112 protein-coding genes, 1 tRNA gene, 1 other RNA gene and 7 pseudogenes are annotated in these 110462 nt (G+C 61.3%); 67 read left to right on the top strand and 54 right to left on the bottom strand.

What is annotated here, in order from left to right; genetic code table 11:
- The first annotated feature begins 230 nt into the window (after window positions 1–230).
- Complete coding sequence (locus GFM02_RS24675; RefSeq protein ID WP_168323066.1) at window positions 231–1064, top strand: VCBS domain-containing protein; 834 nt, start codon at window positions 231–233, stop codon at window positions 1062–1064.
- A 356-nt stretch (window positions 1065–1420) separates the two neighbouring features.
- Here GFM02_RS24675 and GFM02_RS24670 read toward each other — a convergent pair.
- From GFM02_RS24670 to GFM02_RS24660, 3 pseudogenes are all read right to left on the bottom strand, one after another.
- Window positions 1421–1861 (bottom strand): annotated as a pseudogene (locus GFM02_RS24670) (terminase); the annotation flags it as partial.
- Window positions 1827–2290, bottom strand: a pseudogene (locus GFM02_RS24665) (terminase small subunit protein). The pseudogenes GFM02_RS24665 and GFM02_RS24670, both read right to left, overlap by 35 nt.
- A gap of 75 nt (window positions 2291–2365) precedes the next feature.
- Window positions 2366–2598, bottom strand: a pseudogene (locus GFM02_RS24660) (spike base protein, RCAP_Rcc01079 family); the annotation flags it as partial.
- A gap of 152 nt (window positions 2599–2750) precedes the next feature.
- On the opposite strand from GFM02_RS24660, the gene GFM02_RS24655 reads away from it, so the two are divergent.
- Window positions 2751–3650, top strand: a complete 900-nt coding sequence (locus tag GFM02_RS24655) for a hypothetical protein (protein WP_168271530.1) — start codon at window positions 2751–2753, stop codon at window positions 3648–3650.
- Between the two features lie 33 nt (window positions 3651–3683).
- Complete coding sequence (locus GFM02_RS24650; protein ID WP_168271531.1) at window positions 3684–4121, top strand: hypothetical protein; 438 nt, start codon at window positions 3684–3686, stop codon at window positions 4119–4121.
- Between the two features lie 677 nt (window positions 4122–4798).
- On the opposite strand, the gene GFM02_RS24645 is transcribed toward GFM02_RS24650, so the two are convergent.
- Window positions 4799–5530: a hypothetical protein gene (locus tag GFM02_RS24645; protein ID WP_168323065.1), complete on the bottom strand. Its 732-nt coding sequence runs from the start codon at window positions 5528–5530 to the stop codon at window positions 4799–4801.
- A 403-nt stretch (window positions 5531–5933) separates the two neighbouring features.
- Between GFM02_RS24645 and GFM02_RS24640 the strand changes: the two genes are divergently transcribed.
- Window positions 5934–6128, top strand: coding sequence for a hypothetical protein (locus GFM02_RS24640; protein WP_168323064.1), 195 nt, complete (start codon window positions 5934–5936; stop codon window positions 6126–6128).
- A gap of 117 nt (window positions 6129–6245) precedes the next feature.
- Window positions 6246–6788, top strand: a pseudogene (locus GFM02_RS24635) (integrase core domain-containing protein); the annotation flags it as partial.
- Window positions 6789–6830: 42 nt separating this feature from the next.
- Here the strand turns inward: GFM02_RS24635 and GFM02_RS24630 are convergent.
- The 3 genes from GFM02_RS24630 to GFM02_RS24620 form a co-directional block, all read right to left on the bottom strand.
- Window positions 6831–6907: transfer RNA gene (locus GFM02_RS24630), tRNA-Met, on the bottom strand.
- A 135-nt stretch (window positions 6908–7042) separates the two neighbouring features.
- Entirely contained in the window at window positions 7043–8242 is a 1200-nt protein-coding gene (gene mnmA, locus GFM02_RS24625; protein ID WP_168323063.1) for a tRNA 2-thiouridine(34) synthase MnmA, read from the bottom strand.
- Between the two features lie 448 nt (window positions 8243–8690).
- A complete protein-coding gene (locus GFM02_RS24620; protein WP_168323062.1) occupies window positions 8691–10844 on the bottom strand; it encodes a putative bifunctional diguanylate cyclase/phosphodiesterase in 2154 nt (717 codons plus the stop codon).
- Window positions 10845–11008: 164 nt separating this feature from the next.
- Between GFM02_RS24620 and GFM02_RS24615 the strand changes: the two genes are divergently transcribed.
- Window positions 11009–11275: a hypothetical protein gene (locus tag GFM02_RS24615; RefSeq protein ID WP_077979586.1), complete on the top strand. Its 267-nt coding sequence runs from the start codon at window positions 11009–11011 to the stop codon at window positions 11273–11275.
- 76 nt (window positions 11276–11351) lie between these two features.
- On the opposite strand, the gene serA is transcribed toward GFM02_RS24615, so the two are convergent.
- From serA to ybgC, 14 genes are all read right to left on the bottom strand, one after another.
- Window positions 11352–12947 (bottom strand): phosphoglycerate dehydrogenase, encoded by a 1596-nt coding sequence (gene serA / locus GFM02_RS24610; protein WP_168303045.1) that lies wholly within the window; start codon window positions 12945–12947, stop codon window positions 11352–11354.
- Window positions 12948–13029: 82 nt separating this feature from the next.
- On the bottom strand, window positions 13030–14208 hold the full coding sequence (locus GFM02_RS24605) for a phosphoserine transaminase (RefSeq protein WP_168271556.1): 1179 nt from the start codon (window positions 14206–14208) through the stop codon (window positions 13030–13032).
- A gap of 189 nt (window positions 14209–14397) precedes the next feature.
- Complete coding sequence (locus tag GFM02_RS24600; RefSeq protein WP_168271557.1) at window positions 14398–15234, bottom strand: outer membrane protein; 837 nt, start codon at window positions 15232–15234, stop codon at window positions 14398–14400.
- 263 nt (window positions 15235–15497) lie between these two features.
- Entirely contained in the window at window positions 15498–16850 is a 1353-nt protein-coding gene (gene glmM, locus GFM02_RS24595) for a phosphoglucosamine mutase (RefSeq protein ID WP_168271558.1), read from the bottom strand.
- A 241-nt stretch (window positions 16851–17091) separates the two neighbouring features.
- The gene (gene ftsH, locus GFM02_RS24590) at window positions 17092–19023 is read right to left on the bottom strand and encodes an ATP-dependent zinc metalloprotease FtsH (protein WP_020051516.1); all 1932 of its coding nucleotides are present in this window, start codon (window positions 19021–19023) and stop codon (window positions 17092–17094) included.
- A 96-nt stretch (window positions 19024–19119) separates the two neighbouring features.
- The gene (gene tilS / locus GFM02_RS24585; protein ID WP_168323061.1) at window positions 19120–20613 is read right to left on the bottom strand and encodes a tRNA lysidine(34) synthetase TilS; all 1494 of its coding nucleotides are present in this window, start codon (window positions 20611–20613) and stop codon (window positions 19120–19122) included.
- Between the two features lie 11 nt (window positions 20614–20624).
- Window positions 20625–21611, bottom strand: a complete 987-nt coding sequence (gene ybgF, locus GFM02_RS24580; RefSeq protein ID WP_168323060.1) for a tol-pal system protein YbgF — start codon at window positions 21609–21611, stop codon at window positions 20625–20627.
- A gap of 162 nt (window positions 21612–21773) precedes the next feature.
- Entirely contained in the window at window positions 21774–22304 is a 531-nt protein-coding gene (gene pal / locus GFM02_RS24575; protein WP_020051519.1) for a peptidoglycan-associated lipoprotein Pal, read from the bottom strand.
- 152 nt (window positions 22305–22456) lie between these two features.
- Window positions 22457–23764 (bottom strand): Tol-Pal system beta propeller repeat protein TolB, encoded by a 1308-nt coding sequence (gene tolB, locus GFM02_RS24570; RefSeq protein ID WP_065281168.1) that lies wholly within the window; start codon window positions 23762–23764, stop codon window positions 22457–22459.
- A 23-nt stretch (window positions 23765–23787) separates the two neighbouring features.
- On the bottom strand, window positions 23788–24225 hold the full coding sequence (locus tag GFM02_RS24565; protein WP_168323059.1) for a cell envelope integrity protein TolA: 438 nt from the start codon (window positions 24223–24225) through the stop codon (window positions 23788–23790).
- On the bottom strand, window positions 24226–25368 hold the full coding sequence (locus GFM02_RS24560; protein WP_168323058.1) for a hypothetical protein: 1143 nt from the start codon (window positions 25366–25368) through the stop codon (window positions 24226–24228).
- Window positions 25369–25376: 8 nt separating this feature from the next.
- Window positions 25377–25832 carry a protein TolR gene (tolR, locus tag GFM02_RS24555; protein ID WP_003566333.1) on the bottom strand — a complete coding sequence of 152 codons (456 nt, stop codon included), beginning with the start codon at window positions 25830–25832 and terminating at the stop codon, window positions 25377–25379.
- Window positions 25833–25850: 18 nt separating this feature from the next.
- Window positions 25851–26570: a protein TolQ gene (tolQ, locus tag GFM02_RS24550; protein ID WP_003542733.1), complete on the bottom strand. Its 720-nt coding sequence runs from the start codon at window positions 26568–26570 to the stop codon at window positions 25851–25853.
- Between the two features lie 376 nt (window positions 26571–26946).
- Window positions 26947–27402, bottom strand: coding sequence for a tol-pal system-associated acyl-CoA thioesterase (gene ybgC, locus GFM02_RS24545; RefSeq protein ID WP_012758853.1), 456 nt, complete (start codon window positions 27400–27402; stop codon window positions 26947–26949).
- Between the two features lie 141 nt (window positions 27403–27543).
- On the opposite strand from ybgC, the gene GFM02_RS24540 reads away from it, so the two are divergent.
- The 7 genes from GFM02_RS24540 to GFM02_RS24510 all read left to right on the top strand — a co-directional run bounded on the left by GFM02_RS24540 (window position 27544) and on the right by GFM02_RS24510 (window position 33823).
- Window positions 27544–28764, top strand: coding sequence for an NAD-dependent epimerase/dehydratase family protein (locus tag GFM02_RS24540; protein WP_168323057.1), 1221 nt, complete (start codon window positions 27544–27546; stop codon window positions 28762–28764).
- A 10-nt stretch (window positions 28765–28774) separates the two neighbouring features.
- On the top strand, window positions 28775–29611 hold the full coding sequence (locus tag GFM02_RS24535; protein WP_168323056.1) for a glycosyltransferase: 837 nt from the start codon (window positions 28775–28777) through the stop codon (window positions 29609–29611).
- On the top strand, window positions 29608–30525 hold the full coding sequence (locus GFM02_RS24530) for an NAD-dependent epimerase/dehydratase family protein (protein ID WP_168323055.1): 918 nt from the start codon (window positions 29608–29610) through the stop codon (window positions 30523–30525). The genes GFM02_RS24535 and GFM02_RS24530 overlap by 4 nt, the downstream gene beginning before the upstream one ends.
- Before the next feature lie 59 nt (window positions 30526–30584).
- The gene (locus GFM02_RS24525) at window positions 30585–31280 is read left to right on the top strand and encodes a hypothetical protein (RefSeq protein ID WP_168323054.1); all 696 of its coding nucleotides are present in this window, start codon (window positions 30585–30587) and stop codon (window positions 31278–31280) included.
- A 117-nt stretch (window positions 31281–31397) separates the two neighbouring features.
- Window positions 31398–31985 (top strand): 5-formyltetrahydrofolate cyclo-ligase, encoded by a 588-nt coding sequence (locus tag GFM02_RS24520; protein WP_020051527.1) that lies wholly within the window; start codon window positions 31398–31400, stop codon window positions 31983–31985.
- A gap of 3 nt (window positions 31986–31988) precedes the next feature.
- Window positions 31989–32813 carry a TIGR00282 family metallophosphoesterase gene (locus tag GFM02_RS24515; protein ID WP_168323053.1) on the top strand — a complete coding sequence of 275 codons (825 nt, stop codon included), beginning with the start codon at window positions 31989–31991 and terminating at the stop codon, window positions 32811–32813.
- Between the two features lie 164 nt (window positions 32814–32977).
- A complete protein-coding gene (locus GFM02_RS24510) occupies window positions 32978–33823 on the top strand; it encodes an MBL fold metallo-hydrolase (protein ID WP_168323052.1) in 846 nt (281 codons plus the stop codon).
- Between the two features lie 32 nt (window positions 33824–33855).
- Here GFM02_RS24510 and GFM02_RS24505 read toward each other — a convergent pair whose 3' ends face one another.
- Window positions 33856–34359: a pyridoxamine 5'-phosphate oxidase family protein gene (locus tag GFM02_RS24505; RefSeq protein ID WP_168323051.1), complete on the bottom strand. Its 504-nt coding sequence runs from the start codon at window positions 34357–34359 to the stop codon at window positions 33856–33858.
- Between the two features lie 141 nt (window positions 34360–34500).
- Here GFM02_RS24505 and GFM02_RS24500 point away from each other — a divergent pair, with 141 nt between their 5' ends.
- Entirely contained in the window at window positions 34501–35247 is a 747-nt protein-coding gene (locus GFM02_RS24500) for a YebC/PmpR family DNA-binding transcriptional regulator (protein WP_020051531.1), read from the top strand.
- A 122-nt stretch (window positions 35248–35369) separates the two neighbouring features.
- Here GFM02_RS24500 and GFM02_RS24495 read toward each other — a convergent pair whose 3' ends face one another.
- Complete coding sequence (locus tag GFM02_RS24495; RefSeq protein WP_168284246.1) at window positions 35370–36371, bottom strand: LLM class flavin-dependent oxidoreductase; 1002 nt, start codon at window positions 36369–36371, stop codon at window positions 35370–35372.
- A gap of 125 nt (window positions 36372–36496) precedes the next feature.
- The gene (locus GFM02_RS24490; RefSeq protein ID WP_168271574.1) at window positions 36497–38812 is read right to left on the bottom strand and encodes a methyl-accepting chemotaxis protein; all 2316 of its coding nucleotides are present in this window, start codon (window positions 38810–38812) and stop codon (window positions 36497–36499) included.
- A 245-nt stretch (window positions 38813–39057) separates the two neighbouring features.
- On the opposite strand from GFM02_RS24490, the gene ruvC reads away from it, so the two are divergent.
- The 10 genes from ruvC to GFM02_RS24440 all read left to right on the top strand — a co-directional run bounded on the left by ruvC (window position 39058) and on the right by GFM02_RS24440 (window position 44739).
- Entirely contained in the window at window positions 39058–39567 is a 510-nt protein-coding gene (gene ruvC, locus GFM02_RS24485; protein WP_003542749.1) for a crossover junction endodeoxyribonuclease RuvC, read from the top strand.
- A 57-nt stretch (window positions 39568–39624) separates the two neighbouring features.
- On the top strand, window positions 39625–39876 hold the full coding sequence (locus GFM02_RS24480) for an AbrB/MazE/SpoVT family DNA-binding domain-containing protein (protein WP_168323050.1): 252 nt from the start codon (window positions 39625–39627) through the stop codon (window positions 39874–39876).
- Entirely contained in the window at window positions 39876–40289 is a 414-nt protein-coding gene (locus GFM02_RS24475) for a type II toxin-antitoxin system VapC family toxin (RefSeq protein ID WP_017968117.1), read from the top strand. Before GFM02_RS24480 ends, GFM02_RS24475 begins: the two co-directional genes overlap by 1 nt.
- A gap of 13 nt (window positions 40290–40302) precedes the next feature.
- On the top strand, window positions 40303–40917 hold the full coding sequence (ruvA, locus tag GFM02_RS24470; protein ID WP_168303057.1) for a Holliday junction branch migration protein RuvA: 615 nt from the start codon (window positions 40303–40305) through the stop codon (window positions 40915–40917).
- A gap of 54 nt (window positions 40918–40971) precedes the next feature.
- Window positions 40972–41232 carry an AbrB/MazE/SpoVT family DNA-binding domain-containing protein gene (locus GFM02_RS24465; protein WP_017968119.1) on the top strand — a complete coding sequence of 87 codons (261 nt, stop codon included), beginning with the start codon at window positions 40972–40974 and terminating at the stop codon, window positions 41230–41232.
- Complete coding sequence (locus GFM02_RS24460; protein WP_168323049.1) at window positions 41229–41627, top strand: PIN domain-containing protein; 399 nt, start codon at window positions 41229–41231, stop codon at window positions 41625–41627. Before GFM02_RS24465 ends, GFM02_RS24460 begins: the two co-directional genes overlap by 4 nt.
- A complete protein-coding gene (ruvB, locus tag GFM02_RS24455; RefSeq protein ID WP_017968121.1) occupies window positions 41624–42664 on the top strand; it encodes a Holliday junction branch migration DNA helicase RuvB in 1041 nt (346 codons plus the stop codon). The genes GFM02_RS24460 and ruvB overlap by 4 nt, the downstream gene beginning before the upstream one ends.
- Window positions 42665–43567: a metallophosphoesterase gene (locus GFM02_RS24450; RefSeq protein WP_168323048.1), complete on the top strand. Its 903-nt coding sequence runs from the start codon at window positions 42665–42667 to the stop codon at window positions 43565–43567. It begins immediately after the preceding gene.
- 7 nt (window positions 43568–43574) lie between these two features.
- Complete coding sequence (locus GFM02_RS24445; protein ID WP_020051536.1) at window positions 43575–44087, top strand: NUDIX hydrolase; 513 nt, start codon at window positions 43575–43577, stop codon at window positions 44085–44087.
- An 88-nt stretch (window positions 44088–44175) separates the two neighbouring features.
- Window positions 44176–44739, top strand: coding sequence for a DinB family protein (locus GFM02_RS24440; protein WP_168323047.1), 564 nt, complete (start codon window positions 44176–44178; stop codon window positions 44737–44739).
- Between the two features lie 79 nt (window positions 44740–44818).
- Here the strand turns inward: GFM02_RS24440 and GFM02_RS24435 are convergent, their stop codons facing one another.
- A complete protein-coding gene (locus GFM02_RS24435; protein WP_168323046.1) occupies window positions 44819–46201 on the bottom strand; it encodes a virulence factor family protein in 1383 nt (460 codons plus the stop codon).
- Complete coding sequence (gene mprF, locus GFM02_RS24430; protein ID WP_168323045.1) at window positions 46198–48801, bottom strand: bifunctional lysylphosphatidylglycerol flippase/synthetase MprF; 2604 nt, start codon at window positions 48799–48801, stop codon at window positions 46198–46200. The genes GFM02_RS24435 and mprF overlap by 4 nt, the downstream gene beginning before the upstream one ends.
- Before the next feature lie 237 nt (window positions 48802–49038).
- Here mprF and GFM02_RS24425 point away from each other — a divergent pair, with 237 nt between their 5' ends.
- Window positions 49039–49416, top strand: a complete 378-nt coding sequence (locus GFM02_RS24425; RefSeq protein ID WP_168323044.1) for a DoxX family protein — start codon at window positions 49039–49041, stop codon at window positions 49414–49416.
- A gap of 184 nt (window positions 49417–49600) precedes the next feature.
- Here the strand turns inward: GFM02_RS24425 and gnd are convergent, their stop codons facing one another.
- Window positions 49601–50632 carry a phosphogluconate dehydrogenase (NAD(+)-dependent, decarboxylating) gene (gene gnd / locus GFM02_RS24420; protein WP_168323043.1) on the bottom strand — a complete coding sequence of 344 codons (1032 nt, stop codon included), beginning with the start codon at window positions 50630–50632 and terminating at the stop codon, window positions 49601–49603.
- Window positions 50633–50769: 137 nt separating this feature from the next.
- Window positions 50770–51252, bottom strand: coding sequence for an SRPBCC domain-containing protein (locus tag GFM02_RS24415; RefSeq protein ID WP_020051542.1), 483 nt, complete (start codon window positions 51250–51252; stop codon window positions 50770–50772).
- 69 nt (window positions 51253–51321) lie between these two features.
- On the opposite strand from GFM02_RS24415, the gene GFM02_RS24410 reads away from it, so the two are divergent.
- From GFM02_RS24410 to GFM02_RS24400, 3 genes are all read left to right on the top strand, one after another.
- The gene (locus GFM02_RS24410) at window positions 51322–51654 is read left to right on the top strand and encodes an ArsR/SmtB family transcription factor (RefSeq protein ID WP_020051543.1); all 333 of its coding nucleotides are present in this window, start codon (window positions 51322–51324) and stop codon (window positions 51652–51654) included.
- A 76-nt stretch (window positions 51655–51730) separates the two neighbouring features.
- Window positions 51731–52267, top strand: a complete 537-nt coding sequence (locus tag GFM02_RS24405; protein WP_168323042.1) for a helix-turn-helix domain-containing protein — start codon at window positions 51731–51733, stop codon at window positions 52265–52267.
- Between the two features lie 98 nt (window positions 52268–52365).
- Window positions 52366–53373: an NAD-dependent epimerase/dehydratase family protein gene (locus GFM02_RS24400; RefSeq protein WP_168323041.1), complete on the top strand. Its 1008-nt coding sequence runs from the start codon at window positions 52366–52368 to the stop codon at window positions 53371–53373.
- A gap of 83 nt (window positions 53374–53456) precedes the next feature.
- Here the strand turns inward: GFM02_RS24400 and ssrS are convergent.
- The 3 genes from ssrS to GFM02_RS24385 all read right to left on the bottom strand — a co-directional run bounded on the left by ssrS (window position 53457) and on the right by GFM02_RS24385 (window position 54353).
- Window positions 53457–53615, bottom strand: a non-coding RNA gene (ssrS, locus tag GFM02_RS24395) — 6S RNA.
- A gap of 69 nt (window positions 53616–53684) precedes the next feature.
- Entirely contained in the window at window positions 53685–54062 is a 378-nt protein-coding gene (locus tag GFM02_RS24390) for a cell division protein ZapA (RefSeq protein ID WP_020051546.1), read from the bottom strand.
- A gap of 15 nt (window positions 54063–54077) precedes the next feature.
- Complete coding sequence (locus GFM02_RS24385) at window positions 54078–54353, bottom strand: DUF4164 domain-containing protein (protein ID WP_012758879.1); 276 nt, start codon at window positions 54351–54353, stop codon at window positions 54078–54080.
- 333 nt (window positions 54354–54686) lie between these two features.
- On the opposite strand from GFM02_RS24385, the gene tkt reads away from it, so the two are divergent.
- The 8 genes from tkt (at window position 54687) to GFM02_RS24345 (ending at window position 64949) form a co-directional block, all read left to right on the top strand.
- Window positions 54687–56660 (top strand): transketolase, encoded by a 1974-nt coding sequence (gene tkt / locus GFM02_RS24380; RefSeq protein ID WP_168323040.1) that lies wholly within the window; start codon window positions 54687–54689, stop codon window positions 56658–56660.
- 81 nt (window positions 56661–56741) lie between these two features.
- On the top strand, window positions 56742–57752 hold the full coding sequence (gene gap, locus GFM02_RS24375; protein ID WP_024323244.1) for a type I glyceraldehyde-3-phosphate dehydrogenase: 1011 nt from the start codon (window positions 56742–56744) through the stop codon (window positions 57750–57752).
- Between the two features lie 249 nt (window positions 57753–58001).
- Window positions 58002–58319 carry a hypothetical protein gene (locus tag GFM02_RS24370; RefSeq protein ID WP_131665523.1) on the top strand — a complete coding sequence of 106 codons (318 nt, stop codon included), beginning with the start codon at window positions 58002–58004 and terminating at the stop codon, window positions 58317–58319.
- A gap of 265 nt (window positions 58320–58584) precedes the next feature.
- Complete coding sequence (locus tag GFM02_RS24365; RefSeq protein WP_130656185.1) at window positions 58585–58764, top strand: hypothetical protein; 180 nt, start codon at window positions 58585–58587, stop codon at window positions 58762–58764.
- Window positions 58765–59249: 485 nt separating this feature from the next.
- Window positions 59250–61124: a potassium/proton antiporter gene (locus tag GFM02_RS24360; protein ID WP_168303071.1), complete on the top strand. Its 1875-nt coding sequence runs from the start codon at window positions 59250–59252 to the stop codon at window positions 61122–61124.
- Window positions 61125–61194: 70 nt separating this feature from the next.
- Window positions 61195–62397: a phosphoglycerate kinase gene (locus GFM02_RS24355; RefSeq protein WP_205930444.1), complete on the top strand. Its 1203-nt coding sequence runs from the start codon at window positions 61195–61197 to the stop codon at window positions 62395–62397.
- A gap of 225 nt (window positions 62398–62622) precedes the next feature.
- On the top strand, window positions 62623–63648 hold the full coding sequence (locus tag GFM02_RS24350) for a class I fructose-bisphosphate aldolase (protein ID WP_168323038.1): 1026 nt from the start codon (window positions 62623–62625) through the stop codon (window positions 63646–63648).
- A 377-nt stretch (window positions 63649–64025) separates the two neighbouring features.
- Window positions 64026–64949 (top strand): PhzF family phenazine biosynthesis protein, encoded by a 924-nt coding sequence (locus tag GFM02_RS24345; RefSeq protein ID WP_168323037.1) that lies wholly within the window; start codon window positions 64026–64028, stop codon window positions 64947–64949.
- 45 nt (window positions 64950–64994) lie between these two features.
- On the opposite strand, the gene GFM02_RS24340 is transcribed toward GFM02_RS24345, so the two are convergent.
- On the bottom strand, window positions 64995–65159 hold the full coding sequence (locus GFM02_RS24340; RefSeq protein ID WP_168271592.1) for a hypothetical protein: 165 nt from the start codon (window positions 65157–65159) through the stop codon (window positions 64995–64997).
- Window positions 65160–65331: 172 nt separating this feature from the next.
- Here GFM02_RS24340 and GFM02_RS24335 point away from each other — a divergent pair, with 172 nt between their 5' ends.
- From GFM02_RS24335 to GFM02_RS24325, 3 genes are all read left to right on the top strand, one after another.
- The gene (locus GFM02_RS24335) at window positions 65332–66630 is read left to right on the top strand and encodes an MFS transporter (RefSeq protein ID WP_168284258.1); all 1299 of its coding nucleotides are present in this window, start codon (window positions 65332–65334) and stop codon (window positions 66628–66630) included.
- A 21-nt stretch (window positions 66631–66651) separates the two neighbouring features.
- The gene (locus GFM02_RS24330; RefSeq protein ID WP_003542803.1) at window positions 66652–66843 is read left to right on the top strand and encodes a DUF1192 domain-containing protein; all 192 of its coding nucleotides are present in this window, start codon (window positions 66652–66654) and stop codon (window positions 66841–66843) included.
- 391 nt (window positions 66844–67234) lie between these two features.
- Window positions 67235–67750, top strand: coding sequence for a DUF1465 family protein (locus GFM02_RS24325; RefSeq protein WP_003542804.1), 516 nt, complete (start codon window positions 67235–67237; stop codon window positions 67748–67750).
- Between the two features lie 190 nt (window positions 67751–67940).
- Here GFM02_RS24325 and rpmE read toward each other — a convergent pair whose 3' ends face one another.
- Complete coding sequence (gene rpmE / locus GFM02_RS24320) at window positions 67941–68162, bottom strand: 50S ribosomal protein L31 (RefSeq protein ID WP_003542805.1); 222 nt, start codon at window positions 68160–68162, stop codon at window positions 67941–67943.
- A gap of 192 nt (window positions 68163–68354) precedes the next feature.
- Here rpmE and GFM02_RS24315 point away from each other — a divergent pair, with 192 nt between their 5' ends.
- From GFM02_RS24315 to GFM02_RS24295, 5 genes are all read left to right on the top strand, one after another.
- Window positions 68355–70157, top strand: coding sequence for an ABC transporter transmembrane domain-containing protein (locus tag GFM02_RS24315; RefSeq protein ID WP_168323036.1), 1803 nt, complete (start codon window positions 68355–68357; stop codon window positions 70155–70157).
- Between the two features lie 142 nt (window positions 70158–70299).
- Window positions 70300–71292, top strand: a complete 993-nt coding sequence (locus GFM02_RS24310) for a Bug family tripartite tricarboxylate transporter substrate binding protein (protein ID WP_168303076.1) — start codon at window positions 70300–70302, stop codon at window positions 71290–71292.
- 174 nt (window positions 71293–71466) lie between these two features.
- On the top strand, window positions 71467–71655 hold the full coding sequence (locus GFM02_RS24305; protein ID WP_168323035.1) for a YegP family protein: 189 nt from the start codon (window positions 71467–71469) through the stop codon (window positions 71653–71655).
- Window positions 71656–71927: 272 nt separating this feature from the next.
- Window positions 71928–72266, top strand: a complete 339-nt coding sequence (locus tag GFM02_RS24300; RefSeq protein ID WP_077979546.1) for a YciI family protein — start codon at window positions 71928–71930, stop codon at window positions 72264–72266.
- Window positions 72267–72273: 7 nt separating this feature from the next.
- Complete coding sequence (locus GFM02_RS24295; RefSeq protein WP_168271596.1) at window positions 72274–73524, top strand: RNA polymerase sigma factor; 1251 nt, start codon at window positions 72274–72276, stop codon at window positions 73522–73524.
- Here the strand turns inward: GFM02_RS24295 and GFM02_RS24290 are convergent, their stop codons facing one another.
- The 3 genes from GFM02_RS24290 to GFM02_RS24280 form a co-directional block, all read right to left on the bottom strand.
- Entirely contained in the window at window positions 73525–74556 is a 1032-nt protein-coding gene (locus GFM02_RS24290) for a peptidoglycan -binding protein (protein WP_168323034.1), read from the bottom strand.
- Window positions 74557–74559: 3 nt separating this feature from the next.
- Complete coding sequence (locus GFM02_RS24285) at window positions 74560–75663, bottom strand: MotA/TolQ/ExbB proton channel family protein (protein WP_168323033.1); 1104 nt, start codon at window positions 75661–75663, stop codon at window positions 74560–74562.
- A 112-nt stretch (window positions 75664–75775) separates the two neighbouring features.
- Window positions 75776–76576, bottom strand: coding sequence for an inositol monophosphatase family protein (locus GFM02_RS24280; protein ID WP_168323032.1), 801 nt, complete (start codon window positions 76574–76576; stop codon window positions 75776–75778).
- Window positions 76577–76794: 218 nt separating this feature from the next.
- Here GFM02_RS24280 and GFM02_RS24275 point away from each other — a divergent pair, with 218 nt between their 5' ends.
- Both GFM02_RS24275 and GFM02_RS24270 read left to right on the top strand, forming a co-directional pair.
- Window positions 76795–77373 carry a TetR/AcrR family transcriptional regulator gene (locus GFM02_RS24275; RefSeq protein ID WP_168323031.1) on the top strand — a complete coding sequence of 193 codons (579 nt, stop codon included), beginning with the start codon at window positions 76795–76797 and terminating at the stop codon, window positions 77371–77373.
- Between the two features lie 72 nt (window positions 77374–77445).
- Window positions 77446–78186, top strand: a complete 741-nt coding sequence (locus GFM02_RS24270) for a 3-oxoacyl-ACP reductase family protein (protein WP_168323030.1) — start codon at window positions 77446–77448, stop codon at window positions 78184–78186.
- Between the two features lie 54 nt (window positions 78187–78240).
- Here the strand turns inward: GFM02_RS24270 and GFM02_RS24265 are convergent, their stop codons facing one another.
- The 5 genes and pseudogenes from GFM02_RS24265 to GFM02_RS24245 all read right to left on the bottom strand — a co-directional run.
- Window positions 78241–79338, bottom strand: coding sequence for a protein-glutamate methylesterase/protein-glutamine glutaminase (locus tag GFM02_RS24265; RefSeq protein WP_011653450.1), 1098 nt, complete (start codon window positions 79336–79338; stop codon window positions 78241–78243).
- A 61-nt stretch (window positions 79339–79399) separates the two neighbouring features.
- Window positions 79400–80257: a CheR family methyltransferase gene (locus GFM02_RS24260; RefSeq protein ID WP_168323029.1), complete on the bottom strand. Its 858-nt coding sequence runs from the start codon at window positions 80255–80257 to the stop codon at window positions 79400–79402.
- Between the two features lie 31 nt (window positions 80258–80288).
- Complete coding sequence (locus tag GFM02_RS24255) at window positions 80289–80771, bottom strand: chemotaxis protein CheW (protein ID WP_205930443.1); 483 nt, start codon at window positions 80769–80771, stop codon at window positions 80289–80291.
- Complete coding sequence (locus tag GFM02_RS24250; RefSeq protein WP_168323027.1) at window positions 80768–82588, bottom strand: methyl-accepting chemotaxis protein; 1821 nt, start codon at window positions 82586–82588, stop codon at window positions 80768–80770. The genes GFM02_RS24255 and GFM02_RS24250 overlap by 4 nt, the downstream gene beginning before the upstream one ends.
- Window positions 82589–82758: 170 nt before the next feature.
- Window positions 82759–83235, bottom strand: a pseudogene (locus GFM02_RS24245) (methyl-accepting chemotaxis protein); the annotation flags it as partial.
- Between GFM02_RS24245 and GFM02_RS24240 the strand changes: the two are divergent.
- Window positions 83228–84691 (top strand): annotated as a pseudogene (locus GFM02_RS24240) (chemotaxis protein); the annotation flags it as partial. The pseudogenes GFM02_RS24245 and GFM02_RS24240 sit on opposite strands and share 8 nt — an antisense overlap.
- A gap of 135 nt (window positions 84692–84826) precedes the next feature.
- Here GFM02_RS24240 and GFM02_RS24235 read toward each other — a convergent pair.
- Window positions 84827–85909: a tetratricopeptide repeat protein gene (locus tag GFM02_RS24235; protein ID WP_168323026.1), complete on the bottom strand. Its 1083-nt coding sequence runs from the start codon at window positions 85907–85909 to the stop codon at window positions 84827–84829.
- A gap of 10 nt (window positions 85910–85919) precedes the next feature.
- The gene (locus tag GFM02_RS24230; protein ID WP_020051578.1) at window positions 85920–86573 is read right to left on the bottom strand and encodes a thiamine phosphate synthase; all 654 of its coding nucleotides are present in this window, start codon (window positions 86571–86573) and stop codon (window positions 85920–85922) included.
- A 107-nt stretch (window positions 86574–86680) separates the two neighbouring features.
- Here GFM02_RS24230 and GFM02_RS24225 point away from each other — a divergent pair, with 107 nt between their 5' ends.
- Both GFM02_RS24225 and GFM02_RS24220 read left to right on the top strand, forming a co-directional pair.
- Window positions 86681–87445, top strand: coding sequence for a sulfite exporter TauE/SafE family protein (locus tag GFM02_RS24225; protein ID WP_168323025.1), 765 nt, complete (start codon window positions 86681–86683; stop codon window positions 87443–87445).
- A 167-nt stretch (window positions 87446–87612) separates the two neighbouring features.
- On the top strand, window positions 87613–87873 hold the full coding sequence (locus tag GFM02_RS24220) for an ArsR/SmtB family transcription factor (protein ID WP_017962043.1): 261 nt from the start codon (window positions 87613–87615) through the stop codon (window positions 87871–87873).
- 206 nt (window positions 87874–88079) lie between these two features.
- On the opposite strand, the gene GFM02_RS24215 is transcribed toward GFM02_RS24220, so the two are convergent.
- Entirely contained in the window at window positions 88080–88253 is a 174-nt protein-coding gene (locus GFM02_RS24215; RefSeq protein WP_003542831.1) for a YdcH family protein, read from the bottom strand.
- Between the two features lie 229 nt (window positions 88254–88482).
- On the opposite strand from GFM02_RS24215, the gene GFM02_RS24210 reads away from it, so the two are divergent.
- The 9 genes and pseudogenes from GFM02_RS24210 to GFM02_RS24175 all read left to right on the top strand — a co-directional run bounded on the left by GFM02_RS24210 (window position 88483) and on the right by GFM02_RS24175 (window position 95655).
- Window positions 88483–88686, top strand: a complete 204-nt coding sequence (locus tag GFM02_RS24210) for a YdcH family protein (protein ID WP_003542832.1) — start codon at window positions 88483–88485, stop codon at window positions 88684–88686.
- A gap of 18 nt (window positions 88687–88704) precedes the next feature.
- On the top strand, window positions 88705–89199 hold the full coding sequence (gene purE / locus GFM02_RS24205; RefSeq protein ID WP_011653459.1) for a 5-(carboxyamino)imidazole ribonucleotide mutase: 495 nt from the start codon (window positions 88705–88707) through the stop codon (window positions 89197–89199).
- On the top strand, window positions 89196–90272 hold the full coding sequence (locus tag GFM02_RS24200; protein ID WP_168323024.1) for a 5-(carboxyamino)imidazole ribonucleotide synthase: 1077 nt from the start codon (window positions 89196–89198) through the stop codon (window positions 90270–90272). The genes purE and GFM02_RS24200 overlap by 4 nt, the downstream gene beginning before the upstream one ends.
- A gap of 163 nt (window positions 90273–90435) precedes the next feature.
- A complete protein-coding gene (gene ykgO / locus GFM02_RS24195; RefSeq protein WP_003542835.1) occupies window positions 90436–90561 on the top strand; it encodes a type B 50S ribosomal protein L36 in 126 nt (41 codons plus the stop codon).
- A gap of 110 nt (window positions 90562–90671) precedes the next feature.
- The gene (locus GFM02_RS24190; protein ID WP_026265438.1) at window positions 90672–91307 is read left to right on the top strand and encodes a hypothetical protein; all 636 of its coding nucleotides are present in this window, start codon (window positions 90672–90674) and stop codon (window positions 91305–91307) included.
- A gap of 113 nt (window positions 91308–91420) precedes the next feature.
- Complete coding sequence (locus GFM02_RS24185) at window positions 91421–92497, top strand: alpha/beta fold hydrolase (protein WP_168323087.1); 1077 nt, start codon at window positions 91421–91423, stop codon at window positions 92495–92497.
- 15 nt (window positions 92498–92512) lie between these two features.
- Window positions 92513–92661 (top strand): annotated as a pseudogene (locus tag GFM02_RS35745) (transcriptional regulator); the annotation flags it as partial.
- A gap of 125 nt (window positions 92662–92786) precedes the next feature.
- Entirely contained in the window at window positions 92787–94523 is a 1737-nt protein-coding gene (ggt, locus tag GFM02_RS24180; RefSeq protein WP_168323023.1) for a gamma-glutamyltransferase, read from the top strand.
- A 157-nt stretch (window positions 94524–94680) separates the two neighbouring features.
- Window positions 94681–95655 carry a threonine ammonia-lyase gene (locus tag GFM02_RS24175; RefSeq protein ID WP_168323022.1) on the top strand — a complete coding sequence of 325 codons (975 nt, stop codon included), beginning with the start codon at window positions 94681–94683 and terminating at the stop codon, window positions 95653–95655.
- A gap of 63 nt (window positions 95656–95718) precedes the next feature.
- On the opposite strand, the gene GFM02_RS24170 is transcribed toward GFM02_RS24175, so the two are convergent.
- Window positions 95719–96531 (bottom strand): phytanoyl-CoA dioxygenase family protein, encoded by an 813-nt coding sequence (locus GFM02_RS24170; RefSeq protein ID WP_168323021.1) that lies wholly within the window; start codon window positions 96529–96531, stop codon window positions 95719–95721.
- A 229-nt stretch (window positions 96532–96760) separates the two neighbouring features.
- A complete protein-coding gene (locus GFM02_RS24165) occupies window positions 96761–97657 on the bottom strand; it encodes a LysR substrate-binding domain-containing protein (protein ID WP_168323020.1) in 897 nt (298 codons plus the stop codon).
- A 117-nt stretch (window positions 97658–97774) separates the two neighbouring features.
- Between GFM02_RS24165 and GFM02_RS24160 the strand changes: the two genes are divergently transcribed.
- On the top strand, window positions 97775–98194 hold the full coding sequence (locus tag GFM02_RS24160; protein WP_131665548.1) for a tautomerase family protein: 420 nt from the start codon (window positions 97775–97777) through the stop codon (window positions 98192–98194).
- Window positions 98191–98748, top strand: a complete 558-nt coding sequence (locus GFM02_RS24155; protein WP_168323019.1) for a DUF4865 family protein — start codon at window positions 98191–98193, stop codon at window positions 98746–98748. Before GFM02_RS24160 ends, GFM02_RS24155 begins: the two co-directional genes overlap by 4 nt.
- 2 nt (window positions 98749–98750) lie before the next feature.
- Here GFM02_RS24155 and GFM02_RS24150 read toward each other — a convergent pair whose 3' ends face one another.
- The 3 genes from GFM02_RS24150 to GFM02_RS24140 all read right to left on the bottom strand — a co-directional run bounded on the left by GFM02_RS24150 (window position 98751) and on the right by GFM02_RS24140 (window position 101436).
- The gene (locus GFM02_RS24150; protein WP_020051591.1) at window positions 98751–99386 is read right to left on the bottom strand and encodes a LysE family translocator; all 636 of its coding nucleotides are present in this window, start codon (window positions 99384–99386) and stop codon (window positions 98751–98753) included.
- 125 nt (window positions 99387–99511) lie between these two features.
- The gene (pyk, locus tag GFM02_RS24145) at window positions 99512–100951 is read right to left on the bottom strand and encodes a pyruvate kinase (RefSeq protein WP_020051592.1); all 1440 of its coding nucleotides are present in this window, start codon (window positions 100949–100951) and stop codon (window positions 99512–99514) included.
- Window positions 100951–101436: a DUF1036 domain-containing protein gene (locus tag GFM02_RS24140; RefSeq protein WP_020051593.1), complete on the bottom strand. Its 486-nt coding sequence runs from the start codon at window positions 101434–101436 to the stop codon at window positions 100951–100953. The genes pyk and GFM02_RS24140 overlap by 1 nt, the downstream gene beginning before the upstream one ends.
- Before the next feature lie 201 nt (window positions 101437–101637).
- Between GFM02_RS24140 and GFM02_RS24135 the strand changes: the two genes are divergently transcribed.
- The 4 genes from GFM02_RS24135 (at window position 101638) to GFM02_RS24120 (ending at window position 103376) form a co-directional block, all read left to right on the top strand.
- A complete protein-coding gene (locus tag GFM02_RS24135) occupies window positions 101638–102426 on the top strand; it encodes an N-formylglutamate amidohydrolase (protein WP_168323086.1) in 789 nt (262 codons plus the stop codon).
- Window positions 102427–102476: 50 nt separating this feature from the next.
- Window positions 102477–102782 carry a DUF1244 domain-containing protein gene (locus GFM02_RS24130; RefSeq protein ID WP_003582233.1) on the top strand — a complete coding sequence of 102 codons (306 nt, stop codon included), beginning with the start codon at window positions 102477–102479 and terminating at the stop codon, window positions 102780–102782.
- A 91-nt stretch (window positions 102783–102873) separates the two neighbouring features.
- The gene (locus GFM02_RS24125; RefSeq protein ID WP_432444454.1) at window positions 102874–102999 is read left to right on the top strand and encodes a GapR family DNA-binding domain-containing protein; all 126 of its coding nucleotides are present in this window, start codon (window positions 102874–102876) and stop codon (window positions 102997–102999) included.
- A 119-nt stretch (window positions 103000–103118) separates the two neighbouring features.
- The gene (locus GFM02_RS24120; protein WP_131665551.1) at window positions 103119–103376 is read left to right on the top strand and encodes a DUF2312 domain-containing protein; all 258 of its coding nucleotides are present in this window, start codon (window positions 103119–103121) and stop codon (window positions 103374–103376) included.
- On the opposite strand, the gene GFM02_RS24115 is transcribed toward GFM02_RS24120, so the two are convergent.
- The 3 genes from GFM02_RS24115 to hemA form a co-directional block, all read right to left on the bottom strand.
- Window positions 103288–103575 (bottom strand): hypothetical protein, encoded by a 288-nt coding sequence (locus tag GFM02_RS24115; protein ID WP_168323018.1) that lies wholly within the window; start codon window positions 103573–103575, stop codon window positions 103288–103290. The two genes, GFM02_RS24120 and GFM02_RS24115, sit on opposite strands and share 89 nt — an antisense overlap.
- Entirely contained in the window at window positions 103575–105434 is a 1860-nt protein-coding gene (locus GFM02_RS24110; protein WP_168323017.1) for an ABC transporter transmembrane domain-containing protein, read from the bottom strand. Before GFM02_RS24110 ends, GFM02_RS24115 begins: the two co-directional genes overlap by 1 nt.
- 484 nt (window positions 105435–105918) lie before the next feature.
- Window positions 105919–107133 carry a 5-aminolevulinate synthase gene (hemA, locus tag GFM02_RS24105; RefSeq protein WP_168271619.1) on the bottom strand — a complete coding sequence of 405 codons (1215 nt, stop codon included), beginning with the start codon at window positions 107131–107133 and terminating at the stop codon, window positions 105919–105921.
- 184 nt (window positions 107134–107317) lie between these two features.
- Between hemA and GFM02_RS24100 the strand changes: the two genes are divergently transcribed.
- From GFM02_RS24100 to GFM02_RS24090, 3 genes are read left to right on the top strand one after another with little or no spacing between them, the layout of a single operon-like run.
- Window positions 107318–108082 carry a heme ABC transporter permease gene (locus GFM02_RS24100; RefSeq protein ID WP_168323016.1) on the top strand — a complete coding sequence of 255 codons (765 nt, stop codon included), beginning with the start codon at window positions 107318–107320 and terminating at the stop codon, window positions 108080–108082.
- Window positions 108083–108238 carry a heme exporter protein CcmD gene (locus tag GFM02_RS24095; RefSeq protein WP_131665554.1) on the top strand — a complete coding sequence of 52 codons (156 nt, stop codon included), beginning with the start codon at window positions 108083–108085 and terminating at the stop codon, window positions 108236–108238.
- A complete protein-coding gene (locus GFM02_RS24090; RefSeq protein WP_168323015.1) occupies window positions 108239–108823 on the top strand; it encodes a DsbE family thiol:disulfide interchange protein in 585 nt (194 codons plus the stop codon).
- A gap of 625 nt (window positions 108824–109448) precedes the next feature.
- On the opposite strand, the gene GFM02_RS24085 is transcribed toward GFM02_RS24090, so the two are convergent.
- The gene (locus GFM02_RS24085; protein WP_131665556.1) at window positions 109449–110120 is read right to left on the bottom strand and encodes a CBS domain-containing protein; all 672 of its coding nucleotides are present in this window, start codon (window positions 110118–110120) and stop codon (window positions 109449–109451) included.
- 73 nt (window positions 110121–110193) lie between these two features.
- On the bottom strand, window positions 110194–110462 hold a 269-nt coding region (locus GFM02_RS24080; RefSeq protein ID WP_168323014.1), incomplete at its 5' end, for a cytochrome c-type biogenesis protein.

The following is a 110462-nucleotide window of genomic DNA, read 5'->3' as shown; positions in this document are numbered from 1 at the left end:
GGAAATGCCATGACCGACGAGGCGACGGCGGCGTAAGACAGGCGTAAAATCTTGGATGATAGGCAGGATCGGCGTCGATTCCGGCCTTTTTACTTGGATGTTGGAGTTATAGCCAATCGGAATTTGCTGGCCTTGATGGGTTGGAATTATCCGATGCTCCATCGATTTCTATTGTCAAGACACTCGATAAAGTTGCACACTGAAACAGCCTATCAAACGGGGGGATAGAAATGGCAAACCACAAGCCGGTCGCAGGTGATGTATACCAGCCTATTTTCAACATCGACAACCCGATCGACGGCAACATCCTGGACAATACCAGTTCGGTGGATGCCGACGGAGATCAGGTGCGTCTCAACTTCGTCAATGGACAGCGAATTCCGCAGCCGGCCGATCCGAACGGGCCTGCCACGACCACCACAGTCGAGGGAAAATACGGCACTCTGACCGTCTACTCCAACGGTAACTACACCTATGAGCTCGATCACACCAACCCGGTGGTATCAGCGCTCGGCCCGGGAGACCAACTCGTCGACCAGTTCAATTTCAAGATCTCGGATGGCAAAGGCGCCACCGACTTCGGCTTGCTCAACATCGCGGTCGACCTGCCGGAACGCGGCGACGTCTTCGTCAATTTCGAGGATGTCGGCAACCACGACTTCCCAACGGGCTACAAAGGCTTCGATTGGGGCGCCTGGTACGATGGTGACGACGCGACTGTGCGGGAGGAAGCGGATGGCAACCACTATCTGGGAGGAGGCGTGTTCTGGACACCCATCCAAGCCGCCGATGGCGGCAACTTTCAGATCGAGCAATTCAGTGTCGCCAACGGCACATCGGACTACGACAACGTTCTGACGATCGAAGGTAAGCTGGATGGCGATACCGTATTCTTGGTCACGGTCAACGTCACCGCCGACAGCATTCATGACCCGCAAGTGATCGATCTCAGCGCCTACGGCGAAATCGACCAACTCGTGCTCGACACCGAACCCGTCATCAACGAAACGAGCGGCCCGGATTATTACGGCGCGCAATACGACAACTTTCATTTCATCGTTTGATTGATGGGGAAAGGGCGCCGCATCACCGAAATCTGTGCACCTTCACCGACTGCGCTCTGCGGCGCCTATCTGGATACCAATTTCTTGCGATAGCTGACGGGCCTGCATCTTGGTAGCATTGGATCGTTCGAGGGGGCACGATTACGCTGGGATGGAGGAAATGATGCAGCCAGTCGGGATCAGGTTAGCCGCGGTCATGTTCTCGCTTGCCGTATGGGCTATTATTATCGCTGTCGCAGCCCACCTTTGGGCGACGAAGATGCCTCTGTTGCTTCTGACGCTCTACAGATAGGCCTGTCCTCAGTGTTGGCGGGGATCCTGCAGATCAGGGCCGAGTTTTTCGCCTCGTTCCGCGAGCTTATCCACAGCGTCGACGTAATCGGCCACCTTTCCGCATTGTCGACGCGGATGCTCGAGTTATTCCCCAGGAGCAATTCAGTCCGGTTATCCCTGACGATCGGCACCGCTTCCCGGATACCCTCGGGCAGGTTGTCGTAAGGGTATTTGACCTTGTCCCGAAAGATGGTCTGCGCATCGCCAAGAGTGTGCACAATCGTGCCGGCGCAACACGCAGGCATCAGCATGAAGATCTGAATGAAGGTCGTGAGACCGAGCTGGCGGGCTTTCAGCAGCACATTCAGGTAATGCATCTGCTCGAAGAAGGTCATCTGAGCCCAGCTCCTTTCAAACGCGACCCGTTTACCTTCCTTGTCCGTGATCCAACAGAGGTTGTTCAGACGCCAGCGCCAGTCCGAGAACTGATCAACTGCCGCTTGGAAGTCTGCGGGTCTTGCCATTGATAGCTTCCAGCAGCTGCGACACCTCACCCGTCACGCCGTGTTCCAGTTCGACCTTGGCGCCATACTTTTTCGGCTTCAGCTTCTCGGCAATCCACTGCCGGGTCGAGACGCGGAGCTGCGAGCGTCGAAGAGCCTCGCCGTTCTCCTGCCAGCCTGTCGTTTCACTGTCGGCGTTCTTCTTTTCCATCCAGTCGTTCGTGCCGTCGTCGGCAACCTCGACCATCTCGTCGACGAAGCCGTCGGCCTGGATCTCGCGCGCCTGCGCATACTTGGTCCGAAAAGCGGCCTTGTCGTCATCAGCCAGCCAGGCGAGCACTGTCGACTTAGCCGGCATCGCCTCGTCCCTGCAGATGGTCGGAGGCTTTCGCCATCAGCGATGCGTTCGCAGATGATGCCGGCAAGGGAATTTGGTAGGTCTGCCTGTATGGTCCTGCCTTCTGATCGGCCGGGCTGCTGTAGCGTGACGTCACGTGACGTCACAGTGACGGAATGTGACGCTTGGAACAGCGCTACGATGTTGAGGCCGTGGTCCCGGTCAGCGCCACGATGGCGGCGTGAACAGGCAGGATCGTTCCGGCGGGTACGTTCTTGAATACGATGGTGTCCATGTCCCGACGCGGCGCAATGGCAACATCGCCCACCGTGCCGATGTAGAGGGCTCGCGCGCCGACAATGGCGGTATCGTTCGGCGTCACCGCCGCGGCTCGGGAGGCCGGAGCAATCGAGGGGTCCATATTAATCTCCTTCTAGAGTGCCTTTGTCGCCGTTGCCTTAGGCAGCCAGTCTACCGCCTGCGCAATGGAAGGCTCTCGACTCTGAGTAGTTTCTAATGCAAGCTTGAATTGTCCGCCGACGCCAACTTTGCTGCGGCAGACAGGGGGAGGAGATGTTTGAAGCCATACCGTACATTGGTAGTGGTCTCGCGCTGGTTGCCTTCATTGTTGCTGTCAGCTTTTACGCCTACCGCGAGATCCTGAAAACACAGCGCGATAACGTCCGGCATGCTCAACCGAGCGATGTTGACGACGTTATCGCTACTGCAAGCGAGTACATAAAAGTTGACATCTCTCAATTGCCTGAAGGTCAGCGAAAAGACATTGTCATTCGCCAGTTGGACATCAAGGCAGCGCGCGAAAGCCGCAAAATCTGGGCCCTTGTGCTTTGCGCATTCATGATAGCCGGGTTGACCGCACTTGCTATTCTGACCTCCAGGCCGGCAGGTTTGGGATCTCCAACGCAGTCCTCCGAATCCGGGCCTGTTGGTGCGACGGCCGAACCTGTGGAGGATGTTACCCCCTCAACACCAACTCTCCTACCGAACGAACCCTACATTGAGCCGGTAGTCGAAACTACCGTCGCAGCCGCACCTGATGATCAACAGATCCTCGCATCAGCACCGACTGAGCCATCCGAAAATCTCGAGAATCTACCTGAAGAACAGCTGGCACTACCGGAATCAGAACCTTTGCCAGATCCGGAGCCTATTGGGTGGATTTATCTTGGAACGCTGAACAGCGACAACACTTGGACTCAACCTCGCTCCGATTCACTATCGGGCCAAGCGGCAGAAGATGTCGTTGGGAAGTCTCTAGTTCTTAATCAGACGGTTAACGTTCGTGACGGACCTTATCTTAGCACGTACAAATCGAATGGCGGCTGCTCAAACACCCCTTCAAATCAGATCGGAAGAGCGCTAGCCGCGGCGTCAACGGTGAAAATAATCCAAGTACAGCGCGTGTTGCCGTGTTGGCCAGAATTCGTCTGGGCGCAAGTCGCGGTCGAGTAACACCGGGTGTCTCGGAATAAGGGAGCAGGCGAGATGGGCGAAATGATCAAGTTTGGCGTTACGACCGCGATAGCCGTGATTACAGTCGGGCTGGGTCTTTTTCAATTCGCCAGCACAAGTGCCCTTTCGGTTCGCGAGCCATTCGTCGAGGAGCAAACGAGGCTTTGTATCGAAGCCTCTGAGCACGCAGCAAGGCTTGCGAGTACCATCGATCCAGAAACGTGGAAGAAGTCGCGTGAGGAATTCTGGATGCTCTATTTAGGACCCCTCGCGATGGTCGAAGACGTCGAGAGTCAGTCGCAGTCGCGTGTCGCCAACGAGATGGTAAAATTTGGGAATTTATTAAACGGGCGAAACGAAACGGCCTTGCCCATGAACTCTCTGCGTTCGCCAGCACTCGCCATCGCCCATGCCTGCCAGGCATCGATACGATCAAAATGGGATGTTGGAATACTTTCCTGGTTCATTTAGGTTGGCGGAAGACGCTGGTTCCGCATGCGCGCCAAGGCAGACTCGAGGCGTCGACGGCCAGGTAACAACTGCCACCAATATTCTGGGGGCACTGCTGGTTCGCTAAACCACGATGGATGTAAGCTCATGCTCCAGCGTTACGGTCAACAAAGGCTGCAGGAATAGACGCCTCCACATGCGGACATAGTTTAGCCGCGCCGGTGTCCCGGTGTTCGAATTTCCTCAAGGGAAAGGGTTCGATTGCAGCTTCACCGTTCGGCCCGCTCTATGAGCTGCCGGCGGCGTTCGTTGCGCCAGTGAGCGTGGGCAAGAACCTCACCCCTCACTTGCTCCTTCTGGTTGGTCACTTCGACATCGCGCCAGGCCGTGGCGCATTTCTTCGAAGCTACCGTTTTGAGGTGGGTTTTAGATCGATTTCCGTCACCTCGTCAAAGGCCACTGTCAACCGGAGGCGGTGCCTTTGGTTGAGATTGTTCGCAATGCATTGACAATCCGATTGAATCCGTTACCCCAGCCGTAGAGGCAGTCGAGCAATACTGTGATTTCTGTGTACGTGAAGCTGAATCCTTCATGCGTAGATGAGATGCTGAAATACTGGCTAAACGCTCACCCCGCCTTCCGTCTTTGGGGCACGCACCGTCAAGATCACTTCTGCCGAAAGATGATTCATTTGTCGTCTATCTCCAATCCTTTGCGAGATGGGACTGCTCCATAATGAAGGGAAGCTTCTCAGCAATGACTTCGGCGGTCGACGAATTCACCGCCCACTCCTGAGCATATTGCGTCCCTCGGACAATCAATACCGCTCCAAGGTCAACTAGGCCGTTGCCATCCGCCTTTTGCACGGAGGTTTTTGTGTCGAAAACCAACCACGCTTCCAATCCGGGCTTTGCGAAAAGGCAGTTTTCGAGACCACACCTCTGCTTTTCGAAGCCGAGCTTCTCAAAATACTCGATTATACCAGGAAGCGTGCCATCAGACTTCAAGTGCTGAATTTGAGCTTCCGGCACACGAAAATTAATCAGACGCATCTCGTGCGCGCTTGATTGCAACATCCAATTTGGCGGATCGCGCTGCACCCTTTGCAGTGTACCAATGAGCGCCTGAGCCTCGCCCCGCAACGAGCTCGCCATTTTGTTGATTTGGCCATCATCGTCGACCGAGTAGAGCACGATCAGCGAAATACCAAAATCGTTCACCTCGAAGCAGCGAACCTCGAAGCGGTAGTCTCCCGTGTTAAACGTCAGGTAAGTGACGTCGTTAGAGGGGCTACTGTCAACAAGGGTATATCCCGACTTTTCACCCCAGGTCTTTACGAAATCAAAGCAGAACTGCTGATTGCGGTAGGGCAAATGCACCGTGGCGGAATTTAGATATCGGCTACCGCTCCAAATATTATCTTCGTTCAAGTATTCATCGAGAGACGAAACGCTCTATTTTAACAACACTTTGATTCTACTGGCACTAAACGTGACGATATCAGCCTTAATAGCTAGAAGTACCGCGATTAAAACCGCACCAATGCCGGCAACGGCTTTGTGTTTCATAAAAATATTCAAGATTCTGCGCATATATTTTCTACCTTAGTTGTATTTCGAAAATTAAAGCCTATTCGATAATATAACCCAAAGACATTTTCACTGAAAATGCGGCATGCAGATCGGGACAGATCTTTAGTATTTACCTTCTGCGTCCTTCGCAGCGAGGTACGCAGCCGGATCTATACGTTTGACTTCAGATGCCGGGCCAAACGTCCCAAGCCGATGATCGCGAAACTTTCTGATCGCCCGTGGATCGAATTTAGCGGAGGCGATGTTTCGCACCCAGCCCAGTCGAAAAAGATCGAGCGCGACGTCGTTGACGGATTTGCGGGAGATGTTCGCCGACGCATCGATAATCGACGCCTATGTCGAGGAATACAAAGCCGAGAGCAAGCGAATAGCCGCCGAGCGCCGGAACAGCCTGGAGAAAGGGAACGAGCGCTGGCGGACGTCCAGGGCCGAATAGCGCGACTTATTGATCAAGTTTCGCGGGGAGCGATCGACGGGGATGACGTCGCGATGATGCTGCCCACTCTGAAGACCGAGCGCGAAAGGCTGAAATCGGACCTTGCCTCAGGAGAGCGCCAGCCCCAATGGCCTCTACAATCTGTCGAAGCTGTCGGTCTGGTGGCTGAGGCTCGGCATCGGCATCGAGCGCATCAAACCCGGTCACCCGCAGCAGAACGGCCACCACGAGCGCATGCATCTGACGTTGAAGAAGGAGGCCACCCGCCCGCCCGGCAGGACGATCCTCCAACAGCAGGCACGCTTCGATGACTTCATCCGCGAATTCAATGAGGAACGCCCACATGAGGCGCTGAACATGCGGCATCCGGCAGAGATTTATCGGCCGTCAGACCGCCTCTATACCGGCCTGCCCGAGATCGAATACCCCTTCCATGACCGCGACGTGCTGGTCACCAATTGTGGACGCATCTGTATGCACCGCAAGAAGATCAATATCTCAACCGTCATGGCCGGACAGAAACTCGGCATCAAAGAAATTGATAACGGCATTTGGCTCATAAGCTTCATGCACTATGATCTGGGATATATCGACCTGGAGCAGAGAACCTTGCAAACCATCGACAACCCGTTCGGCACGAGGTTGTCAACTATGTCTTAGTACGTTCCATTACCTATGTGTCGGGAATGGACACTCTTCTGATGGTAGCGGAGGAGGGATTTGAACCCCCGACACAAGGATTATGATTCCTCTGCTCTGACCTACTGAGCTACTCCGCCACTGGTCAACGATACCCACTCGCGAAGCGATGCCGGTTCGTGGGATGAGCGGCTTATAAGGTGCGCTTCGGCTTTGTGTCAAGCGCATGATCGAGAAAAACGGTGGGCTTTGCCGCCTCCCCTTTCCGATGGGTTTCAGGCGGCGACGGGGCTGGCCAGAAGGGCCTTCAGGCAGGCTTCCGCCGAAGGTTCGCGCTCGGAGCGTTCGATGAAACCGCCACCAAAGACGCGGGCGTTGTCGCCGGGCGCCGAATAAAGCGCGCAGGCCTGGCCGGGCGCGATGCCCGCCTCGCCGACCGTCAGGTCGACATAGGTCCCTGTTGCATCGATATGCAGCACGGCGGGCGCCGGCGCCCGTGTCGAGCGGACCTTGGCGTAGCAGGCAAAGCCCTTGCCGGCGGCGGCTTCCTGAAGTGTTTCGTCGCCCAGCCAGTTGATGTCGCGCAGGTAGACGCGGTGCGTTTCCAGCGCCTCCTTCGGTCCGACGATGACGCGGCGCGAACGGGCGTCGAGAAAGACGACGTAGAGCGGCTCGCCGGTAGCGATGCCGATGCCGCGGCGTTGGCCGATGGTGAAGTGCAGGATGCCCTCATGGGTTCCGAGCACGCGGCCATCGAGATGGACGATCTCGCCGGCAAGCGCCGCATTCGGCTTCAGCTTGGTGATGACGTCGGAATATTTACCCTGCGGCACGAAGCAGATGTCCTGGCTGTCGGCCTTCTTTGCAACGACGAGGCCCATCTCTTCGGCGAGCCTGCGGGTCTCGGCCTTCGGCAGGCCGCCCAGGGGAAAGCGGAGATAATCGATCTGTTCCTGCGTCGTGGCGAAGAGGAAATAGCTTTGGTCGCGGTCGGCATCGGCCGGGCGGAAAAGCGCGCGGCGGCCGGGATTGGCCGGCGAGGGGTTCAGTCCCGAGCGGATATAGTGACCGGTCGCCAGCGCATCGGCGCCAAGTTCCTTGGCGGTCGCCAGCAGATCGGCGAATTTGACGGTCTGGTTGCAGGAAACGCAAGGGATCGGCGTTTCGCCCGCCACATAGCTCTCGGCGAAGGGATTGATCACCGTCTCGCGGAAGCGCTTTTCGTAATCGAGCACGTAATGCGGGATGCCGAGCGTTTCGCAGACGCGGCGCGCATCGTCGATATCCTGGCCGGCGCAGCAGGAGCCGGCGCGGTGAACGGCTGCGCCATGATCGTAAAGCTGCAGCGTGATGCCGAGCACATCGTAACCCTGTTGCTTGAGAAGGCCGGCGACGACGGATGAATCGACGCCGCCCGACATGGCAACGACGACACGGGTCTCTTCCGGCTTCTTGTCAAAATCCAGTGTGTTCAACGATGGTGCCAATTCTGCGCGGTCACGATCCGCCTTTGCGCTGCAATTGCGGCGGATTGCTGATCTCCGGCGGGATCGACCGCCGTCTCTCGATGAGGCACCGATATAGAAAGGATTGTCGCGGGACGCAAGGGGCGGCATCGGCGCCGGAGTGTTTTGCATTCCCGCACCAAAGAAAGGCGCAGCCGAAGCCACGCCCTGGAGCGGGGGGTGCGGCTCAAGTGCCGATCAGCTTGTTGCAGGCGAATGCGATGCCCGGATTGGTGACAATGGCGGTTACAAGCGCCAGTCCGATCATCGAGAATGAATAGCGTTTCATAGACATCCTCCTTTCCAGCCCGCGACAATTATGCCGCTTCTGCCGCCGTTCTCAAAATGACGAATGCTTGATGGCATCAGGCGGCATACCTCTGCCGGACGGCTGATCCCAGCTGCCGCGCAAGCACGCCTATCTACAAGACTTAGCAGCCCTCAGCGCGCGGCCGTGGATCAGCGCCTCCGCCTCGTGCTGCGGCATCGGCCGGCCGAGCAGATAGCCCTGCACCTCACTGAAGCCTTCGGCGCGCAGCTTCTGTAACTGCTCCTCCGTCTCTATCCCTTCGGCCAGCGTCGTCGCATTGAAGCCGGAGCCGATGCCGACGACGGCACGCACGATGGCGAGATTGCCCGCATCCGTCTCGATGCCCGAAACGAAGCTGCGGTCGAGCTTGATCTTGTCGAAGGGGAAGGACCGGAGATAACTCAGCGACGAATAACCGGTGCCGAAATCGTCGATGGCGATGCGGAGGCCGAGATCCTTCAATGCGCGTAGCCGCGGCAGGCTTTGGTCGGCATCGGTCAGGAATACGGACTCGGTGATTTCGATTTCAAGCCGGTCGGTATTGAGGCCGGTCTCGTCGAGCGCCGCGACCACGGTCGAAAGCAGACTCGCATGCCGAAACTGGCTGACGGAGAGATTGACGGCGATCCTCAGATGGGCGGGCCAGCCGGCGGCCGCGCGGCAGGCTTCCCGGATCACCCAGTCGCCGATCGGCACGATAAGGCCGGTTTCCTCGGCAAGCGGAATGAATTCCATCGGCGCCACCAGCCCGCGCTTGGGATGGCGCCAGCGGATCAGCGCCTCAAAGCCGCCGATGTCGTCATTGTCGAGCTGCACGATCGGCTGGTAATGCAGCTCGAACTGGCGCTTCTCCAGCGCTTCCCACAGCTCGGCGGTCATCACGTGCCGGCGCTCGGCGGCAAGCCGCATCTCCGTCTCGTAGAAACGATAGGTCGAGCGCCCGTTCTCCTTGGCAGCATAGAGCGCCAGATCCGCATGCCGCATCAGCACATCCGCGTCGCCGGCATGATCGGGCGCCAAGGCGATGCCGATACTGCAGGTGACATGCTCCCGGGCGCCGTCGAGATCGAAGGCACGGCTCAGCGCCTTGAGCAGCCGCTGCGCAAAACGCCCGGCCCGCTCCGATCCGTCGAGCTCCAGCACAACGGCGAATTCGTCGCCGCCGAGACGGGCGACGAGATCGCCCTCCTCCGCCAGCTGCAGCAGCCGCTCCGACACCTGGCAAAGCAGCGCGTCGCCGGCGGCATGTCCCTTGCTGTCGTTGATATGCTTGAAGTGATCGACGTCGATATAGAGCAGCGCGATCGGGCTGTCGGTGGTCGCTTCGACCGCCCGCTGGTTGATACGCCTGGAAAATGCCGCCCGGTTCGGCAGGCCGGTGAGCGAATCGTGCATGGCGAGATGGGCAAGCTTTGCCTCGACGGTCCGCTCCTCCGTCACGTCCTGCGAGATGCCGAGCAGATAACGCGGCGCACGGCCCTCCGGCGTCGGCAGGGCGCGCTTGACGGTGCGCAGGATGCGCGGCACGCCATCGGCGCGCTGCATCGTCTCCTCGAAGCTGATTGCCGCATTGGTTTCGAAGGCCCGGCGATCCTGCTCGCGGAAGGCGTCTGTCTGGCCGGCGGGAAACAGCGCCCGGTCGGTTTGGCCGACCACGTGCTCCGCCCTCATGCCGACGATATCGCCGCAGGCCTCGTTGAAGAGAACGTAGAGCCCGTCCGCTTCCATGTCCTTGACGAAGACGCCGACCGGCAGGTTGTCGACGATGCTGTCGAGAAGCGAGCGCGTATCGCTCATCTGGCGTCTGGCGGCATTGACCTCGCTGCGATCCTGCACGATTGCCAGGATCGCGGCCCGGCCCTCGAAACGCACTTCTCGGCCATAGGTCAGCACTTCGAAGGTCTCGCCGCTCGCCTTGAGGTGAACCCAGCGTTCCGCCTTTTCCATGTCGGTACGGCCGCTGACGGCGTCGATCATCCTCTCCCGCTCATGCTCCGGGCGGATATCCAGAACCGTCATGCGCTGGTACTCGTCCGCGCCGTAGCCGTAAAGTGCTGCCGCCGCCTCGTTGACGATGAGAAAGCGCAGCGATGCCGGATCATAGACCCACATCGGCGACGGATGCGTTGCAAACAATGACCGGAAGTCGTCGTTTGGTGCTTCGGTCTGCTCGGTCTTCTGCAAGGGGGCCATGGAACTTCGCGCGCGGTTGATGCCGATGTCAGGGGTATACCGAGAAAAGTTAAATAAAATCAGAATCATACACAGGGTTAAACTTTAGGCTTTCGCCTTCAGAATATGCAAAAGCGGCGGCTTGGCATGGCGGTCTCGGACCTCGATGAAATAATTGGGGCACCATGGAACAATTCTCTCGATCGTGCATTCCCAGGCATCGAAGTCGCAAGCCAGTTGCTGAGGAGGGTTTCATGGGCAGGTTCGGCACGACGACGGATTACAGCAGGATCAGACACTGGATCGAAGAACGTGGTGGCCATCCCGCCCGCATCAAGGACGCGAGCGATAGCGAAACCGTCCGCGTCGATTTTTCCTCGGAAACACAGGAAGAGATTTCCTGGGACGAATTCTTTCAGGGCCTCGACGGCAGCAGGCTCGCCTTCCTTCACCGCACCAAGGCTGAAGACGATGTCGCCCGTTTCGGCAGGCTCGTCCGCCGGAAACGCCGGCACCGTTAATTTATCTGTTCCTGAAACAGCAAAAACCCGGCGCCGTTTCCAGCGCCGGGTTTTTCATTTCCTTGGGAGGAAAAACTCAGTCGATATTGAAGGTCAGCAGCTTTGCCTGGCGTACCGCCTGATGGGCGGTCAACTCAGCAAGCACGGCGTCATCAACCTTGCCGTCGACATAGAGCAGTGCGATAGCGTCGCCGCCCTGCTTGTCACGGCCGAGCTGGAAGTTGGCGATGTTGACGCCGGCAGCACCAAGCGTCGTGCCGATGAAGCCGATCATGCCAGGGACGTCGGTATTGGTGATATAGATCATGTGCGAGCCGACATCGGCATCGAGGTTGATGCCCTTGATCTGGATGAAGCGCGGCTTGCCGTCCGAAAACACCGTGCCGGCGACCGCGCGTGTCATGCTTTCGGTCGTCACCGTCAGCTTGATATAGCCGTCGAAGACCCCGGTTTTGTCGCGCTTGACCTCGGAAAGCACGACGCCCTTTTCCTTGACCATGATCGGCGCCGAAACCATGTTGACGTCGGCGACCTGCGGGCGGATGAGGCCGGCGAGCACAGCACTCGTCAGCGCCCGCGTGTTCATGTTGGCGGTGATGCCGTCATAGAGGATTTCGATTTCCTTGATCGGTTCTTCGGTGACCTGGCCGACGAAGGCGCCGAGAACGTCGGCAAGACGGATGAAGGGCTTCAGGATCGGCGCTTCCTCAGCCGTGATCGACGGCATGTTGATGGCGTTGGAGACGGCGCCGTTGACAAGGTAATCCGCCATCTGTTCGGCCACCTGCAAAGCGACGTTTTCCTGCGCCTCGGTCGTCGAGGCACCGAGATGCGGCGTGCAGACGACGTTCGGCAGGCCGAAGAGCGGGCTTTCCTTGGCGGGCTCGACCTCGAACACGTCGAAGGCGGCACCGGCGACATGGCCCGACTTGATCGCCTCGGCAAGCGCTGCCTCATCGACCAGGCCGCCGCGGGCGCAGTTGATGATGCGCACGCCGGGCTTGGTCTTCGCCAGCGCTTCCTTGTCGAGGATGCCGCGCGTCTTGTCGGTCATCGGCACATGCAGCGTGATGAAATCGGCGCGGGCGAAAAGCTCTTCCAGCTCGACCTTGGTGACGCCCATCTCTTCGGCGCGCTCCTTGGAGAGGAACGGATCGTAAGCGACGACGTGCATTTTGAGGCCGATGGCCCGGGCGCAGACGATCGAGCCGATATTGCCGGCGCCGATGACGCCGAGCGTCTTGCCGGTGATCTCGACGCCCATGAACTTCGACTTCTCCCACTTGCCGGCCTGCGTCGAGGTATCGGCTGCCGGAAGCTGGCGGGCGACGGCGAACATCAACGCGATCGCGTGTTCGGCCGTCGTGATCGAGTTGCCGAAGGGTGTGTTCATCACGATGATACCGCGGCGCGAGGCGGCCGGGATATCGACATTGTCGACGCCGATACCGGCACGGCCGACGACCTTGAGGTTCGTCGCCCCCTCGATGATCTTTTCCGTCACCTTGGTGGCGGAGCGGATGGCCAGGCCATCATACTTGCCGATGACTTCGAGCAGACGGTCTTTGTCCTTGCCGAGCTGCGGTTCGAAATCGACTTCGACGCCGCGGTCGCGAAAAATCTGGACGGCGGTTTCCGACAATTCGTCGGATACGAGAACGCGAGGTGCCATGAGGGCCTCCTTCAAAAGTGTTCAGCGATGAATGAATCAGGAATGCTGGCTCCGCCCTGTGGCGGAGCCGGATGCGATCACCTCAGGCTGCCGCCTGAGCGAGCTGCGCCTTCTGCGTTTCGAAAGCCCAGGAAAGCCAGGGCATCAGCTTCTGCATGTCGGATGCCTCGATCGTGGCGCCAGCCCAGATGCGCAGGCCCGACGGAGCGTCGCGGTAGTGGCCGACGTCATAAGCGACACCTTCTTTTTCCAGGAGGCCGACCAGGCCCTTGGCGAAATTCGCCTGGCCGTCGTCATCAAGCGCTGCGATGTCCTTGTCGACGATCTTCAGGCAGACGGAGGTGTTGGAGGCCGTTTCCGGCTTGACGGCGAGATTGGCGATCCAGTCGTTTGCCGCGACGAAATCGTGGATGACCTTGGCATTGGCATCGGCACGCGCGATCAGCCCCTTGAGGCCGCCGAGTTCCTTCGCCCAGACAAGCGCATCGATATAGTCCTCGACGCAGAGCATCGACGGGGTGTTGATCGTCTCGCCCTGGAAGATGCCCTCCGTCAGTTTGCCGCCCGAGGTCATGCGGAAGATCTTCGGCAGCGGCCAGGCTGGCGTGTAGGTGACCAGACGCTCGACGGCGCGCGGCGAAAGAATGATGACGCCATGGGCACCCTCGCCGCCCAGAACCTTCTGCCAGGAGAAGGTCACGACGTCGAGCTTGGCGAAATCGAGTGCCTGCGCGAAAGCGGCCGAGGTGGCGTCGCAGATCGTCAGACCCTTGCGGTCGGCTGGGATGAAATCGGCGTTCGGCACACGCACGCCCGAGGTGGTGCCGTTCCAGGTGAAGACGACGTCGCGGTCGAAATCGACGGCGGAGAGATCCGGAAGCTCGCCGTAACCGGCTTCGAGCTTGCGCACATCCTTGAGCTTCAGCTGCTTGACGACATCGGTGACCCAGCCGGCACCGAAGCTTTCCCAGGCGAGCATATCGACGCCGCGTTCGCCGAGCAGCGACCAAAGCGCCATTTCGACGGCGCCGGTATCGGACGCCGGAACGATGCCGATGCGGTAATCCGCCGGCACTTCGAGAATTTCACGGGTAAGGTCGATGGCCTGCTTGAGCTTGGCCTTACCGACCTTCGCGCGGTGCGAACGGCCAAGGGCCGCGTCGGAAAGGGCTTCGAGCGACCAACCGGGGCGCTTCGAGCAGGGGCCAGAAGAAAAATGAGTATTCTGCGGACGGATGTCCGGCTTTGCGGTCTTCGCCATGATGCTATCCTCTCAGATAGAAAGCCCTTCGTTGGGGAAGGGTGTCCCGCCGCCGTGTGTATGGATCCGGCGCGTCATAGTCAAGATCGAAGTGTCGCGGGCGGAACATATTTTGACGCAGGGCTGTACGGCCGCAATACAAAAAAGCCGCCCGGGTCGGGGCGGCTTTCAGATGTCAGGGGATCGGACTTACTTGTAGACCGGCTGCTGCAGCGGGATTTCCGGCGGCGGTTCGTAGCTCGCCTGAGCGCAGCCGCCGAAGAGATAGCGGGCGCCGACGCGGGCTTCGTGGGCGCTCAGACCCTTGTCGCGGCCCGGGCCGCCATTGTCGGCATAGCCGAACATGTTGCCGCCATCGATATGCAGGTAACGGTAGCCGACATCGGCCTTGATATTGCAGGTCACGTCGATCGAAGCGCCGGCCATCAGGGCGTAGGTGAAGCGCCAGTTGCCCTTGCCGCCGTGGCTGACTTCGTCATCGCAGAAGCTGCCGTCATCGGCGCAGGCGACGTTGCTGAGGTTCTTCCACTTCACGTAGGAACCGCCGATACCGGCGCCGACATAAGGCGTGACGTAGCCGTAGGTGCCGAGATCGACATAGGCGTTGGCGAGCAGCGTATAGGCGGTCAGCGAGGAGGAATCGCGCGAGGTGCAATCCACCAGGGGGAAGCCGCACTGCCCGACCGTCGAGCCATTGAAATCCGCCTCCGTCATGTAGTCGAAAGTCAGATCGGTGCGCAGATAGCTGTTGATCTGATAACCGACACCGCCGCCGATCGTCCATGCGTCATCGAGATCGGCGTCGTCGAAATCGACTTCCGTGGCGTTGCTGCCCTGGAAATAGCGGGCGCCGCGCAGATCGGTAAAGGCATAGCCGACATCGCCGCGCAGGTACCAGCCGGTCGCTTCCGTGACCGTCACCTCGGGCGGCTGCTCCGGGATAGGCTCGGCAGGGGCGAAGTCCGCGGAATAGGCGTTTGTCGCGATCAACAATACGGCGAAGATGCCGGACAAGCTTCTTTTCATGGATCCCACTCCAAAATTCCGTTGCGTCGGCAGGCTCTGTCGCTGCCAATCTGGTACGCTTCGGATGGATAATGAATGGGAAACGTTAAAAGCTGCTTAACCACGATTATTTACCTTGATGCCAGGCATCAAGGCGGCCCGAAACATAGATCGGTTTGGATCATCGGGATGGTTTGGCCGCGGCGATCAGCTCAAAATAGTGCGCATGCATAACAAAAAAGCCGGCCCTTGCGCACCGGCTTTTGACATCTCGTCCCGAAAAATCAGGCGGCAGTCCGGACGTTCGAGATCGTGCCTATCAGCTCGTTGACGATGCGCTCGATCTGGGCGCGGTCGTCGCCTTCGGCCATGACGCGGATCAGCGGCTCGGTGCCCGAGGGGCGGATGACGAGGCGGCCGTTCCTCGCAAGCTCGGCTTCGGCATCGGCGATCGCCTTCCGCACCTGGATATCCTCCAGCGGCTTGCCACCGCTGATGCGGACATTGCGTAGCAGCTGCGGCACTGGCTCGAAGCGACGGCAGACCTCGCTGACGGTCCGGCCGGTGCGTTTGACCGCAGCCAGGATCTGCAGCGCCGCGACGAGACCGTCGCCGGTCGTGCCGTAATCCGAAAGCACGATGTGGCCGGACTGCTCGCCGCCGACATTGTAATTATGCTGGCGCATATGCTCGACGACGTAACGGTCACCGACCTTCGTCCGGGCAAGGCCGAGGCCCTTGTCATCGAGGAAACGCTCGAGGCCGAGATTGGACATGACGGTCGCAACGATACCATTGCCGCGCAGCTGCTGGCTCTCGGCCCAGCTCTCGGCGATGACGGCCATCAGCTGGTCGCCGTCGACGATCGAGCCGTTCTCGTCGACGATGATGACGCGATCCGCATCGCCATCAAGCGCGATGCCGATATCGGCGCGCACCTCGTCGACCTTCTTCTGCAACGCGACGGGGCTGGTGGAACCACAATTGAGGTTGATGTTGATGCCGCTCGGCTCGTTGCCGATAGTGACGACCTCAGCACCGAGTTCCCAGAGCACGGCGGGCGCCACCTTGTAGGCGGCACCGTTGGCGCAATCGATGGCGATCCGGAGACCCTGCAGCGTGACGTCGCGCGGCAGCGTGCGTTTGACATGCTCGAGATAGCGATAGATATCGCCATCGACGCGCTTGGCTCGGCCGATTTCCTCAGCCTTGGCAAGCTGCCCCGATAGATCCTTCTCGAGCAGATCCTCGATCTGCGCTTCGATGTCATCGGAGAGCTTGTAGCCGTCCGGACCGAAAAGTTTGATACCATTGTCTTGGAACGGATTGTGCGAGGCCGAAATCATCACCCCAATATCGCATCGCAGGGAACGCGTCAGCATGGCAACCGCAGGTGTCGGAATAGGGCCGAGCAGGAACACGTCCAGTCCAGCCGCGGTAAAACCGGCCACGAGGGCATTCTCCAGCATGTATCCTGACAGGCGCGTGTCCTTGCCGATCACCACACGATGACGGTGGGCGCCGTTACGGAAAATCGTTCCTGCGGCGATGCCAACCCGCATCGCAAGGTCCGGCGTCATCGGGAAGACGTTGGCCTGGCCGCGAATGCCGTCCGTACCGAAATAGCGTCTTTTCATCTGCACTCCTGCGCTTTCCGCGCGCCATTCAGGGCAGCGCATCGTTCCAAGCGAATCCGGCTTCAGTGGAATGTCGTCAATCCAGGAGCGTGATTCATGCTTGCCTCAATTCAGCGGAATGCCACAAAATGCGGCGATCAGCACGTAAATTAGCAAGAAAAATGATTATATCCCGTTACCAATGGAAAAGGCCGGATCTCCCACTTCGGAAATCCGGCCTTGTTCAAGGGAGTGCCGCTGTTCAATGCGGCTGCGGTTCGAGGCCGGCTTCGGGCTCGTCACCCTTGGTGGCAGGCCGTGCGCCGGCCTTCGGAACGGCTGAGCCGCGGCTTGGCGGCGAATCATCACCGAGATCGCGGGAAGGCTTTTCGCCGCGGATCAGCGCCTTGATCTCTTCGCCGGTCAGGGTCTCGTATTCGAGCAGACCTTCGGCAAGGGCGACGAATTCATCGTGCTTTTCCGTCAGGATCGTGCGGGCCTGCGTATAGGCTTCGTCGATCAGCCGGCGCACTTCATTGTCGATCTTCTGCGCGGTTGCTTCCGAAACATTCTTCGACTGCGAAACCGAATGGCCGAGGAAGACTTCCTGCTGGTTCTCGCCATAGGCGACCTGACCGAGTTGATCGGAAAAGCCCCACTGCGTGACCATGGCGCGGGCAAGTTTGGTCGCCTGCTCGATGTCGGAGGAGGCACCCGAAGTGATGTTCTCCTTGCCGAAGGTGAGCTCTTCGGCGACGCGGCCGCCCATCATGATGCAGAGGCGCGAGACCATCCACTTGTAGCTCATCGAGTAGCGGTCGCCCTCGGGAAGCTGCATGACCATGCCGAGCGCACGGCCGCGCGGAATGATCGTCGCCTTGTGCAGCGGATCGGCGACGGCGACATTGAGCGCGGTGATGGCGTGTCCGGCTTCATGGTAAGCGGTGAGCTTCTTTTCCGCCTCGGTCATTGCCGAGGAACGGCGCTCGGCGCCCATCATGATCTTGTCCTTGGCGTCCTCGAATTCCTGCATGGTGACGACGCGCTTGTTGCGGCGGGCGGCCATGAGAGCGGCTTCGTTGACAAGGTTCATCAGGTCGGCGCCGGAAAAACCGGGCGTACCGCGGGCGAGGATCTTGAGATCAACATTCGGCGCCAACGGAACGTTGCGGGCATGCACCTTGAGAATGCGCTCGCGGCCGACAATGTCGGGGTTCGGCACCACGACCTGTCGGTCGAAACGGCCGGGACGCAGCAACGCCGGATCAAGAACGTCGGGACGGTTGGTCGCAGCGATCAGGATCACGCCTTCATTCGCCTCGAAGCCGTCCATTTCGACCAGCAGCTGGTTCAGCGTCTGCTCGCGTTCGTCATTGCCGCCGCCGAGACCGGCGCCGCGATGACGGCCGACGGCATCGATTTCGTCGATGAAGATGATGCAGGGCGCATTCTTCTTGGCCTGCTCGAACATATCGCGCACGCGGCTTGCACCGACGCCGACGAACATTTCGACGAAGTCGGAGCCCGAAATGGTGAAAAAGGGCACGTTGGCTTCGCCGGCAACCGAGCGGGCGAGCAGCGTCTTGCCGGTGCCCGGAGGGCCGACGAGCAATACGCCGCGCGGGATCTTGCCGCCGAGACGCTGAAACTTCTGCGGATCACGCAGGAATTCGACGATTTCTTCGAGATCCTGCTTGGCCTCGTCGACACCGGCGACGTCTTCGAACGTCACGCGGCCATGCGCTTCGGTGAGCAGCTTGGCTTTGGATTTGCCGAAGCCCATCGCCCCGCGTGAACCGCCCTGCATCTGCCGCATGAAGAACAGCCAGACGCCGAGAATCAGAAGCATCGGCAGCAGTGTTCCGAGATAGCTCAGAAAGCCGGAAGAACCATCAGTCTCCGGACGCGCGGTGACGGCCACGTTCTTGGCCTGCAGGCGGTCGAGCAGACTGTCGTCGATCACAGGCGAATAGGTCTGGAAGGTATTGTTGTTCTCCAGATATGTCCCGGTCAACCGGTTACCGGTGACCACGACATCCTTCACGCGGCCCGCATCCACCTCACGCAGGAACTGCGAATAAGGGACTTCGCGGGAGCCCGTTTGCACCGGCGCCGTCTGAAACATACTGAAAAGGGCGATCAGCAGAAGCGCTATGATCGCCCACAAGGCGAAATTTCGTAAGTTAGGGTTCATTGAACTCCCCAGCATGGAACAGCCGCCTCATGGCGACCGTCTTATTCCTCTCTAACATAGGGTTGCGCCGTGCGATTGCCAAGGCGACACTCCAGGTCAGATGGTTTTTCCGTCAATACTTCTTAAAGGCAGCCTCGCATAGGGCGCCGTCGCGAAAACCGCCGAAAGCCTATTGGCAAAGATGAAGTCAAATCGTGTCAAAAAGCGGTCGAAGGGTGCGAAATAGGGTGTTAGTTCGACCATGCGGGCGGATTCCTCAGATAAAGGGTTTCCTTCGGCAGATAAAACCGGCGCCGCAGCCATGGCGCGCTTCCATGCACCCTTGGGAAGGCGCCCGTCCGACCCTCCCTCATTCCTGTCCTCGGACTTGATCCGAGGGATGTCGCAGGAATCCAGCGCGCCCAAGTCCTTGGGCGCGGGAGACTCTTCAAGCATTATTGAGTCATTCACCGCGCCGACGCGCGGTGGCTGGATTCCTGTGACATCCCTCGAATCAAGTCCGAGGACAGGAATGAGGGAGTGTCCGGCCTGGGCTTCCACCCCTATAATCGTTCCAGACCTATTTACAGCCCCGAACCTGCCATCCCAAACCCCAGCCTCTCCCGGCCGCAGAACCAGGGGCAATATCCCCCGGCTCTCGCGCGCCAGATGAAGCCCGTCACGTCTGAGATCGAACACTACCCTGCCGGCGGTCATCCGTCCAAGCCTGCTGCCGGTGACAAATGTAAGAACCCGGTCCATCTGTGCCCTGCCCGGCACGAAAGGTTGCCCACCGAAGATGGCTGTCAGACGGCCGAGTGCATAATCAAGGACTGCCCGATCCTGCCGCAACCCGTCAGGCGTCACCTGTCCGAGCAGACCTCCGTGAAGCGTGAAATGACGATCCAGCCAATCTGCTCCCCTAGCCGAAAGAGCCAGCCGTGCTTCCCAAGCCGCGCGGATATTCCTCTCGGCACCTGCATCGGCCGAAAGCTTCCGGCGTGTCCGCACGCGCTCGTAAGTCACATCTTCGTTGCTCGGATCATCGATCCACGGCACGCCCCGCTCTTTGAGGAAAGCGCGGATATCTGCCCGGCTGGAAAAGAGAAGCGGCCGTAAAATCCAGAAGCGCCGGTTGAAGAGCACCGCATCCGCAATGCCGGTCGAAATCTGCTCCGTTCGCATCCCACGCATCTGCAGTGTTTCGCGCTGGTCGTCGAACGTATGGCCAGTGACGATGAGATCGGCTTCGAAACTTTCGGCCGCCGCCGCAAGCAAGCCATAACGTGCCTCTCGGGCCGCAGCCATGATACCGGTTTTCGGCTTGTCGCCCTGCCAGATCATGATGATGTGGGGAATGCCGAGCGATGCGCAAAGGGCTGCGACTTCACGCGCCTCGTCTGCGGAGCCGGCACGCAACGCATGATCGACGGTCGCAGCGCAAAGAAAAATCTTGAGATGGGGCGCGGCCTTCACGGCTTCATCGAGCAGAAGAAGCAGGCCGGTGGAATCGCTGCCGCCTGATATCGCGACGAGAATGCGCGCGGGGCTTTGAAGCGACGTGAGAAACTGGAGGATCGCCCGTTGAGGCGATGCGGCATCCGGAGACATTCCGGAAGGCCTTAGCAGGAGAGGCGCTTCTGTTCGCTCGCAACCTTACTTATGACGGCACGCGAGGCCTTCGGATAACGCTTCGACACTTCGCGCAGCGTTGCACAGGCCGTCTCGGTATTGTCGAGGGCTGCAAGCGACATGCCGAGCTTCAGCAGCATTTCCGGCGCCTTTTCCGATGTGCCGTATTTCTGATGCGCATTGAGGAAGGTCTTGGCCGCCTCATTGTACTTGCCCTGCGAATAGAGCGCTTCGCCGAGCCAGAAATTGGCGTCCGCCGCCCGCGCGCTGCTCGGGTATTGGGTGATGTACTGCGTGAATTCCTGTTCGGCCGTGCTGTAATCACCGGATAGCACGTGGCCGTAGGCGGCCTTGTACTGGTCGGCCTCGCTGCCGAGCGAGGCGGTCTGCTGCGGCGTTTTGCTATTGGCATCGGGAAGTGGCCCGGAACCGATCGTGGCATTTTCGTCGACGCTTCCGCCGATCGGATTGCCGTTCTGATCGAAATCGATCGAGCCGAGCTCCTTCGGCGGCTGGCCGAGGCCGCTATTCTCCGGCACGCTCGTGGAGGGAGCCGTTTCGGCTCCCTGCGGTGCTTGGATCACCTTGGCAATGTCGTCCCCGCCGGAGGCTGCCGGAGCGGCATCGGTCTCGCTCTTCTTGACAGGGGCCTTGGCGGCACCGCCGGCACCGGTCTTTTCAAGCTGCTGGAAGCGGAATTCATTGTCTTCCTGCTGCTTGCGGATCGTCTCCTGCATCTGCAGAAGCTGGAAGCTCATCTCCTCGATCCGGCCGTTCAACTGCCGCAACTGCTCTTCGAGCTGCTGCACGCGAACCTCCGCATCGCCGCTCTGCACTTTGACGACGGGCGGCGCCGCCTGGTTTTCCGCGGATCGGCCGCCGAGATGTAGCCCGAAGAACGAGGCCGAATAGGCCGCCCGTTCGCTTCCGGTCACAGCCGCGAGGCACAGCATGCCTGCCACGACAAATTTCTTCATATGTATCGTCCTGTCCCAGTGATTCTTCGCACCTCGATGGCACGAACAGGAGATTTTTCCAATTGCTTTCAAAAAGCAACGGAGTCTGGCCAAAGTGTGGTCAAAAAGAAAAGGCGGCCCTGAGGGGACCGCCTTTCGAAAAAGCGAATTGTTGCTCGGCAATTACATGCCGGCGCCGCCAAGCACGGTAACCGCGCGGCGGTTCTGCGACCAGCAGGAAATATCGTCGCAGACGGCGACCGGACGTTCCTTGCCGTAGGAGATCGTCTTCAGGCGCTGCGCCGGGACACCGCGCGAAGCGAGATAGTCCTTGGCGGCAGCCGCACGGCGGGCGCCGAGCGCGAGGTTGTATTCGCGCGTGCCGCGTTCGTCGGCATGGCCTTCGACGGTGATCTGATAGTTCGGGTAGCGGCCAAGCCACTGTGCCTGACGGTCGAGCGTCTGCGAGGCATCGGCGCGGATCGACGAGGAGTCGGTGTCGAAGAAGATACGGTCGCCGACATTGACCGTGAAGTCCTGGGCCGAGCCCGGCGTTGCAGCACCTGCACCGCTGCCGAGGCCGAGGTCGCCGGCGCTGTTCGGCGGCTTCTTGGCGCAGCTTGCGAGCGCGAGGCCGGCGATAAGCGCGATCATGACGGGGTTGCGGGCGAAATTCTGCATGCGGCTCATTGCCGGGGTATGAATTCGGCTCATGGCCGGTCTCCTTGCGATTTCATCAGGGTTTCCGGACAGTAACCGCACTCGGTTAACCGCCCCTCAAAGATTATGGTTAACAATTTGCTACTTTGTCCCTTGGCCGCTCGGTTCCATGACTTTGGGGCGACAAGAAGGCAGCAGCGCATCGCCTACTCCATAAGCGGCGACCAGGCCGGGTCGGAGCCGTAGGTCGGCGTCTTCACGAGCTGCTCGTTGTAACCGGTCAGATCGATCGAATAGAGCTGCGGACCGCCCGACCCCGCAGCCTGGCGGAAGAACATCAGCACGCGGCCGTTCGGCGCCCAGGTCGGGCCTTCATTGTGGAAGCCGGTCGTCAGGATGCGCTCGCCGGAACCATCCGGCTTCATCACGCCGATCGAGAACTTGCCGCCGGCCTGTTTGGTGAAGGCGATGAGATCGCCGCGCGGCGACCAGACCGGCGTCGAATAGGAGCCGTCGCCGAAGGAAATGCGGGTCTGGCCCGAGCCATCGGCGTTCATCACGTAGATCTGTGGCTTTCCGCCGCGGTCGCTTTCGAAGCTGACGCGTGCTCCGTCAGGCGAATAGGAGGGCGACGTGTCGATCGCTGCCGTCGAGGTCAACCGCGTCGTCGTGCGCGAGCGCAGGTCCATCGTATAGATGTTGGAATTGGCATCCTGCTGCAGGCTCATGATCACCTTCTGACCATCCGGCGAAAAGCGCGGCGAGAAGGTCATGCCGGGGAAATTGCCGACGACCTCGCGTTGCCCGGTTTCGAGCTGCAGCAGATAGACCCGCGGCTGCTGGTTGGCAAAGGACATGTAGGTCACTTCCTGCCGGCTCGGCGAGAAGCGCGGCGTCAGCACGAGATCGCTGCCATCGGTCAGCATCCGCACGTTGAAGCCATCCTGATCCATGATCGCCAGCTGGCGCTTGCGCTGCTGCTTGGTGCCTGATTCGGAGACAAAGACGACGCGGGTATCGAAATACCCCTCTTCGCCGGTGATCTGCTTGTAGATCGCATCGGCGATGATGTGAGCCACACGGCGCCAGTTCTCCGGCTGCGTATAGAACTGCTGACCGGTCATCTGCTGTCCGGCAAAAGTATCCCACAGGCGGAATTCGGCACGAAGGCGGCCATCCGCTTCCTTGGTAACCCGGCCGGTGACCAATGCCTGGGCATTGATGACCTTCCAGTCCTCGAAGCGCGGCGAAGCGTCGGGATTAGAAATCTTCTCGATGAAGGCGGTTTTGTTGATGGGTGCGAAAAGACCGGACCGCTGCAAGTCGGCGGCGATGACTTGCGAGACTTGCGCGCCCATGTCGCCCTGGAAATCAGTCACCGCGATCGGAAGCGGCTGGATATTGCCCTTGTTGATATTGATCTCGACAAGCGCGTTCGCCGGAGTCGTAAAGACTGCGGCCCCGACTAGACCGGCAACGACCATCAGGGCGCGGATGAGGGAACACTTGACCATATCAAAACAAGCCTTTCAGCACTTTATAGGTTCAGTTGGCTGGCGTCGAAGTACAAAACGACTTCCTTCCAGGCATCGTATTTATCTTTTGGTAGCATCGCGTAAGGAGCTGCACGGACAATTGCGCGAAGAGCTGCGTCGGTAATGATTTTACGTGTACGTTCGCTGCCACCACTGACCTCCGCGTCGGGTGTTCCGATAATGCGACCGTCCCTATCGAGGCGCACACGGAACCTTAAATGAACGCTGGCGGCATCCTTCAGGCCCGCAGGAAGGACAAAACGATTTGTGATGGCATTTCGCATCGCATCGATAACGGGCATACTTAAAATCGTTGCTTTTGAGTCAGTTTTTTCCCGACTCATCGCCTCCGCATGTCCATCAGGCGGCAGTGAGAAAGCAGCCATTAACATCGTCAGCGGCCCGATAGACTTCGCGAAATGGGATAAGCTACTCAACATTTAGATTCCCAGATCGCTGGCATCGAAGTTGAGATCCATCTCGTTCCAGCCGTTTTCTCCCTCATATTTGTCTGCAGGCAAATTTTTGAGAGGAGATGATTTCATAACAGCGCGGTAGACACTGCTCTTGAGCGCTTGACGTGTTGAATCCGGCCCGCCTGAAGCAATGACCTCGGGATCGCCAACGACATTACCGGCCGGATCAAGTTGAACACGAACCTTAAGATGAACCTCGTTAGCGCCCGCCAACCCGGAAACAACCGTCCAGTTGCCAGAGATCTGGCCGCGTACGGCATCAATCTCGCTCTGGCTAAGGGAAGCACCACCATTGCTTTTCTTCGCACCAAGTGATGCTTCCTGAGTCGAGCGCTTCGCCCCCCCAGCGGAAGGGTCGGTCTTATTCAGCAGCGCAGCAACCTCGTCGGCATTGAAGTCGCTCTTCATCGATGAGGCGGATTTCGCCACTTCCTGCTTCTTGTCCGCCTTCTTCTTGTCGGTCGGTGTGTCGGCGGTCTTCGGCTGATCCGCAGTCTTTTCCGGCGGCTTTTCGACGGGCTTCTGTGGTTCCGGCGGCTTCACCTGCGGCTTGGCGACAGGCGTCGGTACATTGTCCGGCAGCGCCTCGGCATCGGGCTTCGGCGGTTCCTCCGGCTTGGCCTGTTCTTCCGGCGGTTTTTCCTCGGGCTTCGGCGGCGTCACTTCGACAGGCTTCGGCGGGGGAATCGAGGCGACCTCCTTGGGCTGCTCGACTTCCGTTTCCTCCTTGACGATCTCCTTCACGTCATTCGGGACAGGATCGGTCTTCGGCATCGGCTTTTCGCTCGAATTCGCCGCGGCAGCTTCGCTATTGCTCGGCTTGGCGTTCGGGACTGGCGGCGTTTTCATGTCGACATTGTTGTCACCGGCATTCTCGGCCGGCTGTGCGATCGGCGGCCGCGTCGTCGGCACGGGCGCGGAAGTCTCCTTCTTCGGAGCCTTCTTGTCGCCCTGCTGCATCTGGGTAATGGTTTCCACCGGCACGAGATCGACCGGCATCGCCTCGAAATCCTCTACCTTGAAGGATTCCGGAGCGCCGAGCGATACCATCGCCCAGGTGAGCACCAGGCCGTGCAAAACAGCAGATGTGATGACACTGGCCTTCATATTGAGCGCTATTGGTCCTTCTTCTGCTGCGTCACGAGGCCGATATTCTTGAAGCCAGCGCCCTGAATACGGGCCATGACATCGGCGATGACGCCGTAGGGCGCTGTCGCGTCGCCGCGCACGAAGATACGTTCGTTATAGCCGGTAGTGGCGATCGCCTCGAGCTTGGCGGCGATCTCCGCGGCCGGGATCGGTGTTTCCTGCAGGAACACCTCGCCGTCATTCTTGACGGAAATGGTGATCGGCTGCGTCTCGGAATTCAGCGCCTTGGCCTGCGTTTCCGGCAGGTCGATCGGCACGCCGACGGTCATCATCGGTGCCGCGACCATGAAGATGATCAAAAGCACCAGCATGACGTCGACAAGCGGCGTCACGTTGATTTCGGAAATCACGGCCTTGTTCCGACCGCCGCGACGGCGGCGTCCGCCGCCCCCGCCGCCATTGCCTCCAACAGCCATACCCATGTCAGAATACTCCGTTGCTTACTGAGCGGCAGCGCGCGGCTGCAGTTTCTCGTCGATCTGGCGCGAAAGTATGGCGGAGAATTCATCCGCGAAACCTTCCATGCGGCCCGAGAGTTTGCCGGCATCAGCAGAGAACTTGTTGTAGGCGATAACTGCCGGTATAGCGGCGACGAGGCCGATCGCGGTGGCAAGCAGCGCTTCGGCGATACCGGGCGCTACGACCGCAAGGTTGGTCGACTTCGAGCCGGCAATCGCCTGGAACGAGGTCATGATGCCGACGACCGTACCGAACAGACCGATGAACGGACCGGCCGAGCCGATGGTCGCGAGCGATCCAAGGCGGGCGCCGAGAAATTCGGTCTCACGGGCGAGCGTCACGTCCATCGCGCGGTCGATACGCATCTGCAGGCCGATCGGCGAGCGGGCGCCGCGTTCGAAGGATTTCTTCCACTCGCGCATGGCGGCCACGAAGATCGCCGCGAGCCCCGTATTGTTGCGTTCCGACAGCGAGCGGTAGAGTTCTTCCAGCGACTGGCCCGACCAGAACACCTGTTCGAACTTGTCGAACTGGCGCCGTGCACGGCCATAGGCCAGGTATTTGTCGATGACGATCGCCCACGTCCACACCGAGGCCGCGATGAGCCCGAGCATGACGAGCTTGACGACGATGCCGGCCTGCATGAAAAGCGACCAGAGGCTGACGTCCGTCGTTGCTGCTGCCAATCCTACTTGTTCCATTGGTCCAAAATCCCCGAATCCAAACGCCCGGTGCTGGACCGGGCGGCACAAACTGATCTCGCAAGAAGTGTCCGGCGGCCGCCGCCCAAAGCCCTGGTCAAACTTCCAAGCTCATCTTCCGCCTTCTTGCCGTCAAATTTGGTCAAAGGAAGGCGTGCACCGCACAAACTCCGACTTTCCCAGTAAGACACTATTATGGTTAATAGATCGTTAGTGCCGGACTGTGACAGTAAGCCTGTGTTTGGAAGATTTCGTTCCATGGATTACTTGACCGGAGCAAGGTCCGGCTGCCGAAAGAGCGCTCATCCTGCGGCGCGGGAATTCCTTCACATAAAGTTCAAGTTTTGACAAGACCTGAATTTCAAGCGATTCTGACTTACAACGGCGTGCTGCCCTCCAGGAATTTCACCGCCAGCGTTTCCGGCAGCCGCCTCGGCCGCCCCCGGGCGTTGATGACTGCGATGATCACCTTGGCGGCAATCAGCAGCGTCTCGCCCGAGCGAATCTGCTGATTGAGCACCATCTTGGCGCCGCCGGCTTTTTCCGTATGCGTCAGGATCGTCAGCACATCGTCCATGCGCGCCGGGCTCTTGAAGTCGATCTCCATGCGGTGGACGACGAAAACCAGCCCCTCCTCATCGGCGCTGACGAGTTCGCGCTGCTCGACGCCGAGGCAGCGCAGATAATCGGTGCGGCCGCGCTCCAGGAAATGCAGGTAGCGGGCGTGATAGACCAGGCCGGAGAAGTCCGTATCTTCATAATAGACCCGCTGGACGAGGCGGTGTCCGGCCTCCGTGAGCTCTCCCGAAATGGAAAAAGGGCGTTCCGTCATAATTTTCTCCAAACTCAGGTGCCCTGTTTGGCGCAACGCTTCCAGACAGGCAAGCATTGAATGCCAGACCGGCAAGCATTGAATGATTGTCACAATTCCTAACTATTCCCGATAATGAGCGACCAATCAGGAGACGATGCGATGAAGATTGCGGTTATGGGCGGAGACGGTTTCATTGGTTGGCCAACGTCGCTGCATCTCTCCGATGCCGGGCACGACATCCATATCCTCGACAATCTCTCGCGCCGCTGGATCGACACCGAACTCGGCGTGCAGTCGCTGACGCCGATGGATTCGATCCAGGAGCGCACACGCATCTGGCATGCCGAAACCGGACGCCGCATCCACTTCAATCTGATCGATCTCGCCAAGGATTACGAACTCCTGAAGAACTGGCTTTCCGAACATCGCCCGGATGCCGTCATCCATTTCGCCGAACAGCGGGCCGCGCCCTATTCGATGAAGAGCGACCGCCACAAGAACTACACGGTCAACAACAATGTCAGCGCCACGCACAACCTGCTGAACGCGCTGACGGAGCTCAATCTCGATACCCATCTCATCCATCTCGGCACCATGGGCGTCTACGGCTATTCGACGGTCGGGGCGGCGATCCCAGAGGGTTACCTGCCGGTCGGCATCGAGACCGCAGGCGGCGAGACGGTCAGCCAGGAGATCCTCTATCCCTCCAATCCCGGCTCGATCTATCACATGACCAAGTGCCTGGATCAGCTTCTCTTCCAGTTCTACGCGCGGAATGACGGCCTGAGGATCACCGATCTGCACCAGGGCATCGTCTGGGGCACACATACCGAGCAGACGCGACGCCACGCGCAGCTGATCAACCGTTTCGACTACGACGGCGATTATGGCACGGTGCTGAACCGCTTCCTCATCCAGGCGGCGATCGGCTATCCGCTGACGGTGCACGGCACCGGCGGCCAGACCCGCGCCTTCATCCACATCCAGGATTCGGTGCGCTGCACCGAGCTGGCACTGAAAAACCCGCCGGCCCGCGGCGCCCGCGTCGAGATCTTCAACCAGATGACCGAAACCCACCGGGTGCGCGACCTCGCCGAGATGATCGCCCGGATGAGCGGCGCCAAGATTGCCTGGCTGCCCAACCCGCGCAAGGAAGCCGCAGAGAACGAGCTGATCGTCCGCAACGAAAAATTCCGCGATCTCGGCCTCGAGCCGATCACGCTGGAAGCCGGCCTGCTCGGCGAGATCGTCGACGTCGCGAAGAAATTCGCCTATCGCGTCGACCGCTCGCGCGTGCCGGCCGTCTCCGCCTGGACCAAGGACATCGCCGCGACGATCAATCACGATCCGGAAGGCAAGCGGCTGAAGTCGGTTTCATGAGTGCTGCAATATGACGAGCGCCAGCGGCACACCAGCCCGTTTCGCCTATGTCACACTCGTCACCAATGTCGACTACGCCATGGGCGCGACCGCGCTTGCCCGCTCCCTGCGACGAACCGACACTGGGGCTGAGATTGTCATTCTCCACACCGGCGGCGTCGATGCTGCTGCCCTTTTGCCCCTGAAAGCGCTCGGCTGCCGCCTCATCGAGGTCGAGCACCTGCCGCTCTCCGCGGCCTTCAACGAGCGCCACGCCCGTGGTCAGCTCCATTCGACAGCTCCTTTCACCAAGGGCCGCAAGCCGGATTTTCATTCGCCGCTCGACAATTTCTGCAAGCTCAGGCTCTGGCAGCTCGTCGAATACCAGCGCTGCGTCTTCATCGACGCCGACGCCCTCGTGCTGAAGAACGTCGACAGGCTCTTCCTCTATCCGGAATTTTCCGCCGCCCCGAATGTCTACGAAAACCTCGCCGATTTCCGCCGGATGAATTCCGGCGTCTTCGTCGCCACGCCCTCGCATGACACGTTCCGGCACATGCTCGAAAGGCTCGACAGGCCGAACGCCTTCTGGAGGCGCACCGATCAGACCCTTCTCGAGACGTTCTTCCCGGATTGGCACGGCCTGCCGGTTTATTTCAACATGCTGCAATATGTATGGTTCACCATGCCGGAGCTTTGGGACTGGAAGAGCATTTCGATCCTGCATTACCAGTATGAAAAACCGTGGGAAAAGGATCATCCCAAGGCAGCGCGACTACAACCTTTGATCGATCTGTGGCACCGTTTCCATGATGGCGGCGACGTGCCTGAGATCACGGCGCTGGACAATCCGGAAGGGGCAGCATGAAGGTACTGGTATCGGGTGGAACGGGTCTCGTCGGCCGGTATGTCGTCGAGGAGCTGCTGGCCGCCGGATATCAGGTGATCGTCGGCGGGCGTCGCGCGCCGTTGCCCCGCCTCTTCTCCCGTCCGGTCGAGTTCGCAGCGCTTTCGCTCGATCCCGACAAGGATCAGATCGATGTCTTCGATGACGCCTATTTCTTCGTCCACGCCGCTTTCAGTCATGTTCCGGGCAAATATCGCGGCGGCGAAGGCGACGATCCCAAGACATTCCACAGGTTGAACCTCGACGGCACCGTCCGGCTTTTCGAAGCCGCCAAACGCGCCGGCACGCGCCGCTGCGTCTTCCTGTCCAGCCGCGCCGCCTACGGCGAACATCCCGAGGCAACCGAACTGGCGGAGACGATGCTGGCCAAGCCCGAAACACTCTACGGCCAGGTCAAGCTCGATGCCGAACGCGCGCTTGCCCATCTCTCCACGCCGGGCTTTGCCGGCGTAAGCCTGAGGGCGACCGGCGTCTATGGCGATCTCTCGCCGAACAAATGGGACGGCCTCATCGCCGATTACCTCGCCGGCCGGCCGGTTGCTGCCCGTTTGGGAACGGAAGTTCATGGCCGCGACCTCGGTCGGGCGGTGAGACTGATGCTGGAGACGGAAAGCACTCGCATCTCCGGCGAGGTCTTCAACGTCTCGGACATGTCAGTCGACACGCGCGATATCCTTTCACCCATCCGCCGCGAGACGGGCTGTCGGCACGCGCTGCCGGCCCCTGCCGATAGCGCCGCACTCAATCCCATGAACACTGCGAAAATCCGTGCGTTCGGCTGGGCGCCCGGCGGCGCGCCTCTGTTCGAGGAGACGATGCAGCGGCTGGCCGCTGCGCTGCCTAAATCCCCAAGACACAGGTCCACGCAAGTCTGACGGTGCAGAATGCGCCAGAATCGCAATCGGGGCCTGAATTAAAAATCAGGGAATTGTTCATGCAGGTCGCAACCACGTCTGCCTCCATCATCTTGCGCGGCGCGTCTTCGACAGCAGCCATTACAGCCGCCGGAAGCGAGACCGATCAGGGCGTGCTGAAGCTGCAGCGCGCCACCCAGGCGCTGCAGCAGATGCGCCAGACCTTGGCGAACTCGGGAGACGAGGCCAAGGCGAAGGCACAACGCAAGCTCGAAGAGGCAAAACAGCAGCTGGAGATGCTGCGCAGCTCCAACATGGCGCCTGAGGTGGTCGCCCGGCTGGCCGCCGAACTGGCGCGCAAGGTCGGCACCGCCGCCTCCGAATTCGCATCATCAGTCGCGACCGGCAGCCCGGCAACGGCTGTTCCGGTGGATGCAACCACGGGCGCTGAGGCCGTCGCAACGAGCGGGGCCGCTGCTGCGCTGACGGATACTTCGGGAGAAACTGCGGCCGGCGAGACCGGCTCGCAGGAACCGGACGCCGCCGCCAACGCCCGCAAGGCCTATGCGAGCGTCGCCGAGGATGCGCCGAAATTTTCAGGCATTTCGACCGATGATCGCGAAGCGATGGAAGAATTCAAGGCGGTGGTGCGCGAACTCAAGCAAGTGCTCGAAAAGGCGATGCGCGAGTTGCGGCAGCAGGACCGGCAGGCCGGGGCCAATATGGCAGGCTTCTCCATCGCCACGGCGACAATACCGACAAGCATCGTCGTCTGACCACCGCTGCCGCCGGCGGCCGAGGCGTGAAACGAGCGTGATACCGTCGCATCCGGCATTTGCATCGGACATCCCGCCGTCTATGCTCGGTCAAATCTCTCAGAACCGGCAGATCCAATGACCGCGAAAGAATTGAAAGCGCAGCTGCGCGACGAACGGCTGTCCGCCCGCGACGCTATCCCCGCCGAGAAACGCGCCTCCAAAAGCCTAGCAATGGCCGACCATGCCGGCGAGGCCGTCGGTTTTGCGCTGGATACGATCGTCTCCGGCTTCCTGCCGATCCGTTCGGAAGCCGATCTCAGGCCGCTGATGGCTCGCTTTGCCGTGCGCGGTGCGCGGCTCTGCGTACCGGCGATCCTCGATCGGCAGACGATCGTCTTTCGCGAGCTGGCGGAAGGTGCGCCCCTCGTCGATACCGGTTTCGGCACGGTCGGCCCCGGCTCGGATGCCGCCATTCTTGATCCCGAGATCATGCTGGTGCCGCTTTCGGCCTTCGATGCCCGCGGCCACCGCATCGGCTACGGCGCCGGCCACTACGACCGCGCCATCAGCCGGCTAAAGCAAAAAGGCCTGCATCCAAAGCTGATCGGCATTGCATTCGACTGCCAGGAAGTGGCACATGTGCCCGACGAGCCGCACGACATAAGCCTGGATGCCATCCTGACAGAAAGCGGCCTTCGCTTTTTTGCCTCTTGGATTGGATAGGGAATGCGGCTGCTTTTTCTGGGTGACATGGTCGGCAAGACGGGACGCACGGCGGTCTGGGACCGCCTCCCCGGCCTGATCTCCGACCTCAAGCTCGATTTCGTCATCGTCAACGGCGAGAACGCCGCCGGCGGCTTCGGCATCACCGAGGACATCTTTCTGGAAACGATCAATGCCGGCGCCGACGTGGTGACGACAGGCAATCACGTCTGGGACCAGAAGGAAGCCGTCGCTTTTGCCGGCCGCCACGATCAATTCCTGCGGCCGGCCAACTATCCGCAAGGCACGCCCGGCCGCGGCTCCGGCCTCTTCTATGCCAGGAACGGCGCGCGCGTGCTCGTCGCCAACGTCATGGGCCGGGTCTTCATGCATCCCGAACTCGACGACCCCTTCAAATCGGCGGAAGTCATCCTCGACGCCTGCCCGCTGAAGGAGCAGGCCGATGCGATCATCTTCGATTTCCATGCGGAGGCGACCAGCGAGAAGCAGTGCTTCGGCCATTTCGTCGACGGCCGTGCCAGTTTCGTCGTCGGCACCCACACACATGTGCCGACCGCCGACGCACAGATCCTGAACGGCGGCACCGCCTATATGTCGGATGCCGGCATGTGCGGCGACTACGACTCCTCCCTCGGCATGGACAAGGAGGAGCCGCTCAATCGCTTCATCTCCAAGATGCCGAAGGGCCGCATGGAAGCCGCGAACGGCCCCGCGACGATCTGCGGCGTCGGCGTGGAAATCTCGGATGCGACGGGACTTGCCGAAAAGATCGCGCCGCTCCGGCTCGGGCCGCGGCTGGCCGAGACGGTGCCGGAGTTCTGGCGGTAACAGGCGACGAGCGGCCATCCAACACGCAATTGTGAGCATCCGCCGTCTGGACCCCTGTGGCCTCATGCCGCATCCTCCCGCCACTCGCGCATAACTCCGAATATCGGAATCGATTTTCGGAGTTATGCGCCGATCGAAGGGTGATAGAGCGCCGGAGGGGTGGCATGAAGCCGCGATATCTTGTCCTCGCTATCGCATACCTTGCGGCCTTCGCCGCGCCGAATCTTGCCGGGGCACAAGAGCAGCGGCCACCGGTCAGCCAGTGCCAGGCGATCGCGCAAACCATCCCCAAGGTGACCTTCGCAAGCTTTTCCGGCGCCCCGCCGCTGGTGCCTGCCGTCTCCGAGGGCGAGGACGTCAAACTGACCTTCCTCGGCCATTCGACCTTCGAGATCGATACGCCCGGCGGCATCGTTATCGCAACCGACTATAATGGCTGGTACAGGCCGGCAACGCCGCCCGATGTCGTGACCATGAACAAGGCGCACACGACCCATTATACCCTGACCCCCGATCCCGGCATCAAACATGTGCTGCATGGCTGGAGCGACGTTCCGGGCGAGAAGGCCGCTATCAATCTCGTCGTCGGCGATGCTTATATCCGCAACGTCCCCACGGATATCCGCTTCAGCTACGGCCTCGGCGGCGCGCATGAGAACGGCAATTCCATCTTCATCTTCGAGATCGCCGGCCTCTGCATTGGCCATCTCGGCCACCTGCATTATGAGCTGACGGATGCCCATTATACCGAGATCGGCCGCCTCGACGTCGTCATGGTCCCGGTCGATGGCGGCCTGACCATGGGCGCCGACAGCATGAGCCGCGTCATCAAACGGCTACGCTCGTCGCTAATCCTGCCCATGCACCGGCGCGGCCCGCCGGTCGAAACCTTCGTCTCGATGTTCGGCAAGGATTTCGACGTCGCCAACGCACCCGATGACAGCATCACCGTTTCGATGCGCACGCTGCCGAAAAAGCCGCTGATCTATGTCTTCAATGGCGTGCGGTAGTAAAAAGGCCCGGCGGCGCCGGGCCTCGCGCATCAGGCGAACTGCAGGTGGCGCTTGATGCCGACATCCGGCATCTTGTCGTCGTCGAGATTGGCCTTGGCGATCTCCCAGCCGAATTTCAGCTTGTTACCTGTGGAAACCCAAATCTCGGCATCGTCGACATGGAGGGAGAGCATGGTGAGCTTGGGGTCCTTCTTGCCGCCGTCATACCAGGCCGCGACGATCGAGCTCCAATATTCCTCGATCTTGGAAGGGTCGGGGCGCACGTCGATCACACCGGCGAGGCAGGCGTGATAGTCGTGATCCTTGCCGATAACGCAGAAATGCGCGCGGCTGCCGGGCTTGATGGCGCGCACGATGTTGGCGTCGGTCTTGCTGTAGAACCAGATGGTATTGGTGGTGGGATCGGCATGCGGCGCCATCGGCTGCATGTGCATATCCAGTCCGGAAATTCCGAGCATGCCGGCATGAACATCGTTGACCTGATCCCAGAGCTGACGTGCTGGATGTTCCTGCGCCTCGCTGAGACTTGCCATGACCGTTCCTTTCCGTTGGATGAAGTTCGGTTGAAACGTCATCCCCCCGCCTTTGTTCCAAACTGCTTTTTCCTTGAACGGGTGCCGTTTCGCTCTTATAAGGCGGCCCATTCCGAACAATGAGACGTGAACAGGGGTGCCATGGCTGGCCATTCACAGTTTAAAAACATCATGCACCGCAAAGGCCGTCAGGATGCCGTGCGGTCGAAAATGTTCTCCAAGCTTGCGCGCGAAATCACCGTTGCCGCAAAGGCCGGCCTGCCCGACCCGACGATGAACGCCCGCCTTCGCCTGGCGATCCAGAACGCCAAGGCCCAGTCCATGCCGAAGGACAATATCGACCGCGCCATCAAGAAGGCAGCCGGTGCCGACGGCGAAAATTATGATGAAGTCCGCTATGAAGGTTATGGCCCCGGCGGCACGGCGATCATTGTCGAAGCCCTGACCGACAACCGCAACCGCACCGCCTCCAACGTCCGCTCGAGCTTCACCAAGGCCGGCGGCGCTCTCGGCGAAACCGGCTCCGTTTCCTTCTCCTTCGACCATATCGGCGAAATCACCTACAAGCTTTCCGTCGGCGATGGCGACAAGGTGATGGAAGCCGCGATCGAAGCTGGCGCTGACGACGTCGAGTCCGACGAAGACGGCCACTACATCACCTGCGCCTTCGAAGCCCTCGGCGAAGTGGCAAAAGCGCTGGAATCGAGCCTCGGCGAAGCCGAAACCGTCAAGGCCGTCTGGCGTGCCCAGAACAACGTGCCGATAGACGAGGAAAAAGCCCAGTCGCTGCTGAAACTCATCGACAGCCTGGAAGACGATGACGACGTGCAGAACGTCTATTCCAACTTCGAGGTCTCGGAAGAAGTGCTGGCGAAGCTCTCGGCCTGAATTTCCTCAGACGATCGTCGATGGAAAACCCGGCCGTGACGCCGGGTTTTTAGTGCCAGTGCGGGTTTTTAGTGCCAGTGAATGTCCGCGTGCATAAGATGCCCGAGGCGCCGCCGGAAACCCTATGCGGCGGCCCGCATGAAATTTCCGAGCCCTGCAAAAAGCTCCACGGATTTCAGCCGCGCCTCGATATCGTGGATCGGCATCGAGATGATCACCTCGTCGGCTTGCGTTTCCCGCAGAAACTCCGTCAATTTCGACTCCGCCGTCTTCGGCGAGCCCACCACGGCATAACGTAGCGTGTGTTCGACATTCATCTTCTCCATCGGCGACCAGAAGCCCTCCATGTCGGTCACCGGACGCGGGAACGGGCCGCGGACATTGCGGCGCAGATTGACGAACTGCTGCTCTGCGGAGGTGAAATGGTAGCGCGCCTCCTCGTCCGTCGCCGCCACCGCACCCATCACGCCGACCATCACATGGGGTTTGTCGAGCGTCGCCGAGGGCTGGAAGCGGTCGCGGTAGATCGCGATCGCATCGAGCAGCATGTCGGGCGCGAAATGCGAAGCAAAGGCATAGGGAAGCCCCAGCATGCCGGCAAGCTGGGCGCTGTAGAGGCTGGAGCCGAGCAGCCAGATCGGGATATGTGAGCCATTGCCGGGAACCGCGAGGATCGCCTGGTTCTCGACCGGCGTATCGAGAAGTTGCTGCAGTTCCACAACGTCGTTGGGGAAGCTGTTTGCGCCGGCCTCGAGGTTGCGCCGCAGCGCCTGTGCCGTACGCATGTCCGTTCCCGGTGCGCGCCCGAGGCCGAGATCGATACGGCCGGGGAAGAGCGCCTCCAGCGTGCCGAACTGCTCGGCGATAACAAGCGGCGAATGATTGGGCAGCATGATGCCGCCGGAGCCGATGCGGATGCGCTTGGTCGCAGCGCCGACATGGCCGATGACGACTGATGTGGCAGCGCTGGCGATCCCCGGCATGCCGTGATGTTCGGCAAGCCAGAAGCGCTTGTAACCGAATTCCTCGGCCTTCACAGCCATCCGCGCCGAGCCATCGAGGGACTGGCGCACGGTGCTGCCTTCGGCAACGGGGGAAAGGTCGAGTATGGAGAAGGGAACCATGGGAAACCTGCCGGGCAGTTGAACGATGCCGTCTATGTAGGTTCGCGCCCGCACCATTCCAAACCATGGACGCAAACAAAAAGGCCGCGCGAGCGCGACCCTTCTGTAAGGTCAGAAACGATCGTTTACCGGTGACGGCGCAGCACATGCACCTCGGCGCTCGGCTGGTGGTGGCCGGGCGGCAGCGTGAAATTGCCGAGCTGGCGGTCCATTTCCAGGGCTTCCGTCGCCAGCCGGTGGATCGCCGCCGTCGTCTCTTCGACCATCGAGGCGTTCTGCTGCGTCATCGCGTCGAGTTCGGCAACGGCGTTATTGATCTCGCGCAACGTATTGGCCTCCTCGCGGGTCGCACTCATGATCTCGTTGATCTGCCCGTTGATCGCCTCGACATGCGCGCCGATGCCCGTCAGGGCAACGCCCGCTTTTTCCACGAGCGTAACGCCGCTTTCGACCTCATGCGTCGATTTCTGCAGCAGGCTGGAAATCTCCTTGGCCGCACTCGATGAGCGCTGGGCCAGCTCGCGCACTTCCATGGCGACGACGGCAAAGCCCTTGCCGGATTCGCCGGCGCGCGCCGCCTCGACACCGGCATTGAGCGCCAGGAGGTTGGTCTGGAAGGCGATGTCGTCGATGACGGAGATGATCGTGTTGATCTGGCGCGAAGAGGCCTGGATTGCCTCCATCGCTGCGATCGTCTCGCGCATGATCTGGCCTGAGCCGGTCGTCTCCTTCTTGGCGTCGCGGGCGATGCGCTCGGCCTGCTCGGCTCGCTCGATCTGCCGGCGGACCGACTGTGTGATGGCGCTGATCGCATTCGCCGTCTCGGTGATCGAGCCGGCCTGGCGCTCGGTGCGCCCGGCAAGTTCGTCGGCGCCGGTGCGCATCTCCTCTGAGCCGGCGCGCACCGCCATCGAGTTGCCGCCGATGGCGGTCATGGTTTCGCTGAGCGTCGCCAGCGCCTCGTTGAAATTGACGCGCAGGCTTTCAAGCTCGTTCGGGAAGCGGGTATCGATCTGATAGGCGAGATCGCCGTTCGCCAGATGATGCAGGCCCTCGTCAATCGCCTCGACCACCTGCTGCAGCGTCTTCGCCTCGGCCTCGCGCTCGGCCAGATTCTGCTGGCGGTCCTGCTCGGCCTGCAGGCGCGTCTCTTCGCTGGCGGCTTCGAGTTCACGGCTTTCGATCAGCGAGTGTCGAAAGCGGTCGAGCGCATTGGCCATCGTGCCGATCTCGTCCTTGCGGTTCAGGCTACCGATCTCGCTGTCGAGCTTGCCGTCGGCGACATCGCGGGTGACGCCGGCAAGCCGCGCAAGCGGCGAAAACAGCAAATTGGTGACGAGCCCGGTCGTGACCGCCATGACGACGAGCACGCCGATGCCGATCATCGTCAGCAGGGTGGCGATCTCGATCGAGCCGGCATTGAGCTCGCTCAACAGCACACTCTCGACCACGAGGAAGCGGTCGCCGCGATAGTCGATGCCGCGGACATAGGCGCGGGCCGCTCCGTCCGCCCGGTCGAAATCGGCAACCGTCATCGCCGAACTGGCAAGCGCGCTCTTGATGAAGGTGAAGGGCGTCGCATCGAGCGTCGCAAGCTTGCCGCTTCCGTCGAGGCCGACGGCGGAACCATCGCCGGAGACGATCGCCGCTCGCGCCGTGCTGCCCTGGACGATGCCCTTGGCGAGGATGCCGGTGACGATATCGTCGCGCACCTTGAAGAGGATGATGCCCTTGGCCGCCCCAAGTTTGACGATCGGCACGGCATAGAAGATCGCCGACTTGCCGCTGCCGGCATCGACGCGAAGGCCGGAAAAACCTGTCGGCGCGGCGTCATCGGTCGCCTTGGCGGTATTCTCGATCGCCTTGGCGAAAGCGATGCCGGCGCCGGTCGCCTTCCAGGCGTCCGACTTCAGATTTTCGGCGAAATCGTCTTGCTTCTTATAGGAATAGAGCACGGTGCCCTCGAGATCGACGATCAGCAGATCGCTGAAGGCGGTATCCTCGAGGTCGCGGGCGACTTCGCCCTGCGTCTTCTCATGGCTTGAATAATAAAAGCCGCTTGGCCCTTCCGGCTTGATGAGCTTCTCGCGCTGGTCGGCGGGGTTGGGGTTGCCTGCTATGAAAACCTTCTTCAGCTCGGCCCGGGCATCCCCCGCGGTCTTCTCGATGGTCTTCCAGCCGCTCTTCAGATTGGTGATCGACATCTGCAGCGCCTCGATGCGCGCGATGGAATTGGCCTGGTTTTCAAGCTGCGTCAGCTGGTCCTGCAGCATGTCGCCGCGAAAGATCAGCACGCTTTCCTTGGCCTTCAGCGCCTGCTCGTCGGAAATGCGGCTGCTGGCGAAATAGGCAAGCACATCGATGACCGCGATCGACAGCACGGTCAGCAGAATGAATGTGGCGATGACCTTAAAGGACAGGGATTGAAATCTCCGAGCCATGTACGACGAACCCCTTCTGAACACGCCTGCCAAGCGCGGGCACGCAGCGCATGCCTGATCAACTGACCTATAAACAGAACATCGGGGGCTTAAATCCTCGCGAAAAGAAGCCCCTCTCGTATTCAATGACTAGAATTCAGGCATCTGTTTTAATTCGCGGTAAATGGCGGGGCCGAAATTCGGGAATGTTTTTGTTTTGTTCACATATCAATGGCAGTTATTTCGCAATCGCTATAGGTTGAACCATGCAAAATACGATTCGCATCGTCGGTATCGATCCCGGGCTTCGCCGCACCGGCTGGGGAATCATCGAGACATCAGGCAATTCCCTGCGGTTTGTGGCATCCGGAACCGTGACCTCCGATGGCGACATGGACCTTGCCTCCCGCCTTTGCCAATTGCACGACGGCTTGGCGGAGATCGTCCACAGCTATAAGCCGGATGAGGCGGCCGTCGAACAGACTTTCGTCAACAAGGATGCAGTGGCGACCCTGAAGCTTGGTCAGGCCCGCGGCATTGCCATGCTGGTACCGGCGCGCGCCGGGCTGCCGGTCTCCGAATATGCCCCGAACGCCGTGAAGAAGGCCGTCATCGGCGTCGGCCATGGCGAAAAGCAACAGATACACATGATGTTGAAGATCCTGATGCCGAAGGTTGAATTCAAGGGCAACGACGCCGCCGACGCCTTGGCGATCGCCATCTGCCATGCGCATAATCGCGGCAGCAACCGGATGCGGCAGGCATTGGCCGGATAGCTTGTTCTTGACTTGTTCCATCGGTAAGGATAATTCTTACTATGAAGGAGCAACAAGATGCGAGTTACGTCCAAAGGGCAGGTCACCATTCCTCGTGATCTCAGGGAACTTGTCGGCATCGAGGCCAATAGCGAGGTCATTTTCTCGATAGAGGGCGGCAAGCTCGTTCTTTCGCCGAGGAACGGCAAGCAGGAGATCGAGGATCGGGGCCGCCTGGATCGTTTCATACAGACGATCCGTCGTCTCGAGGGCACGGGCGATCAGGAGATCGATGCCGAAGACCTTATGTCGATGACCCGTGATCGCTGATGGCCACACTTGTCGATACGAACATACTTGTCGATCTGGCCGTGGTCGGTTCGGACTGGCACGGTTGGTCGCGTCGAAGGATGCTTGACGTCTTCAAAGACGGTCCTGTCCTCATAAACCCGATCATCTATTCCGAATTTTCCGTTCGGTACGACGACGTGGACGAAGTCGATCGACTGCTGCCGCAGGATGAATTCCGCCGCGAGAATCTGCCTTGGCCGGCTGCATTCGCCGCTGCTGCGGCCTTCCGGCTTTACCGTCGCGCCGGCGGTGGGCGCGAACGGATACTGCCCGATTTCTTCATCGGCGCGCATGCGGCGATAAGGGGCTACAGAATTTTGACCCGCGATCCCAGCGGATACCGCTCCTATTTCCCCTCCGTTGACCTTATAACCCCCGAAACGCATCCTTGAGAGACCGCGACCCATGATCGGCAAGCTGAAAGGCACCATAGACGAGATCGGCGAAGACTATGTGCTCGTCGACGTGCACGGCGTTTGCTACGTCGCCCATTGCTCGGCCCGCACCCTGTCCAAGCTCGGCTCGGCCGGCGAGGCCTGCGTGCTGTTCATCGAGACCTATGTGCGCGAGGACCAGTTGAAGCTCTTCGGCTTCATGACGGCGCTGGAGCGGGAATGGTTCAACCTGCTCCAGAGTGTCCAGGGCGTCGGCGCCAAGGTGGCGCTCGCCGTGCTCTCGACGCTGACGCCAGGCGAACTTGCCAATGCGATCGCCCTGCAGGACCGCGCCGCCGTCTCGCGTGCGCCAGGCGTCGGTCCCAAAGTGGCGATGCGCCTCGTCACCGAGCTCAAGAACCGGGCGCCGGCCTTTGCCGGCGAAGCGATCAATATCGCCCTCAAGCAGGAGCTCGGCGAAGGGGTCGCGGCCGCGCCTGTCGCCGATGCGGTTTCCGCGCTGACCAACCTCGGCTATTCCCGCGACCAGGCGGCAAATGCGATTGCCGCGGCAATGAAGACCGCAGGCGACGGTGCCGACAGCGCCAAGCTGATCAGGCTGGGATTGAAGGAATTGGGGCGGTGATCTCCTTGAATATATCGCAATTCCTTACTAAACTCGAATAGTAAGGAGATCCGCATGAATATCTACTACGGTACGATGACATCGAAGGGCCAGACAACGATTCCGGCTGAAGTTCGTGAATTGCTGAATCTGAAGTCCGGCGACAGAATCCGCTACATCAACCGCGATGGCGAAATCATCATGAAAGCCAAGAACAAACGCGCCATCGACCTTGCAGGCAAGTTTCACGATCCGAACCGACCGACGATCACTTTGACGCAAATGGACGAGGCGATTGGGGAAGCCATCGCCGATCACGTGACTAGTGCAAGATGATTGGCCTCGACACCAATATTATGCTGCGCTTCCTCCTGAAGGACGATGTCGTCCAGACGGAGACGGTCACAACGCTCTTCGCGAGCCTGTCCGATACGGCACCCGGCTATATCAGTTGCATCACGCTGATGGAATGCGCGTGGTTCTTGAGACAACGGATCAAGCTGAAAAGAGAGCAGATCATGGAGGCGATTTCGGACTTGTTGGACTCGGCCGACCTGATCCTTGAAGATGAAAGAGTAGTCGAGGAGACGCTCGCAATCATGGTGCGGACGAACGCAGAATTCGCAGATGTCTTCATCGCCCTTCGTAATCGTGATGCGGGCTGCGTGACAACCAGGACATTCGATGCCCAAGCCGCAAAAACCATACCTGGAATGGAACTTTTGACATGAGCGAATCCGCCCGCCTGATATCGCCGGAAAAGCGGGGCGAAGACCTTGATATCACGTTGCGCCCGCAATCGCTGGACGAGTTCACCGGCCAGGCGGAGGCGCGCGCCAATCTCAAGGTCTTCATCGAGGCGGCGAAAAACCGCGGCGAAGCGCTGGACCATGTGCTCTTCGTCGGGCCGCCCGGCCTCGGCAAGACGACGCTGGCGCAGATCATGGCCAAAGAGCTCGGCGTCAACTTTCGCTCGACGTCGGGCCCGGTTATCGCCAAGGCCGGCGATCTCGCTGCCCTGCTCACCAATCTCGAGGAGCGTGATGTGCTCTTCATCGACGAGATCCATCGCCTCAACCCCGCCGTCGAGGAAATCCTCTATCCGGCCATGGAAGATTTCCAGCTCGACCTCATCATCGGGGAAGGCCCTGCCGCTCGCTCGGTGAAGATCGACCTGTCGAAATTCACGCTGGTGGCGGCCACCACCCGCCTCGGCCTGTTGACGACGCCGCTGCGCGACCGTTTCGGCATTCCGGTGCGCCTGAGCTTCTACACCGTCGAGGAGCTGGAACTGATCGTGCGCCGTGGCGCGCGGCTGATGAACCTGCCGATCACCGAGGAGGGCGCCCGCGAAATCGCAAGACGCGCCCGCGGCACCCCGCGCATCGCCGGCCGGCTGCTGCGGCGCGTGCGCGACTTCGCCGAGGTGGCAAGGGCGGAAGCCGTCACCCGCGAGATCGCCGACGAGGCGCTGACCCGCCTGCTGGTCGACAATGTCGGCTTCGACCAGCTCGACAAACGTTACCTCAACATGATCGCCGTCAATTTCGGCGGCGGCCCGGTCGGCATCGAAACCATCGCCGCCGGCCTTTCCGAGCCGCGCGACGCGATTGAAGACATCATCGAGCCCTATATGATCCAACAGGGTTTCATTCAGCGCACGCCACGCGGCCGTGTTCTGACCGCAATTGCGTGGAAACATCTGGGAATGCAACCGCCCAAGGATATGGAGGCTGCGCAGTTCCGGCTGTTCCAGGAGGACAACTGAGTGATCACCCGCCGCGGATTTTTCAAGGTTCTGGGCGGCAGTGTCGCAGGCGTCATGTCGCTCGGTGGTTACGCCTTCGCTTATGAACCGCTCGCGCGGCTCGCCATCACCCGCTATCGGCTGACGCCGCCCGGATGGACGCCAGGGCTCAAGCTCCGCGTCGTCGCGCTCGCCGATCTCCATGCCTGCGAACCCTGGATGTCGGCAAGCCGCATTGCCGCGATCTGCCACAGGGCGAATGAACTCGAAGGCGACGTCACCGTCCTGCTCGGCGATTACGCCGCCGGAATGAACATGGTGACGCAGTACGTGCATTCGAGCCAATGGTCGAAGGCGCTGGCCACCTTGCGGGCCCCTCTCGGCGTCCATGCGGTCATGGGCAACCATGATTGGTGGGAGGACAGGACCGCCCAGAAGAACGGCGGGATGGAAACATTCGGACACCGGGCCCTCGCCGACGTCGGCATCCCGGTCTATGGCAACCGCGCCGTTTGGCTCGAAAAGGATGGCCGCGGCTTCTGGCTGGCAGGCCTCGAAGATCAACTGGCGCTGCTGCCCGGCAGGAAGTGGGGTCGCACGCGCATGCTCGGACTCGACGATCTCGATGGAACGATGGCTCAGGTTACGGACGATGCGCCCGTCATTCTGCTCGCTCATGAGCCCGATATCTTTCCGCGCGTGCCCGAGCGTGTCTCGCTGACGCTATCGGGCCATACCCATGGCGGACAGATCCGCCTCCTCGGCCGTTCGCCGATCGTCCCCTCGCGTTACGGCAACCGCTATGCCTATGGCCATATGATCGAGGAGGGGCGTAATATCATCGTTTCCGGCGGCCTCGGCTGCTCTATCGCACCGGTGCGCTTCGGCGTGCCGCCGGAAATTGTCGTCATCGATCTTGGATAAGAATGGCATGGCCAAGCGCACTCTCATCCGCCTGAATGCGGGCGCTGAGCGTTTCAACTATCGTATCGCCGGCCTCGGCTTTCGCGACGGCCACGTGCTCGTCCATCGCGCCGTGCATGAGCCTTTCTGGACCTTTCCAGGCGGCAGGGCGGAAATCGGCGAGACGTCGGAGGAAACGCTCAAACGGGAGATGGTGGAGGAACTGGGCGTTGAGGTGACCGTCCATCGGCTGCTGTGGATCGTCGAGAACTTCTTCCGCTACGAACAGCGCGACTGGCATGAACTCGGTCTCTATTACTTGATGGACCTCCCGCCGGAATTCCCCTTTTTGTCCGGCGAGATCATCCATCGGGTCGAGGACGGCGATAACCATCTCGAGTTCAAATGGGTGCCGGCAACGCGTAATGCCCTGTCCGCACTCGACATCCCGCCCTATTTCATCGCCGATGAAATCGAAACCCTTCCCGTTGTGCCACGTCATCTCGTCTGGCGGGACGGCGATCTCGACGGCAAAGACTGACGCAGGCAATTCAAGGTGTTACAGCGTCCTTTGCGCCTCAAAAGGCGCCGGTGCTGTCGCCAAAAGCGCTTAAAGAGGAGATGCGCCGATGCCGACCTTCGATCCTGTCAGGCCATTCCGCAAACTTGCCTATAACAACGCCCTTGCCAACCGCCGGCTGCTTCAGGCTTGCGCGACATTGAAACCCGGCGAATTCGAAGCGCCGCGCACCAACTTCTTCCCCTCGATCAAGGAAACCTTGAACCATATCATCACGGTCGACTGGTTCTATGTCGACGGCCTGGAAGGCGGCACGCTCGGGCTCAAGGCCTTCGAGGTAGACGAACCATTCGATGACGTTTCCTCGCTGGCAGAAGCGCAGGCGAAGGTCGATCAGCGCCTGACGGCGCTTTGCGAGGCCCTGACGCCGGAGAGGCTCACCTCGACCATCAGCCTCCATCGCGGCGACCGCATCCAGGAGGAGCGGATGGAGGACGTGCTCGCCCACCTCTTCCAGCATCAGACCCATCATCGCGGACAGGTGCATGCGATGCTCTCCGGCACCAGCGTCGCTCCGCCGCAACTCGACGAATTCATCGTTGCCAACGATGCCCGGTTCCGCGGCAGCGAACTCGCCGCGCTCGGCTGGAGCGAAGAAACGCTGATGGGTTAGCGCCGGGGCGAGCGCTTGAAGTCTCTATCTGATGACTGTCGTGGTCCCAAAACCGCTGCACAGTTTTGAGCGACATGCACTAATTCTGCAGCCGCCTCTTCAGCCCGTCGACGATCGTCTTGGTGAGAAGGTCGTAATTTTCGTCGAAATGATGATCGCCGGGCAGCTCGATGACCTCGGCGCCGCTATCCCTAACCGCCGGACAGGCGACATCGTCATCGTCGTCCTTGCCGTAGATGCATTGCACGAGCTTCGGATCGATGTTCTTCAGATCGCCGACGGGATCGCCTCCCGCCCCTTCCGTCTTCTGGCCGAGCCAGCCGAGAACGGAGATGACGTAGTCCACTTGGTGCGAAAGCGACAGCAGCGACAATTGCGCCACCGCCGACTTTTCCGCTGGTTTGAGGAGCTGATAGGTGGCGGGCACGACATCGGCACCGAAGGAATAACCGACGAGCAGCACGTGCTTCACCTTCCACTGCTTGCGATAGAAATCGATGATCTTCGAAAGATCGGCAGCGGTCTCCTCCGGCTTGCGCTCGGACCAGAAATAGTGGAGCGAATCGACGCCGACGACCGGAATACCTTCCTTCTGCAGCGTGCCGCCGACCTCCTTGTCGATGTCGCGCCAGCCGCCGTCGCCGGAATAGATCACCGCCATCGTATCGAAGGCCGGCGTTGCCTCGAGCACCGCCAGCGGCAGGCCAAGCGGGTTGCCGAAAGCGCCGGAGGCGGTGACGAGATCGTCGAGCGTATCGGCAAACGCCGTCTGCGCATCGTCGGTGGAATCGCGGATCTCGATCTCGTCATGGGCCTTCTTCAGCGCCTCGGCGTGCGCCCGGCCATCCTTGTTGGCATCAGGCGTAAAGACGGTAATGATCGGGTCCGGCAGGATGCCGTCGCTAAGACCATAGACCGTGCGTTCGCCGACCACCTGCTTGGACGCCGGCGTGCAAAGCTCCTTGGCAAGCGGAATGCCGGCGACCGGATTAACGGCAAGTGTCTGGCCGATGGTCGCATCCGGTGTTTGCGCGGCGATCGCCAGCGCCAAGGCCCCACCCTCGCCGATGCCGGCGACGATCGGCAGGTGATAGGCGCTGTTGCCGGTCGCGCGCTGCACCTGCTGGCTCAGCGATTCGATGTCCGACACCATATAGACGCAGCCGTCGTTGAGGCTGACGTCGTAGCGGCTGAGTGCCTGGATATAGGATGGAAAGTCGACGCCGATGACGACGGCGCCTTCGGCGACCAACCTGTCGGCTTCGCCCTTCTCATAGTCGCCCCAGCCAGCGGCATCCGAGATCAGCATTACCGTGCCCTTCACCTCCCCTTCCGGCAGGAAGATGTGCGGCGACGGGATGAGCCCGGTTTCGAAGCTCTGCGTGGTCTCCTCGGCGGCATCAGCCGGTGCGGCCGCGAGCATGCAGGCGCATGCCGTGGCAAGAAGGATTGTCCTGATCATTTTCTCACTACCCCTTTCAATCCGCCCCCAATCAGAAATGTCGCGTCCATCAACGCGATCATCGGATTGCCTCCTCCGGAGACCGCAAGATAGCGCGGTTGCCAGTGCGGATGAAACTTGGATTTGAATGCCCGAAGGCCTTTGAAGTTATAAAAGCGCTCGCCGTGTTCGAAGACGGTGCTGCCGATGCGGTCCCAGACGGGCGCCGCCTCGCGTTTCGACATGCCGGAGAGCGGTGCCATGCCGAGATTGAAGTGGGTGAAACCCTGCCCACGCAGATATTCCATGATCTGCACGAAGAGAAAGTCCATCGAGCCCTTCGGCGCGTCCGGCGAGAAGCGCATGAGATCGATCGTGCCCTCCTGTCTGGATTCGGTCACGAGGATATTGGCGAAGGCGACAATCCTGCCGTCCTTTTTCAGGATGCCGACCGGCTGCGAGGAGACGTAATCGGAATCGAAGGCGCCGAGCGAGAAACCCTTTTCCTTGGCATTGTGATGCTCGAGCCAGGCCGTCGAAACGGCGGCCAGATCATCGATGACCGACGGCACGTCCTGCGGTTCGACGACGGCGAATTCCAGCCCGTCGCGCTGGGCGCGGCTTGCGGTCTGGCGAAGGTTCGCCCATTTGCCGCCCTTCATCTCGAAGGTCCTGAGATCGGCCACCGCCAGTTCGCCGAGCTTGAAGGCGCGAAGGCCGGCATCGGCGCAATGGGACAGCAGCGCCGGCGATATCTGGTAGAACACGGCCCGGCAGCCGGCGGCACGCGCCGCTTCGACGAAACGCCAGACGAGTTCCTGCACGGCGCGATGGTCGCCGACCGGATCGAACAGCGCGATCCAGGAGCGGCCCTGTCGGCCATACATGATGAAGGCATCGCCGTTTTCCGAGAACATGATGCTCTTGTCGCCCATGCGCACCAGATTGGCGTCGGCATTGCCCTGCTTCATGACGATCTCGACGGCACGCGCCAGCGCCTCGTCCGTCGCCTGCTCCGGTCGGAAGGCGGCCGGCCGGAGCAGGCTGAAGACGGCGATCACCGACGAGATGATGGTGATGCCGAGCACGGCGCGCAGCCCGCGCGGCGCCTCGGCGGTGAATTCGAACTGCCACCAGAGCTGGTTGCTGTATTCGACGTCGCGATAGACGAAGAGCAGGATGACGATGGCGCCGACGACGATCACGGCGATCGCCATCAGCCAGGACGCCGTCAGCGCCTGGTTGAGCAGCGAGGCCTGGCGGGTAAAGAGCCGGCAGCTGACGAAGAGCCCGAAGATGAGGAAGGCGAGAAAAGCGGCTTCGACGAGCGCGACCGCCTTCAGCAGCGACAAAGTCAACGCGGCAAGCGCCGAAAACACGGCCACCCACCAGGCGCCGTCGAGCCGCTGGCCGAGGCCGCGCGCGGCGACAACGAGGGCCAGTCCCAGCAGGCTGGAGAGAAAATGCGCTCCTTCGACCATCGGCAGTGGCAGATAGTTGGAGAGGAATTCGAGGTTCTGGTCCGGCGTCGGCGTGACGCTTGAAAACACCAGCATGACGCCGAGCAGCAGTGCGAGAGCCGACAGCAGTTGCGGCATCAGCCGCCCGCCGATGCGCCGCATGCTGGAGGCGGCCGGATGGTCGACGAAGCGCCGCAGCTCCGCCGCCGAGACCGCGAGCACGGCGATCAGCAGCGGCAGCACATGGTAGACCAGCCGGTAGAGCACCAGCGATCCGAGCACGGCATCGATGTTCACCGCGCTGCCGAGCGAGGCGATGATCACGGTCTCGAACACGCCGAGCCCGGCCGGAACGTGACTGAGCACGCCGAGACCGACGGCGATCGCATAGACGGCAAGGAAGACCGGCCAGCCGATGGCCGTCTGCGGCAGCAGCACATACAGTACCGACGCCGAGGCGGCGATATCGAAGGCTGTGACGAGGAACTGCCGCGACCAGGTACGCGAATCCGGCAGGCGGATTGCCACAGGCCCAAGATCGAGCACGCGCCCGTCACGGCCGATAATCATCACCGCGCCCAGAATGGCGACGATCGAACCGGCGATCAACCGCAGGAGGAAGGCGCTGATCCCGATCAGCGGACCGATCTCGTCGGCGATGACGATGAGGGCGATCGCCGCAACGCCCGCGAGCCCGAGACCGAAGGACAGCGTGACGAAGGCGATGATGCGGCCGATATCCTCCGGCGAGAGCCCGAGGCGGGTATAGGCGCGGTAGCGGATCGCACCACCCGAAAGCGCGCCGAAACCGGCGGTATTGCCGACGGCATAGGCACTGAACGCCGTCAGCGCCACATGCGGAAAGGGCAGCTTCTTGCCGATGTATTCGATGGCGTTGAGATCGTAGAAGATCAGTGCGAGGAAACTGAGCGCCGTGAAGAACAATGCAAGCAGGATCGCGCTCGGCCTGGTCGCCGCTAGCGCACCGACGACGTCGTCATAGCGCACCTCGTTGGTGAGCTGCATGATCGCATAACCGACGAGGCAGAAGACCACGAGCGACGCGGCGGCCAACAGCGGCGTTCTGTACCGTCTGAAGAGCCCGCCAAAAGAAAACCCGTCCGTTTCTTCAATCTCTTCCAAATTGCCGTGTCCCGACATTCGTGTACCTTGCTGTGACTGCCAGCTTGGCGGGAATCATTTCAGATGACGTAACATGAGAGGCATAGAAGCTCTATGAAGCCATGCCGCCGCTACCCCAGCCCCGCCGCCTGCGCCTCAATCATCCTCAATTGGGGCGGATTTGCGCAGGCGGGCGTCGCGGCACATTGCATTTTCGTAAGCTTCGGCAGAGCCTTGCGCTCGATGGAGAGTTGAGAGGCGGGAGAAAAATTCGATATGCAGGATGGCCCGGCCTTCGTAATACTTGCCCTCGGACGTCTGCTGCTGGGCGGCCTCTATGTCGCTGGCGGCATTCATCATTTTTTCGTCATCGTGCCGCTGACTGACGCGATCGAAGCCCGCGGCGTCCCTTTTGCGAAAGGGGTGCTGGTCTTGGGCAGCATGTTCCAGATCGTCGCCGGCATCCTGCTGATGCTCGGCCTGTTCGTCGCGGCAGCGGCATTCGGTCTCATCGTCTTCACGCTGGCCGCCACCGTCATGCTGCTGAATTTCTGGGACATGCAGGGAACGGCGCGCGACAGCGCGATCAATACCTGGAAAACAAACCTGGCGATCATCGGCGGCCTGCTGATCGCAGCAGCCGGCGCGATGTAAGGCGGTTCATGCCGCCGGCTCGGCGCGCCCGCCCGCACATGCGCGGCGTAGCGCGCGACGGCAGCATCCACCTCCGCGTCGCGATCGCCCGCCACCTGCACCGTCGGCTCGGCTATGATGGCGGGCGCTCTACAGCGCCACGCGTCTTTTCGAGAGCCGCAGGGCGCTGCAGCACTTCATTGGTTTAGGATTTCGCGGTTGGTTTTTCCACGTGGCCGCCGAAGCCCGCGCGCATCGCCGACAGCACCTTGTTGGCGAATTCGTCATTGTCGCGCGAGGAGAAGCGACCGTAGAGCGCAGCGCTCAGCACCGGCGTCGGCACGCTCTCGTCGATTGCCGCCATGATCGTCCAGCGGCCTTCGCCGCTGTCCGAGACGCGGCCGGCATATTTGGCCAGTGCCGGATCGGCATGCAGCGCATCGGCCGTGAGATCGAGCAGCCAGGAAGTGATGACGCTGCCGCGGCGCCAGACTTCGGCGACATCCTGCAGGTTGAAATCATACTGGAAATGTTCCGGATGGGCGAGCGGCGCAGTCTCCGCATCCGCCTCGTGCGAGGCAGCGCCGATATTGGCATGTTTCAGAATATTGATACCTTCGGCATAGGCGGCCATCAGGCCGTATTCGATGCCGTTATGCACCATCTTGACGAAATGACCGGCGCCATGCGGGCCGCAATGCAGGTAACCCTGTTCCGCTGTGCTGACCGCAGCCGCTTCGGCGCTCCGGTTCGGCGAGGCTTCGGTCTTGCCGACGCCGGGCGCCAGCGTCGCGAAGATCGGGGAAAGGTGTTCGACGATGCCCTTCTCGCCGCCGATCATCAGGCAATAACCGCGCTCGAGGCCGAAGACGCCGCCGCTGGTGCCGACATCGACATAATGGATACCCTTGGTGATGAGGTCGGCGCCGCGGCGGATATCGTCATGATAATAGGAGTTGCCGCCGTCGATGACGATATCGCCATTCTCAAGCAGCGGCACCAGGCTCGCCAGTACCTTGTCGACGATCGCCGCCGGCAGCATCAGCCAGATCGCGCGCGGATGGGCGAGCTTCGAGACGAATTCCGCGAGCGAAGCACTCCCGGTCGCGCCGAGGCCTGCGAGCTCGGCAACGCTTTCCGGCCTTGCGTCGTAGACGACGCATTCGTGACCGCCTCGCATCAAGCGCTGGACCATATAATTGCCCATGCGGCCCAAACCAACCATGCCAAGCTGCATAATGAATCTCCTGGAAACCGAAATGAAGTGTCGAATCCGGAAATTAGCACCCGCAGTGTGACAGGCAAGCGAAGTCTCGGTCATATTGACGAATGCGACTATTGCGCCGCCGATCGTCTTGACACCGACGCACTCGTTCAAACATCAGGCGCGCTGGCCGGCTCGCCCTTCATTTCGCTGAGGAACATGCCCTCGCGCAGATTGATGCCATATTCGACGAAGGCCTTCATGCTGCAGAGCATCTGCGTCCAACCTTCGCAGTTGAGATAGGTGCCGCGCCGGCCGGCCTCGTCCTCGCGCCAGCCGCTCTCGGCAATCGTCACCAGCGTGCCACCATCCTCCAGCGCTTTGAAGTCCATCTCCACCAGCGTCTTGTATGTCGCCTTGTCTTCGCCGGTGCCGCCATCCCAGCGCAGCACGATGCGGCTTTCCGGCACCAGATCGACGACCTCGACCGGCGCATCCTTCCACCAGGTCACCGTCGTGCCCTTCACGAGCGGCGCGCTCGCTCCGCCGATCGTGGTGAAGTAGCTGCTGAGTTTCTTCGGGTTGACGACGGCGTCGAAAACCTCTGCGACGGGGCGGCCGATACGGCCGGAAACGCGGATTCCAAGAGACATGACACTTCTCCTCTTCTCCATTGTGCCTGTTCCATTGTCCTTGGCACTATTATGTTATAAAAACATAACATGTCAAGCGAATCAACCGACGACCCCGTTTTCAAGGCGCTGGCGCATCAGCGCCGCCGCGAAATCCTCGATCTGCTCAAGGATGGCCCCCGAACCACGGGGACCCTTTGCGAGATGTTTCCCCAGATGGATCGCTGTACGGTGATGCTGCATCTGAAGGTGCTGGAAGAGGCTGACCTGGTCATCGCCAGGAAGGAAGGCCGCGAGCGCTGGAACCACCTGAACAGCCTGCCGATCAAACACATCTATGACCGCTGGATCAGCGCCTATGCCGACCATTCCCTGTCGATTCTCGACCGGCTGAAAGGCGACATCGAGGGCCAGCCCGAATAATGATCCAACCGCCCAACAGCTTGCCGGTCGGCCAGCCGAAGCCTTATGCTGGCCAAAACGGCACGGGATCAGGCAGATGACGATATCGGGCGCCGGCATACGCCGCATGCGGCTGCTGCGCAGCATGAAGCAGGAACATCTCGCCGAACTCCTCGGCGTCAACCAGGCGACGGTCTCGCGCTGGGAGCGCGATCAGCTCGCTCTCTCGCCCAAACAGGCCATCAAGCTGGAACGAATTTTCGCCTCCCCGCAACATGCAGCAGTCGATGCGGCGCTGAAGCGGCTGGTCGAGGATTCCGTCCGGCCGGTGCATCTGATCTGCGACCACACCCACCGGCTGCTCTCCGCCTCTCGCCCACGACAGGCGGAGTGGCGAGCGCCGCTCGGCGCCTTTCTCGGCCGTTCTCTGTTCTCCTACGCCTCCGCCGAAATCGCCGCCGCCGAGCAGTCGCTGGAGGAGCGCGGCTGGCATGAGGGCAGGCTCTCGTCGTTGACCCTCGATACCGGCGCCAACGGCAATGCGCTGCTGCCGATCGCCGCCGGCCGCGTGACCTGGGAACGGATCATGCTTTCCGATGGCAGCGCCGGCCGCCTTGTTACGACCATCGGCTGAGTCTCAAGCTTTCCTGCACGCCCATGCATAATTTATGCGTTGTCCGGAAACGTCGGTCTTTATAGCGTCCGCCGCCTAAACGGTCAGGAGACGATGTGATGACGATATTGGTGACGGGAAGTGCCGGCCATCTCGGCGAGGCGCTGATGCGGACCTTGAGGGCGGAAAGCCGCTGGGTGCGCGGCATCGATATCAAGCCCTCGGCTTTCACCGACATGGTCGGCTCGATCAGTGATCGCGCATTCGTCCGGAAGGCAATGTCAGGCATCAGCCACGTCATCCATGCCGCAACGCTGCACAAGCCGCATGTGGCAACCCACGGCAATTACGATTTCCTCGACACCAATATCGCCGGCACCCTCAGCCTGCTGGAAGAAGCGGTCACTGCCAACGTTGCAAGCTTCGTCTTCACCAGCACCACCAGCACCTTCGGCGCGGCATTGACGCCGGCTGCCGGCGAACCGGCGGCATGGGTGACCGAGGATGTGCTTCCTGTCGCGAAAAACATCTACGGCGTGACGAAACTCGCCGCCGAAGGTCTGTGCGAACTCTTCGCCCGCAAGTCCGGCCTGCCGGTGGTCATTCTCAGGACTTCGCGTTTCTTTCCCGAAAACGACGACGATCCTGACATTCGCAACGGCTATTCGGCAGAGAATGCCCAGGCCAACGAGCTTCTTCACCGCCGCGTCGATATCAGCGACGTGGTCGGCGCCCATCTGCTGGCGCTCGAAAAGGCGCCGGCAATCGGCTTTGGCCGCTACATCATCTCCGCCACGACGCCGTTTTCGGCAAATGATCTTGCCGCGATCCGGCGCGATTCGCCTCACGCTGTCGAACGACTGTTCCCGGGTGCAGGCGCCCTTTACACATCACGCGGCTGGAAGATGTTTCCCTCGCTCGACCGTGTCTATGTCAACGAACGCGCAAGGCGGGAACTCGGCTGGCGGCCGCGATATGATTTCCGTTTCGTGCTCGATTGCCTGCGCGACAACAGGGAGTGGCGAAGCCCTTTGGCGCTGAATGTCGGCTCCAAGGGCTATCACGACGAGGTCTTCGCCGAAGGGCCGTATCCGGTATGCCAAGGACAAGACGACGATCGCCGCTGAGAGCGAAATCGTTGCTCTTTCCGACAAGACCTTCCTAATGCTCGCTGTCGATCCGGTGTCTTTGCTGAAAATGGAAGGAAAGGGTGCGATCCACGACCACCGATGGATGTTTACGATCCTGGGTGCCTACAAACGTAGGTGGGCGCCGTGTGTCCAGGCCCACGGGCCTGGCCAGGGACAGCTCCCTTTGGATCGAGTATGGCCCCAGGGATTGTGGTTCCTGTCGAGAGGCGCAGACCGCATGGCGATATATAAGGTCGTTTGTGCTGGCGCGCCAGTGGCGACGGAAGGCCGCCCCTATTTAATTGAGATCAATTGAGTTCGGGGGCAGACCGGCCGTTCAGCTTGTCGGTGATGCCGCGAATGCGGCTCGACACTTCGCTCAGCGCCGCCGCAAGATTTTCCTCGGTGCGGGCGGTCGCTGCAAGCACCGTATCGCGGTTGCCGCGCAGCGACTCGAGCTCGGATTCCAATCCAGCGACGCGGCGCGTGAGTTCGGAAATTTCATCCACAACCATGATGCCGGCCATGACGGTGATCCTGAGATCGCCGATTTCCCCGAACTGATCCTTGAGATGGCCGACATAGCGGTCGAAGCGGGTAGCGAGATCGGTCAGGTGATCCTCCTGCCCTTCCTCGCAGGCCATGCGATAGGCCTTGCCGTCGATCGTTACCGTCACCTGCGCCATGCCACACTCTTTCTATCAGCGATCCAGAACCGCGCGGATCGTTTCCATGGCCGTCACCAGCCGCCGCGATACCTCGCGATTGACCTCTTCCAGCCGGTTGGCGCGGAATTCGGCCTGGTCGAGCTCCTGCGCCAGCCGCGAACGGTCGGCATGCACACGCCGCACCTCGCCCTCGATCTCGCCCTGCTCGCGCTGCCGCTCGACGCGCATGTCGACAGCGTTTTCGAGGCTCGATATCGCCTGTCTCAATTCGTTGAGCGCTGCTTCCATGGTTTTGCCTGTGGGCATCATGTCTTTCCGATTCCCGCGCAGGATCCGCGAATCGGCACGCCGCGCCGATCCTGCGTTTTCAAAAGGATATGCCGCTCGTAAACGGCCCGTCAATAAATCCTGTCACTTGCCCACCGGCCTATCCTGTGGATGAGCGTTTTACACATGTCCGTCACATCAGATTCGTCATTTGTACAATCGCGCGATCAAATGTCAAAAATCACCGTCGACGGCCCGGATTTGGCCTGCCATTTATTGACTTGCCCGTCCCAACTGCTATGTCTCTGCCGCTTTCACTCGATGGTCTTGGAGGCTCGAGGCCATCCCCCGACACCCGGAACTTGCGGAAAAGCCATGACCTCTCCCGAACAACACGACCGGATGGCGAATGCGATCCGTTTTCTCGCCATGGACGCCGTTGAAAAGGCGAACTCCGGCCACCCGGGCATGCCGATGGGCATGGCTGACGTGGCGACGGTCCTGTTCACCAAATATCTGAAGTTCGATCCGAAGAAGCCACACTGGCCGAACCGCGATCGCTTCGTGCTGTCGGCCGGCCATGGCTCGATGCTGCTCTATTCGCTGCTGTATCTGACCGGCTACCCTGACATGACGATCGAGGATCTCAAGCAGTTCCGCCAGCTCGGTTCGAAGACCGCCGGCCATCCGGAATACGGTCATGCCACAGGCATTGAAACGACGACCGGTCCGCTCGGCCAGGGTATCGCCAATTCCGTCGGCATGGCGATTGCCGAACGCAAGCTGCGCGAGGAGTTCGGCTCCGACCTCCAGGATCACTATACCTATGCGATCTGCGGCGACGGCTGCCTGATGGAGGGCATCAGCCACGAAGCCATTGCGCTCGCCGGCCACCTGAAGCTCAACAAGCTCGTCCTGTTCTGGGATAACAACTCGATCACCATCGACGGCGCCGTCTCGCTGTCGGACTCCACCGATCAGGTCGCCCGCTTCAAGGCCGTACACTGGAACACGATCGAGATCGACGGTCACGATCAGGCCGCCATCGCCGCCGCGATCGAAGCTGCCCACAAGTCCGACCGCCCGACCTTCATCGCCTGCAAGACGATCATCGGCTTTGGCGCCCCGAACAAGCAGGGCACCCACAAGGTCCACGGCAACCCGCTCGGCGCCGAGGAAATCGCTGCCACCCGCAAGGCGCTGAACTGGGAAGCCGAAGCCTTCGTCATCCCCTCGGACGTCCTTGACAGCTGGCGTGCAGCCGGCGCCCGCTCCGTCGAGCTCGTCAAGTCCTGGGAAGACGGCCTCGCCAAGGCTCCGGCCCGGGCTGAGTTCACCCGCCGCATGGCAGGCGAGCTGCCGGAAGGTTTCGACGCCGCGATCAGCGCATACAAGAAGAAGCTCGCCGAGACCAAGCCGACGGTTGCGACCCGCAAGGCTTCGGAAGACGCGCTCGAGGTCATCAACGGCTTCCTGCCGGAAACGCTCGGCGGCTCCGCCGATCTGACGCCGTCGAACAACACCAAGACCAGCCAGATGCATTCGATCACCCCGACGGATTTCGCCGGTCGTTACATGCATTGGGGCATCCGCGAGCATGGCATGGCGTCTGCTATGAACGGCATTGCGCTGCATGGCGGCCTCATCCCCTATAGCGGCGGCTTCCTGATCTTCTCGGATTATTGCCGCCCGCCGATCCGCCTTGCTTCGCTGATGGGCATCCGCGTCATTCACGTCCTGACGCATGACTCGATCGGCGTCGGCGAAGACGGCCCGACGCACCAGCCGGTCGAACAGCTCGCCGGTCTGCGCGCCATCCCGAACCTGATGGTCTTCCGTCCGGCCGACGCCACGGAAACGGCGGAATGCTGGCAGATCGCTATCAAGACGCACAACCGTCCTTCAGGCCTTGCTCTAACGCGTCAGAACCTCACGGCGGCCCGCACCGAATACAGCGAAAAGAACCTCTGCGAACAAGGCGCCTACACGTTGGCCGGCAATGCCGACGCCAAGGTGACGATCTTTGCTTCCGGCTCGGAAGTCGAAATTGCCGTTGCAGCCCGTACGGCGCTTGAAGCCAAGGGCGTCACCGTCCGCGTCGTATCGGTTCCCTGCACGGAACTGTTCTTCGAGCAGCCGGAAGCCTATCGCAAGGAAATTCTCGGCAACTCGCCGGTCAAGATCGCCGTCGAAGCTGCCGTTCGCGAAGGCTGGGATGCGTTCATCGGACCGGAAGGTACCTTCATCGGCATGAAGAGCTTCGGCGCTTCCGGCCCGGTCAAGGAAGTTTACAAGCATTTCGGCATCACCGCCGACGCCGTCGTTGCGGCCGCCGAAGCAAAGCTTTAATGAGGGCGCCTTGAGGCGCTCTCCATCTCCTCAATTCCAGGCCCTCGCTATCGGGCCCTACTCTATCGGGAGTGAATGAACATGACAGTCAAGGTTGCCATCAACGGTTTCGGCCGCATCGGCCGCAACGTCCTTCGCGCCATCGTCGAATCCGGCCGCACCGACATCGAGGTCGTCGCCATCAACGATCTCGGCCCGGTTGAAACCAACGCCCACCTGCTGCGCTACGACTCGATCCACGGCCGCTTCCCGGCAACGGTGAAGGTCGAGGGCGACACGATCATCGTCGGCAACGGCAAGCCGATCAAGGTCACGGCGATCAAGGATCCGGCAACGCTCCCGCACCGCGAGCTCGGCGTCGACATCGCGATGGAATGCACCGGCATCTTCACCGCTCGCGACAAGGCTGCCGCTCACCTGACGGCCGGCGCCAAGCGCGTCATCGTCTCGGCGCCTGCCGATGGTGCCGATCTGACGGTCGTCTTCGGCGTCAACCATGATCAGCTCACCAAGGAGCACTTGGTCATCTCCAACGCGTCCTGCACCACTAACTGCCTGGTGCCGGTCGTGAAGGTTCTCGACGACGCCGTCGGCATCGACCACGGCTTCATGACGACCATCCACTCCTACACCGGCGATCAGCCGACGCTCGACACGATGCACAAGGACCTGTATCGCGCCCGCGCGGCCGCCCTTTCCATGATCCCGACCTCGACGGGTGCAGCCAAGGCAGTCGGCCTCGTTCTGCCGCATCTGAAAGGCAAGCTCGACGGCACCTCGATCCGCGTTCCGACCCCGAACGTTTCGGTCGTCGACTTCAAGTTCGTCTCCAAGAAGGCGACCAGCGTTGGCGAAATCAACGAAGCCATCATGGCTGCTGCAAACGGCAAGCTGAAGGGCATCCTCGGCTACACCGACGAGCCGCTCGTCTCCCGTGACTTCAACCATGACAGCCACTCCTCGATCCTCGCAACCGATCAGACCAAGGTCATGGAAGGCAACTTCGTGCGCGTCCTGTCCTGGTACGACAACGAGTGGGGCTTCTCCAGCCGCATGTCCGACACGGCAGTCGCTTTCGCCAAGCTCATCTGAGCGCTCTTGAGGCATCGACATGCAAGCGGCCCGGGAAACCGGGCCGCTTTTTGTTGCCGTGTCTCCGAACGAAACCGCCCTCCCGCATTGGCATCTTTTCGCCCATTGCCCGGATGAGATCTGTTAGAATACGTCACCCTGGACATTCCAAAATGCCCAGTTTCCTCACGCCGCATCGGCCACCGGCCAGGTGCGGAACGCCAATACCGTGCGGCAGCACTGTCGCCCGCATGAAAATGAGAGAGATGGATGGATTACTTTACCGTTGAAATCGCCGGCCGTGCCGTTGCCAGTTTTCGTTCGGAAAATCATCAGGAAGCGACGCATTTCTTCGAGGCGGAAGACTTTCGCGACGATCTGACCGTCCTGGAATCCGAAGGCAAGCCTCTTTGGGACCGCAAAGCGGCCCTGAGCTTGCGCAAGGCGACCACCGAGGAAGCAAGCGAAGTCGAGCACGCCTATGAATTCGACGACGATCCCGAACGGACCATCGAGGACGAGTTCGTCGTTTTCCTGGTCCCGGTCGCGGATCTGACCGCTGGCGAAGACGATACCGTCGAAGACTGATCGACGATCCGCATCTTTTTCCGGTTTCGAGTCATATCGAAGCGGCGGGTTCGATATGACGCCGCCGTTCGCAGGACAGGATGTCGGTGCAGTTGAGGCTGCCCCGGGTTCGAATTCGACAGGCTTCCCTACGCGAAACCATCGCCGACGAAATCCCTGGCTGCACGGATGGATCACGGGTTGGCAATCCGCCGGCCAAGCGTGCTAGATTGAGGAAATGCGCAGCGCTGCACAATGGCTAAAATGAGCCAAGTGGAGGTGATAAATGGCAGAGGCACAAAAACGCTTGTCCCACACCACCCTCAAACGGCGGCAACGGTTTCACCCCAAGCGGGACGTCAGACCTGCCGTGTTGGCAAAGGCCAATCGTCTGGTCATCTGGGTCGCCGCGTTCATTGGCCTCTCCTTTCTCGCCATCATCATACTTCAGGCCGTGTTGGGATAGCAGAGCAAGGGCCGGCCGCTTCTGGCGCAAAACTACAGCCGGTTGCCCTCGCTGGGCGGCCGGCATTTCCACCCGATATCGAAATATCTCAGCGCTCCCCTCGCCGCATCCGCGCCTGCAATCCAATCTTCCCGTGATTGGACAAGGCAAACGGGCCGCGTGAAAGGAGGAGCGTGTCTTATGTTGTTGCCATTCGCAGATACCGGCAGGAAAAATCCGTGCCTGTCTCTTTTGCCCTGCTCTCGCCTGATTTTCCTATACATTCTTTATACAGACTTTCTCCCGTAGCATTCCGTGTCGGTTGGCCGTCCGGCAGCCGTTCAGCAGCATGAAGCAGCATCGCGACGAGGTTAAGCCGCAAGGCCTACCCTTCTCTGAAGTTTTGCCGTTTACTGACGGATCGCCGCGCGTGACGGAGGGGTTGAATAAAGGCGGATCGGCCGGGGCGGCTGTGTTCGCAAAGCAGTCGATGGAAAGGGGTGGGCATGGAAGCGTTCTATATCGTGGTGCTGGTTTCGACGGCACTCGTGCTTCTTGCCGCTTTTTCGAGCCTGCTCGCCTTCCGCTTCGGCGCCCCCCTGCTGCTGCTCTTCCTGATGATCGGCCTTGCCGCCGGCGTCGATGGCCTCGGCATCGAGTTCAGCAACAATTATCTCGCCTATATTCTCGGCTCCATCGCGCTGGCCGTCATCCTGTTCGATTCCGGCTTCGGCACGCCGATACAGGCCTTCCGGCTGGCGGCCGTGCCCTCTCTGGCGCTCGCCTCGGTTGGCGTGCTGATCACCGCCTCGCTCTTTGCCTTCGCCGCCATGTGGCTTTTGAATTTCACCTGGCTGGAAGGACTGCTGCTCGGCTCGATCGTCGCATCGACGGATGCCGCCGCCGTCTTCTTCCTGTTGCGCATCGGCGGCATCAACATCCGCGACAAGGTGCGCTCGACGCTGGAAGTCGAATCCGGCACCAACGACCCGATGGCGATCTTTCTCACCATCGCCCTCGTCGAGGTGCTGGCGAGCGGCGAGCGTTATGCCGGCATCAATATCGGCATGCTCGCCATGTTCGTGCAGCAGATGGGCCTCGGCGTCATTCTCGGCCTGCTCGGCGGCATGATGATCGTGCTGATCGTCAGCAAGCTCGATACCGATCGCGGCCTGACACCGATCTTCGTGCTGGCGCTCGCTCTTCTCGTCTTCTCCTTCACCGGCGCGGTTGGCGGCAGCGGCTTCCTCGCCGTCTATGTTGCCGGCATCTACGCCGGAAACCGCAAGATGCAGGCGATCGGCACCATCAAGCGCTTCCAGGACGGCATGACCTGGCTGGCGCAGATCATCATGTTCCTGGTGCTCGGCCTGCTCGCCACGCCGTCGCAATTCCCTGCCATCATCGTGCCGGCCATCCTGCTCGCCCTCTTCCTGATCTTCGTCGCCCGGCCGTTGGCGATCTGGCTGTCGCTGCTTCCCTTCGATTACACGCAGCAGGAAATCGGCTTCGTTGCCTGGGTCGGCCTGCGCGGCGCCGTCTCCATCCTGCTTGCCATCATGCCGATCCTCGGCGGGCTTGAGAACGGCCAGATCTATTTCAACACCGCCTTCATCATCGTGCTGGTCTCGCTGCTCCTCCAGGGCTGGACGATCAAACCCGTCGCCAAGAAGCTCGGGCTGATCATTCCGCCGCGCATCGGCGCCGTCGACAAGGTCGAGGTCGACCTGCCGGGCGCGGCCAACCACGAACTGCTCTCCTACCGCGTCATCAAGGATAGCCCGGTGCTGCGCGGCGAGCGCATTCCGCGCTGGGCGACCCCCTCGCTCGTCATCCGCGACGGCAAGTCGATGCGCTATCAATATGCCGGGCGGCTGCGCGAGCACGATCTCGTCTACCTCTTCATCGTGCCGAGCTATTCCCGCCTGCTCGACCGGCTCTTCGCCAGCCGGGCGCCTGTCGATGACGACGATGCCGAATTCTTCGGGGCCTTCGCGCTCTCTCCCGCCCGCCCCGCCGCCGATCTCGACGCCGCCTATGGCCCCGGCCTGCTCAACGAATCCGAAAAGGGCCTGACGATCGCCGAATTGATGCGGCAGCGTCTCGGCGGCAAGGCCGATTATGCCGACCGCGTCCGCCTCGGCTCGATCATCCTCATCGTCCGCGATCTCGACGAGCACGATCACATCACCTCCGTCGGCATGTCGCTCGAAGCAGTCGAACCGGCAATTACGCTGCCGATCTTCCTCAATCTCAAGGACATCATCCAGCGCATCCGCGACCGGCTGAACGGACGCCGGAACCGGGAAACCGCAGCTTCCGAAAGCACGCTGAAACCGCCGGCCGGACGCGACGAAGGCACACGCGAAAACGGCCGCTGAACGCCTTGCGTCTCGAATGATCCTTGCTATGTTCGGCGCAACTTTCGCCAACCACGACAGGATCCTCCCCATGCCTTCTTTCAAGACCCTCGACGATCTTTCCGACATCCGCGGTAAGCGCGTTCTCGTCCGCGTCGACCTCAACGTCCCGGTGAAAGACGGCAAGGTCACCGATGTGACGCGCATCGAGCGTGTGGCGCCGACGATCCTCGAATTGTCCGAAAAGGGTGCCAAGGTGATCCTGCTGGCCCATTTTGGCCGGCCGAAGGATGGCCCTTCGCCGGATCTGTCGCTGTCGCTGATCGCCCCTTCCGTCGAGGAAGTGCTTGATCATGCCGTGCTGACGGCCTCCGACTGCATCGGCGAAGCCACCGCCTCCGCCGTTGCCGCGATGAATGACGGCGATATCCTGCTTCTGGAAAACACCCGCTTCCACAAGGGCGAGGAAAACAACGACTCCGACTTCACCAAGGCGCTTGCCGCCAACGGCGATATCTACGTCAACGACGCCTTTTCGGCGGCCCACCGCGCCCATGCCTCGACCGAGGGTCTTGCCCACCACCTGCCGGCCTATGCCGGCCGCACCATGCAGGCCGAGCTGGAAGCACTGGAAAAGGGCCTCGGTGATCCCGCTCGCCCTGTCGTCGCGATCGTCGGCGGCGCCAAGGTCTCCACCAAGATCGACCTGTTGATGAACCTCGTGAAGAAGGTCGATGCGCTCGTCATCGGCGGCGGCATGGCCAATACCTTCATCGCCGCCCGCGGCACCAATGTCGGCAAGTCGCTCTGCGAACATGATCTCGCCGAAACCGCCAAGCAGATCATGATCGAGGCGGCCACCGCCGGCTGCGCCATCATCCTGCCGGAGGATGGCGTGATCGCCCGCGAGTTCAAGGCGGGCGCCGCCAACGAGACGGTCGATATCAACGCCATTCCTGCCGATGCCATGGTGCTCGATGTCGGCCCGAAATCCGTTGAGGCCATCAATGCCTGGATCGAGCGCGCCGCAACCCTGGTCTGGAACGGCCCGCTCGGCGCCTTCGAGATCGAACCCTTTGATACCGCGACGGTCGCTGCCGCGAAATACGCCGCTGGGCGCACCGTAGCCGGCAAGCTCACCTCCGTTGCCGGCGGCGGCGATACCGTCTCGGCGCTCAACCATGCCGGCGTTGCCGACGATTTCACCTATGTCTCGACCGCCGGCGGCGCCTTCCTCGAATGGATGGAAGGCAAAGAGCTTCCCGGCGTCGCCGTCCTCAACGCCGCCGGATAGTCGGCGCGACTGATTTCGCAGATTTTACATGTGGATAGACCGTGGAAGAAAAACAGCTTCCGCGGTCTTTTGCTCAGAGGATGAAAAAAATCCCAAATTTTCAAACGATTGAATTGAATTCAATCGTTTCAATGACTTAGCCTTCCATTTTCCTCGCTATAAACTTCTGTTATCCGCGTTCTATATTCCTGAAGTGCCGATGTTTATTGTTGTGGAGAGAACGAAATGAGCGAACGACTGGAAGACATTGCAGTGCAGATGGTTACGGGCGGCCGGGGGCTGCTCGCCGCCGATGAATCGACCTCCACCATCAAGAAGCGTTTCGACACGATCAACCTCGACTCGACCGAAACGAGCCGGCGGGACTACCGGGAGATGCTCTTCCGCTCCGACGAGGCGATGAAGAAATATATCTCGGGCGTCATCCTTTTCGAAGAGACGTTGTTCCAGAAGGCCGCGGACGGCACGCCTTTCGTCGATATCATCCGCGCCGCCGGTGCCATCCCCGGCATCAAGGTCGATACCGGCGCCAAGCCGATGGCCAAATATCCCGCTGAAACCATCACCGAAGGCCTCGACGGTCTCGGCGAGCGCCTTGCCAGATATTATGATGCCGGCGCCCGCTTCGCCAAATGGCGCGGCGTCATCGCCATCTCGTCGACCTTGCCGACCCGCGGTTCCGTCCGCGCCAATGCTCAGGCGCTTGCTCGTTATGCCGCACTTTGCCAGGAGGCCGGGATCGTTCCGATCGTCGAGCCGGAATGCCTGATGGACGGCAAACCAGGCGACCACAATATCGACCGCTGTGCCGAAGTGACCGAATCCACACTGCGCATCGTTTTCGAGGAACTGGCCGATGCCCGCGTCAACCTCGAAGGCATGATCCTCAAGCCGAACATGGTGATCGACGGCAAGAACGCTCGCAAGGCCTCGGTCGCGGAAGTTGCCGAACGCACCGTCAAGGTGTTGAAGGCGACCGTTCCGCCCGCCGTTCCCGGCATCGCCTTCCTCTCCGGCGGCCAGACGACCGAAGAAGCGACTGCTCATCTTTCGGCGATCAATGCCGGCGGCGACCTGCCCTGGTTCGTCACCTTCTCCTACGGCCGCGCCCTGCAGGACAGCGCGCTCAGAGCCTGGAACGGCAAGCAGGAAAACGTCGCTGCCGGCCAACGCGAATTCACCCACCGCGCCGAGATGAACAGCCTCGCCGCCAAGGGCAGCTGGAAGAAAGACCTGGAAAAGGCCGCCTGAGCTTTTGGAGCTTAGGTATTTGGGGAGGTGACGGCAAACGCAGCGTCGCAGTTCTTGCTCTTTCCTCGCCTCCCTCATTCCTGTGCTCGTCACAGGAATCCAGTGCGCCCAAGTCCTTGGGCGCAGGAGAATTCTTTCCTTGTATGAGAGTCAATCACGGCGCGGACGCGCCGTGGCTGGATTCCTGTGACAAGCACAGGAATGAGGGAATCTGGAGGGGCGCCATCCTTTCCCATCCGACGAACCGCCAGGGAAAATGCGTAAAAACTCAGTCCAGCGCGCAAGACACCCACCCTCATTGTCACGGCGACAAGAAACCACTTCGTTCCCTCGAAAACCGTGATTACTCATAGCGCCCTGTCACAACAGGAGCCGCCATGAACACCCTCTCCTACGTCACCGTCGATGTCTTCACCTCCACCTGCTTCGAGGGCAATCCGCTTGCCGTCATCTGCGATGCGCGCGGTCTGAGCGATGCGGCGATGCAAAAGATCGCCACCGAGTTCAATTATTCCGAAGTCACCTTCGTGCTGCCGCCGGAAAACCCGCAAAATTCCGCCCGCGTGCGCATCTTCACCCCGACGATGGAAATACCCTTTGCCGGCCATCCGAACGTCGGCACCGCCTATGTGCTCGGCCAGCAGGCGGAGATTTTCGGCAAGCCGGTCGGCGATACGCTGCGTTTCGAAGAAAAGGCCGGCATCGTCGAAGTCAGCCTGAAACGCAGCGGCGGAAAGGTTGCTGCTGCCGCCATCCGCGCGCCGCAGCCGCTGACGATCGGCGACACCATCGCCGCGGAAACCATCGCCAGCTGCGTCTCGCTCGACCCCGGTGTCATCGTCAGCACCACCCATGCCCCGGTCTTTGCATCCGTCGGCCTGAATTTCGCCGTTGCAGAAGTGAACGGGCTCGAGGCGCTGGCCGCCGTCCGCCCAAACCTTGCCGGGTTCCAGGCAGCTGCCGGCCGCCAGACGACCAGCGGCCACGACTTCTCGCTCTTCCTCTATGTGAGGACAGCCGAAAATCCATGGAATATTCGCGCCCGCATGTTCGCGCCCCTCGACAATGTGCCCGAGGATCCGGCAACGGGCAGCGCTTCAGCCGCGCTTGGCGCCTATCTCGTCTCGCTTGCGCCGGAGGCCGATATGAACGTCCGCATCACCATTGAACAGGGCGTCGAAATGGGCCGCCGCAGCGTCATCACCCTTGATGTCGTGAAATCCAACGGCATCGTCACCGATGTCGTCATCTCGGGAGGCTGCGTTTCCGTCATGCGCGGAAAAATTAGCTTGCAAGACTGACGGTCGCAGCCCGGACCGTACCCATGCGTTACACGTAATCCGGGGCTACATCAGGAAATCGCGCGAAAGCAGAGCCATTGCCCAGACGGCGAAAGCGATCAGCGCGAGCTTCCAGAAATCCATTCGCCGCCTGAGGCCGGGAAGCCCGAGCGGCTTGATCACTTGTATCGCCATGGCAAGGATGAGCAGCAAGGCTATCAGCTTTGTCATGCTTTATTTTTTCCGTTTTTCGGAATGTCACAGGACGGACATTTTTCCGCGCGAACAAGAGGATCTCGACACGCCGTAAAGACATTCCGGGGCACAATCAATCATCTTGAGGCTGGGCTGACGCAGGTCCTGCCTTATGTCATTGCAAATCGCTAAGACTGAGTCTGGGGAAATGAAGAGAAATCTGCTGTCCGTCGCCGCGCTGCTCTTTGGCACGCTCTTCCTTTTCATGGGCAACGGCCTGCAGGGCATCCTGCTTCCCGTGCGCGGCAATCTCGAAGGCTACGGAACGACGACGCTTGGCCTGCTCGGCACCTCATGGGCCGGGGGCTTCGTCATCGGCTGCCTGGTTGCTCCGAAGATCGTCCGCCGCGTCGGCCATGTGCGTGCCTTTTCCGGCTTCATCTCGATCATCGCCATCATCGCGTTGGTCAGCGGCATCATCATCGATCCGGTCTGGTGGGTGGTCCTGCGCGCCGTCACCGGCTTCTCCACCGCCGGCACGTCGATGATCATCGAAAGCTGGCTGAACGAGCGCGCCAGCAACGAGAGCCGCGGCATGATCTTCTCGCTTTATATCGGCATCACACTCATTGGCGTCGTCGGCGGCCAGATGATGATCCCGCTCGAGGATGTGCGCACACCGGTTCTCTTCATGATCTGCGGCATCTTCTATTGCATCGCCATGCTGCCCACGACGCTGTCGACCGCCGCTTCGCCGCAGCCGTTGAAGGCGGTGCGCCTCGACCTGCCGGCGCTCTATCGCAACTCGCCGGTCTCCTGCCTCGGCATCTTGCTCGTCGGCATCGCCAACGGTGCCTACGGCACGCTCGGCGCCGTCTTCGGAGCCGGTGCCGGCCTCTCCGACACCAGCATCGCCGTCATGATGAGCGCCACCATTTTCGCCGGGGCGGTGATGCAGCTGCCGGCCGGCCGGCTTTCCGATCGCATCGACCGGCGCTACGTGCTCGCTGCCATGTCGGGGATCGCCGCCCTTGCCGGCCTGCTGATCTTTCTGCTCCACCCGACGTCCCCCACCTTGCTGATCGGGCTCGTCGTCCTTTACGGCGCCGTGGCGAATACGCTCTATCCGATCGCCGTCGCCCACGCGAACGACTTCGCGGCATCGGAGGACTTCGTCAAGGTCTCCGGCGGCCTGCTGCTGCTCTATGGCATCGGCACGGTGATCGGCCCGACGCTCAGCGGTCCCGTCATGTCGGCGATCACTCCGCATGCGCTTTTCCTCGTTACCGCCGTCGCCCATGTACTGATCACCGTTTATGCCATCATCAGGAGCCGCATCCGCGCCGCGGTCCCCGCCAGCGACCGCGACGCCTACACGACGATCCCGACCGGCACCTCGGCGATCCTGACACCGGAAAGCATGTCGCTTGCCGATCGCGGCGCCGGCAAACCTCCCGAAACCGGAAAGTCTCCCGAAAGCGACGATCCTGCTGTAAAGTTTGGTTAGGCAGCGAACGGAGGACGAACCATGAGCTTCATCGATGATGACCGGCCGCAGAAGAAAGTCGCCCACGAGATCGGCGCCGATCTCTCCATGCTTTCGGTCGACGAATTGAAGGCGCGGGTGGAATTGCTGAAGACGGAGATCGCCCGTCTCGAGGCCGAGGCTGCCCGCAAAGCCTCCGGGCGGCAGGCGGCGGAAAGCTTCTTCCGCTCGTGATCCGATAAAAACCCCGAAAAACAAGGCTATAGGCGGATAAAATAACACGCCTCAAGTCTTAATCCGGCACAGTGTTAATAAAATATTAAGCTTTATAAGGTATTACTGTATTCATCCGGATTTCCTCTGGATCTCAGACAGTTTTCCAAGCGGTGAATTGGTCTGATTTTTCTCCCTGTTTTACCTTGAGAGCCGCGTTTGCGGCTCTTCTTTTTCCTATGGCCGGCGCACTTCCACGAAACTGTGGAGATTAACCCTTTCTTAAGAAACGGCTTGCGCATTTGGGCTAATGATACCATCTTAAAGTCATAAAGACCGGGCCTGGAAACTTTTCCGTCGGCACCGGCGTTACCTGACTATATGTAGCTGCGTGCGAACAGGGACTATTGCGATGTCGGAAGTTGGATTGAACACGATCAGTTTTGCAGGCCGCGCCGCTGCATCCTCGCAGTTCAAGGCACTTTATGCGGAAGGCATGTCGCTGGTTGAAGAGACTGCCGCTTATCTCGACGGTCAGGGCCGCGCCGCCTCCAAGGTTCTGCCGCGGATGGCCTCGGTTCTCTACGCCGCGGAATCGATGCGTCTCACCACCCGCCTGATGCAGATGGCCTCCTGGCTGCTGTTGCAGCGCGCCGTCAACAATGGCGAAATGTCCCGTGACCAGGTGCTGGCTGAAAAGAACAAGGTTCGCCTCGACGGCTTCAACGTCGACCGCGCCGCACCCGGCTGGGGCGACCTGCCAGAATCCTTCCGCGACCTCGTCGAACGCTCGCTGCGTCTGCAGAACCGCATTGCCCTGCTTGACCGCGAGATCTACCGCCCGTCCGAAGCGGTGATTGTTCATGACAATCAGAACAGCGTCCAGGCCCAGCTTTCCCTGTTGCAGACCGCCTTCGGCAACAACTGAACGGACTTGCAAGAATTCGAATACAAACCGGCTGCGTCTTACGCGGCCGGTTTTTTTGTTTTGCCGCTGAACACCGGCATCCCTGGAGCGTCCTTTGCACGTCAGAAAAGACGCGCGGCGCTGTAAGCTATTGCGAACGCAAAAAAGCCCGGCGAAACCGGGCTCTTCAAATTCCGTCGAGCAAAAGCGATTAGAGGCCGAGGCCGCCGAAACGCTTGTTGAACTTGGAGACGCGGCCACCGCGGTCCATGAGCTGCTGGTTGCCGCCCGTCCAGGCCGGATGCGACTTGGAATCGATTTCGAGGTTCATGACAGCGCCTTCCGAACCCCAGGTCGAGCGGGTTTCGTACTCAGTGCCATCGGTCATGACCACCTTGATCATGTGATATTCGGGATGGATGCCTGCCTTCATAACAATCTTCCTGCGATACCGGAGTTCAATTTGCCGCATGCAGTTGCGGCCAACGAACCGATTGAATAAATGAAGCCGCAGTCGGATGGCTACGGCTTCCCATTAGGATGCGGTGCCTATACATGAAGGACGCCTAGATAACAAGAGCCAACAGGCCGCATTGCGCGGGTCCTGCGGGCGATCGGAGACGATTTGGCAAAGCAGGCACGGGCTGAGGAAAACAAGACGCGATCGCTGCGATCGCTCGGCAGGCTGACGCCCTATGTCATGCGTTATCGCGGCCTGGTGGCCGGTGCGCTGATGTCGCTGGCGCTTGCCGCCATCACCTCGCTGGCGCTGCCGCTCGCCGTGCGTCGCATGATCGATCACGGCTTCACCCAGTCCGACGGCCGCTTCATCAACAGCTACTTCGCCATGCTGATGGTCATGGCCATCGTGCTCGCGGTCGCCAGCGCGCTGCGCTATTATTTCGTCATCACCATCGGCGAGCGCATCGTCGCCGATCTTCGCCGCGACGTCTTTTCCCATGTGACCCGGCTGTCACCCTCCTTCTTCGACGTCAACCAATCCGGCGAGATCGTCTCGCGGCTGACCGCCGATACGACGCAGATCAAGTCCGCCGTCGGCGCCACCGCCTCGGTAGCGCTGAGGAACTTCATCCTCTGTATCGGCGCCATGGGCATGATGATCGTCACCTCGCCGAAGCTTTCGAGCCTCGTTATCGGAGCGATCCCATTGATCGTCTTCCCGCTCGTCGCCTTCGGCCGCTCGGTGCGCAAGCGCTCGCGTGCCGCCCAGGATACGCTGGCTCATGCCTCCGCCTTCGCCAACGAGACGATTGGCGCAATCCGCACCGTCCAGGCCTTCAACGGCGAGGATGCCGCAGCGACGCGCTACGGCACCGCCGTCGAATCTGCCTATGAGGCGGCCCGCGCCGCCATCCGCTCGCGCGCACTGCTAACCGGAATCGCCATCACGCTGATCTTCGGCAGCGTTGTCGCCGTGCTCTGGTTCGGCGCCCACAGCGTGCTTGCCGGCACGCTTTCGGCCGGCACGCTCGGCCAGTTCCTGCTCTATGCCGTCATCTCCGCCGGTTCGCTGGGTGCGCTGTCGGAAGTCTGGGGCGAACTCTCGCAGGCAGCCGGTGCTGCAGACCGGCTGACCGAGCTTCTCGACGAGGTCTCGCCGATTACAGCCCCCGCCAGCCCTGAGCCGCTTCCGTCGCCCAGCCGTGGCCGTGTCGAATTTTCCGGCGTGCACTTTGCCTATCCCTCGCGCCCCGGCAAATCGGCGCTGTATGGCTTAAGCTTTGCGATCACGCCAGGTGAGACCGTCGCCATCGTCGGCCCTTCCGGTGCCGGCAAGAGCACCGTATTCTCGCTGCTGCTGCGCTTCTACGATCCGCAGCAGGGCAGCGTGAAGATCGACGGTGTCGACGCGCAGCTGACAACGCCTGATGAACTGCGCCAGCGCATCGCCATCGTGCCGCAGGACGTCACCATCTTTGCCGCCTCGATCCATGACAACATCGCCTTCGGCCGTCCCGGCGCCTCGCGTGACGAGGTCCGCGCCGCAGCCCTTGCCGCGCAGGCCGACGAATTCATCGCCCGGCTGGACCAGGGCTATGAGACCGAGGTCGGCGAACGCGGCATCACGCTCTCCGGCGGCCAGCGCCAACGCATCGCCATTGCCCGCGCCATCCTGAAGAACGCGCCCGTGCTGCTGCTTGACGAGGCAACCTCCGCGCTTGACGCCGAAAGCGAGACGCTGGTGCAAAAGGCGCTTGACGGTCTGGTGGACGGCCGCACGACGCTCGTCATCGCCCATCGCCTGGCAACGGTGCTGAAAGCCGACCGCATTCTCGTCATGGATCAGGGCCGGGTCGTCGAAGAGGGCACGCATCAGAGCCTGATCCGCCACGGCGGCATCTATGCGCGGCTAGCGCGGCTGCAATTCGACGCCGCCAACGAGGATGTGCTCGCTGCCGCGAAATAGCCGGCGAGCACTTCTCCCGCCAACAGCGACTAAAGTTGGAACCCGCCGCGCTTCTCTGCGGTTGTCTTTCGCGCGTCCTGCCCTAAGCTCTTCATTCCCCGGGTGGGGATATTGCTGCTGAAATCCTTGGGAGGAGATAGGAATGGCGCTTTCCGATATGACGCGACGTGCGGGCCTTGCGCTCAGTTTCGGTGCGCTTGCGGCCCTTGCCGTCGGCGCGTCTGCCGCTGCTGCGGATTTTCCCGATCGCGCGATCACCATGGTCGTGCCCTTCGCGGCCGGCGGCTCGACCGATGTCGTCGCCCGCATCGTCGCGCAGAAGATGTCGGAGGATCTCGGCCAACAGGTGATCGTCCAGAACGTCGCCGGCGCCGGCGGCAATCTCGGCGCCGGTAACGTCGCCCGCGCCGAACCGGACGGCTACACCATCCTGATGGGCACGGTCGCGACCCACGCCCTCAATCCGTTGATCCTGAAATCGACGCCATATGACGCCGAAAAGGATTTCGCACCGATCTCGCTGCTCGTCGTCGTGCCGAATGTGCTGGTCGTCAATCCGGAACTGCCCGCAAAGACCGTGCAGGAACTGGTCGCCCTGCTGAAGGCCGAGCCCGACAAATACAGCTACGCCTCATCGGGCAACGGCACGCCTTTGCATCTTTCCGGCGAACTCTTCAAGTCCATGGCCGGCGTCAGCATGCAGCACATCCCCTATAAGGGTGCCGGTCCGGCATTGAACGACGTCATTGGCAACCAGGTGCCGATCATGTTCGACAACCTGCCCTCCTCGTCGAGCCACATCAAGGCCGGCACTCTGCGGGCGCTGGCGGTGACCACGGCCGAGCGCGCGCCCTCCTTCCCCGACGTACCGACCGTCGCCGAGTCAGGCATTCCAGGTTACGAGACCTATACTTGGAACGCGCTTTTCGCCCCGGCCAAGACGCCGAGCGAGGTCGTGACGCGCCTCAACGCCTCGGCTAAAAAGGCGCTCGCCGACCCAGCCGTCGCGGAACGGATGAAAGAATTCAGCGCCACCATCGTCGGCTCGACGCCGGAGGAACTCGCCGCCCATGTGAAGGCCGAACTCGCCAAATGGGGACCGGTCGTCAAGGGCGCGAACATCCAGATGGAGTGACCCAGACTGTATAGGCGCCGGCGCCCTCATTCGCTTGCGTCCAATGGAAACGGTGGCAATTGGACGCTAAGCAACCCAATCCTGATTAAGGCAGTGGAAAAGCTCGCCATTTTGATCTAGCTTCCGCTAAGCTGATGGTTGCAATTCAGCGTTTTGGGATTTCGGGAGACATCTATGTATAAATTCGAAGTCTATAAGGATAAGGGCGGGGAGTTCCGCTTCCGCTTCAAAGCATCGAACGGGGAAGCCATGTTCTCCTCCGAGGGCTACAAGGCGAAGGCGTCCGCCATGAGTGCCATCGAATCCATTAAGAAGAACACGCCAAGCGCCGAGATCGTCGATCAGACGAAGGCCGAATTCTGAGCAGACCGGCAGCGGCGGCGTGATTGCCGCCCTGCCCTTTCGCGCCCGTAAGCAGCGCCGGTGCCCTTGAGCCCGGCCCGCTTGCTTGCGATTTTCGGCGCCATTTTTCTTTTTCGCGTATTTTTTTGAAAGCCATGTCGAAAAGACCGGTGGCCGCGCCTCATTGTTTTGGAACGGCTCCGCCGCTCCGCCGGGCTTCACGGCTTTCGGGATATCGGTCCCCGATGCCGGCATGCCCGGATCAACGTCAGCAACGAGATCAGGAGTTTTCCATGCAATATGCTCTCATCATTCGCGAAGCCGCCGAGGATTTCGCCCGCCGCAGCGATCCCGCCTATCGCGACGGCTGGGTCGCCTACAGCCAGGCGCTCGCTCAGGCAGGGATCATGACTGGCGGCGCCGGGCTGACAGGCCCGGAGACCGGCACGATCGTGCGCCGCAAAGGCGAGGACCACGATGTGCAGGACGGCCCCTATCCGGACGGCAAGGAACAGCTCGGCGGCTTCTATCTGATCGATGTCCCCGACATGGACACCGCGCTCGAATGGGCAACCCGGGTTCCGATCTCCGACAAGGGTTCGGTCGAGGTGCGCCCGCGCCTGCAGATGTGAGGTGGTCATGCCGCCCGATGCCGGACGCGCCGCCGAAAAGGTGGCGCGTCAGTCCTACGGCAAGCTGATCGCCTTTCTCGCCGCCCGCTCGCGCGACGTGCCGGCGGCAGAAGATGCATTGTCGGAAGCGCTGGCTTCGGCGCTTCGCGTCTGGCCGGAGCGCGGCATTCCTGGCAATCCGGAAGCCTGGCTGCTGGTGGCTGCCCGCCGCAACCTCATGCAGGCTGCTCGCCACCGCACTGTCGAGGCCAATGCACAAACGACGATATCGGTTGCCTTCGAGGAGGCGGAGGAACGCATGAATGCGGCGGGCAGTGCCGTCTTTCCCGATGAGCGGCTCAAACTGCTCTTCGCCTGCACCCATCCCGCCATCGACAGCTCCGTGCATACGGCGCTGATGCTGCAGACCGTTCTCGGCATCGAGGCGAGAACCATCGCACGGACCTTCGTCGTTTCGCCGGAAACAATGAGCCAGCGGCTGGTGCGGGCCAAGGTGAAGATCCGCGATGCCGGCATTCCCTTCGCCGTTCCGCCTCGCCCCGCCTTGCCCGGGCGGCTCGCCACGGTGCTTTCGGCGATCTACGCGGCTTACGGTCTTGGCTGGGACGGTCTCGACGGCGAGGAAGAGCGCCATTCGCTCGCCGGCGAGGCGATCTGGCTCGGCCGTGCGCTTCTGGCGGTGCTGCCGGATGAACCGGAAGCGATCGGCCTGCTGTCGCTGATGCTCCACTGCGAAGCCCGCCGCAGCGCTCGGCGCGACGATAGCGGCCGATATGTGCCGCTGGACGAGCAGGACGCGGCCGCGTGGAACGCGATCATGATTGCCGAGGCGGATGCACTGCTGCGCAAGGCCAGCGGCTTCGATCGTTTCGGCCCCTTCCAGTGCCAGGCGGCGATCCAATCCGTGCATGCAGCGCGCCGGCTGTCGGGAACGACCGACTGGCAGGCGCTGACGACACTTTACGCAGCGCTGGTGATGATGAAGCCGACGCTGGGTGCGCGTGTCAGCCAGGCTGCGGTGATCGGCAGGGCCCTGAGCGCCGCTGCCGGCCTGGAGCGGCTCGACAAGCTCGATCCGCGCGACATCGCAAGCTACCAGCCCTACTGGGCGGTGCGTGCCTTTCTCCTGACCCAGGCCGGCGATGATACCGCGGCAGCCGATGCCTATATGACAGCCATCGGCCTTAGCGACAGCCCCGCCGTGCGCGATTTTCTCACCGGCCGACTAAAGGAAGCGCGGCAGGCGATATCAAGTTAATCACTTCTCGGTCAGCTTCAGCTCGATGCGGCGGTTGGTAGAGCGCGCATCCGGCGTATCGCCAGGCGCGATCGGCTGGAATTCGCCGAAGCCTGCGGCAACCAGCCGGTCGGCCGGCACGCCCTGTGCGATTAGGAACTTGACGACCGAAATCGCGCGCGCCGAGGAGAGTTCCCAATTGTCGCGATAGCGGCCCGTTCCGCCAAGCGGCACATTGTCGGTATGGCCATCGACGCGCAGCACCCAGTTGATCTCGGGCGGAATTTCCTTGGCGAGATCGAGAAGGGCGGTAGCAAGCTTCGCCATCTCGGTCTGCCCCTCCGGGTTGAGATCGGCACCGCCCGAGGGAAACAGCACCTCCGACTGGAAGACGAACCGATCGCCGACGATGCGGATATTCTCGCGGTCCGAAAGGATCTCACGCAACCGGCCGAAGAAGTCGGAACGGTAGCGGTTCAACTCTTGAACGCGCGCGGCGAGCGCCACATTGAGGCGGCTGCCGAGATCGGCGATCTTGGTCTGCGAGACTCGATCTTTCTCCTCCGAGGCCTGAAGGGCTGCTTCGACGGCGGCAATCTGGCTGCGAAGCGCTGCGATCTGCTGGTTCAGCAGTTCGACTTGGCTGAGCGCCCGCTCGCTCACCTGCTTCTGCTCGTCGAGCTCCTGCGTCATCGAGCCGATCCGCTTTTGCGCCGCATCCTGACCGCCCGAACCGGCATTCAGCAGCGCCTGCAGCCGCGACCGGTCACCTTCGGCGCTGGCAAGCGAGGCCTGCAGATTGGCGACCGAATCCTGGAGATCCTGATTGCTGCCCTTTTCAAGCGCGAGAAGCTGCGTCAGCTCGTTGATCTGGCTGTTGAGACGACTGAGCACCTCATCGCGTCCGCTGATCTCGCGGCTGAGGATGAACTGCCCGACGACGAAAACCGTCAGCAGGAACATGATGGAAATGAGCAGCGTCGACAGTGCGTCGACGAAACCCGGCCAGTAATCCACCGTGCGTTCGCGGCGCCGGTTGCGGGCAAGAGCCATGGCTTACTTGCCCTCGCTCTTTTCTGCCTGGCTGGCACGGTCGCGCAAACGCTCGCCCCTCTCGCCGCCGCGCTCCTGCACGCCGATGCGTTCGGCAAGCCGGTCGAGCGTGCGACGCATCGCCTTGGCCTCGTCCTGCTGCGCCTCGATCCAGTCGCGCAGCATCTGCTGCTCGTTGCGCATGTTCTTGACGAGGCCCTGAATGCCTTCGGCAAGGCTTGCCATGGCGGCGACGGAGCGCTGGCTGCCGGCGCCGCCCTCTTCGGAAACTTTGCGCAGATAATCGGAGAGCGCGCGCATGTCGTCCGAGGAAGCGCCGGCAACGGCGTCGAGAGCCGGCGCAAGATCGGAGCCGACATCCGTGACCGAGGACAGCCAGTTTTCCAGCTCCATGTAGAAGCGGTTTTGCGCGCGGCCGGCCTGCAGGTCGAGGAAGCCGAGAATGAGCGAACCGGAAAGGCCGAGCAGCGAGGAGGAGAAGGCCTGGCCCATGCCCGAAAGCGGCGTGGAAAGCCCTTCCTTCAGCGCCGAGAGCACGTCTCCGGTGCCGTTCGAGCCGGCATCGAGGGACTGGATGACAATGCTGATCGAACCGATCGTGCCGATGAGGCCCCAGAATGTGCCGAGCAGGCCGAGGAAGACCAAGAGGCCGATCAGGTAGCGCGAAACGTCGCGCGATTCGTCGAGGCGGGTGGCGATCGAATCGAGGATCGAGCGCAGCGCCGTCGTCGACAGTGCCAGCGAGGACTTGCGGCTGCCGAGCAGCGCCCGCATTGGCGCAAGCAGCCGCGGATTGCGGTTGACCTTGTCGGCGCTGCCGGCGGCGCGGAAGGAATTAAACCAGCGCACTTCGGGTCGAAGCGCCAGTACATGATTGAAAACAAGGATGATTCCGACAGCGAGAACGCCGACGATCAGGCCGTTGAGGCCCGGATTGTGCATGAAGGCGGTTTGCGTCTGCCGGAAGAGGATGGCGGCGATAAAACCGACGATGACGAGGAAAAGCAGCATCGTCCAGAGGAAGGGCATGGGGCTCGAAAGCCTGTAGGCATAAGTGCCCGCCGTCTTTTCGGTGGAGCCGATCTCCGCCACATTCACATTTTCCATAGGTTACGCAGCCTCCGGATTCCCTGCTGGCGGAGACTAGAACAACATTGTGCCGAATTGAAGTATGCCGGGGAGAAAACCGTGACTTTACAACAGCCAGATTTTCGTTCGGTCACTTGGCGGGAACCGGCCGCTTGACGACTTCGATCAGCGCCTTGTGGATAATCTCGTTGCCTGCGACGATCGTGCCGCTCTCCAGCATCGTTGCGCCACCGTCCCAGTCGGTGGCGAAACCGCCGGCTTCGCGGATGAGCAGGATGCCGGCCGCCATGTCCCACGGCGCAAGCTCGGCCTCCCAGAAACCGTCGAAACGCCCGGCCGCGACATAGGCAAGATCGAGGGTCGGCGAGCCCAGGCGCCGGATGCCCGCCACTTCGCCCATCACGTGGCGAAGCTCGACCAGGAACTTGCCGTGATTGCGCTTGCCGAGCGCCGGCACGCCGCAGCCGATGACGCAATCCGACAGCGCCCGGCGCGCTGCGACGCGCAGGCGCCGGTCGTTAAGGAAGGCGCCGCCGCCGCGCTCTGCGGTATAGAGTTCGTCGGTCGCCGGATTGAAGACGACGGCGGCAACGATCTCGCCATTGCGTTCGAGCGCGATCGAGACAGCGAAGGCCGGGATGCCGTGCAAAAAGTTCGTCGTGCCGTCGAGCGGGTCGACGATCCAGCGATGCGCGCCGTCGGTGCCCTTGATTTCCTCGCTTTCCTCGCCGAGGAAGCCATAGGTCGGACGCGCCTTGAGCAGCTCTTCCCTGACGATCTTTTCGGCCTTGCGGTCGGCGGTGGAAACGAAATCGCCCGGCCCCTTCACGGAAACCTGCAGGTTCTGCACTTCGCCGAAATCACGTCCCAGCGTTTTTCCTGCCTTGAGGGCAGCCTGAACCATGACATTGAGAAGAGCTGAACGGGCCATCGGCGCATTTTTCCTTGGGACTGATACGGGGCGCGCGCGCTGCCAGGGGCGGGAAGTGTCCCTGAACATGCATGACAGGCAGCGCTGCGAAGATTGGCGGCCTCAAGACCACAAAATCAGGGAAATTTCAAGGGGAGGCGCGCATGGCTGCCCTGCGGCGCCAGAAACCTTTAATTTTATTCTGGACAGATCAGTCCAATAAGCGTAGAAGCCTCGCCATGGCACGACACAAGGAATTCGATCGCGACACCGCCCTTCATGCCGCCATCGGCGTATTTTCCGAGCACGGCTATGAAGGCACCTCGACCGAGGAATTGCTGACGGCGATGAAGATCAGCCGGCAAAGCATGTACGACACCTTCGGCGACAAGCGCGGTCTCTATCTGGAAGCGCTGAAGCGCTACAATCTGGAGAGCATAGACAAGATCATCGCCGATCTTCGCCGCGAAGACCGGCCGATCGAGGCGCTGGAAGGCGCTCTCGTCGCCTTTGCCTCGCGTCCCGCTGCCGAGGCGCGGCGCGGCTGCCTCGGTGTCAGCGCCATCTGCGAATTCGGCCGCACCGATGCCGAGGTCGCAGCTCTTACCGACAGCGCCGGCCACGCGCTTCACGCGGCGATCGAGAGCCTTCTTGGTGAGGCTCGCAGGACCGGAGATCTCGCAACAGATATCGATATCGCCGACGCCATTCCGTTTCTCGGCGCTGCCCTGTCGGGCATGAAAGTCAGCGCCCGAAACGGCGCCCCACCCGCGACGCTTCGCGCTATCGCACGCATGGCAATCAGAAGCCTACGCTGACGAGAACAACTCCGAGCTGACTTTTCCATGAGCAATTCTAGACTGATCGATCCAAAAACAAAGGAAACCTGCATGTCTCAACACCTTTCCACCAAGATCGCCCTCGTCACCGGCGGCTCGCGCGGCATCGGTGCCGCCATCGTGCGAAGGCTCGCCGCTGACGGAGCCGCCGTCGCCTTCACCTATTCCAGCTCCGAGCACAAGGCGAAGGCGATCGTCGCCGAGCTGGAGGCTGCTGGCGGCAGGGCGCTGGCGATCCGTGCCGACAGTGCCGATGCGAAAGCCGTACAGGATGCCGTCGCGCTGACAGCCGAGACCTTCGGCGGTCTCGACATTCTCGTCAGCAATGCCGGGATTCTCATCCTCAACCCGCTCGACGACTATTCGCTCGAAGATTTCGACCGGATGTTCGCCGTTAATGTCCGCGCTGCCTTCGTCGGCATCCAGGCAGCGGCAAGACATATGAAGGAAGGCGGCCGCATCATCACCATCGGCAGCGTCACCGCCGATCGCAGCGGCTTTCCGACCTCCGCAGTCTACAGCATGACGAAGGGCGCGATCGCCTCGATGACCCGCGGCCTCGCCCGCGATCTCGGCCCACGCGGCATCACCGTCAACAACATCCAGCCCGGTCCGACGGCGACCGACATGAACCCCAATGAGGACGATCATGAGCGCCTCAAGCCGCTGATGGCGCTTGGCCGCCTGGGTGAGGACCGCGAAATCGCCGGCCTCGCCGCCTATCTCGCCAGTGCCGAGGCCGCCTTCGTCACTGGCGCCAGCCTGACGATCGACGGCGGTTATCTCGCCTGAACAGAAAACCTGCACGGTGATATCAAGAAACGGTCCGGTTGTTTCAAACAGCTCCTAGAACTTCTGCTGCGTTATCAGCACTTCGCGAGCGATCTGATCGAGCGGCAGAATACGGTCGACGCCGCCCTTGGCGATCGCCTCCTTCGGCATGCCGAAAACAACGGAACTCGCCTCGTCCTGCGCCACCGTGTAGGCGCCGGCCTGGTGCATTTCCAGCATGCCGCGCGCGCCGTCGTCGCCCATGCCGGTCATGATGATCCCCATGGCGTTCGAGCCGGCCGAGCGCGCCGCCGAGCGGAAGAGCACGTCGACGGAAGGCCGGTGTCGAGACACCAGCGGCCCGGTCTTGACGCTCACATAGTAGCGCGCACCCTGGCGCTCGAGCAGCATGTGCTTGTCGCCTGGCGCGATCAGCACATGGCCGCGCAGCACCGGATCGCCATCGACGGCTTCCTTGACCTCGACCTCGCAGAGCCCGTTCAACCGCTTGGCGAAGGCGGCGGTGAATTTCTCCGGCATATGCTGGACGATCACCATGCCAGGTGCATTGGCGGGTAGTTCCTCAAGGAACTCGCGCAGTGCTTCGGTGCCGCCGGTGGAGGCGCCGACGCAGACGACCATCTCCGTCGTCTTCGCCATGGCCCGCCCCGTCGGCGGCGGCAGCATCACATCCGCCGTCAGCTTCTTGGCCGGCCCTTCCACTGAGGCGGAGCGAATGGTTCCGGCGGCGCGGCGGACGTTGGAAAGCCGTGCATGCGAGGCGCTCTTGACGACTTCGCGAATGCGCATCGCATCGTCGGAAAGGCTGTCGGCGGCGCCGATCTTCGATTTCAGGATGACGTCGACGGCGCCGGCCTCCAGCGCCTGGAGCAGCGTTTCCGAACCCGCTTCCGTCAGCGACGAACACATCACGACAGGGATCGGCCGCTGCGACATCAGCTTGCGCAGGAAGGTGATGCCATCCATGCGCGGCATCTCCACATCGAGCGTGATGACATCGGGGATCTCTTCCTGCAACTTCCGCGCCGCCATGAAGGGGTCGGATGCGACCGCCATGATCTCGATATCGGGATCCTGCTCCAGCACATGGGTCAGCGTCTGGCGGATGCTGGCGGAATCGTCGATGATGAGAACGCGGATTTTCTTAGCCATGAGTGCCCCTAATGCATGCCGTCCAGAAGTGCGCAGCGGTTTTGGGATGACGCGATGCGCTTTAGATACGCTGAAACACCGTATTCGAGACCTGCTTCAACGGCAGATCGAAGCCGGTGATCGATTCGGAGTGACCGATGAACATGTAGCCGCCCTTGGCCAGGCAGGCGCAGAGGCGGTTGAGCACACCGGCCTGGGTCTGCTTGTCGAAGTAGATTAGCACGTTGCGGCAGAAGATGACGTGCATCGGTTCACCGATCGGATATTTCTCGTCCATCAGGTTCATGCGGGCAAAACCGATCTTGCTGCGCAGTTTCGGCGTGATGCGCACCTCCCGCCGACCCGGCTGCTTGGCCGTCAGCACGTATTTGCGCTGCAGATCGCGCGGCACGGGTGCGATCAAGTCTTCCGGATAGATGCCGCGGCGCGCCGTCTGCAGCACGTCGGTGGAAAGATCGGTCGCCAGTACACTGTAGGAGACGTCGTTGCGGCCTTCGGCGAATTCCGCCAGCACCATCGCCATCGTGTAGGGTTCCGCCCCCGTCGAGCAGGCCGCACTCCAGGTGCGGATGGTCCGCACGCCGCTATTGGCGATCACCGGCAACGCCACGCTCTGCAGATAGTCGAAATGCTTGGCTTCGCGGAAGAAGTCGGTCTTATTCGTCGTCACGACGTCGATCAGGTAGACGGTTTCCTGGGCGAGGCCATCTTCATTGAACAGGAAGTCGCAATAATCGTCGAAGGTCGCGTGGTTGGTTGCGCGAAGGCGGCGCCTCAGCCGCCCTTCGAGCATCGTCAGCTTGGTCGGCGGCATCTTGATGCCGCTATAGTCGTAGATGAACCGGGCAAGCTTGTCGAAATTGCGCTTGCTGATCCGGTCGCCCGGCAATTGGGTTTCCACCGCTGCTGCCATACTCATAGAATGCAGTAACTCCGAGTTGATGCGCGGATCAGGCCGCCGATTGCAGTACCGAGGCGTCCTCGCGCGACAGCAACCGTGCAAGATCGATGATGACGACGAAGCCGTTTTCACGACGAACGACGCCGGCGATATAGTCCGAGCGCCAGCGCACGCCGATATCAGGCGCCGCCTCGATCTGCTCGCGCCGGAACGGCGTGACCTCGAAGACGCGGTCGGCGACGAGGCCAAGCGTCAGCAGCCGGCTTTCCATCGGTACGTCGAGCACGAGCACACGCGTATGCGGCGTCGGCACGGTCTTCGACATGCCGAGCTTCAATCTGAGATCGATCGTCGGCACGCCCTGCCCGCGCACGTCGCGCAGGCCGAGCAGATAGTCGGGACCATTCGGAATTTTGAAAGCTTCCGCATAGTCGAGGATTTCCCGTACGACCTCAACCGGCACGGCGAAAATCTCGTCGCCGAGGCTGAAGGTCACGAATTGCGCTTCCAGGGAGGTCGTGGCCATGATCATGCGCTTTCCTTGAATTCGGCGTCACCATCATCGGGACCGCCCATGGAGAGATCGAGAGCGAAGCCTTTCGCCCGCGCCTGCTGACCAGCGACGCTATTGGCTGCCGACTTCTTGGGCGCAGGCTTGCGGGCGGCAGCGGCTGGAGCCTGGCTACGGACAGTCATCCTGGCAGCCGGTGCACGCTCACGGCGCCCGCCTGCCATGTCGACCTTGAAGAAGGCGATCGACGTCTGCAGCTCCTCGGCCTGGGAGGCGAGCTCTTCCGAGGTTGCCGACATCTGCTCGGAGGCGCCGGCATTCTGCTGCGTCACCTTGTCGAGCTGCTGGATCGCCTCGTTGATCTGCGAGGCGCCGATATCCTGTTCGCGGCAGGCAGCGCTGATCTCGGAGACCAGCTCCGCCGTCTTGCGGATGTCGGGCACCAGGCGGCCGAGCATGTCGCCCGCTTCCTGGGCGGCTTTGACAGTATCACCGGACATCGAGCCGATTTCCGCAGCCGCCGACTGGCTGCGCTCGGCAAGCTTGCGCACTTCCGAGGCAACGACCGCGAAGCCCTTGCCGTGCTCGCCGGCACGTGCCGCTTCCACGGCGGCATTGAGGGCAAGAAGGTCTGTCTGGCGGGCGATCTCCTGGACGATACCGATCTTCTGCGCGATCGTGCGCATTGCATCGACGGCGCGCGTCACCGCTTCGCCGCTCGCTTCGGCATCCTTGGCCGACTGGCGGGCGATCTTTTCTGTCTGGGCAGCGTTGTCGGCGTTCTGCTTGATGTTGGCGGCCATCTCTTCCATCGAGGCGGATGCTTCTTCGGCCGATGCGGCCTGTTCCGTGGCGCCCTGCGACACCTGCTCGGAGCTCGAGGACAGTTCCTGGCTGCCGGCCGAGACGTTTTCGGCAGCTGAGATCGCATCGGCGACGACGCCGCGCAGGCGCTCGACCATCTGCTCCAGCGCGATGCCGAGCATATCCTTCTCCGAAAGAGGCTTCGGAGAGACAGTCAGGTCGCCGTTCGAGATCTGGTTGGCGATCGTTGCGGTGGTGCGCAAGTTTGCCGTCATCCGGCTCATCGAATGGACGAGATCGCGGATTTCGTCGTTGCTCTTGTGCTCGATAGTCTGTTCGAGATCGCCGATGCTGACGGCATCGGCAAGGTTGACGGCGCGCTTTAGGCCGCGCGAAATGTTGAGCAGGATCCAGATTGCGGCCGCCGACGAGACGATGATCAGGCCGATCGTCATCATGACAAGCAGATTGCGTGACTGCGCATACTGGTCGTTGGTGGCGGCGTCGGTTTCCGCGACATTGCCGGTCACGGTGTCGTTCAGCTTGGTGAGGATGCCGAGAAGCTGGGTCGTCACCTGCTGGCCTTCGCCCATCGAGATGGCGCCGGCCTGAGTGTTGGACTCCGTCGTATTCTGCGTGGCGAGACCGGCGACGCGATCCTGCAGCGCTGTCCACTTGCCGTAGAGATCGCCGAACTGACCCATGCCATTCCTGATATCAGGGTCTTCCGAAGCAGCAAGGCGAGCCTGCAATGTCTTGATCTGCTCGCGCTGCTGCGAGATCTCATCGACATAACCGGCGATCTTGGTCGGATCGGTGTTGATGATCGCATCCTTTTCGGCGCGGATCGAGCGCATCACGGCATCGGAGAGATCGCCGGAATCACGCAGATTGGCGACCGGACCGGCAACCATGATCGAGATCTCGCTGTTCAGCGACGAGAGATTATAGATCGAAAGACCGGCCATCGCACAGGTCAGGAGAACGATGAAACCGAACACCAGGCTCAGTTTGAGTTTGATCGTGAAGCGCATTCCAAAACCCCTTTAGGACTGCAGCGGATATCCCGCGAATTGACACATTGTGCCGCCGTGAAAACGCTTCATGCGTTACCGGCCGAGCCGGTGTGTCCCGGCGCGTCCATGCGCCGGCCATAACGGGGCCGCTGTTGTCGCGGCCCCAATGCCTGCCTGCCGGGAAGCGCTTATGCGCTTTCCCGGAAATCATCATCGGCCGTATCCGGCCCTCCCATCGACATGTCGAGGGCAAAGCCCTTCGCGCGGGCCTGCTGGCCCGCGACGCTGTTGGCGGGAGCCGCCTTGCCGGCAGGTTTGCGCGTTGCGGCCGGAGCGGGGCTGCGGACGGTGAGTTTTGCAGCCGGCGCACGCTCGCGGCGCCCGCCCGCCATATCGACCTTGAAGAAGGCGATCGACGTCTGCAGTTCTTCGGCCTGGGAGGCGAGTTCCTCGGAGGTTGCCGACATCTGCTCGGAGGCGCCGGCATTTTGTTGCGTCACCTTGTCGAGCTGCTGGATCGCCTCGTTGATCTGGGCTGCACCGATATCCTGCTCGCGGCAGGCGGCACTGATCTCGGAGACCAGCTCCGCCGTCTTGCGGATGTCGGGCACCAGGCGGCCGAGCATCTCGCCGGCATCGGCGGCTGCCTTGACCGTATCGCTCGTCTCGCTGGCGCATACCGGCAGGGAACTGCGCAAGCACGTCGCCGACATGCAGGAGACGATGCGTTATCTGAGAACCTTCGCGGTGACCGTGAAGATCACCGGTGCCGGCCTTGCCGAATTCGCCGGCTTCGCCCAGGAGATCCTGGAGCGCATCTATTCCGGCACCGATGAGGTCAATCGTTTCGCCACGCACCTCGACAGTCTCGACAAGGAGGTCAAGCTCGCCGCCTCCTTTGGCGCCGGTGTTTCCAAGAGCTATGCCGATACTGTTCCGGCCGTCGCCGGAGCCCTGCGCGATGATGCTGCCAAGATCGCCGGACATCGCAAGGATCTCGGCGTCATCGCCCGCGAGGTCGGCGCAATCGCCCGCGCCGTCCAGAGCAAGGTCGCCTCGACGCTGTCTGCCCTGCAGATCGGCGATATCACCCGTCAGCGCATCGAGCATGTGCAGGCCACCTTTTCTCTGCTTGAAGATTTCTTTGCCGGCGAGGATGGCGCCAGACTCGACGCCGGCACGCGTCAGCGCCTCCAGAACGTCATTCACCATCTGACGGCGGCGCAGATGAGCGACATGTGCGCAAATTTCCAGCGGGATTCCGAGAACGTCGTCAAGACGATCGCCAGTTTCGACCACGACATGCGGGAGATTCTCAAGCTGCGCGATCAGATGAGCGGTCAGAGTGGCGAGGCCGGCGGCAACTTCATGCGCGCGTTGGAATCCAGCGTTTCGGCCGCCCATGAAATCGTCAAGCAGGTCGATACGGCAAGCCGCCAGGCCGACCAGGTGAGTCAGTCGACGATCGGTACGGCGGCCAAGCTCTCCGAAGCAATCGGTAATATCCGCGCCGTCAAGACCGACATTCACTATATGGCTTTGAATACCAACCTGCGCTGCAGCCGGCTCGGCGAGGAAGGCAAGTCGATCAACGTCGTCACCGCCGAGCTGCGCATCTTCGCCGGCAAGCTCGACGATTCCGCCGACGCCATCGTCAACGGCCTGCCGGCGCTCGAAGCTGCGGCCGGGCGCGTCGCCCCCGCCACGGATGCCGGAGCCGGCAACCTGGGAGAGAGCCTGACCTCGGCCGTCGGCAACATCCGCTCCGCAGCCAACGTGATGGAAAACGAGCTGAAGGTGCTCGCCGAGAACGGTCGCGAGGTCGCCACCAAGATCAGCCTGCTGATCGGCAAGCTCGATTTCCAGCATAATCTAGGCGAAGTCCTTGCCGGCTGCGCCGATCTGCTCGAAGGCGTCGCCGGCACCGATGTCGCCGATATCTCCGATCTCGCTGAGACGATCGCGCCGCTCGATCGCAAGATCTTCAAGCACTATACGATGGTCCAGGAGCGCAGCATTCATCGCGGCATCATTCCGGCGAGCGAGGACAGCACCTCCGCTCCCGCCGAAACCGCCAAAGCCGAAAACGATGAAGACCTCTTCGCCGATGCGCTTTTTTAGGTTGGAACGCTACAATGCCGCACGTCTTTTCAGACGCGCGAAGGATGCTGTAGCCGCATGATGCCTAAATCGATTCAGATTTAAGGGATTATGCAGGAGCCCGTCCGCCTCGTCGGCCGGGTCGCCAAGCGGCCGCTATCGCCGCCGAAACTTGTTGGCGGCGTCGATCGCCGCCTTCTGCTGGGTGTCCTCGATGCCGAGGTAGAAATCCTCGAGCGCCGGATCGGCGAGCCCGGCCCGGCGCGACAGCACGTACCACTTCGCCGCCTCGATCGGATTGGGCGCCGTGCCGATCGCGTTGATATAGAGATGGGCGAGCTTGTTCTGCGCGGCGACATTGCCGCCATTGGCGGCAAGTTTCAGCCATTCGAAGCCCTTGACGTAATCCTTCGGCCCGCCGACGCCGTTGACGAGCCAGATACCGAGATCGAGCTGGGCCGTGTCGAAGCCGGCGCGCGCCGCGCGTACCATCCATTCGCGGGCGAGCTTCTTCTTTTCCTCCGGCAGGTCCTTCAGCGTCGCATAGATCTGCGCCACGGCATATTGCGAATCGGCAATGCCCTGCTCGGCCGATTTCTCGTAGAATGGCAGCGCCAGCCTCAGTCCCTTTTCGCCGGGATTGTCGGCGATGAGAAGCTGTGCCCAGTTGAATTCCGCCGAAGGATTGCCCGCCTCGGCCGCCTTGTGCATGTAGTCGTCGGCCTTGACCTTGTCACGCGGCACGCCCTCGCCTTCCATCAGGATCAGCGCATATTTGAACATCGCCGCCGCATCGCCGCCTTCGGCCGCCTTGCCGTACCAGAAGGCAGCGTTCTTCACGTCCTTCTTGACGCCGAGGCCCTGCGAGAGGATTTCGCCGATCAGCGTCTGCGCCGCCGGATCGCCGAGCTGGGCGCGCGGCAGCGCCTTGTCCATTGCCGTCAGGTAATAACCGCGCTGGAAGGCGCCGTAAGCCTCGTCGATCGGCCCCTTGTAATCCTTCTCCGGCGGCAGGTCCGGCAGCTTCGCGCCCATGCGGTCGAATACGCCGACACCATCGGAGGGCTGCACGCCCGGGCTGGAAGGCCGGTCGGTGCGGAAGGTCGAAGCCGGCCCCGTGCCCGGCTGGCTGATGACGCTGTCCGGCACCTGCGCCAAGGCAATATTCGGCCCGGCCGCAAGGAAGGCGGCTATACCGGCGAGGAGATATTTCAAAAGACGGGCGGGCGGGATCGGCATGAGCGCGATTTCAATCCTCAAACCGTGGCGCTTTTTCGTCAAGCAACGCATTGATCTCGGCGACGACGGACGGCGCCCGGGCGGGCTCGCCAAAGACCGCCAGCCGCATCGCCACGAACTCCGCTCCGGTCTCGGCGACGGCGAGCGCCGAGGCTGGATCGGTGCCGCCCATGACGATGCAGGGAATCTCGATCATTGAGGCCCACCATTCGCCGAGCGCCAGGTTCTTCGGATGCGCTTCCGGCTTGATGTCGCCGTCGAGTTTGCCGAAGAAGATATAGTCCGGCCTGACTTCGCCGATCTCCAGCGCATGGTGCCGGTCGGCCGCGTTGCCGCCGCCGACGATCAGCTTTGGCGCATGTTTGTCGATCGCCTCCGAAAGGGCCTCCGCGTTGCCGGAAAGGTGCAGGCCGTCGGCCTTCGCCCGGCCTGCGACACGGCTGTCGCCCGCAATCAGCGCGGCGGCGCCAGCGTCCTGGATCAGCGGCACCAGCTTTTCGGCATGTTTCTGGAAGGTGCCGTCGTCAAGCCCGTATTGCGGCACGATCACCGAGGCGACATCGCCGCCCTTCAGCGCATCGGCGACGATCTTTGCCTGTTCATCGGCATCGGCGATATCGGCTACGATGAGCACAAGGCGGCAGCGGTTTTCCGGTTCGGTCATGGGGTCTTTCCGTTTCCTGCGAATTCCCCTTCGAAATGAGGGATCCGCACTCGTTTTGTGTGAGTAGTTCCGTTAGACGAGGCTTGCAAGAGGAGGACGTCGAAAGCATGCCGCAGGATTTGTCATTCTACTACGCCGCCGTGCCCGCCGTTCTGCTGGTGGGCCTCGCAAAAGGCGGCATGGGCGACGCTTTGTCGCTGATCGGCTTGCCCTTCCTCGCCCTCGTCGTCTCGCCGGTCGAGGCGGCCGCCATCCTGCTACCGATCCTGGTCTTCATGGACATGATTTCGCTTGTCATCTGGCGCAAGCATGGCGACTGGGCGACGCTGAAGATCATGCTGCCAGGCGCCTTCATCGGCATCGCGCTGGGCTGGGCGACCTCGGCGCTGGTTCCGGGCAACATGCTGCGTATCGTCATCGGCGCGGTGACCATCCTCTTCTGCCTGCGCTATTTCTGGAGCAATTTCGGCCCGGGCGCCGGCAAGGTGGTGCCGCCGCGCAGCCAACGGCCGGTGGCCGCCAACCTCTGGGGCACATTTTCCGGTTACGGCAGCTTCGTCGCCCATGCCGGCGGCGCGCCCTTCCAGATCTATGCCCTGCCGCTCAAATTACAGCCACGTGAATATACCGGCACCAGCGTGCGCTTCTTCGCAATCCTCAACGCCATCAAGCTGATCCCCTATTTCGCGCTCGGTCAGCTCGGCACCCAGAACCTTGCGACCTCCGCAACGCTTCTGCCCTTCGCCCCGCTCGCCACCATCGCCGGCGCCTGGGGCGTGCGCCGCATGAAGCCACAGATCTTCTATCCCTTCATGTATGCAATGGCGCTGATCGCCGCCTTCCTGATCGTGCACCAGGGCCTTGGCTGGTAAGGGGCCCTACTGCGCCGCGCGTCTCTTCAGACGCGCAAAGGACGCTGCAGCACTTTGAATTGCTGCATAATTCCTTAGATCGATCTCGATTTAAGGAATTTTGCGGCAACACGCTGCAATGCACAATTTCCTTGCTGGTGCCGCCGGTTTGACGTAGCGTTCCCGCCATGTCGAACACGGACCCTTTCTCTGCGATTGCCGATCCGAACCGGCGGTTTCTGCTGGAGGAATTGCGTCGGGCGCCACGGACGGTCAATGAGCTCGCCGAAGGCCTGCCAATCAGCCGTCCTGCTGTTTCGCAGCACCTGAAGGCGCTTCTCGACAGCAATCTCGTTTCCGTGACCTCGGAAGGCACCAAACGCATCTACGCAGTCAATAACCGTGGCTTCGACACGCTCAATTTGTGGCTGGATCAGTTCTGGGCCTGATGCATGTTCCCGTAAGATCTGGGGATACGATGCGAATCATAAGAATGCGATGTGAGACGTGACAGATCCAAAAGCGCCAGCCACGATGCCGGATGCATCGGACTGGCGCAAATATGGTGTCAAATCACCGGTTCTTGCAAATTTTTGGTGGAATGGATGGATTTACCTTGTTGCGCAAGATGATCGCCCGGCGACCCTTGGGAAGATTAGTGGACGGATGACTTAAGACGCTGAATCTCGTCCTTGATGCGCAGCTTGCGGCGCTTGCATTCGGCAAGTTCCGTATCGGAAATAGAGGGAGATGTTCTGAGCGCGTGCAACTCCTCCTCGAGAGCGACATGCTTTTTTTGGAGTGACTCAAGATGAGCTTGAACAGTCATATGACCCTTCCTTCCTCTTACCCTCCCCGGCCAACATCGTCGGGGATCAAGGTGTCAACGGGCGGGACTGTGACATATTTTTGACGGCTTGTCGAAGGCCAAAAGATGAAGACTGCATGGCAATTTCATGATCAAGACTAACTAGCCGTTACCTGTATTTGGTGATAGGAGCTTGCGGAAATCATCGCCAGATCGGACAAGGTCCAAGGACGATAAACGGGGAATGTATATGGCCGATCAGGAACAGGCGGAAATCAGGCTCATAGTGGCGCGCCTGCGCCAGGAGCACGAGGATTTCGACGCCGCGATCAACGCCATGATTCAGACCGGATGCGATGCTCTGCGGATCCAGCGCATGAAAAAGAAAAAGCTCGTCATCAAGGACAGGCTCTCCAAGCTGGAAGATCAGATCATCCCTGACATCATCGCCTGAGAGGGAATAGCAGCAACGATGACAGACAGACCACCCGTCGCCATCATCATGGGCAGCCAGTCCGACTGGGAGACCATGAAAAACGCCGCCGACACGCTGGAGGCGCTGGAAATTCCCTATGACGCGCGCATCATTTCGGCGCACCGCACAGTCGACCGGCTGGTCAATTTCGCCAAGGGTGCACGCGCGGAAGGCTTCAAGGTCATCATCGCCGGCGCCGGCGGCGCCGCCCACCTGCCGGGTATGACCGCCGCGATGACGCCGCTGCCGGTCTTCGGCGTGCCGGTCCAGTCAAAAGCCCTGTCCGGCCAGGACAGCCTCCTTTCCATCGTGCAGATGCCGGCCGGCATTCCTGTCGGCACGCTCGCCATCGGCAAGGCCGGCGCGGTCAACGCCGCCCTTCTCGCCGCCGCCGTGCTTGCGCTTTCCGACGAAGAAATTGCCGACCGGCTCGACGAATGGCGCGAGCGCCAGAGTGCTGCCGTCGCCGAATACCCGATGGACGATCTATGACGGCAAGAACGATCGGCATTATCGGCGGCGGCCAACTCGGCCGCATGCTGGCCATTGCCGCCGCCAGGTTGAATTTTCGCACGGTCATCCTCGATCCGCAAGCGGACTGCCCAGCCGCCCAGCTCGCCAACCGGCAGATTACCGCCGCCTATGACGATCCGGCGGCACTGACCGAACTCGCCGATATCTGCGACGTCGTCACATACGAATTCGAGAACGTGCCCGTCGTAGCTGCCGAAACGCTCTCGGCGAGTGTGTCCGTCTATCCGCCGCCGAAGGCGCTGGAAGCAGCCCAGGACCGCCTCGTCGAAAAGCGCTTTCTCAATGGCTGCGGCATATCAACTGCCCGCTTCCACACGATCGACAGCCAGACCGACCTCGAGACGGCACTGAAGGATTTCGGCGGCCAGGGCGTGCTGAAGACCCGCCGTCTCGGTTATGACGGCAAGGGCCAGAAGGTTTTCCGCTCGACCGCAGACAGCCCGGATGGCGCCTATGCAGCGCTTGGCGGCGTGCCCCTCATCCTCGAAAGCTTCGTCGCCTTCGAGCGTGAGGTCTCGATCATCGCCGCGCGCGCCACCGACGGTACGGTCGTCTGCTTCGATCCCGCCGAGAATGTGCACCGCAACGGCATTCTCCACACCTCGACGGTTCCCGCTGCGATCTCTGCGCCGGCGGCGGACACCGCGCGGCAATCGGCCGAGAAAATCCTTGCTGCATTGAACTATGTCGGCGTCATCGGCATCGAATTCTTCGTGCTTGCCGATGGCGGTCTGATCGCCAACGAGATGGCGCCGCGTGTCCACAACTCCGGTCACTGGACGGAAGCCGCCTGCGTCGTCAGCCAGTTCGAGCAGCATATCCGCGCCGTTGCCGGCCTGCCGCTCGGCAATGCCGAGCGGCATTCCGACTGCGTCATGCAGAACCTGATCGGCGACGATATTCTTGCCGTTCCCGACTGGCTGCGGCGCCCCGATACGCTGGTTCATCTCTATGGCAAGACCGAGTGGCGCCCCGGCCGCAAGATGGGCCATGTCACCACCCTGACGCCGAAATCGCCGGTTTTGGCCTGAGAAAACACCCCTGCGCCTTGGGAAAAACACCTTCATGTGGTTGACACGGAAAAGGTGACGGGGTATCTGCTCCCCACCTAAACAGCGCGCCCGATGGCGCGCTTTTGATTGTTAAAGATACGGGCGAATGTGAATTCCCCCATAGAGATCGCGGATCAGAAAAATGAAGATCAAGAATTCGCTCAAGTCGCTCAAGGCTCGTCACCGTGACAACCGTCTGGTTCGCCGCAAGGGCCGCATGTACATCATCAACAAGCTGAACCCGCGCTTCAAGGCTCGTCAGGGCTGATTTCGCACGTCGGATCGCCCTGCGTATGAGTTTGCGCGGGCATATATATCCGGTGGGTCGCTGCGGTGATCACGTCAAATTTGTTTGATCTTCGGCGCTGGCGGGCTAATATGTCCGCCATGCGCTTTTTTGCTTTGACATCAGCGGCGCTGCCGCTCGCTCTCATCCTGTTCGCCTCCCCCTTTCCGGCTACCGCCGCGGAGCAGCCGGCCGCCGCGGCGAAAAAGGACGTCATCGTCGAGCAGACGGATGTCAACAATTCGCCCAAGCAGCACCTCGACCAGCTCTTCAGCCAATTGAAGCGTGAACGCGATCCCGAGAAGGCCAGCGGCATCGCCAATGAAATCCGCATGGAATGGAACGATTCCGGTAGCGCCACCGTCAATCTGCTGATGCAGTGGGCCGACAAGGCGATCGAGGAAAAGCGCAACCCCGCCGCCCTCGATTTCCTCGATGAGGCGATCGCGCTGAAGCCCGATTATGCCGAAAGCTGGAACCGCCGCGCCACGCTGAATTTCGTCATGGGAAATTATCGCAAGTCGATGTCCGATATCGAACGTGTGCTCGATCTCGAGCCGCGCCATTTCGGCGCTCTCTCCGGCATGGCCGCGATCCTCAGCAATTCCGGCAACGACCAGCTGACCTTGAAGGCGTGGGAGCGTTTTCTCGATATCTATCCCGCCGAACGCACCGCCCAGGAACAGGCCAACACGCTTGCGGAAAAACTTGCCGGCAACCGCACCTGATTCCCGGTCAGCGATCTTGACGTCGGATCACGCTGCACAATTTTAGAATAGAGAGGGAACGATGTGGCGGTTGTCCGCCGCAGGATGTCCCGCAATTGTCGCTCGTTGAGATCATGCTTGCAGAAGTTTCCGCTCTTCTCGCCCCGCTCGCCGCAGCCATCGGTTACTCCACCTATAAGGCGCGGCAATTCGAACACGTCTATCCGAATATTGGCGAACTGACGGATGTCGGCGGTTACTGCATGAATGCCGTCCACGTTGCGCGTCCCGAAAATGCGGATCTGCCGGCGCTGGTCTTCATCCACGGCGCCAGCGGCAATCTGCTCGATCAGGTCGTCGCCTTTCGTGCCGCGCTCGAAGGCCGGGCGGAAATGCTGTTCGTCGATCGTCCCGGTCACGGCTATTCCGAACGCGGCGGCCCTGAGAACGCCGTCCCCTCCGGCCAGGCAGATGCAATCGCCAGGCTGATGGAGAAGCGTGGCATCGGGAAGGCGATCATCGTCGGCCATTCCTTCGGCGGCGCGATCACTGCCGCCTTCGGCCTGCGCCATCCTGAAAAGACCGCCGGCCTGCTCTTCCTCGCGCCCGCCACCCACCCCTGGCCAGGCGGCATCGACTGGTACTATCATGTGGCAACCGTGCCGATCGTCGGCTGGCTCTTCAACCATGCGATCGTCGTGCCGCTTGGGCTCAGCCGGCTGGAGCGCGGCACGCTGAATGTCTTCCGTCCCAATCCTCGCCCGGCCGACTACATCGAAAAAACAGGTCCGTCGCTGGTGCTGCGTCCCAGCGCCTTCCACAACAATGCCGCCGATTTCAAAAGACTGCTCGCCTATGTGAAGGAGCAGTCGCTGCTTTATTCGCAGATCACCGCGCCGACCGTCATCATAACGGGCGACCGCGACGAGATCGTCTGGGAACACCTGCATTCGCGCGGCCTTGCCCGCGATATATCAGGCTCCGAGCTCATCACCGTTCGTGGCGTCGGCCACAAGCCGGATTACCTGGCAACCGATGTCGCCGTCGCCGCCATGGAGAAGATATCAGGTAAGCCGCGCGACCTGCAGGCGATCGCCCGCAAGGCCGAAGAGAGGCTTGCCGCCACCTCACGCGATCGGACGGTCGCAACCGCGCCGTCGCTGGCGCCTGCAGCGCCGCGTGTCTTTTCAGACGCACAAAACACGCTGTAACACCTTGAGTTGCATAACTATCCGGCCAAGAACCGCATGTCCTTCGACCGGCCTGACGCTGACCAAGCCGGCCGAAGATGAAGCTCATCGTCTATACGCCGCTCGATAACGCCGACACCAACTGGAAACTCACCGAACTGCTGACGCTTTGGGTATTGTTTTGACGCATGTCGTTGTCGCAAACCGCTGCATACGTTTGCATGACATGATTTAAAGCCAACCCCTTGCATTGCCTCGGGCCGTCGCAGTCCCATATGTTTTTCCATCATTGTCCATAAGAGGGGAAGTCATGGGCCGCCTGCATATCGGGATGATCTCCGTCATATCAGCACTGTCGCTGAGCCTGACCTCGGCTTTTGCCGCCTCGCCTGCGCCCGTCGAAGCCGAACACGGCATGGTCGTTACCGCCCAGCATCTGGCGACCGATGTCGGCGTCGAGGTGCTGAAAGGCGGCGGCAACGCCGTCGATGCGGCGGTCGCCGTCGGTTATGCGCTGGCGGTCGTCTATCCCTCGGCCGGCAATCTTGGTGGCGGCGGCTTCATGACCATCCGCCTGAAGGATGGCACCAAGACCTTCCTCGATTTCCGCGAACGCGCGCCGCTTGCCGCCACCAAGACCATGTATCTCGACGCCAAGGGCGATATCGTGCCGCGTGCCAGCCTCGACGGTTATCTTGCCGTCGGCGTGCCGGGCTCCGTCATGGGCTTCGAGACTGCGCGCGAGAAATACGGCAGCAAATCGCGCGAAGAACTGATCGCGCCGGCGCTCCGCTTCGCCAAGGAAGGTTTCACGCTGGAACAGGGCGACGCCGCAAGTTTCGCCGCCTACGCCAAGCGCCTCGCCAAAGATGAAGCCGCGGCAAAGATCTTCCTGAAAGCGGACGGCAAACCCTATGCATCAGGCGAAAAACTCCAGCAGCCGGATCTTGCGTCAGTCCTTGCAGGCATTTCCGAAAAAGGCCCCGACGCCTTCTACAAGTCGGCGCCCGCCGAGGCGATCGTCAAGGCGAGCCAGGCCAACGGCGGTATCCTCGCCAAGGAGGATTTCGAGCAATATGCCGTGCGTGAGCTGAAGCCGATCGAGTGCAATTACCGCGGCTACGACATCATCTCCTCGCCGCCGCCGTCTTCCGGCGGCGTCATCATCTGCGAGATCCTCAACGTTCTGGAAGGATATCCGCTTTCCTATCTCGGCTATAACTCGGCCGAAACCGTGCACATCATGGTCGAGGCGATGCGCTATGCCTATGTCGACCGCAATGCTGCACTCGGCGATCCCGATTTCGTTGAGAACCCGATCACAAAGCTGCTCGACAAGAAGTATGCTTTGGAGATCGCCGCCAAGATCGACCCTTACAAGGCCGACACCTCGGCGAACCTGAAGCCGCTCGGCGGCAAGGAAAGCACCGAGACCACGCATTACTCGATCATCGACGACGAGGGCAATGCGGTCGCCGTCACCTATACGCTGAATGGCTCCTTCGGTGCCGCGGTCGTAGCGCCCGGCACCGGTGTGCTGCTCAATAACGAGATGGACGACTTCACCTCCAAGCCCGGCGTGCCGAACCTCTACGGACTGGTGCAGGGCGAGGCCAATGCCATCGCCCCGAAGAAGACGCCGCTCTCCTCGATGAGCCCGACGATCGTCACCCGGGACGGCAAGCCCTTCATGGTGATCGGCAGCCCCGGCGGCTCGCGCATCATCACCATCACGCTGGAAGCGATCCTCAATGTCGTCGATTTCGGCATGGATATCAGCCAGGCGGTCAACGCCCCGCGTCTTCACCACCAATGGCAGCCCGACAAGGTCTTTCTCGAACCCTATGCGCTTTCGCCGGATACGGAAATGACGCTCGCCGCCATGGGCTACAGCTTCGACGGCGGCAATGACGCGCCGCAATGGGGTCACGCCGCCGGCATCCTCGTCGGCGGCAAAAACCTTGCGGCCATCGAAAAGGGTGGCGGCGCCCGCTACAATGGCGCCATGGACAGCCGCGCAACGGAAGGATCGGCAAGCGGCTACTGACGCTTCGGGAATCGCCTGGCCAAACAGTCGATGGAAAGCGCAACGCGGCTCAAGATGCAGGAGTGGCACCATTCATGTCACCGTGACAAAATCGCCGTTCACAATTGGCTTGCCTCGCCCTATGCATGGGCGAACCCGCAAGCAGAAAGATTCCCGAATGGCCAGCATTGAAATGATTGTCGCAGCTCGCGCCCGTCTGCGCGGTCATGCAAGGCGCACGCCGCTTCTCTCCTCTCCTTTTTTGAATGAGATTGCCGGCCGGCGTCTGTTCGTGAAAGCGGAATGTCTGCAGCATTCCGGCTCGTTCAAGTTTCGCGGCGGCTGGTCGGCCGTCTCCGGCCTCGATGCTGCAGTACGCTCGAAGGGAGTCATCGCCTTCTCCTCCGGCAACCACGCTCAGGGCGTTGCGCTTGCGGCCAAGCTGCACAATATCCCCTCCGTCATCATCATGCCGAGCGATGCGCCGAAGCTGAAGATCGCCAACACGCGCGCCTTCGGCGCCGAAGTGGTGCTCTACGACCGCGTCAACGAGGATCGCGACGAGATCGGCGCCAGGCTTTCGGTCGAGCGCAGCCTGACACTGATCAAGCCCTTCGACGAACCGCTGGTCATCGCCGGTCAGGGCACGACCGGTCTCGAAATCTCCGAACAGGCGGAGGAGGAAGGCGTGACATCAGCAGAAGTCCTCGTTCCCTGCGGCGGCGGCGGCTTGACCTCAGGCATTGCGCTCGCCCTCGAAGCCAGCGCCCCCGGCTTTCGCGTCCGCCCTTGCGAGCCCAAGGATTTCGACGACACCACCCGCTCGCTCGCCTCCGGCAAGATCGAACGCAACACGTCGGTATCAGGCTCGATCTGCGATGCGATCGTCACGCCGCAGCCCGGCAACATCACTTTCCCGATCCTCAAGCGCCTCGCCGGCGCCGGCATCGTCGTCACCGACGAGGAGGCGCTGCGCGCCATGGCACTCGCCTTCACACGGCTGAAGATCGTCGTCGAGCCCGGCGGCGCCGTGGCCCTTGCCGCCGCCCTCTTCCATGGCGATGCCCTGGAAAGCGACACGATCGTCGTGGTCACCTCCGGTGGCAATGTCGATTCCGATATCTTCGCCATGGCTCTGGAGCGTTTCGGCTGAGACGTCACGCCGGCGGGTCTTCGGGAGGCATCCGGCCCCTCGAGCCGGATGCCAGATCAGCGGTCAGATGGAGTGATCGTGAAGCGCGCGCCGGATCGCCGTCTCGACCGGTGAATAGGCGTCGTCCTCCCGTTCGAGCCGAAAGGGTTCGGAAGGTGCAAGGCCGGGCTGCGCCATAAAACGCGGCTCCTTGCCGCGATGCATCTGCGCCGCATGGATGAGGAACGGATGGCAGAGATAGACCGTGCCGGCCCGTCCCGTCGCCAATGCCAGCGGCCGCTCCTCCCCGACATGTTCCAGCCAGAGATAGGCCATCCCCGCCTCACCCGCTGGCGCCAGGAGGCGGGCGATATCCTTGTGCGAACCGACGCGGATGCGGGTCGGCGCATCCTCCTCCCCGACATCCGAAAACAGGAAGAGCATCAGCAACGCCCGCCCGCGAGACGTGATGTTCACGCGCCAGGCGGAAAAGTCCCGTTGCTCGTTCGGATCGGAATCCTCGCCGGGAAAGCTCAGGTCGACATGCCAACCGGCATCGCCGGGATCGTCGGGATGGGGAAAGCGGACCGGGAAACTGCCAAGCCCACTGCGTGGCTCCCAGCGCCCCTTGCCGACGAGCTGGTCGAAGGCCGAATGCAACACCGGCGTATTGACGGCTTTCTCGAATGGTCCGCCGCCATAGCCGGCAAGTCGCACGACTGGCTGCGTCCACGTCCTTGGATCATCCGCATCGAAGGGAATGTCGCGCCACATGATGGCACGCGCTTCCTTGGCCAATGCGCGGGGAAAAGCGTCGTCGATCCTGACGAAACCGTCCTCGATGAATTGCTCGATCTGCGCAGCACTCAGTGCCGCCGGATAAACATCTGATGTCATCATATATCTCTCTATCGCCAAACCTGCCGGCTCTTTCCTTGGCCACATGCAGGGTGGTTACAGTTCACGGCGACGCGCCAGCAAGAAGGCTGGTCGGTGGCCGCATCTTCTGATGCCCGAAGGCAGAGCCTTAGAGGCTCAAGAAGAAGACCGAAGCGATATTGAGGGTGAACGTCTTCATAGCGGTTCGAGGCTATAGGCTTGCGCCCGAGGGGTCAATGCGGCGATGTCAAGCCAACACCTCGCGCAGCGCTCCCTGCACGGACTGAAGCACGAGCTCGGCAAGCCGGGCCGCAGCCGGCTCCGGGTCGGCTTCCGCCCGATGCAGGACCAGACCGAGCTTTGGCAAATCCGGCAAGCCGATGGTCTCCTGCACGAGCGGCCGGACCTTCGCCGGCAGGCCGATCGGCGTGCGGATGGTGAGACCGAGGCCTGCCGCCGTCGCGGCCCAGAGACCGCCGAGACTGGGACTGACGAAGGCGAGCCGCCAGGAGATTCCCGCCTGATCCAGCGCCTTGGTCGCTGCACTCCGCAGCAGGCACGGCGCCTCCAGCGAAGCGAGCGGCATCGGCTCGCCGCTTGCGGCTTGCCAGCCCGGCTGCCCCTCGGCAGGTCCGATCCAGCGCATCGGCACTTCCCCGATCCGCTCGCAATGCGCCGTCAGCGTGCCGTCACTCCAGGCAAGCGCGAGATCGAGCTTGCCTGATGTGACGCGCTCGAGCAGTTCGGCATTGCGCACCACCCGCGCTTCGATCCGGACCTTCGGATGAGCGCGCGCGAAGCGGCCGAGCACATCAGGCAAAAGGGTCTCGCCAAAATCCTCCTGCAGGCCGAGCCGCACCCAGCCTTCCAGCTCGACGCTGTTGACGGCTGCTGCCGCCTCGTCGTTGAGCTCCAGCAACCGCCTGGCATAACCGAGCATCGTCTCGCCGGCATCGGTCAGCGCCAGCCCACGCCCGGCCTTGCGGAAGATCGGTGTGCCCGCCTGTTCCTCCAGCTTCTTCAGCTGTGCGCTGACCGCCGAGGTCGAACGCCCGAGCCGCTCGGCCGCCTTGGCGAAATTGCCAAGCTCCATGCCGGTCGAAAAGGTTCGAAGCACGTCGAGATCGAAGATCGTCCGTCGCATTACATAATCCCATTTTTCAGGATCATTCATCCATAAAATTCTGATTTTCAGCATCATCGTGCCGTGCGATGGTTCTGCTGTCAAGGCCGACCGACGGCCTGAACCGTGGAGATCCCGATGCCCTTCGTTCGCATTTCCCTTCGCAAAGGCAAGTCGCCGACCTACCTCATGGCACTGGCCGACAACATCCAGCGCGCCCTGGTCGAGACCTTCGACGTGCCCGAAAGCGACCGCTTCCAGGCCATCCACCAGCATGACGGCAACGAATTGATCTTCGACCGCAGCTATCTCGCCGGCCCGCGCTCGGACGACTTCGTCTATATCTCGATCACGATCGGCAGGCCTCGCACCGGCGAGATGAAGGCGGCGCTCTATCGGCGGCTCGCCGATCTCCTGACGCAATCACCGGGCCTCCGGCCCGAGGACGTAATGATCGTCATCAGCACCAGCGCACCGGAAGATTGGTCCTTCGGCGACGGCATTGCCCAGATGACCGACCCCGACTGGCGGCTTCGTGCGCTCGGAGGCCGGCGATGATCGCCATGCAGTACAGCTTCACCCTGCCCGCCGATTACGACATGTCGATCATCGACCGCCGCATTCGCGACAAGGGGCCGATGCTCGACGGCTTTCCCAATCTCGGCTTCAAAGCCTATCTCAGCGCCCGCAAAGGGGAGTTCGGCAGCCGCAACAATCTCTATGCGCCCTTCTATCTCTGGCAGAAGCCGGAAGGGGCGAGCGACTTCCTCTGTGGTCCGGGTTTCGAGGCTCTCACCGACGCCTTCGGCTGGCCGCGGGTGAGGACTTGGATCGTCTGGCGGTCGGAAGTCTCATCCGACATCGCCGCAGCCAGGTTCGCCACACGCGATATCCTGCAAACCGAACCCTACGCACCGCTCGCCGACATTCGCCGCGCCGAAAGCACGGAGGCCGAAGCCGACCTGGCGATGAGCGGTGCACTCGCCTCCGTCTCCGGCTTCGAACCGACGAGCTGGACGCGGGTACGCTTCAGGCTTTGGCGGGAGCTTTCCGAGATCGGTGACCAAACGCAAGCCTATCGCGTCGGTCATCTATCTCTGGCTCGACCCTGAACTCAGACAGTTGCCCGGCGATAAAAGGCCAGTGAGCCGGCAAGCGCCAGCAGCGCGCCGCCGCAGGCCCGCTCCAGCCACATGGCGCCCGAGGTTTTCAGGAAACGCACCGCCTGCGAGCCGAAGAAGGCGTAGCCGAACATGATGAGGAAATCGAGCGCGGCAAAGACAAGGGCGAGCAGCATATATTGCGTCGCCTGCGGCATGGTCGGATCGATGAATTGGGGCAGGAAGGCCGAGAAGAACAGGTAGCCCTTCGGATTGGTCGCCGCGACCATAAAACTCTTCAGTCCGATCGAGAAGGGCGATGTCGCACTCGCAGGCACTCCGGACTTCAAGGCCGCATCGATCGTGCCCTTCGAGCGCAGCAGCATGATACCGAGAAAAGCGAGATAGGCGGCACCCGCCCATTTCAGCACCGAGAACCAGAATTCCGATGCCGCGAGCAGCGCCCCAAGCCCGATCGCGACGGCGCCGATCAGCACAAAATCGGAAAGGACCGCACCGATCATGCCGGCGGTCGCGCGGCGCAGGCCGTGGCGTGAACCATTGGTCAGCGCCAGCAGCACCGTCGGCCCTGGTGTGACGATGCCAACGAAGGAAACGGCAGCAAAAGCGACAAGCGTGACGGTGTCCATGATGATCCCCCTCAAGTCGGAGATCGAAAACTTGCACGCGGCGCAGCCCTTGGCAATGCTATCCCCTCCATGAAAACGCCCGCCGCCTCCTTGAGGCAGCGGGCTTTCGAAGGGATGCGATTGGATCAGACGCCGCTCTGGCCGTCGGAGCCGATATAGGCGATGCGGATCATGTTGGTGGCGCCTGGTGTGCCGAGCGGCACGCCGGCCGAGATGATGATGCGGTCGCCCGGCTTGCCGAAGCCTTCGTCCGCGACGATGCGGCAGGCGCGGTTGACCATGTCGTCGAGATCGGTCGCGTCATGGGTGACGACGCAATGCAGGCCCCAGACGACGGCAAGACGGCGCGCCGTCTTGATGATCGGCGACAGCGCCAGGATCGGCACTTGCGGACGCTCGCGCGAGGCACGAAGGCCTGTCGTGCCCGACGAGGTGTAACAGACGATCGCCGACAGCTTCAGCGTTTCGGCGATCTGACGGGCGGCAAGCGAGATCGCATCGGCGCCGGTCGCTTCCGGCTGGGCACGCTGGGCATAGATAATGCCGGGATAATGCGGCTCACGCTCGATGGCGGTGGCAATCGACGCCATCGTCGTGACGGCTTCGACGGGATAATCGCCCGAGGCCGATTCGGCCGAGAGCATGACGGCATCCGCACCTTCGAAGACGGCGGTCGCGACGTCGGAAACTTCGGCGCGTGTCGGCACCGGCGCAGAGATCATCGATTCCAGCATCTGCGTGGCAACGACCACCGGCTTGCCCGAACGGCGGCAGGCACGGATCAGCTGCTTCTGGATGCCGGGAACCGATTCGAGCGGCATTTCGACGCCGAGATCGCCACGGGCGACCATCAATGCGTCTGACAGTTCGATGATTTCCTCGATGCGCTCGAGAGCCTGCGGCTTTTCGATCTTTGACATCAGGCCGACGCGGCCACGGGCGATCTTGCGCACTTCGGCAAGGTCGTCGGGACGCTGGACGAAGGAAAGCGCCACCCAGTCGACATCGTCGGTGGCAAGCACGGCGTCGAGGTCGGCGCGGTCCTTGTCCGTCAGCGCGCCAACGCCGAGCAGCGTGTCGGGAAGGCTGACGCCCTTGCGGTCGGAGATGCGCGTGCCCGAAATAACAGTCGTGACGATGCTCTTGCCGTCGCATTTTTCTGCGCGCAGCGCGAGCTTGCCGTCGTCGATCAGCAGACGATGGCCGGGCTGTACCGATTCCAGGATTTCGGGATGCGGCAGATAGACGCGGTTCTGATCGCCGAGCGCTTCGTTGTTGTCGAGGGTGAAGGTCTGGCCGGGCCTCAGGTCCACCTTGCCGTCGACGAACTTGCCGACACGCAGTTTCGGTCCCTGCAGGTCGGCGAGAATGCCGATCGGCCGGCCGGAGCGCGCTTCGACCGAGCGGATGCGCTGGATGAGCGTACGCATCATGTCGTGGCTCGCATGGCTCATATTGATGCGGAAGACATCCGCACCGGCCTGGTGCAGCTTCTCGATCATCGATTCCTCGGAGGAGGCTGGCCCGAGGGTGGCGAGGATTTTAACTTTGCGATTACGCTTCATCAATTCTGGCTTTCTTGCGTCCCTGGGGTGTCGGAGAGTTGAACCATCCAGCTACCCTGGCGGCCCGTATCATATTCCTTGAATCCCATTTTCTGGTAACCGCGGGCATAACAATCCTGCACACCCGCGATCTTGAATTCGTTTTCCGCAACGCACATCTGCACGTCACCCGTCCATCGTCCACCCCGGGCGGCGTCCTCTGCGTAGAGGTAATAATAGCGCGACTGCAATTCTCCCTCGATCAGCGTGGCGCAGGTCGTTGCCGGCACCTGCCACCAACCCTCCGTCACCCAGCCATCCTTGGCCCGGTATCCGATCGCGACGCCGACGAGATTCTGCGTTCCGTTGCAGACGCGAAAATCGGCGCGTGCGGCATCTGCGATGAAAAACGGCATGGCGGCTGCAAGAGCGAACAGAGCGAGACGGACCAGCGGTCCGGACCGCGTGAGGAAACTTGGCGCGGCTTGGATCAACACGGCTCCCAAATAGCTCCACGGTTATTCGTATCCGTGTCTTCTTGCGCCGCCGTCAAGCGAAAGTCAACGCAATGCTAATCGATTATATTTCCTTTCATAACCCATCCGTCGAGGGTCCGGTTCAACCTCTCCCTCGTGCCGCGCTTGAACCCGCCGCAGGCGCATGCGATCACTGCGCCCGACGGCGCAAATGACGAACGGCAATTCCTGATGGACGACTTCCAATCCTTCGAAATCCTATCCGGCAAACATGACAAAGGCATGGTGATCCTCGCAGATCACGCGATGAACCGCCTTCCCGCGCGATATGGCCGGCTCGGACTGCCCGACGCGGCCTTCGCCCGCCACATCGCCTATGACATCGGCATCGAGGGCCTGACGCGGCAGCTTTCGGCGAAACTCGGCGTTCCCGCCGTGCTCGGCGGCTTTTCGCGCCTGCTGATCGATCCGAATCGCGGCGAAGACGATCCGACGCTAATCATGAAGATCTCCGACGGCGCCGTCGTATCAGGCAATCATCCGATCACGCCGCAGGAGTGGGACTACCGCATCGAAACCTTCCATCGCCCCTATCACCATGCCGTCGCCGCAACGATCGACAGCGTGGCGAATGCCACCGGCAGGGCGCCGCTGGTGCTGTCGCTGCACTCCTTCACGCCGGCCTGGAAAGGCATTCCCCGTCCCTGGCACGCCGCCGTACTCTGGGATAGCGACCATCGCGCCGTCGGCCCGCTGCTCGAGATGCTGCGCGCCGATCCCGATCTCGCCGTTGGCGACAACGAACCCTATGACGGCGCGCTGAAGGGCGATACCATGTACCGCCATTGCATGATCACAGGCATTCCGCATGCGCTGCTCGAGGTGCGCCAGGACCTGATCGGAGACGAGACCGGCATATCAGCATGGGCCGAACGCCTGGCGCCGATCTTTGCGGCGATGAATGCCGATCCCGCCTTGCACGGATACGACGTTCATCTGTCGCGCTCCGGCCCCTATTGAACGAAGGCCCCCATTTAACGAAAGGCCTCACTTTAACGAAAGGAAGCGAGATGACCGCGCTCAGCAAGGAACAACAGACCGAATTCGAAGCTGCCGCCTTCCGCCGCCTCGTCGCACATCTTCGCGAACGCAGCGACGTTCAGAACATCGATCTGATGAATCTGGCCGGCTTCTGCCGCAACTGCCTGTCGAACTGGTATCGCGAAGCCGCCGAGGCCGAAGGTGTCCCGGTTACCAGGGACGAATCGCGCGAGATGGTCTATGGCATGCCCTATGAGGACTGGAAGAATCTTCACCAGAACGAGGCCTCGCCAGTGCAAAAGGCTGCTTTTGAACTGAACAATCCACACAAATAGCATGGCTGGCCGCGAACAGGCTTGACCGTGGCGCCGCTTCGCGGCAGTCACTGGCATCCAAAATTGATCACCGAAAAACCAGGAGAACACGATGTCTGATGCTCATGGCGTCGCCCGCGATCAGCTTCGCGCTTGCATCGAGCGCATTGAACGGCTGGAAGAAGAAAAGAAGACCATCAAGGACGCCTATGGCGAGGCCAAGGGAATGGGCTGCTAAACCCCCGCGAATCGTATGTTCTACGTGTAGAATCAATGACTTGAAAGCAAAATACATGGCCGCGACGATATGCGCAAGCGCCTTCGACGGCCGGACCGACAAAGAGGAATTCAAAGCAAATGAGCGAGATCGAAACCAGCACCGAGAACGTCGCCGCCGCGGAGCTGCGCGCATTCATCGAGCGCATCGAGCGCCTTGAGGAGGAGAAGCAGACCATCGCCGACGACATCAAGGACGTGTTCGGGGAGGCGAAGGGCCGGGGTTACGATACAAAGGCGATGAAGACGATTATCCGGCTAAGGAAAAAGGACGCCAACGAGCGCATGGAGGAGGAGTCGATCCTGCAGACCTACATGAACGCTCTCGGCATGGAGTAACGATAGAACCTATGTCCGGAAGCGGCTGCTCGCTCAGCCGGTCGCCCTTCGTCGTCAGCGGCACGATGACAAAGGATTCAGCGGGCAGTCCATGGCAGGCGCATAGGCGCGCGGCCACCTCCGATGCCTGGGCGATGGCAGGCGGGCTTGCGCGGGTGCCTATCCTGAAAGGTTTGCCGAGTCCTTGACGTGCGCTCATCACGCCGCATTCCTTTCGACTGGAAGCGACGCCGGAGCATCGAACTGCAGCTCCGCAAGCCTTGCGTATGCGCCGCCCTGGCGAACGAGCGACGAATGCGTCCCTTCTTCGACTATTCGGCCTTCGTCCATGACGAGGATGCGATCAGCCTTGAGAACGGTGGCAAGCCGGTGTGCGATGACGATCGTCGTGCGATTCTCCATAAGCTCGTCGAGTCCCTTCTGCACCAGCATCTCGCTTTCGGCGTCGAGTGATGACGTGGCTTCGTCGAGAAGAAGGATGGGAGCGTCCTTCAGGACAGCTCTTGCGATTGCGATTCTCTGGCGCTGCCCGCCAGACAATGTAAGACCGCGCTCGCCTACGACCGTGTCGTATCCGTTGGGAAGAGCGGAGACAAAGTCATGCGCCTGCGCCCTGGCGGCGGCGGCCTCTATTTCTTCCGGGATGGCCTCCGGCCGGCCGATCGCTATGTTCTCCTTGATGGAGGAGGCGAAAATCGTGATGTCCTGAGGGACGATGGCCATCTGTTGCCGCACTTCTTCCGGAGAGAGAGTAGCGACGTCGCGACCGTCGATTGCGATCTTTCCATCGCCTACGCCGTAGAAGCCGAGAAGGACGGAGAATAGCGTGCTTTTACCAGAGCCCGATGCTCCGACCACGGCCACGGTTTCGCCCGGAGAGACCCGCATCGACAGTCCCCGCAAGACTTGGCGATCTGGCGCGCCCGGATAGGCGAAGCGCACGTCCTCGAATTCGATCCGACCCGCGACAGGCGTTCGCAGCGGCAGCGTCGCACCTGCTTTTGGCCGCCCGTCCTCTTCGTCCATCAGTTCGAATAGCCTGCCGGCCGCACCTGCCGCCTGTGCGAGCTCGCCCCAGACCTCCGAAAGCGAACCGAGCGATCCTGCCGCGATCACCGCGTAAAGAAGGAATTGCCCGAGATCTCCTGCGGTCATCGCGCCGGACAGCAGGTTCTGCGCTCCGATCCAAAGCACGCCGACGACGCTCGCAAAAACGAGGGCGATCGCGAAAGCCGTGAGGAAGGCTCTCGAGCGCGCGGCGCTCACCGAACTGGCATATGACGCCTCGATTTCGCGGACGTATTTGCGTTGAGCGGCTTCCTCACCGTTGAAGGCTTGTATAGTCCGGCTTCCTGCGACGATCTCGCTTGCAAAGGCCGACGCCGCGGCGAGCGCGTCCTGTGCGGACCTGGATTTTTGCCGGACTGACCGACCGAACACCACCAGGGGCACGACAATGAGCGGGATTGCTCCGACCGTGATTGAGGACAGGCCGGGACTTGTCACGAACATCATGGCAAGGGCGCCGACGCAGAGAATGGAGTTCCGAAGCGCGACGGAGGCAGCAAGGCTCACGGCGGACTTGATCTGCGCCGCATCGGCGGTGAGCCGCGACGAGACTTCGCCGGAGCGGTTCGCATCGAAGAAGCTTGCAGGAAGACGAACGACCTTTTGAAAGACCTGGAGACGAAGATCGCAGACCAGCCGCTCGCCAAGCGCGGCGACGAAATAGTATCTACAGGCACTTGCGACGGCGAGAGCGATCGCCAGCACGACGAGCATGAGGAAGTAGTGGTCGACGAATGCGCCGTCGGTGCGGGCGAAACCCCGATCTATCAGGCGCCGGACCGCTGTCGGCAGCGCGAGGGAGATGAGAGCCGCGGCCGTAAGGGAGACGACGGCGCCGGCCGCCAGCCACCGGTGGGCGCGCAGAAGAGGCGTCAGCTTTCCAAGTCCCGCTAGCGACCTGCGGGAGCGGTCTTCTCTCGCTGCGCCGAGGTCCGTAGCCTCCGTGCAACATGCAGGCGTATCGGCGAGGCGGTCGTGCTTGGCAATCATCAATGCCGTGAACTCCTGGTTTGCATCGACTGGTCTTTTCACCCCAATTCAGTGGTCAGTCTTTGATCGCGATCAACAACGGAGCGATCTTGATCGACTGGACTTCCTGCGTCGACCCGCACTGTGGCAGCGATGATATATGCCGGGAAACACGCCGGAACCCGAAGGAGAAACAAGAAACTACTGCTACCGCACGCACCGCCAACAAGAACTTCTGTGCGGTTCGGGGTGATCCGCTTTGGGAAATCGTCTGTCAGCATCACCGCTCTTCATCGATCCGGCGGAAAGCGCCTCGCCGAATACCGCCGGTTCCGGGGCCGTCTTGCGAGCGGCCCGTTCAATCGCCGCATGTATCGGCGTATCGCCAAGGGGTCACCTTGTCGGTTCGCGTCGGCATCTCACGGCCGAGATCTCCGCTATCTCAGGTCGATAGGTAGAGACGTTGAGCCCGATTGTTGGGATGCAGAGGAGCGATCATCGAAAATCAGGCGACGTGCCTTGCCAGCGCGCAGCGCGACCAGAGCGAATGCAGCGCCTCGACCAGATGGGCGATATCGGCGTCGGAATGCAGCGGCGTCGGCGTAATGCGCAGGCGCTCGGTCTTCTTCGGCACTGTGGGATAGTTGATCGGCTGGACATAGACGCCGCAATTGTCGAGCAGCAGGTCGGAGATCCACTTGCACTTGGCCGCATCGCCGACCAGCACCGGCACGATATGGCTCGGATTGGACATATGCGGAATGCCGCGCTGGTCGAGCAGTGCTCTCAGCTTGCGGACCCGGTCCTGATGGCGGGCGCGCTCGAACTGGCTGACCTTCAGGTGCTGGATCGAGGCGACGGCCCCGGCGGCCAGCGCCGGCGGCAGCGCCGTGGTGAAGATGAAGCCCGACGCAAACGAGCGGATGAAATCGCAAAGTGCTGCCGAAGCGGCGATATAGCCGCCCATCACCCCGAACGCCTTGCCGAGCGTGCCTTCGATGACGGTCAACCGGTCCATCAGCCCTTCACGCTCGGCAATGCCGCCGCCGCGCGGGCCGTACATGCCGACGCCATGCACTTCGTCGAGATAGGTCATCGCCCCATATTTGTCGGCGAGGTCGCAGATTTCCTTGATCGGGGCGATATCGCCATCCATCGAATAGACGCTCTCGAAGGCGATCAGCTTCGGCGCCTTCGGATCGGCGGCCTTGAGCTTGGCTTCGAGATCGGCCACGTCATTGTGCTTCCAGATCACCTTGTCGCACTTGGCATAACGGATGCCCTCGATCATCGAGGCATGGTTCAGCGCGTCGGAGAAGATGATCAGGCCGGGGATCTTGGCGCCGAGCGTGCCAAGGGCTGCCCAGTTGGACACATAGCCCGACGTGAAGATCAAGGCTGCTTCCTTGCCGTGCAGATCGGCAAGCTCACGCTCGAGCATGACGTGATGGTGGTTGGTGCCAGAAATATTCCGGGTGCCTCCCGCACCCGCGCCACAGTGGTCGATGGCGTTCTTCATCGCCTCGATCACCTTGGGATGCTGGCCCATGCCGAGATAGTCGTTGGAGCACCACACCGTGACTTCCTTTTGGCCATCTGCGGTGTAACGCGTCGCGCGGGGAAAATTGCCGCGGTGACGTTCGAGATCGGCAAAAACGCGGTAACGGCCCTCGCTATGAAGCCCGTCCAGCTCGTTTTTGAAAAACGCTTCGAAATCCATGCACATGCTCCTTCTGCATGGGAAATCACTAGCGGTCAGCCAATCGCCTGTATTTGATCTCCGTCAAGTTGGGACGAACTTTGGGCACCTGCAAGTCTGCAAAAGAACCGCCCCGCCCGCCCAAACATCGGCTGTTTGATCCGGATCAATTATCTCGCGCTCGCTCCGCGCTACTCCTCCGTCCATGATCTCTGTCTCAAAGTTCTCGAAGGGCGTCGTCGCCCTCGCACAGCCGTCCCGCTTCGTCGAACTGGCGAACAGGACAATTCCGATCCTCGCGGCCGCGACGCTGATCGCGTTCGCCACCGGGCTCTGGTTGAGTTTCAACTCTGATGGAGACTACCAGCAGGGCGAGACTGTCCGGATCATGTACGTCCACGTTCCGGCTGCTTGGATGGCGATGCTCTGTTACAGCGTGATGACCGCGAACGCGATTGGGTCGCTGGTCTGGAAGCATCCGCTCGCCGACGTCGCGGCCCGTGTCGCCGCCCCGCTCGGCGCCGCCTTCACGTTCGTCTCCCTCATCACTGGAGCGATTTGGGGGAAGCCGATGTGGGGGACGTGGTGGGTTTGGGACGCACGTCTGACCTCGATGTTCGTGCTGTTCATCATGTATCTCGGACTTCTCGCGATCAATCGCGCCGTCGACGAGCCCACCCGCGCGGCAAGGGTCACCGCCGTGCTGATCATCGTAGGATTCGTAAACATACCGATCATCAAGTTTTCGGTGGAATGGTGGAACACCCTCCACCAGCCGGCCAGCGTGGTCCGCCTTGCCGGACCGGCTCTGGACATCGAGTTCCTGCAGCCATTGCTGGTCATGGGGCTCGCCTTCGCGTGTCTTTTCGCCACCCTCTACGTCGCCTCGATCAGAAACGAGATCTGGCGCAGAAAGCTGATCTCGCACTACAGGCTGGCCGCCAGGGCAGCGGCTCACAAGGAGGATTGAATGACACATCAAGCGTACGTCTACATCGCCTACGCCCTTACTTTCTCGGTCGTCTTCGCGACATCAGCGAAGGTATGGATCACCGGAAGATCATATCGTCGTCGCGTCGCCGCGCTCGCGCCCGTTCGTGCCGTTCGAACGAACGGCGGCCGTTGAATGGCCCGCCGCCTCATCGCCGCGCTACCTCTCGTGGCCTTCCTCGGATTTGCCGGCGCAGTGGCGAACAACCTGTACCGCGAAGCGACATCGGGCTACTCTCCGTCGGAGCTACCGTCCGCGCTGATCGGCGAGAACCATCCTCCGCTCGCACTTCCCGGACTTCAAGGATTCGAGACCGCTGCCCTGGACGACGAGGCTTTGAAAGGCGAGGTGACAATCGTCAACGTCTTCGCCTCCTGGTGCGTCCCGTGCCATCAGGAGCATTCCCAGCTCGCCCAGGATCGGCGGGTGAAGATCGTCGGCATCGACTACAAGGACGATCCGGCCGACGCCATCGCCTTCCTCCGCGCGAACGTCAATCCGTATTCGGCCATAGGCATCGATCGATCCGGGCGACGATCCATCGACTGGGGAGTCTACGGGGTTCCTGAGACCTTCCTCGTCGACCGGGATGGCCGTATCGCCTTCAAGTTCGTCGGGCCGCTCAACTCATCCGCCTTGACCGGCAAGCTCCGCCCCTCCATTGAACGGCTCCTGGCCGATTCGGCATCTCGTCGAGATCGACCGACTGTCAGCCGCTAACGCCTGGCAGTATCCGGTTCGCCTCCGGAATCCGCGCTGAAGAAGCTGCACGAGTCGACGCCTGTCACGCGCACCGCCTCCTCTCCATCTACTCGCCTTTCGACAGCGTGGAGAAGGCTTCGCCTTGTAAAGAAGGCTCCTAGCCCTCGAAATAGGATTGGCAATCGGATGAGCGAAGAGGACGCGGAACTCGCGTCGACTCTGTGTGGTCACATGTCGAATTCGTGGCGTGCGCACCATGTTCGCCGCGCCTGCCGTTATTTTTGCAAGCGGAACTCCAAACCGGCAAGGATTCCGCATCTACCTGAAAGCGCGCCGGTCAGGTCAAGGGACGCGCGCTGTTTGATCTGCGTCAAAGATCCCAAATGGGCTAAGACGTATGGTCCGCCTGCGAGTCGGAAGTTCCGTGTCAAATGGGGAAACTTTGACAGAGGCCTCGTTCAGGTGACATCCCGGACGGGCCTCCTCGCCTCTTACAATGCCGCGATAGGATGGGAGGAGCCTGACCCAATCGGGGATGTCCGCTCGTCGCCACGACGTCGTGCACCTGTTCGGAAACGAAGCTGAAGAGGGCGCTCGTAGCTGGAAGGAGCAAGTCTTCAAAGAAGGACGGATCGCGAAACGTCTAGGAACCGTGTTCCTCCGTCACGGACAGGCAGTCCTTGTACCCTCCGATTCCCAAGCTCTCGACGAGGCTGCGCACTGCCTTTCGCTTCAGTTCCGACTCAACCAGACCCTCCAGCGTAACTTGGCCGTTCTTCACCGTTACCTGGATCTTCTGGGGCGTGAGCCCGAGGTCCGACCGCAGCCGGGTGCGTACGGCGAGCTTGATGGACTCGTCCTCGCGGGGAATCGGCGTCGTTGGAGCGTCGAGGATCAATCCCAGAATGTCGCGGCGGCTCACTATTCCCACAAGCTTGCCGTTCTCCACGATCGGCAGCCGCTTGATGCGATGAGCCTGAAGGCTCTCGGCTATGTCTGATATCTCGCTGTCGGGCCGTGCGACGATGACGTCCGGTGACATCACGTCCGCCACCGACCACCCGTTGCTGGAAATATATCTCTCCAGGTCGGTCTCGGAGATCATCTCCGGCCCGCGAGGCGTGCGAGGCGAAACGCGGATCTCTCTGCGAAGCAGAAGGTCTCCCTCTGTCAGCATTCCGCGAACGCGGCCCTCCTCGTCCACGACCGGGAGGCCGCTCACACCGTTCTGCAACATGACGGCAACGGCGTGGCGGACGCCGACCTGCGGGCTGATGGAGACGACGTCTCGTGTCATGATGTCCTTGGCCTGCATGTTCCTCGCCTCACGTTCGGATTTGTTGAATGTGAACGGTAGACGGCTATCGAAGGCTCGGCTTTGATCTCCGTCAAAGTTCGCGCCGGTTTAGAAGATCATCCAGCCTGGCCTGCTCGTCCGCGCTCAGGCGGCTCCCAATCGGTCCGCCGGCCCTCTTGCGCGCAAAGACCAGCAATGACAGCCCGCCGGCGAGCACCAGCAGCACCGGTGCGCCCCAGAGCAGCACCGTCTTCATGCTGACACGCGGCTTCAACAGCACGAACTCGCCGTAGCGCGAGACGATATAGGTCAGCACCGCCTCGTCGCTGTCGCCGTCGGCGATGCGCTCGCGCACCAGCA

The sequence above is a fragment of the Rhizobium leguminosarum bv. viciae genome (genome assembly GCF_012276115.1).
Classification (GTDB): domain Bacteria; phylum Pseudomonadota; class Alphaproteobacteria; order Rhizobiales; family Rhizobiaceae; genus Rhizobium; species Rhizobium leguminosarum_T.
Note: the sequence above shows the minus strand (reverse complement) of the source record. Positions and strands in the feature narration are given on the sequence as shown.

What these genes read in the sequence shown, in the direction of transcription:
- GFM02_RS24510 (WP_168323052.1), top strand. Translation starts at nt 32,978, where the DNA reads ATGAAGCCGCGATATCTTGTCCTCGCTATCGCATACCTTGCGGCCTTC.
- GFM02_RS24495 (WP_168284246.1), bottom strand. Translation starts at nt 36,371, where the DNA reads ATGGTTCCCTTCTCCATACTCGACCTTTCCCCCGTTGCCGAAGGCAGC.
- GFM02_RS24390 (WP_020051546.1), bottom strand. Translation starts at nt 54,062, where the DNA reads ATGGCGCAGGTGACGGTAACGATCGACGGCAAGGCCTATCGCATGGCC.
- GFM02_RS24210 (WP_003542832.1), top strand. Translation starts at nt 88,483, where the DNA reads ATGGCCGATCAGGAACAGGCGGAAATCAGGCTCATAGTGGCGCGCCTG.
- GFM02_RS24230 (WP_020051578.1), bottom strand. Translation starts at nt 86,573, where the DNA reads ATGACCGAACCGGAAAACCGCTGCCGCCTTGTGCTCATCGTAGCCGAT.
- GFM02_RS24290 (WP_168323034.1), bottom strand. Translation starts at nt 74,556, where the DNA reads ATGGCTCTTGCCCGCAACCGGCGCCGCGAACGCACGGTGGATTACTGG.
- GFM02_RS24130 (WP_003582233.1), top strand. Translation starts at nt 102,477, where the DNA reads ATGACCGCGCTCAGCAAGGAACAACAGACCGAATTCGAAGCTGCCGCC.
- ggt (WP_168323023.1), top strand. Translation starts at nt 92,787, where the DNA reads ATGGGCCGCCTGCATATCGGGATGATCTCCGTCATATCAGCACTGTCG.
- GFM02_RS24150 (WP_020051591.1), bottom strand. Translation starts at nt 99,386, where the DNA reads ATGGACACCGTCACGCTTGTCGCTTTTGCTGCCGTTTCCTTCGTTGGC.
- GFM02_RS24275 (WP_168323031.1), top strand. Translation starts at nt 76,795, where the DNA reads ATGGCACGACACAAGGAATTCGATCGCGACACCGCCCTTCATGCCGCC.
- GFM02_RS24100 (WP_168323016.1), top strand. Translation starts at nt 107,318, where the DNA reads ATGATCTCTGTCTCAAAGTTCTCGAAGGGCGTCGTCGCCCTCGCACAG.
- GFM02_RS24255 (WP_205930443.1), bottom strand. Translation starts at nt 80,771, where the DNA reads ATGATCATGGCCACGACCTCCCTGGAAGCGCAATTCGTGACCTTCAGC.
- GFM02_RS24385 (WP_012758879.1), bottom strand. Translation starts at nt 54,353, where the DNA reads ATGATGCCCACAGGCAAAACCATGGAAGCAGCGCTCAACGAATTGAGA.
- GFM02_RS24085 (WP_131665556.1), bottom strand. Translation starts at nt 110,120, where the DNA reads ATGCAGGCCAAGGACATCATGACACGAGACGTCGTCTCCATCAGCCCG.
- GFM02_RS24165 (WP_168323020.1), bottom strand. Translation starts at nt 97,657, where the DNA reads ATGCGACGGACGATCTTCGATCTCGACGTGCTTCGAACCTTTTCGACC.
- GFM02_RS24465 (WP_017968119.1), top strand. Translation starts at nt 40,972, where the DNA reads ATGAATATCTACTACGGTACGATGACATCGAAGGGCCAGACAACGATT.
- GFM02_RS24300 (WP_077979546.1), top strand. Translation starts at nt 71,928, where the DNA reads ATGCAATATGCTCTCATCATTCGCGAAGCCGCCGAGGATTTCGCCCGC.
- GFM02_RS24175 (WP_168323022.1), top strand. Translation starts at nt 94,681, where the DNA reads ATGGCCAGCATTGAAATGATTGTCGCAGCTCGCGCCCGTCTGCGCGGT.
- rpmE (WP_003542805.1), bottom strand. Translation starts at nt 68,162, where the DNA reads ATGAAGGCAGGCATCCATCCCGAATATCACATGATCAAGGTGGTCATG.
- GFM02_RS24615 (WP_077979586.1), top strand. Translation starts at nt 11,009, where the DNA reads ATGGGCAGGTTCGGCACGACGACGGATTACAGCAGGATCAGACACTGG.
- ykgO (WP_003542835.1), top strand. Translation starts at nt 90,436, where the DNA reads ATGAAGATCAAGAATTCGCTCAAGTCGCTCAAGGCTCGTCACCGTGAC.
- GFM02_RS24520 (WP_020051527.1), top strand. Translation starts at nt 31,398, where the DNA reads ATGACCGCGAAAGAATTGAAAGCGCAGCTGCGCGACGAACGGCTGTCC.
- GFM02_RS24335 (WP_168284258.1), top strand. Translation starts at nt 65,332, where the DNA reads ATGAAGAGAAATCTGCTGTCCGTCGCCGCGCTGCTCTTTGGCACGCTC.
- GFM02_RS24640 (WP_168323064.1), top strand. Translation starts at nt 5,934, where the DNA reads ATGTTTCGCACCCAGCCCAGTCGAAAAAGATCGAGCGCGACGTCGTTG.
- GFM02_RS24200 (WP_168323024.1), top strand. Translation starts at nt 89,196, where the DNA reads ATGACGGCAAGAACGATCGGCATTATCGGCGGCGGCCAACTCGGCCGC.
- GFM02_RS24500 (WP_020051531.1), top strand. Translation starts at nt 34,501, where the DNA reads ATGGCTGGCCATTCACAGTTTAAAAACATCATGCACCGCAAAGGCCGT.
- ybgF (WP_168323060.1), bottom strand. Translation starts at nt 21,611, where the DNA reads ATGAAGAAATTTGTCGTGGCAGGCATGCTGTGCCTCGCGGCTGTGACC.
- GFM02_RS24235 (WP_168323026.1), bottom strand. Translation starts at nt 85,909, where the DNA reads ATGCCGATCCCGCCCGCCCGTCTTTTGAAATATCTCCTCGCCGGTATA.
- hemA (WP_168271619.1), bottom strand. Translation starts at nt 107,133, where the DNA reads ATGGATTTCGAAGCGTTTTTCAAAAACGAGCTGGACGGGCTTCATAGC.
- GFM02_RS24460 (WP_168323049.1), top strand. Translation starts at nt 41,229, where the DNA reads ATGATTGGCCTCGACACCAATATTATGCTGCGCTTCCTCCTGAAGGAC.
- GFM02_RS24295 (WP_168271596.1), top strand. Translation starts at nt 72,274, where the DNA reads ATGCCGCCCGATGCCGGACGCGCCGCCGAAAAGGTGGCGCGTCAGTCC.
- GFM02_RS24095 (WP_131665554.1), top strand. Translation starts at nt 108,083, where the DNA reads ATGACACATCAAGCGTACGTCTACATCGCCTACGCCCTTACTTTCTCG.
- GFM02_RS24505 (WP_168323051.1), bottom strand. Translation starts at nt 34,359, where the DNA reads ATGGCAAGTCTCAGCGAGGCGCAGGAACATCCAGCACGTCAGCTCTGG.
- GFM02_RS24415 (WP_020051542.1), bottom strand. Translation starts at nt 51,252, where the DNA reads ATGTCTCTTGGAATCCGCGTTTCCGGCCGTATCGGCCGCCCCGTCGCA.
- GFM02_RS24540 (WP_168323057.1), top strand. Translation starts at nt 27,544, where the DNA reads ATGAAGATTGCGGTTATGGGCGGAGACGGTTTCATTGGTTGGCCAACG.
- GFM02_RS24530 (WP_168323055.1), top strand. Translation starts at nt 29,608, where the DNA reads ATGAAGGTACTGGTATCGGGTGGAACGGGTCTCGTCGGCCGGTATGTC.
- GFM02_RS24475 (WP_017968117.1), top strand. Translation starts at nt 39,876, where the DNA reads ATGGCCACACTTGTCGATACGAACATACTTGTCGATCTGGCCGTGGTC.
- ftsH (WP_020051516.1), bottom strand. Translation starts at nt 19,023, where the DNA reads ATGAACCCTAACTTACGAAATTTCGCCTTGTGGGCGATCATAGCGCTT.
- GFM02_RS24285 (WP_168323033.1), bottom strand. Translation starts at nt 75,663, where the DNA reads ATGGAAAATGTGAATGTGGCGGAGATCGGCTCCACCGAAAAGACGGCG.
- GFM02_RS24410 (WP_020051543.1), top strand. Translation starts at nt 51,322, where the DNA reads ATGTCAAGCGAATCAACCGACGACCCCGTTTTCAAGGCGCTGGCGCAT.
- GFM02_RS24535 (WP_168323056.1), top strand. Translation starts at nt 28,775, where the DNA reads ATGACGAGCGCCAGCGGCACACCAGCCCGTTTCGCCTATGTCACACTC.
- GFM02_RS24185 (WP_168323087.1), top strand. Translation starts at nt 91,421, where the DNA reads ATGCTTGCAGAAGTTTCCGCTCTTCTCGCCCCGCTCGCCGCAGCCATC.
- mprF (WP_168323045.1), bottom strand. Translation starts at nt 48,801, where the DNA reads ATGTCGGGACACGGCAATTTGGAAGAGATTGAAGAAACGGACGGGTTT.
- GFM02_RS24490 (WP_168271574.1), bottom strand. Translation starts at nt 38,812, where the DNA reads ATGGCTCGGAGATTTCAATCCCTGTCCTTTAAGGTCATCGCCACATTC.
- GFM02_RS24170 (WP_168323021.1), bottom strand. Translation starts at nt 96,531, where the DNA reads ATGACATCAGATGTTTATCCGGCGGCACTGAGTGCTGCGCAGATCGAG.
- GFM02_RS24445 (WP_020051536.1), top strand. Translation starts at nt 43,575, where the DNA reads ATGGCCAAGCGCACTCTCATCCGCCTGAATGCGGGCGCTGAGCGTTTC.
- GFM02_RS24360 (WP_168303071.1), top strand. Translation starts at nt 59,250, where the DNA reads ATGGAAGCGTTCTATATCGTGGTGCTGGTTTCGACGGCACTCGTGCTT.
- GFM02_RS24605 (WP_168271556.1), bottom strand. Translation starts at nt 14,208, where the DNA reads ATGGCGAAGACCGCAAAGCCGGACATCCGTCCGCAGAATACTCATTTT.
- ruvC (WP_003542749.1), top strand. Translation starts at nt 39,058, where the DNA reads ATGCAAAATACGATTCGCATCGTCGGTATCGATCCCGGGCTTCGCCGC.
- pal (WP_020051519.1), bottom strand. Translation starts at nt 22,304, where the DNA reads ATGAGCCGAATTCATACCCCGGCAATGAGCCGCATGCAGAATTTCGCC.
- ruvB (WP_017968121.1), top strand. Translation starts at nt 41,624, where the DNA reads ATGAGCGAATCCGCCCGCCTGATATCGCCGGAAAAGCGGGGCGAAGAC.
- GFM02_RS24675 (WP_168323066.1), top strand. Translation starts at nt 231, where the DNA reads ATGGCAAACCACAAGCCGGTCGCAGGTGATGTATACCAGCCTATTTTC.
- GFM02_RS24265 (WP_011653450.1), bottom strand. Translation starts at nt 79,338, where the DNA reads ATGGCTAAGAAAATCCGCGTTCTCATCATCGACGATTCCGCCAGCATC.
- ruvA (WP_168303057.1), top strand. Translation starts at nt 40,303, where the DNA reads ATGATCGGCAAGCTGAAAGGCACCATAGACGAGATCGGCGAAGACTAT.
- tolB (WP_065281168.1), bottom strand. Translation starts at nt 23,764, where the DNA reads ATGGTCAAGTGTTCCCTCATCCGCGCCCTGATGGTCGTTGCCGGTCTA.
- GFM02_RS24525 (WP_168323054.1), top strand. Translation starts at nt 30,585, where the DNA reads ATGCAGGTCGCAACCACGTCTGCCTCCATCATCTTGCGCGGCGCGTCT.
- GFM02_RS24650 (WP_168271531.1), top strand. Translation starts at nt 3,684, where the DNA reads ATGGGCGAAATGATCAAGTTTGGCGTTACGACCGCGATAGCCGTGATT.
- GFM02_RS24370 (WP_131665523.1), top strand. Translation starts at nt 58,002, where the DNA reads ATGGATTACTTTACCGTTGAAATCGCCGGCCGTGCCGTTGCCAGTTTT.
- GFM02_RS24110 (WP_168323017.1), bottom strand. Translation starts at nt 105,434, where the DNA reads ATGATTGCCAAGCACGACCGCCTCGCCGATACGCCTGCATGTTGCACG.
- glmM (WP_168271558.1), bottom strand. Translation starts at nt 16,850, where the DNA reads ATGAAAAGACGCTATTTCGGTACGGACGGCATTCGCGGCCAGGCCAAC.
- GFM02_RS24345 (WP_168323037.1), top strand. Translation starts at nt 64,026, where the DNA reads ATGAACACCCTCTCCTACGTCACCGTCGATGTCTTCACCTCCACCTGC.
- GFM02_RS24515 (WP_168323053.1), top strand. Translation starts at nt 31,989, where the DNA reads ATGCGGCTGCTTTTTCTGGGTGACATGGTCGGCAAGACGGGACGCACG.
- GFM02_RS24440 (WP_168323047.1), top strand. Translation starts at nt 44,176, where the DNA reads ATGCCGACCTTCGATCCTGTCAGGCCATTCCGCAAACTTGCCTATAAC.
- GFM02_RS24190 (WP_026265438.1), top strand. Translation starts at nt 90,672, where the DNA reads ATGTCCGCCATGCGCTTTTTTGCTTTGACATCAGCGGCGCTGCCGCTC.
- GFM02_RS24260 (WP_168323029.1), bottom strand. Translation starts at nt 80,257, where the DNA reads ATGAGTATGGCAGCAGCGGTGGAAACCCAATTGCCGGGCGACCGGATC.
- GFM02_RS24270 (WP_168323030.1), top strand. Translation starts at nt 77,446, where the DNA reads ATGTCTCAACACCTTTCCACCAAGATCGCCCTCGTCACCGGCGGCTCG.
- pyk (WP_020051592.1), bottom strand. Translation starts at nt 100,951, where the DNA reads ATGAAGCGTAATCGCAAAGTTAAAATCCTCGCCACCCTCGGGCCAGCC.
- serA (WP_168303045.1), bottom strand. Translation starts at nt 12,947, where the DNA reads ATGGCACCTCGCGTTCTCGTATCCGACGAATTGTCGGAAACCGCCGTC.
- GFM02_RS24310 (WP_168303076.1), top strand. Translation starts at nt 70,300, where the DNA reads ATGGCGCTTTCCGATATGACGCGACGTGCGGGCCTTGCGCTCAGTTTC.
- GFM02_RS24435 (WP_168323046.1), bottom strand. Translation starts at nt 46,201, where the DNA reads ATGATCAGGACAATCCTTCTTGCCACGGCATGCGCCTGCATGCTCGCG.
- purE (WP_011653459.1), top strand. Translation starts at nt 88,705, where the DNA reads ATGACAGACAGACCACCCGTCGCCATCATCATGGGCAGCCAGTCCGAC.
- GFM02_RS24305 (WP_168323035.1), top strand. Translation starts at nt 71,467, where the DNA reads ATGTATAAATTCGAAGTCTATAAGGATAAGGGCGGGGAGTTCCGCTTC.
- GFM02_RS24655 (WP_168271530.1), top strand. Translation starts at nt 2,751, where the DNA reads ATGTTTGAAGCCATACCGTACATTGGTAGTGGTCTCGCGCTGGTTGCC.
- GFM02_RS24090 (WP_168323015.1), top strand. Translation starts at nt 108,239, where the DNA reads ATGGCCCGCCGCCTCATCGCCGCGCTACCTCTCGTGGCCTTCCTCGGA.
- tilS (WP_168323061.1), bottom strand. Translation starts at nt 20,613, where the DNA reads ATGTCTCCGGATGCCGCATCGCCTCAACGGGCGATCCTCCAGTTTCTC.
- GFM02_RS24225 (WP_168323025.1), top strand. Translation starts at nt 86,681, where the DNA reads ATGCCGCAGGATTTGTCATTCTACTACGCCGCCGTGCCCGCCGTTCTG.
- GFM02_RS24355 (WP_205930444.1), top strand. Translation starts at nt 61,195, where the DNA reads ATGCCTTCTTTCAAGACCCTCGACGATCTTTCCGACATCCGCGGTAAG.
- GFM02_RS24350 (WP_168323038.1), top strand. Translation starts at nt 62,623, where the DNA reads ATGAGCGAACGACTGGAAGACATTGCAGTGCAGATGGTTACGGGCGGC.
- GFM02_RS24405 (WP_168323042.1), top strand. Translation starts at nt 51,731, where the DNA reads ATGACGATATCGGGCGCCGGCATACGCCGCATGCGGCTGCTGCGCAGC.
- GFM02_RS24365 (WP_130656185.1), top strand. Translation starts at nt 58,585, where the DNA reads ATGGCAGAGGCACAAAAACGCTTGTCCCACACCACCCTCAAACGGCGG.
- GFM02_RS24220 (WP_017962043.1), top strand. Translation starts at nt 87,613, where the DNA reads ATGTCGAACACGGACCCTTTCTCTGCGATTGCCGATCCGAACCGGCGG.
- GFM02_RS24560 (WP_168323058.1), bottom strand. Translation starts at nt 25,368, where the DNA reads ATGAAGGCCAGTGTCATCACATCTGCTGTTTTGCACGGCCTGGTGCTC.
- GFM02_RS24155 (WP_168323019.1), top strand. Translation starts at nt 98,191, where the DNA reads ATGATCGCCATGCAGTACAGCTTCACCCTGCCCGCCGATTACGACATG.
- GFM02_RS24160 (WP_131665548.1), top strand. Translation starts at nt 97,775, where the DNA reads ATGCCCTTCGTTCGCATTTCCCTTCGCAAAGGCAAGTCGCCGACCTAC.
- GFM02_RS24325 (WP_003542804.1), top strand. Translation starts at nt 67,235, where the DNA reads ATGTCGGAAGTTGGATTGAACACGATCAGTTTTGCAGGCCGCGCCGCT.
- GFM02_RS24565 (WP_168323059.1), bottom strand. Translation starts at nt 24,225, where the DNA reads ATGTTGAGTAGCTTATCCCATTTCGCGAAGTCTATCGGGCCGCTGACG.
- tolQ (WP_003542733.1), bottom strand. Translation starts at nt 26,570, where the DNA reads ATGGAACAAGTAGGATTGGCAGCAGCAACGACGGACGTCAGCCTCTGG.
- GFM02_RS24115 (WP_168323018.1), bottom strand. Translation starts at nt 103,575, where the DNA reads ATGAGCGCACGTCAAGGACTCGGCAAACCTTTCAGGATAGGCACCCGC.
- GFM02_RS24620 (WP_168323062.1), bottom strand. Translation starts at nt 10,844, where the DNA reads ATGATTCTGATTTTATTTAACTTTTCTCGGTATACCCCTGACATCGGC.
- GFM02_RS24120 (WP_131665551.1), top strand. Translation starts at nt 103,119, where the DNA reads ATGAGCGAGATCGAAACCAGCACCGAGAACGTCGCCGCCGCGGAGCTG.
- GFM02_RS24340 (WP_168271592.1), bottom strand. Translation starts at nt 65,159, where the DNA reads ATGACAAAGCTGATAGCCTTGCTGCTCATCCTTGCCATGGCGATACAA.
- GFM02_RS24330 (WP_003542803.1), top strand. Translation starts at nt 66,652, where the DNA reads ATGAGCTTCATCGATGATGACCGGCCGCAGAAGAAAGTCGCCCACGAG.
- tkt (WP_168323040.1), top strand. Translation starts at nt 54,687, where the DNA reads ATGACCTCTCCCGAACAACACGACCGGATGGCGAATGCGATCCGTTTT.
- GFM02_RS24135 (WP_168323086.1), top strand. Translation starts at nt 101,638, where the DNA reads ATGGACGACTTCCAATCCTTCGAAATCCTATCCGGCAAACATGACAAA.
- GFM02_RS24425 (WP_168323044.1), top strand. Translation starts at nt 49,039, where the DNA reads ATGCAGGATGGCCCGGCCTTCGTAATACTTGCCCTCGGACGTCTGCTG.
- GFM02_RS24280 (WP_168323032.1), bottom strand. Translation starts at nt 76,576, where the DNA reads ATGGCCCGTTCAGCTCTTCTCAATGTCATGGTTCAGGCTGCCCTCAAG.
- gap (WP_024323244.1), top strand. Translation starts at nt 56,742, where the DNA reads ATGACAGTCAAGGTTGCCATCAACGGTTTCGGCCGCATCGGCCGCAAC.
- GFM02_RS24600 (WP_168271557.1), bottom strand. Translation starts at nt 15,234, where the DNA reads ATGAAAAGAAGCTTGTCCGGCATCTTCGCCGTATTGTTGATCGCGACA.
- GFM02_RS24215 (WP_003542831.1), bottom strand. Translation starts at nt 88,253, where the DNA reads ATGACTGTTCAAGCTCATCTTGAGTCACTCCAAAAAAAGCATGTCGCT.
- gnd (WP_168323043.1), bottom strand. Translation starts at nt 50,632, where the DNA reads ATGCAGCTTGGCATGGTTGGTTTGGGCCGCATGGGCAATTATATGGTC.
- GFM02_RS24125 (WP_432444454.1), top strand. Translation starts at nt 102,874, where the DNA reads ATGTCTGATGCTCATGGCGTCGCCCGCGATCAGCTTCGCGCTTGCATC.
- tolR (WP_003566333.1), bottom strand. Translation starts at nt 25,832, where the DNA reads ATGGGTATGGCTGTTGGAGGCAATGGCGGCGGGGGCGGCGGACGCCGC.
- GFM02_RS24250 (WP_168323027.1), bottom strand. Translation starts at nt 82,588, where the DNA reads ATGCGCTTCACGATCAAACTCAAACTGAGCCTGGTGTTCGGTTTCATC.
- ybgC (WP_012758853.1), bottom strand. Translation starts at nt 27,402, where the DNA reads ATGACGGAACGCCCTTTTTCCATTTCGGGAGAGCTCACGGAGGCCGGA.
- GFM02_RS24480 (WP_168323050.1), top strand. Translation starts at nt 39,625, where the DNA reads ATGCGAGTTACGTCCAAAGGGCAGGTCACCATTCCTCGTGATCTCAGG.
- GFM02_RS24400 (WP_168323041.1), top strand. Translation starts at nt 52,366, where the DNA reads ATGACGATATTGGTGACGGGAAGTGCCGGCCATCTCGGCGAGGCGCTG.